The organism is Pseudomonas sp. LBUM1640 (assembly GCF_059716225.1).
This window is the reverse complement of record NZ_CP166816.1, coordinates 171,188-286,530: the sequence shown is the minus strand read 5'-3', so window position 1 is coordinate 286,530 and position 115,343 is coordinate 171,188. Positions and strand designations below refer to the sequence as shown.

Genomic DNA, 115,343 nt, shown 5'->3' with positions numbered 1-115,343 from the left:
TTCAGGAATCAACAGCCCGCAGGACCTGATCGGCAAAAAAATCGCCGTGCCGTTCGTGTCCACCGGCCACTACAGCCTGCTGGCCGCGCTGAAGCACTGGAACATCGACCCGTCGAAAGTGACGATCCTCAACCTCGCGCCACCGGCAATCATCGCTGCCTGGAAGCGCGGTGACATCGACGCCACCTACGTGTGGGACCCAGCCCTGGGTGTGGCCAAGGAAAACGGCAAGGTGCTGATCACCTCCGGCGAACTGGCCAAGTTCGGCGCGCCGACCTTCGATGCCTGGATCGTGCGTAAAGACTTCGCCGAGAAGCACCCGGAAATCGTCACCGCCTTCGCCAAGGTCACGCTGGATGCGTACGCCGCGTACCGCAAAGACCCACAAGCCTGGCTCGCCGACAAAGGCAACGTCGACAAGCTGGTGAAGCTCTCCGGCGCCAAGGCCAGCGATATCCCACTGTTGCTGCAAGGCAACGTCTACCCGCTGGCCGCTGACCAAGTGACCCTGCTGGGCGCACCGACCACCAAGGCTGTGACTGACACCGCCGCGTTCCTCAAAGAACAAGGCAAGGTCGACGCCGTGCTGCCCGACTACGCCCCGTACGTCAGCGCCAAGTTCATCACTCACTGATTCAGGAGTTCATTGCGATGGCCTTGCTACAACTGGAGCGCATCAGCGCACAGTACCCAGGCGCCACAGAACCGGTACTGTCTGACATTTCACTGGACCTTGGGCCCCAGCAATTGCTGGTGGCCCTCGGCCCGTCCGGCAGTGGCAAGACTTCGCTGTTGAACCTGATTGCCGGCTTTGTCGAACCGTCTGCCGGGCGCATCACCCTCGATGGCGTGCCGGTCAAAGGCCCCAGCGCCGAACGCGGCGTAGTGTTCCAGGACGACGCCCTGCTGCCCTGGCAGGACGTGCTGGCCAACGTTGGTTTCGGCCTTGAGCTGGCCGGCGTGCCCAAAGCGCAACGCGAAGTGCGCGCCAAGGAAATGCTCGCCCTGGTCGACCTGGCCGGCTTCGACAGCCGCCGTATCTGGCAACTCTCCGGTGGCCAGAAGCAGCGTGTGGGCCTGGCCCGCGCCCTGGCGGCCGACCCGCGTGTGTTGCTGATGGACGAACCCTTCGGCGCCCTCGATGCGTTCACCCGCGAACAAATGCAGGAGTTGCTCCTGCAAGTGTGGCGGCGCACGGCCAAGCCGGTGTTCCTGATTACCCACGACATCGAAGAGGCGGTGTTTCTCGCCACCGATTTAATCTTGCTGGCACCGAACCCGGGCCAGATCGTTGAGCGCCTGCACCTGGACTTCGGCCAGCGCTACGCCGCCGGTGAATCGGCACGCGCGATTAAATCCGACCCGCGCTTTATCGAAACCCGCGAACACGTGCTGGGCAAAGTGTTCTCGCAACGGCAGGTGTCCGCATGAGCAGCTACGAACTCCCCGCCACCGCCGCCAAGCCGGTGGCGCACGCGGTTATTGCGGTACGCCGCAGCCTGGGCACACGCTGGATCAGCGTGCTCACCTTGGTCGCGTTGCTGGCGATCTGGTGGGCGGTGACCGCCACTGACTTGATCGAGCCGTTGTTCCTGCCGCCACCGTCCGCCGTGCTGCAAAAAGGCTGGCTGCTGGCAACGACGGGCTACATGGATTCCACCTTGTGGCAGCATTTGGGCGCAAGCCTGCAGCGCATCGGCCTGGGCCTCGGTTTTGCGGTGCTGACCGCCGTGCCGGTGGGCATCGCCATCGGTTCCAACCGCATCGCACGTGGCATTCTCGACCCGCTGATCGAGTTCTACCGGCCGATTCCGCCCCTGGCCTATCTGCCGTTGATCGTGATCTGGTGCGGCATCGGCGAACTGTCCAAGGTGCTGCTGATTTACCTGGCGATCTTCGCGCCTATCGCCATCGCCACCGCGACCGGCGTGCGCACGGTCGACCCGGCCAAGCTGCGTGCCGCGCAGTCGTTGGGCGCCACCCGTGCCCAACTGATTCGCCATGTGATCCTGCCGAGCGCCCTGCCCGATATCCTGACCGGTGTACGCATCGGCCTGGGTGTGGGCTGGTCGACGTTGGTCGCCGCCGAACTGATCGCGGCCACCAGCGGCTTGGGTTTTATGGTGCAGTCGGCGGCGCAGTTCCTGGTCACCGATGTGGTGGTGCTGGGTATTCTGGTGATCGCCCTGATCGCCTTCGCCATGGAAATGGGCCTGCGTGCCCTGCAGCGTAAACTGGTGCCTTGGCATGGCCAGGCACATTGAGTGAGAACAGCATGAGCAGCCTGACCGTTACGCCATTAAGCACCGCACTGGGCGCCCAGATCAGTGGCGTCGATATCACCCAAGCGCTGAGCCTTGAACACCGTGACGCCATCGAACAGGCGTTGCTCACCCACTCTGTGCTGTTCTTCCGTGGCCAAGCCATCACCGCGCAGCAACAGGCGCGGTTCGCGGCAAATTTTGGTGACCTGCACATTCATCCGATCTACCCCAACGTGCCGGAACAGCCTGAAGTGCTGATCCTCGACACCGCCGTCACCGATGTGCGCGACAACGCGGTGTGGCACACCGACGTGACCTTCCTGCCCACTCCAGCCCTCGGCGCGGTGCTCAGCGCCAAGCTGCTGCCGGCGTTTGGTGGCGACACGTTGTGGGCCAGTGGGATTGCGGCGTATGAGGCGTTGTCGGAGCCGTTCAGGCGCTTGCTCGATGGCTTGACGGCGACTCACGATTTCACCAAGTCGTTCCCGCTGGAGCGCTTTGGCAACACCGCCGAAGACCTGGCGCGCTGGGAACAAACCCGCAAGAAAAACCCGCCACTGTCGCACCCGGTGATGCGCACGCACCCGGTGAGCGGGCGCAAGTCGCTGTTTGTCAGTGATGGGTTTACCACCCGGATCAACGAGCTGGAGCCAGCCGAAAGCGAAGCCATCCTCAAGCTGTTGTTTGCTCATGCAACGCGGCCAGAATTCACCATCCGCTGGCGCTGGCAGGAGAACGACGTAGCGTTCTGGGATAACCGCGTGACGCAGCATTACGCGGTGGACGATTACCGGCCGCAGCGGCGGGTGATGCACCGGGCGACAATTCTGGGCGACGTACCCTTCTAAGCCAAGCACAGCCTCTGCATTAATGAAGATCAAAAATGTGGGAGCGGGCTTGCTCGCTCCCACATAGATCGTTCCCACGCTCTGCGTGGGAATGCAGCCCACGACGCTCTGCGTCTGCTTCTAGAGCCGTGACGCGGAGCGTCACAGGAGGCATTCCCACGCAGAGCGTGGGAACGATCTGATGGGTTACTCAGCGGTGGAGGGTTTTTCCCACAGGTTAATCCCGCCTTCCTGCGCAAACCGATCAATCTCTGCCAGCTCTTCGGCACTGAAGCTCAAGTTCTTCAACGCACCGACGTTTTCAATGATTTGCTCTGGCCGGCTTGCACCGATCAGCGCACTGGTCACCCGTGGGTCACGCAGGGTCCAGGCCAGGGCGAGTTGCGCCAGGCTCTGGCCACGACGCTTGGCGATTTCATTCAGCGCGCGCACGTGGGCGATGTTGGCTTCGGACAAGTGCTTGGCCTGCAACGAGCCGCCACCTGGGCGATTCACCCGCGCATCGGCCGGTACGCCATTGAGGTACTTGTCGGTCAGCAACCCCTGGGCCAGCGGCGTGAACGCAATCACCCCGGCGCCGAGGTCTTCGGTGGTGTCCAGCAGGTCTTTTTCCACCCAACGGTTGAGCAGGTTGTAAGCCGGCTGGTGAATCAGCAGCGGCACTTTCCACTCTTGGAGCAAGGCGGCGATTTCGCGGGTTTTCACGCCGGAATACGACGAGATACCGATGTACAACGCCTTGCCCTGTTGCACGGCAGTGGCGAGGGCGCTGGCGGTTTCTTCCAGCGGGGTGTCGGGGTCAAAACGGTGGGAGTAGAAGATATCCACGTAGTCGACGCCCAGGCGTTGCAGGCTCTGGTCCAGGCTCGCCAATACATATTTGCGCGAACCGCCGCCCTGGCCATAAGGGCCGGGCCACATGTCCCAGCCGGCTTTGCTGGAGATGATCAATTCATCGCGGTAATGCTTGAAGTCTTCACGCAGCAAACGGCCAAAGTTGATCTCGGCGCTGCCGTAGGGCGGGCCGTAGTTGTTGGCCAGGTCGAAGTGGTTGATCCCCAGGTCGAACGCGGTGCGCAGCAGGGCGCGCTGGGTGTCGATCGGGGTGCTGTCGCCAAAGTTGTGCCACAGCCCCAGGGACAGTGCAGGCAGCACCAATCCGCTGCGGCCTACGCGGCGATAAGGGATAGATTCATAGCGGTTTTCGGCAGCAATGTACGTCATCGAATCCTCTCTGGGCTAAGGGCAAATAAGGCCTGGGAATAAGGTTATTCCCAGGCCTTTTAACCCGCTGAATCGCTTAACTATGCCCTTCTCTTTTACAGCAATTTCCTACCAGAGTGGAACGACATAGCTGACATAAAAGCGATTTTCATCTTGCACGGTGGCACCGGTAATGTCCGGGCTGGCGTGCGCGTTTTTCCAGGTCACGCCAAGCCCTTTGAGGGTGCCGGTGGGTACTTGGTAGGCCACTGCAATGTTACGTTCCCACTCGCTGGTGGTGCCTTGCGCCGTGCGGATGTCATCGCCGTGGGCGTAGGCCGCAGAGAACGACAGGCCGGTGAGGCCGAGCTTGCCGAAGTCATATTTGTACTGCGCCAGCCACGTGCGTTCGCCGGCGTGCTGGAATTTGTTCAACTGCATGTTGGTCAGTGCCGGTGTGTCGGCACCCGAGCCTGGGCCCTGGCGCGCGTCACCGCTGTTCAGGCCGGAATCCAGGTAGGGGAAGTCGCTGTCGCCGCTGTTTTTCTGGAGACCGAGGCCGACGGTATGACCGTCCAGGCTGTAGCTCTCAAGCACGCTGGCGGTGGTTTGGTTGATGCGGCCCTTGCTGGTGCCGTCACCGTAGAGGCCAGCCCCGGCAAAGTCCTTGTCGCCATCGGCGTTGGCGCCCACGCCCAGGCTGCGGAATACGCGCACATCCGTGTCGAACGCACCCACGGACACCGCGTCGTGGCGCTTGGCCCCCAGGAAGAACTGCTGGTAGTAGTCCTCAAGGTTGGAATACCACAGGCTGACGGTGGTGTTCTGGATGCCGGTGTAGTCCGCACCGCCGAACAGGAAGCGGTCGCTTTCTTTGGTGCCGCCGGCGGTGATCATGCCCTGGTCGCCGGTTTCGTTGCGGATCTTGGTCTTGAAGATATCGCCGCCGGTGAAGGTGAAATCAGTGAGGTCTTTAGAGACCAATTGCACACCGGTGTTGGTCTGCTGGTACAGGCGGCCGTCGGTGTTGGCCAGCACCGGGTTGTTGCCGTACAGCGTGCCCACGCGCAGCTCATCCTTGGCAAAGCGCATCTTGAACGTGGGGCTGAGCACACCGAACTGGTCGGCGGATTTGCCGTTATCCAGCGGGAACATGCTGCCGGGGTAGCGGCCTTGGTGATCCTTGTCGTTGAGGTCACCGCCAGAGTCCAGTTTCAACCCGTAGAACGCCTGCAAGTCGAGACCAAAACCGACCGGCCCATCGGTGTAGCCAGACTTGAAGTTGAACTCGAAACCCTGGCCCCAATCACGCACGCTGTGGGCCTTGGCGTTGCTGTTGACCACATCACGGCCCTGCTGATTGAGATAGCGATTGAGCAGGGTCACATCGGCGTGGCTGTCATCGATAAAATCGGCGTGGGCGGACAGCATAAAGCTCGCCATGGCGACACCCACCACGGGGCTTATTAACGTCTTCATTGTTACCGGTCTCCGTCACTGTTCTGAAATGAAAGCGTCAAACGCTTCACACAATTACGCAGTGGCCAGATGACAGTTCCGCGTCAAACCGGGGCTTGAACGAATGAAATTAAATTTAAGAAAGCCCCGTAGAACGGGGCTTTGCGGGCTTTTTTTGTGGGAGCGGGCTTGCCCGCGATGCAGTCAACACGGTGTCTCTCAAACACCGAGCATGATCGTTCCCACGCTCTGCGTGGGAACGCATACCGTGACGCTCCGCGTCACCCGCGCGCAGGGCTTGAACCTTGCGCCAACAGAGGGGCGCGGAGCGCCTCGGGCGGCATTCCCACGCGGAGCGTGGGAACGATCAATCGCGGGCGAGCACAGGAGGCTAGCGCACCAGGTGCAGGAACTGCAGGTGCCGCTCGTACTGGTCAAGGATGTCGTTGATGATCTGCTCCTTGGTGTAGCCCACCAAGTCGTAGTCCTGGCTGCCCTCGCTCAAATGCACTTCCGCCCGATAGTAGCGACGATTGTTGAGCTGCTTGGAGCCCATGCCACCGCGTGCAAAGGACGGCGTGAAATAGCCGCGCATCTGCACCTGGTACACGAACGGGTGCTCTTCGCCGTGGCCGATTTCCAGGCTGACGCTGTCGTTGGACGGGTCGGGCTGGGTGACGACGTTGAGGCCTTTTTCGACAAACACCGCCGTCACTTCTTCGATGGCAGGGCGCACCGTGGTCTCAAGGAACCGGTACACCTCATCGCGCGATGGGAAATGCACCGCCTGGCTCAAACGTTGGCGCCAACCGCCGGTGCCCTTGCGGGAGCCCGACACCGGTGCCAGCGAATGCAGCTGGGCAATTTGCTTTTGCGATTCGAGGTGGAACGCTTTGTGTAGCCCCCACATCATCAGCAGCAGGATCAGCGAGAACGGCAACGACGTCAGCACCACCGCGGATTTCAGCGAGTCGATACTGCCGGCAAACAGCAACGCGCTGGTCACCAGTGCAGTCATCGCGCCCCAGAACACGCGTAGCCACTTGGGCCCGTCTTCATCGGCGTTACCGCCTTTGGACGACAGGGTCGACAGCACCACGGTGCCGGAATCCGCCGAGGTGACGAAGAACACGAAGCTGATAAACACCGTGACCGCGATAACCGTCTTGCTCCACGGGTAAGTTTCCAGCAGTAGGTAGAGGCTCATCGACGGATCGTCGATGGCCGACTGGCCGAGGGCGGTCAACCCGTGGTTGAGCACTTGGTCGATGGCGCTGTTGCCGAAGATCGACATCCACGCCAGCGTAAAGCCCAGCGGGATCAGCAGCACGCCGAAGACGAATTCGCGGATGGTCCGGCCACGGGAAATACGCGCGATAAACAGGCCCACGAACGGCGACCATGCAATCCACCAGGCCCAGTAGAACACCGTCCAACCGCCCAGCCAGTCGCTGGGTTTGTCGTAGGCGTACACATCGAAACTCTTGGTCGGCAAGGCGCCGAGGTAGTCACCGATGTTCTGGATCAAGGTGTTGAGCAAGTGCTGGGTGGGCCCGGCGAACAACACAAACAGCAACAGCGCACAGGCCAGCAGCATGTTGATGTCGGACATCACCCGCACGCCCTTGTCGACACCGGCGACGGCGACGAGGATCGCGGCGCCCATCATCAGCGTGATCAGGCCGACCTGGATCCACTGGGTGTGGGCAATGCCAAACAGGTAATCCAGCCCGGAGTTGAGGTGCAACACGCCAAAGCCCATGTCAGCGCCCAGGCCGAATACCGTGGCGATGATGCCGAAGCCATCGACTGCATAGCCGATAGGCCCGTTGATGCGCTTGCCGATCAGCGGGTACAGCGCCGAGCGCAGCGCCAGCGGCAGGTTATGCCGGTAAGCGAAATACGCCAGCGCCATGCCGACAAACGCGAACACGCCCCAGCCGTGCAGGCCCCAGTGCAGAAACAGAATCTGCATGGCTTGGCGGGCGGCATCGGCATTCATCGGCGCGCCCTGGGGCGGTTGCACCAGGTGCGTCAGCGGCTCGGACACACAGAAGAAAAACAGCGTGATGCTGATCCCTGCGGCGAACAGCATGCCGGCCCAGGACAGGTAACTGAATTCGGGCTCGTCGTGGTCGGCACCGAGTTTTATCTTGCCGTAGCCCGATAGCGCGGTGACCACCACGAAGACCAGATACAGCGTCATCGCGAGCATGTAGTACCAGCCGACCGTGTTGGCCGCCCAGTTTTGCGCGGCCAGCAGCCAGGCACCGGCCTGTTGCGGGATAGCGATGACGGTGATGCCAAAGAGCAGGATGAAGCTGGCGGCAAAGTAGAAAACGGGCGCATTCATGCGCACCATGCCGCTGGATGGGGTGGACGATGCACTCATGAACGATGCACCCCGAGGGTGTTGAATGTGGCTGTAAATAACGGACTCAGCAAAGGTAAGCCTCCTGTTGTGAGCGGGCAGCGAACCACCGGTTTAACTTGAACGAACATTCAAGTTAAACATGGATAGGCGGTCTGGGACTAATCGCAGGGCTGAGTGGTAGGTAATTCCTACACTAGCTCAAGGATTGGTATGACGTATGGAGAAGGCAAAACGTTCAGCGATTTCCGCGTTAAACACGGTTCGAAATTGGAATGCGATCAAACATGTGGGAGCGGGCTTGCTCGCGAAAGCGGTGGGTCAGCCGACGCATCTGTTGACTGACACTCCGCATTCGCGAGCAAGCCCGCTCCCACAGTTGATCGGCGCCTGGCTCAAGGACTACTTCTGTGCCCCATCCTCATGCTGCAGATTCGCCTGGGTAATATTTGCCCCCGCCGGCACACTGCGGGTCAGCCACACATTGCCGCCAATCGTCGAACCTTTGCCGATGGTAATCCGCCCCAGGATCGTCGCCCCGGCGTAGATCACCACATCATCCTCAACAATCGGATGGCGTGGGTGGCCCTTCTGCAACTGCCCATCTTCATCCGCCGGGAAGCGCTTGGCACCCAATGTCACGGCCTGATAGATGCGTACCCGCTCGCCAATGATCGCGGTCTCCCCAATCACCACACCCGTTCCGTGGTCGATAAAGAAACTGGGGCCGATTTGCGCGCCGGGGTGAATGTCGATGCCGGTGGCCGAGTGCGCAATCTCCGCGCTGATCCGCGCCAACAGCGGCAACCCGGCGCGGTACAGATGGTGCGCCAGGCGATGGTGAATCACCGCCAGAATCCCCGGATAGCACAGCAGCACCTCATCCACACTGCGCGCGGCGGGGTCGCCGTGGTAGGCGGCCAATACGTCGGTGTCCAGCAGGCTGCGCAGGGAAGGCAACGCCAGGGCAAAATCCTGGATCAAGCGGATGGCCAGGGCGTCGACCTCGCTGTCATCCTGGCCGCCTTGGCGTGCGGCGTAGCGCAGCTCCAGGCGCGCCTGGCCGAGCAGGGCATTCAAGGCGACGTCGAGGGTATGACCGACGTAAAAATCTTCACTTTCTTCACGCAGGTCCACCGGCCCCAGGCGCATTGGAAACAGCGCGCCGCACAGCGACTCAAGAATCTGCGCCACCGCCTCACGCGACGGCAATTCGCGGCCGCCGTGCTCACCACTCAAACGGCCATTGCGCGTGCGCCACTGGTCTCGGGCGCCGCGCAGCTGGCTGACGATGGTCTGCAATTGCCAATGGCTGGAACGCTCACTCACGGTATTCACTCCTGACGATATGGCGATCACTTTACGTTATGCACCCAGGCCGCCCTTAAGAACCAATGATGCGATGCAAAGAACCATACGGAATAAGCGATTGGCGGTTGCCCGATGAAAAGTGCCTGCCTATAGTCGCCCAATCACTTAGCCACCGTGCGTCGCCATGATCAAACAACAGCTCGACCGTTTTAACCGCCTGGAACTGCTGGGCGGCGCCACTGCCCTGGAAAAACTCGAGCGGCTGTCGGCCTGGCTGGGCAGGGACATCTACGTCAAACGCGATGACACCACACCGCTGGCCATGGGCGGCAACAAGCTGCGCAAACTCGAATACCTGGCGGCCGACGCCATCGCCCAAGGTGCCGATACGCTGGTCACCGCCGGCGCCATCCAGTCCAACCATGTGCGCCAAACCGCTGCGCTGGCCGCCAAGTTGGGCCTCGGTTGCGTGGCCCTGCTGGAGAACCCCACCGGCACCGAAGACCCGAACTACCTGGGCAACGGCAACCGCCTGTTGCTGGAACTGTTTGACGCCAAAGTCGAATTGGTCGAGAACCTCGACAATGTCGACGACCAACTCAACGCCCTCGCCGACCGCCTGCGCAGCAACGGTAAAAAGCCGTACCTGGTGCCTATCGGCGGCTCGAATGCACTGGGCGCGCTGGGTTATGTACGGGCCGGGCTGGAACTGGCCGGGCAGATCGAAGACAGCGGTATTGAGTTTGCCGCCGTGGTACTGGCCTCGGGCAGCGCGGGCACCCACAGCGGTCTCGCCCTGGCGTTGAGTGAAGTGCTGCCGAATCTGCCGGTGATCGGCATTACCGTGTCGCGCACCGATGAAGCCCAGCGCCCAAAAGTGCAGGGCTTGGCTGAACGCACCGCCGAGCTGCTGGGTGTGGATATCCCCGAGGCCTTCAAAGTGATTTTGTGGGACGAATATTTCGGCCCGCGTTACGGCGAACCGAACGCCGGCACCCTGGCCGCGGTCAAGCTATTGGCGAGCCAGGAAGGCCTGCTGCTGGACCCGGTCTACACTGGCAAGGCCATGGCCGGCTTGCTGGATGGCATCGGGCGGCAGCGGTTTGAGCAGGGCCCGATTATTTTCCTGCACACCGGCGGGGCGCCAGCGTTGTTTGCTTATGACTCTGTTCTAACGGACTGAACACGGACCACATGTGGGAGCGGGCTTGCTCGCGAATACGGAGTGTCAGCCAATACATCCGGTGACTGACACACCGCATTCGCGAGCAAGCCCGCTCCCACATTGGATTGATGGCATATTCTAGAAAAGCATAACAAATTAGATTTATATTATTTTCAAGTCTTAGAAACTGGCTTTATAGTCGCGCCGAAGGCGAAGACGCGCTTCGCGCTTTAAGGCAGGATACGACTACTGCGTCACCTGCTTCGCTCAACATAAAAACACAGGGGCTCTTCATGACTATTTCTGTATTTCGTCGCACGTTGCTGGTTGGCACATTAGGCTTGGCACTCGGTGCTGGTCTGATGGGCCAAGCAATCGCTGGTGAGCAGCTGGACAACATCAAGAAGGCCGGCGAGATCAAGATCGGCCTGGAAGGCACCTATCCACCGTTCAGCTTTGTCGATGAAAGCGGCAAGCTCAGCGGTTTCGAAGTCGAGCTGTCCGAAGCGCTGGCCAAGGAGCTGGGCGTGAAGGTCAAGCTGCAAGCCACTCCTTGGGATGGCATCCTCGCGGCCCTGGAATCCAAGCGCCTGGACGCAGTGGTCAACCAAGTGACCATCTCCGAAGAGCGCAAGAAGAAGTACGACTTCTCCAAGCCCTACACCGTTTCCGGTATCCAGGCACTGGTGCTGAAGAAAAACGTCGACGCCATCAAGACCGCCGACGACCTGGCCGGCAAAAAAGTCGGCGTCGGCCTGGGCACCAACTACGAACAATGGCTCAAGGACAACCAACCCAAAGCCATCATCAAGACTTACAACGATGACCCAACCAAGTTCCAGGACCTGCGCATCGGCCGTATCGACGCCATCCTGATCGACCGCCTGGCGGCGCTGGAATACGCCAAGAAAGCCCCGGACACCGCTGCAGCCGGTGATGCCTTCTCCCGTCAGGAAGCCGGTATTGCTCTGCGCAAAGGCGAGCCTGAATTGCTCGATGCGGTGAACAAGGCCCTCGACAAGCTGCGCGCCGATGGCACCTTGAAGAAGCTGTCCGAGAAATACTTCAACGCTGACGTCACTCAATAATGGAAGCAGGTTTTCAACTCGCGCTGGACTCCGCGCCCTTTCTGCTCAAGGGCGCGTACTACACGGTGATCCTTAGCCTTGGCGGGATGTTTTTCGGCTTGCTGCTGGGCTTCGGCCTGGCGTTGATGCGCCTGTCGCGCTTCAAATTGGTCAGTTGGATCGCCCGCGTCTACGTGTCGTTCTTTCGCGGCACGCCCTTGCTGGTGCAGCTGTTTTTGATCTACTACGGCTTACCGCAAGTGGGCATCGAGCTGGATCCGATCCCGGCCGCCATGATCGGCTTCTCGCTGAACATGGCCGCTTATGCCTGTGAAATCCTGCGCGCCGCGATCAGCTCCATCGAGCGCGGCCAGTGGGAAGCTGCAGCCAGTATCGGCATGACCCGCGCGCAGACCCTGCGCCGGGCCATCCTGCCGCAGGCCATGCGTACGGCATTGCCGCCGCTGGGCAACAGTTTTATTTCGCTGGTAAAAGACACCGCGCTGGCCGCCACCATTCAGGTGCCCGAGCTGTTCCGCCAGGCTCAATTGGTGTCTGCGCGCACCTTCGAAATCTTCACCATGTACCTCTCCGCTGCCCTGATCTACTGGATCCTGGCGAGCATCCTGGCGCATTTTCAAAATCGCCTGGAAGACCGGGTCAACCGGCATGACCTGGAGTCTTGAAGCATGATCGTGGTTGAAAAACTGACCAAACAATTCAAGGGTCAGGTGGTGCTCAACGGGATCGACCTTGAGGTCAAGGCAGGCGAAGTCGTCGCCATCATTGGCCCCAGCGGTTCCGGCAAGACCACCTTCCTGCGCTGCCTGAACTTCCTCGAAGAACCCACCAGCGGCCGCATCAAGGTGGGCGACATCGAGATCGACAGCAGCAAGCCACTCAACCAGCAACAAGGCCTGGTGCGGCGCTTGCGCCAGCACGTGGGCTTTGTGTTCCAGAACTTCAACCTGTTCCCGCACCGCACCGCGCTGGAAAACGTCATCGAAGGCCCGATCGTGGTCAAGAAGATGCCACGCGAAGCGGCGACCGAACTGGGCCGCACGCTGCTCGCCAGGGTCGGCCTGGCGGGCAAGGAAGCGTCCTATCCGCGACGTTTGTCCGGTGGCCAGCAGCAACGTGTGGCCATTGCACGTGCATTGGCCATGGAGCCGGAGGTGATTCTGTTCGACGAACCCACCTCGGCCCTCGACCCGGAACTGGTCGGCGAAGTGCTGGCGACCATCCGCAGCCTGGCCGAAGAAAACCGCACCATGGTCATCGTCACCCACGAAATGAGCTTCGCCCGCGATGTGGCCAACCGGGTGGTCTTCTTCGACAAGGGCGTGATCGTCGAACAGGGCGAAGCCAAGGCGCTGTTTGCCAACCCGAAGGAAGAACGAACCAAGCAGTTTTTGAGCAAGTTTCTCGCCCATTAATTTGCCGGGAGCAGGCCCCGACTGTGGCGAGGGAACTTGCTCCCGCGGGGCTGCATAGCAGCCCCAAAATCGTGGGCGCGCTTGGCACTCCAGCGGGAGCAAGCTCCCTGGCCACAACACGCTGTTCCTACATGAAACCCTCGCACTAACAAATAAAACGCCACGCCGGCCCCGCCTCAAAATCCCCCGCCTCGTCAGACCCTTCTGAATCTGCTCCAACCCGCCGTTTAGCCTTCTGCCGCCATTGACGCCCCCCGGACAACCCTCTTATCTAGCACCCAGAGGATTGGATCCTATCCCAGCAATTCACTGAATCGTCCCTTTCGGCCCCTGCGCGCAACCGCGTCACGGGCGCCGGAACGATTGCTGCTGGCTGCATCAAGGAGATTACTTATGACGCGCACTGCAACCCCGGCCATGCTCACCGCCCCGACACTGCCCCAGGCTCAGCGACATGGCATCAACGCCCTCGCCGCCGCCCACCTGCAAGTGGATATCGCCCCTTACCCCGGCATGGAGGAAGGTGACCTGATCGAGCTGTTCTGGAACAACTGCTTTGCCGACTCCAGACGCGTAACGGCGTGCAAAATCGGCACCCCCACTCACCTGCGGGTGCCAGAAAGTTTTGTGCTGGACGGCCCCGCGCAGGTTCACTACCAAGTCATGCAAATCGGCCACGGCCCGGCACGCTCGGCCTTCACGCGGGTGCAGGTGAAAACCAACTACCCGGGTGGCCAACCTGTGTTCCCGCTCAGCCACGAAAACAACGATGAAAACCAGAACCTCGCCCCCGTCGGCCTGCCTGAAACTATCCGCCGCTACGGCGTCAACAGCCGCCAGGTATTGCGGGGTATTCCGCTGTGTATCGAGCCTTATTTGAACATGGCCAGTGGCGACGCCATCACCTTGCGTTGGGGTGATGTGCGGCTGGACCTGCCGAAAATCCAGGCCAAGGACATCGGCCTGACGGTGCACGTGTGGGTGCCCTCGACGGTCATCATCGAAGCGGGCGACGACAGCCGCCTGGACGTGACGTACTGCATTCTTGACCGCGTCGGCAATAATTCGCGCTGGGCACCGGTGCGCACGCTGAACATTTGCGCCTGCTCGCCTCAGGTCCCGCCCCGCGCGGCCAGGGCCGCATCGGCCTACCAACCGCGCCAACCCGGTTCACCTTGCGAACCTGGGTGACCGCCCTTCTATGCATATTCCTAAAAGTTAGTTTATTTAAAAATTTAACGCGCTTAGGGTATATGCACCGGACCACCGGACATCTCTGATTTTTCTGTTTTTATTTCATTGAATGCGAGGTCGGTATGGTCAGAATTACCCCGGTGCATAACGCCAGGGCATTACGTGCAGCCAAGGAGCGGCGCTGATGTCTAACTTGGCTCTAACACCCCCCCAGAGTGATCTGGATATAGCCCCACTGCTGTTGCCGGCCGTTGTGCTGCGCGACGACGCCCAAGCGTTGAGCGCAGCCCATGAACTTGCCCAGGCCGCGCGCCTGCAAGCGGCCAAGCGCGACCAGCAGCGCAAGCTGCCATGGGCGCAGATCGAACAGTTCACCCGCAGCGGGCTCGGCAGTATTTCCATTCCCCGCGAATACGGCGGCCCACAGGTCTCGTTCGTGACCTTGGCCGACGTGTTCGCGATCATCAGCGCGGCAGACCCGGCCCTTGGGCAGATCCCGCAGAACCATTTCGGCATCCTGCACGTGCTGCAGGGCGCCGCCACCGAACGCCAGAAAAAGCAGCTGTTCCAGAGCGTGCTCGACGGTTGGCGTATCGGCAATGGCGGCCCGGAGCGCGGCACCAAAAACACGCTGGAGCTCAAGGCACGCATCACCGCCGAAGGCGACGGCTATGTCATCAGCGGCCAGAAGTTCTACTCCACCGGCGCGCTGTTTGCCCATTGGGTGGCGGTGAAGGCACTGAACGAAGACGGCAAGCAGGTCATGGCGTTTGTGCGCCGTGGCACCGAAGGGCTGCGCATCGTTGACGACTGGTCGGGCTTTGGCCAACGCACCACGGCCAGCGGCACGGTGCTGCTCGACCGCGTGCCGGTGGACGCCGAGCTGGTGGTCGACAACTGGCGCATCGGCGAAAGCCCGACTATCCAGGGCGCTGTCTCGCAATTGATCCAGGCTGCCATCGACGCCGGCATCGCCCGTGGCGCGCTCGATGACACCATCGCCTTCGTGCGTGAACGCTCGCGCCCATGGATCGACGCCAAGGTCGAACGGGCCAGTGATGACCTGTATGTGATCGCCGATATCGGCAAGCTGAAAATCGAACTGCATGCCGCCGAAGCCCTGTTGCGCAAGGCCGGCAAGGTGCTGGACGAGGTCAGCGCTGCGCCGATTACCGCGCAATCCGCTGCGCGGGCTTCGATTGCCGTAGCCGAGGCGAAAGTGCTGACCACCGAAGTGTCGTTGCTGGTCAGCGAAAAGCTCTTCGAACTGGCTGGCAGCCGCGCCACCCTCGCCGAATTCAACCTCGACCGCCATTGGCGCAACGCCCGGGTGCACACCCTGCACGACCCGGTGCGCTGGAAGTATCACGCCATTGGCGCCTATCGCTTGAACGGCACTTTGCCTGCTCGACATTCCTGGATCTGACCGACCAGACATCTGGAGAAACTTATGACTTTTTCCCCTAACGTCGCGGTCATTACCAGCGACGAACAAGCCCTCATTGTCGCCAGCGACCTGGCCGAGGACTTTCGCCGCGACAGCGCCCAGCGCGACCGCGAACGCCGCTTGCCCTTGCCCGAACTGGACGTGTTTTCGCGCTCCGGCCTGTGGGGCATCAGCGTGCCGAAGGAACACGGCGGCGCGGGCGTGTCCAACGTCACCCTGGCCAAGGTCATTGCGCTGATCGCCCAGGCGGATGCCTCGCTGGGCCAGATCCCGCAAAACCATTTTTATGCCCTTGAAGTGCTGCGCGTGAACGGCAGCCCCGCGCAGCAAAAGCGCCTGTACGCCGAAGTGCTCGCCGGCCAGCGTTTCGGCAACGCCCTGGCGGAGCTGGGCACCAAAACCGCTCATGACCGCGTGACTGCCATCACCCGTGACGGCGATGGCTTTCGTATCACCGGTCACAAGTTCTATTCCACCGGCGCGCTCTACGCCCAACGCATCCCGACCTCGGTGGTGGATGAACACAGCGTACAGCAACTGGCCTTTGTGCCCCGCGACAGCGAAGGCCTGAGCGTTATCGACGACTGGAGCGGCTTCGGCCAACGCACCACCGGCAGCGGCTCAGTGGTGTTCGACAACGTGTGGGTTGCCGCCCAAGACGTGATCCCATTCCAGAGCGCCTTCGAGCGCCCGACCACCGTCGGCCCGTTGGCGCAGATCCTTCACGCCGCCATCGACACCGGCATCGCCCGCGCCGCTTTCGAAGACGCGTTGCACTTTGTGCGCACCAAGACTCGCCCGTGGATCGATTCCGGCAACGACAAAGCCACCGAAGACCCGCTGACGCTCAAGAGCTTCGGCCACTTGAGCATCCGCCTGCACGCCACCGAAGCCTTGCTGGAACGCGCCGGCGAATTTCTCGACCGTGCCCAGGCCGACAGCAACGCCGAGACCGTCGCGGCAGCCTCAATCGCCGTCGCCGAAGTGCGCGCCCTGAGCACCGAAATCTCTCTGGCCGCCGGCAGCACCTTGTTCGAACTGGCCGGCAGCCAGGCCACCCTGGCCGAACACGGCCTGGACCGCCACTGGCGCAACGCCCGCGTGCACACCTTGCACGACCCGGTGCGCTGGAAGTACCACGCGGTGGGCAATTACTACCTCAATGATGAAAACCCGCCACTGCGGGGGACTATCTGATGGCGAAGAAAAAAATCCTGCTCAATGCCTTCAACATGAACTGCATCGGGCACATCAACCACGGTTTGTGGACGCACCCACGGGACACCTCGACGCAGTACAAAACCGTCGAGTATTGGACCGAGCTGGCGCAAACCCTGGAACGCGGGCTGTTCGACGGCTTGTTCATCGCCGACATTGTCGGCGTGTACGACGTCTACCAGAACTCCATCGACGTGCCGCTCAAAGAGTCGATCCAGTTGCCGGTCAATGACCCGCTGCTGCTGGTCTCGGCCATGGCTGCCGTGACCAGGAATCTTGGCTTCGGCCTCACCGCCAACCTCACCTACGAGCCGCCGTATCTGTTCGCCCGGCGCATGTCCACGCTCGACCACCTGAGCCGTGGCCGGGTCGGCTGGAACATCGTCACCGGCTACCTCGACAGCGCTGCCAAGGCCATGGGCCTGACCGAACAGGTCGAGCACGACCGGCGCTATGACCAGGCCGATGAGTACCTGCAGGTGCTGTACAAACTCTGGGAAGGCAGCTGGGAAGACGACGCGGTCATCAATGATCCGCAGCAACGGGTCTATGCGCAGCCGGGCAAGGTGCACAAGGTCGAGCACCACGGCGAGTTCTATCAGGTGGAGGGTTATCACCTCTGCGAGCCGTCGCCGCAGCGCACGCCGGTGCTGTTCCAGGCTGGCAGTTCGGAGCGCGGTTTGCTGTTCGCCGGGCGGCATGCCGAGTGCGTATTCATCAGCGGCCAGAACAAGGCCGCGACCAAGGCCCAGGTAGACAAGGTGCGCGCCAGCGCGGTCGAGGCCGGGCGTAATCCGCAGGACATCAAAGTGTTCATGGGCCTCAACGTGATCGTTGCCGCCACCGAAGAGTTGGCCTGGGCCAAGCACGCCGAATACCTGAGCTACGCCAGCCCGGAAGCCGGCGTGGCGCATTTCTCGGCGTCCACGGCGATTGATTTTGCCCAATACGCACTGGACGAACCGATCCAGTACGTGAAGAGCAACGCGATCCAGTCGGCTACCAAGAACCTGCAGAACAACGACTGGACCCGCCGCAAATTGCTCGAGCAGCACGCCTTGGGCGGCCGCTATATCACCTTGGTCGGCTCGCCGGAACAGGTCGCCGACGAGCTGGAGTCGTGGATCAGCGAGACCGGCCTGGATGGCTTCAACCTGACGCGCATTGTGACGCCGGAAAGCTACGTGGACTTTATCGACCTGGTGGTGCCGGTGTTGCAGAAGCGTGGGTCCTACAAGACCGCGTATGAGCAGGGAACGCTGCGCGAAAAAGTATTCCATGGCTCCGCTCGCTTACCCGAACAACACACCGGCTCTACCTATCGCCACTAATCAAAACTGTGGGAGCGGGCTTGCTCGCGAATGCGGTGTGCCAGTCACCGAATTCGTTTGCTGACACATCGCTTTCGCGAGCAAGCCCGCTCCCACATTGGATCTTTATCGCTTGCCCAACTACCTATGACTGGAAATCGATTATGAAAAAGACACTGCTCACCCACCCAGTCAAAGCACTGGCCCTGGCCCTCGGGTTATTCAGCTCGGCAGTCTTCGCCGCCGATGCGCCGCTGAAGGTCGGCACCACCGCCGCCTTCGCGATTCCCCTGGAAGCCGCCGTCGCCGAAGCCGGCAAGCAAGGCCTTAAGGTCGAGCTGGTGGAATTCACCGACTGGATCGCGCCCAACGTCAGCCTGGCTGCCGGCGATATCGACGTGAACTACTTCCAGCACATCCCGTTCCTGGAAAACGCCAAGGCTGCCGCAGGTTTTGACTTGGTGCCCTACGCGCCGGGCATTATCAATAACGTCGGGCTGTACTCCAAGAAGTACAAAAGCTTCAACGACTTGCCTCAAGGCGCCAGCGTGGCGATTGCCAACGACCCGATCAACAGCGGTCGCGGCCTGCAGCTGCTGGCCAAGGCTGGCTTGATCACCCTCAAGCCAGGCGTGGGCTACAAGGCCACCGAAGAAGACATCATCGCCAACCCGAAGAAGATCAAAATCCTGCAAGTGGAAGCCGTGCAACTGGTACGCGCCTATGACGACGCCGACCTGGTGCAGGGCTACCCGGCGTATATCCGCCTGTCCAAAACCTTCGACGCCGAGTCGGCGCTGCTGTTCGACGGCCTCGACCACCCGGAATACGTGATTCAGTTTGTGATCCAGCCCAAAAGCAAAACCGACCCACGCGTGATCAAGTTCGTCGACATCTACCAGCACTCGCCGGTGGTGCGTGCCGCCCTGGATAAATCCCTCGGCAAGCTCTACCAAGTCGGCTGGGAAGATAAAAAATGACCGCCGCCCACACTCAACTGCGCGACCTGGGTTTACCGCCCAGGGATGCCGAGCAGACCGAACTGCACCCGGACCTGAACCGCGCCCACGTGCGTTTTATCAACCTGGGCAAAACCTATGACGGCAGCGTGCATGCGTTGCAAGGCATCGACCTGGCGATCCAGCGCGGTGAAGTGTTCGGCATCATCGGCCGCAGCGGCGCCGGTAAATCGTCGCTGATTCGCACCATCAACCGCCTGGAGCAACCCAGCAGCGGCCGGGTGTTGATTGATCAGGTGGACATCGGCGAATACGACGAAGACCGCTTGGTGGCGCTGCGCCGGCGCATCGGCATGATCTTCCAGCACTTCAACCTGATGTCGGCCAAAACGGTGTGGCAGAACGTCGAGTTGCCGCTGAAAGTCGCCGGTGTGCCCAAGCCGCAGCGCGAGCAAAAGGTGCGTGAGCTGCTGGAACTGGTGGGCTTGCAGGACAAGCACAAGGCTTACCCGGCGCAGCTCTCCGGCGGGCAAAAACAGCGCGTGGGTATCGCCCGTTCGCTGGTGCACGATCCGCAGATTCTGCTGTGCGACGAGGCCACCTCGGCCCTCGACCCGGAGACTACCCAGTCGATTCTCGGCCTGCTGCGCGAGATCAACCAGCGCCTGGGCCTCACCATCGTGTTGATCACCCATGAGATGGCGGTGATTCGCGAGATTTGCGACCGCGTGGTGGTGCTCGAGCACGGGCGCATCGTCGAGCAAGGCCCGGTGTGGCAAGTGTTCGGCAACCCACAGCACGAGGTCAGCAAAACGTTGCTGGCGCCATTGCAACACGGGCTGCCGGAAGAACTGCAAAGCCGCCTGCAACTCACCCAAACCAGCGCCGACGCCGCGCTGGTGCTGCGTTTGCAGTTCACCGGCAGCGATACCGATGAACCTGACCTGGCCGCGCTGTTCAGCGCCCTCGGCGGGCGCGTGCGCTTGCTGCAAGGCGGTGTGGAACGGATTCAGGGGCATGCCCTGGGGCAATTACTGCTGGCGGTGAATGGCTCACCGCACACTGGCGAAGAACTGCGCATTCGCGCCGGGCGTTGGGCGCAACAGGTGGAGGTGCTGGGCTATGTGGTTTGATCGCTTATTGCAGGGCGCCATCGACACCTTGTTGATGGTCGGCGTGTCGTCGTTGATCGCATTGCTGGTGGGCATTCCACTGGCCGTGTTCCTGGTCACCAGTGACAAGGGCGGCATTTACCAGGCACCCGCGCTGAACCGCGTGCTGGGGGCGTTCGTCAATCTGTTCCGCTCGATTCCATTTTTGATCCTCATGGTGGCATTGATCCCGTTTACCCGGCTGATCGTCGGCACCACCTATGGCGTGTGGGCGGCAGTAGTGCCACTGACCATCGCCGCCACACCGTTCTTTGCGCGCATCGCCGAAGTGAGCCTGCGTGAAGTCGACCACGGCTTGATCGAAGCTGCGCAAGCCATGGGCTGCCGCCGCTGGCACATCATCTGGCATGTGCTGTTGCCGGAAGCGCTGCCGGGCATCGTCGGCGGGTTCACGATTACGTTGGTGACGATGATCAACTCATCGGCCATGGCCGGTGCGATTGGCGCGGGCGGCCTGGGTGATATTGCCTACCGTTATGGCTACCAGCGTTTTGATACGCAGATCATGCTGACGGTGATCGTGCTGCTGGTGATTCTGGTGGCGGTGATTCAATTGGGCGGGGATCGGTTGGCGCGAGTGCTTAACAAACGCTGAGTGCCGTCCAAATTGCCGCCTACGTGCATCGCCCCACCAGGGCGATGTACCACTCGTCGCCACTGTCAATTCTGACAGTAGATTCGGTTAATCCTCCAAGCGCCTCATTCACCTTGCCCGTCGCGCCATTCCCGCGCGCCCTAAACCAGCAAGGCAATGATGATGACGACTCCTACCGGCCCAATCGTTGACATATCCCTGAATGCACCCAAAGCGACCTTCGCCATCGCGCTTGATGAAACCGAGATCCCATATAAACTCGACTACCCTGAAATAGCAAAATGGGCCTTGGGGCTGCGCGCCACGGACCCTTATGCCGAGTTCTCCTCCGAGGCCTGGTTCGCTGAATCCATCGGTGACGAATTCTACCTGTACTGTAATGACAAACTGGTGAGCAAGGGCAGCATTACCACCAAGGCAACGCGTTACTTCTTGAAAGTCCTCCTGAACGACCTGCCGGAGGGCTTGGTCAATGTGTACTGGGAAGTGGAGCGCAGGACCGGTCAGAAAAGTCGTTCGACGACCGAGACGTATCTGGTCATGAAAACCCACCCTGCCGGCATAGACCGTAGGCCGGACATCTTCGGGCACGACGGATTGCGCGTGGTGGCTGAAGGCTTTTCGGCAGAGTCGGATATTGATGAAAACACTGCAGCTCGCGGGATGTGGGCTCTGGTTGATAAGTATCTGAACGCCCGTGAGAACGACGAAATTTTCGTCTACCTGGACGGTGTCCCCACCAAACATCGCTTGAGCGCCACAGAGGCCCGCGGGGCTGGGCCGTATCGGGTGTTCATACCGCCGACGGTCTTCAAGAAGATCAGTCAATCCGGCCCCATAGCGCTTATTTGCACCGTGTTAGACGTGGCCGGAAACACACCCGAGGGGAACGATAAGTTTTCGCCGCCCTTCATGTTGAACAGCAACGCGGACCCCTTGCTGTTTGATCCACCGTTGCTTTATGTCAAAGACATTGAGTCCATTGTGTTTGATCTGAGCACCCAAAGTAATCTCCCTCTCAGCGTGCTGGCTACACCGCGACGCACGGTAGGGTTCCCCAGCCCACCCAACCAGATCGTTGTGACGCTGACCTGGTTCAGGCCTGACGGTACAACAATACGCGCGAGCAAGAGCTTGCCGCCGTTTGCGCACACGCAAAGGGCCGGCGATAAAACGCCGGTGCCTGATGATTACTTCCAAGAGGAAGGGTTTGTTCGCATGTCGTTCGTTCTGTTAACCCCAACAGGGGTATTGCTTGGACGCTCGGGCAGCAGCACGGTGCGGGTGGGGGGCACGCGGGTATTGACGTATCCGGCGCCGGCCTTCGACAACAAGCCAGGGCCTCAGACGATCACCCTGCAGAACTATGCCAATGGCGCCGATGTGACGGTGGCGTACCGGAGCATAACCACTGCCGATGTAATCCGCCTCACGTCGACCACTCCAAATGGCACCGTCGTCACCCTTGGGCTAAAGAGCGGGATAAACGGTGGAACAGTGATCTTCCGCATCGATGCGCAAACCCTCGCCCAGAGCGCGGGCCAAGTTATCAAGTTAAGTTACGAGGTGACGGTGGGGGGCAAAACCACCAAGTCAGATGTTCAAGAAGTGACGATATTAGGGCAACTTAAGATTGCGCAAGAGCCCATGACTCTGAATGGGCTGTCTATTAAAATACCTACGTGGGCAAGAACAGGAGCGGAGTCAATCAACAATACGCAAACTCGGCTCGCTACCGGTGGTATAGGGACGCTGACTTACACTTCCCGCAGGCCGAGTGTTGCATCGGTTGGCCTCCACACCGGTTTGGTAATCGGCAATGCGTGCGGCTCTACGCTTATTGATGTGAAAGATCAGGCCGGCAATACAGTCTCGTACCCTGTTAACGTCAGTAATGTATATCGATTGGTGATTAGAGAAGAGCAGACCCATCTTCCCCAGGCAATAACGTGGATGAACAATAATGGTCAACGGGGAGTAGGTGGTGACGGTATCGCTGATATGCAACGTGTGTACGGAACCAGACTGCCGGTGGCTCGCCATTATTGGTACGCGATTTACCCCAATACCGCTGGCGGTTTATTTTACCATTGGTATAACGCAGGCGTTAATGTAGGCGGACAATTTGAACACCTGTTCGGCGCTTGGGTGTTGGCACAACTAAACGGATAGTGGACTGACCACGGTGTCAAAAATTATTGGAGCGGATGAGTACCCTACTCAGCCGCTCCATTTTTTAAACCCTGCCAGGGTTTGTAGTCAGCCTCTCTTCGATCCCCTCCAAGCCTTGCCATGAAACGGCCACCAGGGCGATGTACCACTCGTCGCCACTGTCAATTCTGACAGTAGATTCGGTTAATCCTCCAAGCGCCTCATTCACCTTGCCCGTCGCGCCATTCCCGGCGCCCTAAACCAGCAAGGTAATGATGATGACGACTCCTACCGGCCCAATCGTTGACATATCCCTGAATGCACCCAAAGCGACCTTCGCCATCGCGCTTGATGAAACCGAGATCCCATATAAACTCGACTACCCTGAAATAGCAAAATGGGCCTTGGGCCTGCGCGCCACGGACCCTTATGCCGAGTTCTCCTCCGAGGCCTGGTTCGCTGAATCCATCGGTGACGAATTCTACCTGTACTGTAATGACAAACTGGTGAGCAAGGGCAGCATTACCACCAAGGCAACGCGTTACTTCTTGAAAGTCCTCCTGAACGACCTGCCGGAGGGCTTGGTCAATGTGTACTGGGAAGTGGAGCGCAGGACCGGTCAGAAAAGTCGTTCGACGACCGAGACGTATCTGGTCATGAAAACCCACCCTGCCGGCATAGACCGTAGGCCGGACATCTTCGGGCACGACGGATTGCGCGTGGTGGCTGAAGGCTTTTCGGCAGAGTCGGATATTGATGAAAACACTGCAGCTCGCGGGATGTGGGCTCTGGTTGATAAGTATCTGAACGCCCGTGAGAACGACGAAATTTTCGTCTACCTGGACGGTGTCCCCACCAAACATCGCTTGAGCGCCACAGAGGCCCGCGGGGCTGGGCCGTATCGGGTGTTCATACCGCCGACGGTCTTCAAGAAGATCAGTCAATCCGGCCCCATAGCGCTTATTTGCACCGTGTTAGACGTGGCCGGAAACACACCCGAGGGGAACGATAAGTTTTCGCCGCCCTTCATGTTGAACAGCAACGCGGACCCCTTGCTGTTTGATCCACCGTTGCTTTATGTCAAAGACATTGAGTCCATTGTGTTTGATCTGGGCACCCAAAGTAATCTCCCTCTCAGCGTGCTGGCTACACCGCGACGCACGGTAGGGTTCCCCAGCCCACCCAACCAGATCGTTGTGACGCTGACCTGGTTCAGGCCTGACGGTACAACAATACGCGCGAGCAAGAGCTTGCCGCCGTTTGCGCACACGCAAAGGGCCGGCGATAAAACGCCGGTGCCTGATGATTACTTCCAAGAGGAAGGGTTTGTTCGCATGTCGTTCGTTCTGTTAACCCCAACAGGGGTATTGCTTGGACGCTCGGGCAGCAGCACGGTGCGGGTGGGGGGCACGCGGGTATTGACGTATCCGGCGCCGGCCTTCGACAACAAGCCAGGGCCTCAGACGATCACCCTGCAGAACTATGCCAATGGCGCCGATGTGACGGTGGCGTACCGGAGCATAACCACTGCCGATGTAATCCGCCTCACGTCGACCACTCCAAATGGCACCGTCGTCACCCTTGGGCTAAAGAGCGGGATAAACGGTGGAACAGTGATCTTCCGCATCGATGCGCAAACCCTCGCCCAGAGCGCGGGCCAAGTTATCAAGTTAAGTTACGAGGTGACGGTGGGGGGCAAAACCACCAAGTCAGATGTTCAAGAAGTGACGATATTAGGGCAACTTAAGATTGCGCAAGAGCCCATGACTCTGAGTGGGCTGTCTATTAAAGTACCTTCGTGGGCAAAAACAACAGGGTGGGAGTCAGTCGGTAATTCGGGTAGTCGCATCGCTACGGGGGGTTTGGGGACGCTGACGTATTCTTCCCGCAGGTCTAGCGTTGCATCAGTGAACGCCCAAGGATTGGTCATCGGTAATGGCTGGGGTTCTACGATAATTGACGTGAAAGACCAGTATGGCAACACGGTCTCGTACCCTGTTAATGTCAGTAATGTATACCGCTTGGCGATTAACGAGGCGCAGACTAACTATAACGGGGCATTCGGTTGGATTAACTCTGGTAATAGGCCGGTAGGCTGGGATGGCGTCGCTGATTTGCAACGTGTCTATGGCGCCAGGTTGCCATTGAGTCGCCATTATTGGTTTGGGCCTACCACAGACCCCGCCACCGCTGTTTTTTACCATTGGCAAAACCCTGGAATTGCTTCAGGCGGTCGTAATGACCACCTGTTCGGCGCCTGGACCTTGTTCCAACTAATAGGATAGTAGACTGAGCACTGCATCAAAAAACACCGGAGCGGATGAGTGCAACACTCAACCGCTCCGTTTTTTTTTAAACCCTGCCATGGCGTATAGTCAGCCTCTCTTCAATACCCTCGAAGCCTTGCCATGAAACTCGCCCCCGACGACCTCACCAAGATCACCGCCACCACACTCGGCCATTACAATAAGGTGGCTGAGGACTTTCGTGCAGGCACTCGCGATCACGACGTGAGCCAGAACATCGATGCCCTGCTGCGACACATCCAAGGCTCGGCGCCGTTTACCGTGCTGGATTTCGGTTGTGGGCCGGGGCGGGATTTGCAGACGCTTACACGCATGGGCCATCTCGCCGTAGGGCTAGACGGCTCTGAACGGTTCGCGCAGATGGCGCGCGAGGACAGTGGCTGCGAAGTGTTGCAGCAAGACTTCCTCAAGCTGGATCTACCGGCCGAGCGCTTCGACGGGGTGTTTGCCAATGCGGTGTTGTTTCATATCCCCAAGCAGGAGTTGCCGCGCATTCTCAAGCAACTGCGCAGTGCGTTGAAACCGGGAGGCGTGTTGTTCAGTTCCAACCCACGCGGTGCAAACCAGGAAGGCTGGAATGGGCCTCGGTATGGGTCTTATCACGACCTGGACGCATGGCAGGCATTGCTGACGGCGGCCGGGTTTGTGGAGTTGGAGCATTATTACCGGCCAGCCGGGTTGCCGCGCGAGCAGCAGCCTTGGTTGGCGAGTGTGTGGCGCAAAGTGTAGATCTTCGTCGGCTGGGCCGGCCCTTTCGCAGGCAAGCCAGCTCCCACATTTGGAATGCATTCTCCTGTGGGAGCTGGCTTGCCTGCGATAGCGGTTTAACAGGCACCGTTAATGCACCTGATACACCACCGGCTTTTCCCCCACTACCCGTGCCGTCAAACTGCGCCCGGCATAGCCCTGTATTTCCTCAGCCGAGAAATTCGCCACCAACCGCGAGCCATCGGCAAACGTGGTCTGCTGCACCTGCCGATCTGCCGTCAGCCAACGAAAATCGGTCATTGCCTGTGTCGCCAAACGCTCATGCAACGGCCGGAAAAACCGGTCCTGGCGCTGTATCAACGGTAACCGCTGCTTAAGGGTCGCGGCGCTCAGGTGATACAGCGGCGGCACGTTGTACAGCAGTTGGGCCAGCTCGTTCTCAGCTCGCACATTGCTCAATTTCAGGCTGTCGAACAGCCAGTGGTGAGTGGTGATGACCGAGCCGTGGAACACCGCCTGATACAGCGGCAAGCGCATCGTCGGGTCGAAATACACGGTGCGGAACGGCTCATTCAACGGCACCGTTTTGAAGAACACCGCCGGTTGCTCCGGCGGATACCAGTTGCCGACGTAATAGGGCGACTGTTTGTCCTTGGTCATCTCGCGGTCACCCCAGCCAAGCACCGGCGTCTGCATGCCGTGGGCGAACAGAATGCCTTGGGCCGTCACCGCATTGCCGTCTTCGGAACCGGCAGGCAACTTGAGCGCAGCACTCAGCCAGCGGGACGCGTCGATATTGCCTTCGGCGTTTTGCGCCTGGGTCATCTCGGCGCCCTTACGGTAGCTGTCGAAGACCATGCTGGTGGCATAGGCATCCAGGAACCAGGCGTTGAAACCCGCCTTGGCTTGCACGGCCTTCACGCGCGCTTCCAGCAGCGGCCGTACACAGCGCGGGTCAGTGTAATGGCCGGATTGTTGGAAGCCGATCTTGAGCTTGCCGTCTTTCAACACGATGGCGCAGCTACGATAGGCCTTGCTGCCCAGGTGGGCGGTGGTCCAGTCCGGGTTTTCGGTGGTGGATAACGCGGTTTCATAGGAGTCGTAGGGCGCCATCAGGTAGCCGGCGTTGACGCCCACCTGAATCGCCTCGGGGTGCCAGAGGCCGCCTTCCCAGCCTTCGCCCAACGTCAACAGCAGGCGCTTTAGCCCAGCGCCTTGCAACGCCTCGACGGTCTTGGCCGACAGCGTGCTGCCCCAGGTATCGGGGCGGTCGCTCAAGGCGCCGGCAAAGGCTATGGCCAGTTCACGGCGCAGTACGCCATAACCGTCAGCGAGCTTGAGCATGTCCGGCTCGTCGGTGGCCTGCCAGGTTTTCCGGGCCTGTTGGTTGATTGCCGCGTTGAGGCCACGCAGCAGCACCGTCATTTGGTAGCGATTCAACGTGCTGTTCAGAGCCAGCACTTGGGTGGCCTCTTTGTCCAGCAAGCCCTTGAGTGCATGGCCGCGCAGCAACTTCACCAGCAACGGCCAGTCACGCACATCATTCGACCCCAACAGGTCATTGCCCCACAGATAGACATGGCTGGCACCCAGCAGTTTTTCAGCCTCGGGTGTCTGGCGCAGCTTGTCCGCCAGCGGTTCATAACGCCCTTGCTCCACCAGCCACTGGCGATAGCGTTTAGCGCCCGCCAAGGGGTCGGCATCGCCCAGGTGCAGGCGCAACGTCATAGGCGCCGAAGGCTCAAGAGCAGTGAACTGGTGCGTCACTGAAAGCGCCAACCCGCCACTGTCTGCCTGCCATTGCAGATGGTTGTTATAGGGATTGGTGAGCAACCAGTTAAGCGTGAAGCGCCCATGATCCAAGCCCCATAGCGGCAGGCTGAGATCCTGCGTGGTATTGACCTCGCCCTGCTCCAGCAAAAACGTCTTCCATACGGTGTTACCAGCGGGCACGTAATGCCCTTCGGCCAGGGGCCAGATCAAGCCGTTGCCCATGGCCTCGGCGGGTTGGCGCAGCAGCGGCAACTCACCCGGCTCGCGTGCGTTGATCGTGAGGGCAAGGTCGCGCTGCTCAAGGCGGGCGCTCACACGGTAGGCGCCGTTGTCCCATTGCCAAGTGGCCTGCTCAGCATCGGCCTGCATATCGGCGACGGCGTGTGCGGCTACGCCGCTGGAGGCTTGCACCGAGGTCTCGCCTGCGGGCGTAACGCGCAGCGCCAACGTGGCAGGGTCAATTTCGACGCGCCACAGGGCGTTTTCCAATACAGTCGCGCCGTAGGTCAGGGACGAGACCAGTAAACCGAAGACCAGAAAAATATGACGCAGGCAGTTCATGGGGTTCGACCTGAGCAAGAGGGTGGTCGAGGGTAAAACACTCGATGGCTTGCAGGCGGTACTCAAGGTATTTCGGGAAGTTTCCTACAACTGCTGTGGCGCGTTGAAATGCAAATGTGGGAGCGGGCTTGCTCGCGAATGCGGTGTATCCGTCAGAACATCTGTTACTGACAGACCGCTTTCGCGAGCAAGCCCGCTCCCACATTTTTAATCGTACTTCTTCCTGGTTAACCGCGTTCTTCCTGCTTCGGCTCGCGAATCTTGTACCAAGCCACGTAAAGCGCCGGCAAAAACAGCAGCGTCAGCAAGGTGGCGATAATGATCCCACCAATCATCGCGTAGGCCATCGGCCCCCAGAACACTTCCCGTGCAATCGGGATCATGCCCAGGCTGGCCGCCGCTGCGGTCAGCAGGATCGGCCGACGCCGGTGCTCGGTGGCTTCCACCACCGCATCCCACGGCGTATAGCCGTCGCGCTCATAGGCATCTATCTGCGTCACCAGAATCACCGAGTTACGGATGATGATGCCGATCAGCGCCAAGATGCCAAGGATCGCCACAAAGCCCATCGGCGTGCCCGTGGGAATCAGCGCCAGCACCACGCCGATCAGCCCCAATGGCGCGACACTCGCCACCAGGAACATCTTCTGCACGCTGTGCAGCTGGATCATCAGGAACGTCGCCATCAAGAACAGCATCAGCGGCACCACTTTGGCGATGGGGCCTTGGGCCTTGCCGCTTTCTTCGACGGTGCCGCCAGTGGCAACTTTGTAACCCACCGGCAGGCCGGCGCTGAATTTGTCGATCTCGGGTTTGAGTTGCTTGACCAGATCGGTCGGCTGCATCTCATCGCGCACCGAAGCCTTTATGGTAATGGTTGGCTTGCGGTCGCGGCGCCACACCAGCGGCTGCTCCAGCTCATACCGCACAGTGGCGAAGGCCAGCAAGGGAATCGAGGTGCCATTGGGCGTGACGATCTGCAGGTTCTGCAAGGTTTCCGGCGTGCCGCGTTCGGCGTCTTCGGCGCGACCCACCACATTGATCAGGTAGATATCGTCGTGCACCTGAGTCACCGACGCACCGCTGACCACGCTGTTCATCAACTGCGCCACGTCTTCGGACGACAACCCCAATTGCCGCGCCTTGTCCTGGGCGATGTCCACGCGCAGCACTTTGCCCGGCTCGTTCCAGTCATAAATGATCTCGCCCAGATGGGTGTTTTTATCCAGCAAGGTCGCCAGTTCGATGGCGTGTTTGCGCACCTGATCGGTGTCTTTGCCAGACACGCGGTACTGAATCGGCCGCCCCACCGGCGGGCCCATTTCCAGCGGCTGCACATAGCTGCCGATGCCGACAAAATCATCGCGCAGGCGTTTTTGCAGGCGCGCAATCAAGGCGCCGCGCTCTTCCAGACCCTTGCTGACAATCACCAACTGCGCGTAGTAAGGGTTTTCCAACTGCTGGTCGAGGGGCAGGTAGAAACGAATCGCGCCCTGGCCGATGTAGGTGCTCCAGCGGGCAATGTCCGGGTCATCCTTGATGATCGCTTCGAGGCGGTCGACGGCCTTGCGGGTTTCGTTGATCGAGGCGTTTTGCGGCAGGTTGAGGTCGACGAGGATTTCCGGGCGGTCCGACGAGGGGAAAAACTGGTTCTGCACAAACTGCATGGAAAACACCGAGGCCACGAACAGCCCAACGGTGATGCCGATGGCCCACCAGCGGTTGCGCATGGCCCACAGCATGCCGCCATTGAAAGCCCGGCCGATACGCCCCGGTTCGGCGTTATGCGGTTTCACGTTGGCGCTGAGGATATGCACGCCAATCACCGGCGCAAACAGCACTGCCACCACCCACGACACCAGCATCGCCACGGCAATCACCGCGAACAGGGTGAAGGTGTACTCGCCCGCCGAGCTGGCGTTGAGGCCGATGGGCACGAAACCGGCCACGGTCACCAGCGTACCGGTGAGCATCGGGAACGCCGTGGACGTGTAGGCGTACGTCGCCGCCTGCGCCTTGGTTTCGCCTTTTTCCAGGCGCGTGATCATCATCTCCACGGTGATCATCGCGTCGTCCACCAACAGGCCGAGGGCGATGATCAACGCGCCCAACGACACCCGCTGCATGGTGATGCCGCTGTATTCCATGAACACAAATACCAGCGCCAGCACCAACGGAATCGAGCACGCCACCACCAACCCGGCACGCATGCCCAGGCTGATAAAGCTCACCACCAGCACGATGATCACCGCTTCAAACAGTGCGCTGGTAAAGCCGCCGACGGCCTCTTCCACCACTTCCGCCTGGTCGGAGACTTTGTGCACACCGACGCCCACCGGCAGGTCGGCGGTCAGTTCGTCCATGCGTGTGTGCAGGGCCTTGCCGAAGGATTGGATATTGCCGCCCTTCTGCATGGCGATGGCCAGGCCAATCGCCGGCTTGCCGTTGAAACGGAACATCGGCCGCGCCGGGTCGACGTAGCCACGGCTGATGTCGGCAATGTCGGCCAAACGGTAGAAACGGTCATTGAGCCGCAGGTTGACGTTGGCCAGGTCTTTCTCCGAGGCAAACTGCCCCGAGGTGCGCACCGAGATCCGCTCCGGCCCGGCCTCGATAACCCCGGCCGGGGTCACCGCGTTCTGCGATTGCAGGCTTTGCACAACCTGGCGCTGATCAATGCCCAAGGCCGCCAGTTTGCGCGTGGAAAAATTCAGGTAAATCACTTCGTCCTGCTGGCCGATCATCTCGACCTTGCCCAGCCCCGGCACTGCGCGGATTTCGGCGCGCACCTGTTCCACGTAATCGCGCAATTGGCGCATCGACAGGCCATCGCCGGTGAAGGCGTACACCGAGCCGAACACGTCACCGAACTCATCGTTGAACGACGGCCCCTGCAAGCCCTGCGGGAAGGTGCCGCGAATGTCATCGATCTTCTTGCGCACCTGATACCAGATATCCGGGATGGCCTTGGCGCTGGTGGTGTCTTTGAGGAACACGAACACCGTGGACTCGCCCGGTCGCGTGTAGCTTTTCACGTAGTCGAGGGCGTCGAGCTCTTCGAGTTTTTTCTCGATGCGGTCGGTGACTTGCTTGAGGGTTTCTTCCTGGGTCGCGCCCGGCCAGCGGGTCTGGATCACCATGGTTTTGATGGTGAACGAAGGGTCTTCTTCGCGACCGAGGTTCATGTAGGAGAACACGCCCATCAAGAGCGCGACGAACATCAAGTACCAGACGAAGGACTGATGCTTGAGGGCCCAGTCGGATAAGTTGAAGCTCCCTTTCATCGCGGGCTGTCCTCGTCGATTTTGACTTTTTGCCCAGGCTTCAGGCTGTTCACGCCAGCGGTAACGATGCGTTCGCCGGGTTTGACGCCGCCGTTGAGCAAAGCACTGCTGGCATCGCGGCTGACCACCGTGACGTCACGCGGCTGCACGGTCTGGCTTTGGGTGTCGAGCAGCCAGATGCGGGTCTTGCCGTCGACCTCCTGCAAGGCGCTCAGCGGCAGCTCGATGCGCGGCGCGATGGCAGAACTCAAGGTCACGCTGATGGCGGTGCCCAGGCGGAACGCGGGTGGCGTCTCGGTCAGGCTCAGGCGTGCGCGGCGGGTGCGCGTGGCGCTTTGCGCCTGGGGTTCGATCTCGCGCACGATGGCGGTGGTGTGCACGCTGGGGTCGAGTTGCCCGGCGACCAGAAACACCACGTCGGTGGGCAGGCGTTCGGCGAGGCCGGCCGGCAGGTCGATCACCGCTTCCTTGATATCCGGGCGCGCCAGGGTCACCACTTGTTGGCCGGCGCTGACCACCTGGCCGGCTTCGGCATTCCAGGCGGTGACGATTCCGGCGTGGTCGGTACGCAGTTCGGCGTAGTTGAGTTGGTCCTTGGCCTGGTTGACCGAAGCCTTGGCCTGATCGAGGGTGGCCTGGGTGGTTTTCAGGTCGGTCTGCGCCACATCCAACTGGGCTTGGGCGCCCACACCGCGGTTGAACAATTCCTGCTGACGGCGGGCGTTGGCTTGGGCATTGATAAATTGCGCCTGCACGCGGGCAAGGTCGCCTTGGGCCGAGCGCAACTGGTTTTGCTGATCGGTGGGGTCGAGCACGGCGAGCAAAGCGCCCTTCTCCACTTCGGCGCCCACGTCCACGGCGCGGCGGGCGATACGGCCGGATACACGAAAGCCCAGGTTGCTTTCATAACGGGCCTGGACAGTACCGGCGAAACGACCGAGGTTTTCCTGGTCTTGCGCTTTGACTTCCATCGACAACACCGGGCGCACCGGCTCCGGTGGCGGTTCTTCCTTGGAGCAGGCAACCAGCAACAGGCTGGCGGCGAGCATGGCCGTCAGGCGCTTCATGGCTGGGCTCCTTGCTGGGCGATCTCGACGAGCATGCCGGGGTGCAGCAATTGCCCACCGGCCACCACGACTTTTTCGCCGCCTTTGAGGCCATCGCCAATAATTACTTTGCCAGTGAGGTAACGCGCCACGCTGACCTTGTGCAGCTGCGCCTTGCCGTCACCGTCGATCAGCCACACGGCGGGTTCGTTGAGGTCTTTGGTCAGCGCCGCCCACGGCAGCTCGATGCTGGCCTTGGCCGGGCCGTTGGCGGTCGCGCTGACCACCGAACCCAACTGCATGCCTTTGGGCAACGATTGCAGGGCAATTTTGACTTGGACGGTGCCGGTATTGGCCGCCACCGCAGGCGTGACTTCGCGGACCTTGCCCACGGCCTTGATGCTCGGGTTTTCCAACAGGCTGACGGTGATCGGCGCATCCGGCGGCGGCTCGACCAGCAGCGATTCATAGACATTGAACACCGCGTCGCGATCGCCATCGGTCGCCAGGCTGAAAATCGGCACGGTGGCCTGCACTACCTGGCCCACTTCGGCCTGGCGCGCGGTAATCACGCCGGGCGCATCGGCAATCAGTGAGGTGTAGCCGAGTTGTTCGCGGGCGTTAGCCAGTTGCGCCTGCGCGGCGGCCAGGGCGCTTTGGCTGCTGCGCAGCGCGGCCTGGGCGGCGTCGTATTCGCTGCGGCTGGTGTAGCCCTTGGGCAGCAACTTTTCCTGACGCACGAAGGCGGCGGCGGTTTGCTTGACGCGGGCCTGTTCGGCCACAACCTGGGCCTGGGCGGAATCGACGTTGGTCTGCAAATCCTTTGGGTCAAGTTTGGCCAGCACTTGCTTGGCGGTCACGCGGTCGCCCACATCCACCATGCGTTGGATGATCTTGCCGCCCACGCGAAAGGACAAATCGGTTTGCACGCGGGCCTGGATATCACCGGTCAGCGTCACCGCCGCTGCGAAATCCGCTGGCTGCACGGTTTGCACAAATACCCGCGAATGTTCCTTGGGCTCGGCCTTTTCCTGGCCGCAGCCGCTCAGCAGCGCCAACAGGCCAAGGCTGAGTAAAAACAGTGAAGTGCGACCGCCCATGCAGGCTCCTTTTGCGTGATGCCGACTTGCCAGTGTGTATGCGACTGTGAGCTTAGATCAGGGTTCCTTATCTGCATGGAGGATCCCATACTCCAATGGTTCCCACGTCGACTGAATACCTATGCTGAAAACCCTGGCGGTGGCCAATTACCGCTCGATCAATAAATTGGTGGTGCCCTTGGGCCGGCTGAACCTGGTCACCGGCCCCAATGGCAGCGGCAAGTCCAACTTGTACCGCGCCTTGCGCCTGCTGGCGGAAACCGCTCAAGGCGGCGTCATCAACGCGCTGGCCCGTGAAGGTGGGCTGGATTCGACCTTTTGGGCCGGGCCGGAAACCATCACCCGGCGCATGCGTGACGGTGAGGTGGCCGTGCAAGCCACCACCCGTCAAAACGTAAAACGCCTGCGGTTGGGGTTTGCCGGGGAAGATTTCAGCTACGCCATTTCCATGGGGCTGCCGTCACCCGGCATCAGTTATTTTTCCCTGGACCCCGAAATAAAAAAAGAATGCATCTGGGCCGGCCATCTCTATCGGCCGGCCAGTTTGTTGGTTCAGCGGTCCGGGCCGATGGTTCGGGCACGTGACGGGCGCAGTTGGGATGTACTGGCCCAGCACACACCCGATTATCACAGCCTGTTCGACCAGGTGGGCAGCCTGCGCGGCTCGCCGGAAGTATTGCTGCTGCGCGAAAGCATTCGTGGCTGGCGCTTTTATGATCACTTTCGCAGCGACGTGGATGCGCCCGCCCGTCAACCGCAACTGGGCACGCGCACGCCGGTGTTGCATCACGATGGGCGCGACCTGGCGGCGGCATTGCAGACCATTCGCGAAATTGGCGACCCCGAAGCGTTGCAGCGTGCAGTCAGCGACGCGTTCCCCGGGGCGCGGCTGAGTATCGAGCCGTTGCAGGGCGGGCGCTTTGCGATTGAGTTTTATCAGGAAGGTTTGCTACGGCCATTGTCGGCGGCAGAGTTGTCGGACGGAACGTTGCGTTATTTGCTGCTGATCGCGGCGCTGCTGACGCCACGGCCGCCGACCATGATGGTGCTGAACGAGCCAGAAACCAGCCTGCACCCGGATCTGCTACCGGCGTTGGCGCGTTTGATTATCCAGGCATCCGAGCATTGCCAAGTGTGGGTGGTGTCGCATGCCAGCCGCTTGATTGCGGCGTTGCAGCAGGATGAGGGGTGCAATTCGATTGTGTTAGAGAAGGTGATGGGCGAGACGCAGATAGTGGGGCAAGGGATTCTGGATGCGCCGGCGTGGCATTGGCCGCAATAGGTGCAGTGACTGCACTGGCCTCTTCGCGAGCAAGCCCGCTCCCACATTCGACCGCATTGAAGATCGTCCCCACGCTCTGCGTGGGAACGCCTCCTTTGACGCTCCGCGTCACGACTTTAAAAGCGGACGCGGAGCGTCCAAAGCTGCATTCCCACGCAGAGCGTGGGAACGATCATCAGCCCTGCCACTTCCCGCCCTCAACAATCACACTCTCAGGCTTGGTGTCATCGCTCAGCTCTTTGCGCACATACTGGTCATACAGCTTGAGCAGGAACTTCTCCCACATTCGACCGCATTGAAGATCGTCCCCACGCTCTGCGTGGGAACGCCTCCTTTGACGCTCCGCGTCACGACTTTAAAAGCACACGCGGAGCGTCCAAAGCGGCATTCCCACGCAGAGCGTGGGAACGATCATCAACCCTGCCACTTGCCGCCTTCAACAATCACACTCTCAGGCTTGGTGTCATCGCTCAGCTCTTTGCGCACATACTGGTCATACAGCTTGAGCAGGAACTTCTCCCACATTCGACCGCATTGAAAATCGTCCCCACGCTCTGCGTGGGAACGCCTCCTTTGACGCTCCGCGTCACGACTTTAAAAGCGGACGCGGAGCGTCCAAAGCGGCATTCCCACGCAGAGCGTGGGAACGATCATCAACCCTGCCACTTGCCGCCTTCAACAATCACACTCTCAGGCTTGGTGTCATCGCTCAGCTCTTTGCGCACATACTGGTCATACAGCTTGAGCAGGAACTTCTCCCACATTCGACCGCATTGAAAATCGTCCCCACGCTCTGCGTGGGAACGCCTCCTTTGACGCTCCGCGTCACGACTTTAAAAGCACACGCGGAGCGTCCAAAGCGGCATTCCCACGCAGAGCGTGGGAACGATCATCAACCCTGCCACTTGCCGCCTTCAACAATCACACTCTCAGGCTTGGTGTCATCGCTCAGCTCTTTGCGCACATACTGGTCATACAGCTTGAGCAGGAACTTCTCCTCACCCAACTTCGCCAACTCGGCATTCACCCAGTCACGCAGTTCGATGTTGCCTTTTTTCACCGCCGGCGCAATCGGCGCTTCATCACCGAGTTTTTCTTCCAGCACGCGGTAGCCGGGGTTCTGCTTGGCCCAGCTGAACAGCACCAGGTTGTCTTGCGCATACGCATCACCACGCCCAGCCGACAATGCTTGCAGCGATTCGGAGTTTTTCTCGAACTTGAGCAGTTTCCAGTCCGGGTGGTTCTTGGTCAGCCAGATATCCGCCGTGGTGCCGGTGGTGACAATGGTGGTGCGGGTGGCCAAGTCATCCAGGCTTTTTACCGCGCTGTCTTTAGGCACCAGGGCCTGCACCGCGACTTTCAGGTTGGGGTTGGTGAAGTCCACCGCTTCCTTGCGCTCCGGCGTCACGGTCATGTTGGCGAGGATCAGGTCGACCTTGTCGCTCTGCAGGAATGGAATCCGGCTGGCGGGCTCCACGGCGACGAACTCGACCTTGTTTTCATCGCCCAGCAAATCCTTGGCAAATTGACGGCCGATGTCGGTATCGAAGCCGACGTAGCGACCGGCTTCGTTCACAAAGCCGAATGGCGGTTTATCGGTAAACACGCCGACGATCAGCTTGTCGCGCGCCTTGATTTTGTCGATGTAGCTCGCGGCAGCAGCCGCAGGTTTTGCAGGCTCTTCGGCCTTTTTATCGCAGCCGGCCAGTAACGCGACGGCAAACAGTGGCAGCAGTAACTTTTTCATATCAGTTCCAGTTCCTTGGCTTTCTTGGGCAGTGTTGAAACAAAGGAGAACTTCTCCAGGAACTGCTGCGCGCGTGCGGTTTGCGGGTTCGTAAAGAATTCTTCGGGGGTGTTGTGTTCGAGGATACGACCGGCCTCCATAAACACCACACGGTCGGCGACGGCGCGGGCGAAGGCCATTTCGTGGGTGACGATCAGCAAGGTCATGCCATCGCGGGCCAGGCCCTGAATCACCTCCAGCACTTCCTTGACCATTTCCGGGTCGAGGGCGGCGGTGACTTCGTCAAACAGCATCACTTGCGGGTTCATGCACAGCGAACGGACGATGGCGATGCGTTGCTGCTGGCCGCCGGACAACTGACGCGGGAAGGCGTCGCGCTTGTCGGCCAGGCCCACGCGTTCGAGTAATTTTTCAGCTTGAGCGCGGGCCTCACGAGGCTCGCGTTTTTGCACTTTCAACGGGCCGAGCAGGATGTTGTCGAGCACGCTCATGTGCGGGAACAGGTGGTAGCTCTGGAACACCATGCCCACGTCCTGACGCACCTGGCGCCAGTCGGTGGCCTTGTCCAGCAACGCCTTGCCGGCAAAACGCAGGCTGCCGCTGTGGGCCACTTCCAGGCCATTGAGGCAACGCAGCAAGGTGCTTTTGCCGCAGCCGCTGGGGCCGAGGATCACCACCACTTCACCACTTTGCACGCTCAGGTCGATGCCCTTGAGCACCTGCTGCTCACCGAAGAATTTGTTGAAACCCTGAAACTCGATCAATGCGCTCATGCTTGGGCCCAGCGCCGTTCCAGCACCTTGGAGGCGGCCGACAACGGGTAGCAGATAAAGAAGAAAAACAGGAACAGCGCGCCGTAGATCAACACCGACTCGTAGGTGCGCTCGATGATTTGCTGGCCGACCTTGATCACGTCCACCACGCCAATCAGCACCGCCAGCGAGCTGGTCTTGATGATGCGTGTGTAGACGTTGATGGTCGGCGGCGTCATGCGTTTGAGGGCCTGGGGCAGCAACACGTAGCCGTACAGCTGCGGGTCGGACAGACCAATCGACAAGCCAGCTTCACGCTGGCCACGCGGCAGTGAGTGCAGCGCGCCGCGCACCACTTCGCCCACCTCGCTGGCACCCCACAACGACAGCACCAGCACCGCGCACCAGAAGCTCGGAATACTCAGGCCGAAGAAAATCGGCAGGCCGAAAAACAGCAGGTACAACCACACCAGCACCGGGATCGCCCGGAACAGCTCCAGGTACACCCGCAGCACCACGTTGATCACCTTGTTATTCAACGTGCGCAGCACGCCATACAACACACCGCCAACCGTACTGAAGGCGATGCTCAGGAAAGAAATCGACAGGGTTTGTGCAGCGCCCTTGCCCAGTTGCGGCAACGACACCCACAACAGCTCAAGACCCGAACTGGCCATGCTGGAGCCTCCTTTCCAGACGGCTGAGCAGCAGCGACAGCGGCAAAAACAACAGCACGCAGATCAGCGTCAGCACGGCGAGCATTTCGTAGGTTTTGTAGTAGAGCGCGATGTAGCTCTTGGTGGTGTAGAGAATCTCCGGCACCGCCACGGCCGAGACCACCGTGGTCTCCTTGAGCAGAAAGATGAAATTGGCAAACAGCGCCGGCAGGCTGAGGATGCCGGCCTGGGGCAGGATCACGTGGCGCAGCAGTTGCCAGTCGGACAGGCCGATGGACTTGCCCGACTCGATCTGCGCCAGCGGCACCGCTTCCACACCGGCGCGCAGCACTTCGGTGAGGTAGGCGCCGCCAAGGAAGGTCATGGTGATGATCGCCGCCCAAAACCCGGAAATATTCAAACCCAGGGCCGGTAAGGCGAAGTACACGAAAAACAGTTGAATCAGCAGCGGCGTGTTACGCGCCAGCTCCACGTACAGCGCCACCAGGCGCGACAGGTACGGCGTGCGAAACACCAGCAGCGTCGCGTTGATCAGCGCCACCAGGAGCGAGGTGGCAATGGCGATCAGGCCCACTTGCAGCGTCACCCCCACGGCGTTGAGAAACGCTGGCAAGGTGCTGAGGATAAAAGCGAAATCGAAGGTCATCTTGAGTCCATGACGCCGCAAGGGTAATGCAGCGGGCGCAGTCCAATCCGGTGTGGGTAACGTCGGGTAGCGCGAACTTTAAAGGTATAAAAAGTAAAATTTAAATACCTAAATAGCATATTGATATCACGCAAAAAGATAACCATCGAATTCGCGGGTTTGGCCGGTGGCGGCTATGGTCTTGGGGTCGCAGAAAAGCTGTTTTTTCGAGGGAATGAGAAAATGAACGAAGCGAAACCGATTGATCCGCAGGAGTTGGTGAAGTGGTTGGTGGCGTTGCGCCGGGCGATTAATAGCCGCAATCTCTGAAACGCTGAAGATCCAATGTGGGAGCGGGCTTGCTCGCGAATGCGGTGTATCAGTCAGAACATCTGTTACTGACAGACCGCATTCGCGAGCAAGCCCGCTCCCACATTTTTGATTGTGTTCCAGGCGGCCATAAAAAAACGCCGACGCTGTAGTAGCCGTCGGCGTTCAAACCTTGAAGGGGGTTTTGTTTACATCAGAACGCAGGCACTACCGCGCCGTTGTACTTCTTCTCGATGAAGGCTTTGACTTGCGGGCTGGTCAGCGCCTTGGCCAGTTTCTGGATAGCGTCGCTGTCCTTGTTGTCTGGGCGTGCGACCAGGAAGTTCACGTAAGGCGACTTGGCGTCTTCGATGATCAGCGCATCTTTGGCCGGGTTCAGGCCAGCTTCCAGGGCGTAGTTGGTGTTGATCACGTCCAGGTCAACCTGGTCCAGCACGCGTGGCAGCAGGGCCGATTCCAGCTCTTTGAATTTCAGGTGCTTTGGGTTGCTGGCGATGTCTTTCGGCGTGGACAGTGCATTGGTCGGGTCTTTGAGCGTAATCAGACCGTTTTTTTGCAGCAACAGCAGGGCACGGCCACTGTTGGAGCCTTCGTTCGGGATGGCCACGGTGGCGCCATCTTTGAGCTCAGAAATATTTTTGATCTTCTTCGAGTAGCCGCCGATAGGCTCAACGTGCACGCCGATCACAGTAACCAGGTTGGTGCCCTTGCCCTTGTTGAAGTTTTCCAGGTACGGCAGGGTCTGGAAGTAGTTGGCGTCCAGGCGTTTCTCGGCCACCTGCGTGTTGGGCTGCACATAGTCGGTGAAGACTTTGATCTCCAGGTCCACGCCTTCTTTGGCCAGGGTCGGTTTGACCAGCTCGAGGATCTCGGCGTGCGGGATCGGGGTGGCGGCAACCACCAGTTTCTCGTTGGCTTGGGCGAAGCTTGCAGTCAGGGCAGCCGCCAGTGCGGTAAACAACAGAACCTTTTTCATGCAGTGTCCTTATCGAAATTCCGGGGCGTCTCTGACGACCGTTTTTTATGGTGTGCCAGCGAAGTGCTATCGCGGCGTGGGATGGACAATACCTAGATTTTTTATTCCCGAACAATATCTTTTATTCAAGTTGATATTCCATTTTGCTCATGTAGCGGCTGTTCATTTAGAAAGCTGAGCAGGGTTTGCTGCTCGGCGGCGGTGGCACTCGCGAAAATCCGCTGCACCTGCGCAAGCGGCGACCCCGCCGCCGGCAGGTTCAGATGCTCGGGCAAAATCTCATCGCCACTGCTCACCAGCAGCGCAAAGTGAATAACGTTTTCAAGCTCACGGGTGTTACCCGGCCAGCTGTGGTGTTCGAGGACGCGCTGGGCGGCCTCGCTGATCAGCGGCACCGGCAGGTCCAGGCGCTGGCTGTAGATGCCGAGGAAGTATTCGGCCAGGGACAGAATGTCACCAATACGCTCGCGCAGGGCCGGCAGGTCGAGTTGGCCTTCGCTCAAGTAATGGAACAGGCGCTCATTAAACTTGCCCGCGGCCACCGCCTGGGCCAGGTCGATGCTGGTAGCGGCGACCAGCCGCACATCCACTGGGCTTGGCTGATGGGCGCCGACGCGGGTGACTTCGTGGTTTTCCAGGGCGGCGAGCAGCTTCACCTGGATCGGCAGCGGCAAGTCACCAATTTCGTCCAGGTACAAGGTGCCGCCGTTGGCCGAACCAAACCACCCGGCCCGGCTGCTCGCTGCGCCACTGTGGCTGCCTGCTGCGTAGCCAAACAATTCGGCATCTGCGTAGGTGGGGCTGATCGCACCGCAGTTAACCGAGACAAACAGCCCGGTGCGGTCGCTGCCACGGTGAATATGCCGCGCCAGCAGCTCTTTACCGCTACCGGTTTCACCGCGAATCAACACCGGCAAGGCACGCGGCGCCAGGCTTTCCAGCTCTTCACGCAGTTGACGCGAACGCGGGTCGACAAACACCAGTGCCTTGGCGCGGATGCTCAGCGGGCTTTTTTCGGCGTCGGGGAAGGTCAGCAGTGGCTGGCCGAAGGTTTCATGACTCATGGCAGGCTCCCGCCCCAAATCCACTCAGGGACGGGGCGTTGAAAAAATTTAGGCACTGCGCCGGGCGTGATGCTCAAGGCGGTTTTGCAAGCGATAGAGGTAAGCGAAACCCTGCTCCCAACGCTGGTGGCCGGACTTCACATTGATATGGCCGGCGCCCGACAGGATGCCGGCTTCGGCGCCCCAATGACGCGCCAGCTCCAGGGCCCTTGGGGCGCTGACTGCACTGTCGTTATCGGAGCTGACCACTTGGCTTGGAAACGGCAGCAGGTCGGTCGGGATCGGCGCGAAGTTGCGCAAGGCCGGTGAACAGGCCGGGCGTTCGACATCCGCCGGAGCCACCAGCAAGGCGCCGCGCACCTGCCGCAAAAAATGCACGGGGGCGGTGGCCGCCCAGTGGGCGACGGTGATGCAACCCAGGCTATGGGCGATCAGGATCACAGGGGTGCTGTCGGCGGCGATGGCCTCGGCCAGCGCGGCCACCCAGTCTTCGCGACGTGGCGTCAGCCAATCGGCCTGCTCCACCCGCGCGCTGTTGGGCAGGCTGTTCTGCCAATGACTTTGCCAATGATCTTCTGGCGATCCTTGCCAGCCCGGCACGATCAGATAACGAATCGACTCGCTGTGCATGGGTGTGCCCTCCTGCAGCGTTTAACGTTGCTGGGCAGTATAGGGCTGACATGCAAAGCGATTAAGGAATAAAAAAGAATTTATTAATAACCAAATTGAATATTAGACAAATAATGACTCTTAACCTCACCCGGCCATTTCGTCCTATCTTGCACAAGGCCTCCATCATCGCGCCCCCGACAGCGAGCCGTCAGGGGCGAAACGAATAACCCTATATCACAACCCAACCAGGCCACTCTTCTGAAGCCGAGGTTCAGCGAGAATGATTCATGGACCCTTCTGCGCCGATGGAGACCCCAAACCTGCTCTTCATCGGTGTGTAATAAGCAAATGCCTCCCTCAGTTTTTGGGAGTAGTCCTCGGAAAGTTTAAGATCTGCTCTTGCCAGATCATTTAAGTCCTCAATCATCGGAAAAAGACCATACCGTGATTGGTCCAACACATCATTGACCATTCTAGGCCCAGTGATCTCGAAAATTTTCTTCTGATAAACCTTAAACGCTTGCTCTTCGGAGGCGGTGGGATTATCACTGAGGAAAGGGCGATTAGCACCCAACCATTCTTCATTAGCCTTGAATCGTTGATACGACTCTTCCAGAATCTCCTCTAGTACGGGGTTATCTGGATGACTGGCAAAATTACTTGTATTGAAGCCACTGAAATCTGCAGGTGCATACGTGACAGGTTGGTTCAGCAAAATATCATTGGGGGTTGCCTTTAGCGTGACATTACCCACATTAGTCGTAAGCATGTCGTCAGTATCGAGGTATATCCCACCGTATTTCTTGATTAATGCAACACGCATGACATCCGACGAAGCCGAGAGGTTTTGCCCCTGCCCTGAGCGGAAATATTGATACATTTCCCCATACTTTCCTGCATTGAGTTCCCGAAAAGCTTCATCTTCTTTTAGATCGTGTACTTCAAGCCCACCGACTTTATGGTCCAACACAGACTTTATTTTCTGAAAAACACGCTCATTGTTACCATCGACATGCACAATGGATTTATACCCAGGGCTTTTTCTCGAGTTCTCAATAATATTTTCGATCAAATGCTCAGGCATCTCGTTTCCAGCCCAAAAATAATGGATTACCTTGGGCACCTCCGTAGCGTTCGACGGCAGCGACGGTAACATCGGCAACTTCAACACTTTATTAGTCATGGACGCAGGTCCATGTTGCTTACCCACGATCGCTTCAGCTTTAGTACCGCCCACCCACTGGTCCTTGCCTTCACGCCAGTAGAAAATATCATTTACCTGCCCCTCTTCGTTAAGTCCACGCCACAAGCCTGCCGCTACGTCGTACTTCACCTGACAAGAGTACCCATGAACAAAAATATAATTCGCGCCGGAGCCCAACTGTCGGACATCGTCCATGGGAACTTTGAACTCTTCAACGATCACAGGTGGCGAAACAGGGCTCATCGGGTATCCAATCTGCCCATTGATACGTTGAGGTGGTTTGAACGATGGACGCACTTGTTCGCCAGCTTGAGTAGGCACCTGGGCTCCAATGTCAACGCCCGCTGCTGCCCCCTCGCTGGTCACCCTGTTCACTAGCTTTGACGATGTAAGCGCTTTTGCAAGCGGCGCCCCTACATGAGTGACCAAGGGCGGCACAGCGTTCAATACGCCAAACACGATACGGTCAGTGCCAGCCGCCTTACCCTTGGCGACATCATCAATACCAATGCCTGCCTCAGTGGCCCCGGCAGTCACAAAGAACACATCAAGCGCTACGGCCACTTCCGGCATCACAAGGGCGAGTGGCGTCATAAACATCGCGACTTTGGTGGCCTCTTCCACGCCCGCAATTATCTTGTTCTTCGTGTAGTCACTGTCGCTGACGATCGAGTTTTCCGCATCCGAGTAAGACCGCGCTTTTTGCCGAGTCATGACCTCTTCAAAAGGATCACCTTTCACCGACTCGGTGGTGATAAAGCGGTCCGGAAGCCACATATTAAGCCGGGAAAAAACAGAGCTTCCCGGCTCTTGGGCGTCGGACCAGTTTCCTATCCCCTCCAGGCATTGACGTACACCATCGGACAAGGCCCGGCGGGCCTGGTCCTTGAGGGAAAAGTGCGTCAACAGCGATTCGCGTTTTACCGGGTCAGCGGCCTGCTTGGCTAACCAAGTGCGCATCTGCGCGGGGTTATCGAAGCGATGTATCGGCGAGGAGTTACCTGGAATGTACAGCAAGGTCAGCTGGGTTCTGCGGTCCGTCACACACATCAAGTCCGTAGACTCAAAGCCGTTGATGCTGAGCAAACCGATATCCAGATTCGGGTCCTTAACCGCAGGCTTGTTAAAATCCTCAACGGTCAGCTCGGACCACTCCTTCTGCGCCACAGGCCCTAACGCACGCTGAGCGAGTTTCACCTCGACAGGCCCAAGCGTCCTCTCCAAACGCTGAAGATTGATAGCTTTAACGAAGGCAATTTTGCTCAAAGGCGTATAGGAAGCGCTGTGTTTATCCCAAAACCCGTCGAGCGTTTTTTTGTAAAGGCTTGTCCTGTCGGTATCCCATACCAACGATTTGAATGCATCGACGGGTATCGGGAGTTTGGTGGCCGAACTGTACAGTGAAGCCGCCGGGGCTTCAGGCTCACGGTAAATGGCTTGCCGACTGTTCGCCGCCTGCACCCAGTCTTCTATTTTATTGTAGCCATAGACCACGGGCGAAAAATATTGGGCAATCTTCTGAAACCAGTTTTTATTTTCGCCCAGCGGTAAATCTTGTCTATTTTTTAATGCCGCTTGTGTAAGCGTTATTTTTTCTACGACATCCTTTTCGTCTTCGCCATCTTTTTTGAAGGTAACTAAATATGTTTTATCCGGATCTACATCTATACCCCAGCGCTGCTTTATCTGCGCCTTCAGAATATTAGAAATTTCTTTTTCTGGCGTGACAAAGTCAAATATATTCTGACTTATATAGGCTTCAATATTGGCATTTTCCTTCAACGGCAAACGCCCAACTCCCTGACGTCCAGGGACATCAACCGATGCAGTTGAAGGTGTGGACGTTGAAGATGCATACGCCAACGGATGCGCCGCGCCTGTTCCGCCGGACATCGAAGGCGCAATGGCTTTTATTTCTTCAACCTTGGGGACTGGCGTGCGTGAAATAAAAAAGGGGCTCATAGGGTGAGCAGTTCGGACAGCCATAGCATTTCTCCATTGATATAATTACTCCGTGTCCGGCAAGAATAATCATCTCAATAAAAATTGCACGCTCCGAAAAACCAAGAAATATGTAAAAGTTTTACCACCACAATATTCAGAAATATAAACAGCTATATATCTACTCAATTGCGCAAAAAAAAGGCCGCACCCTGCCAAGGAAACGGCCAAAAACTTGTCGATGCTTTTGAAACTAACGTGCGGTGATCACCGACAGCCTGGTAATCCCCGCGCGTTCGATAGACGCCATGGCTCGCGCCACTTCGCCATAATTCACCCCATCGTCAGCCTGCAGTTGCACCCGCACATCGGGGTCTTTGGCCTTGGCCGACTGCAGGTTGAATTCCAGCCGGTTTGGCTGGATTTCGTCCTTGTTGATAAACAGTTTGCCGGCGCCGTCGATGCTCACCACCAGCGGGTCTTTTTGCTCCACCGGGGCCACGGCCTGGGTTTTGGGCAGGTTGATCGGGATCGAATTAGTCAACAGCGGCGCGGTGACGATAAACACCACCAGCAGCACCAGCATCACGTCCACCAGCGGTGTGACGTTGATCTCGCTCAGCACCTCATCACTGTCTTGCGTGGAGAAGGCCATCTCAGGACGCCTCCTTCACTTTATGCGGGTTGCCGGCCGCGCTTTTGGTCAGCGCAGGATGCAGCAGCACACGGAAGGAATTCTTCTGCGCCAGGCTGTAAAAGTCGTGGGCAAAGTCATCCAGGTCGGCAGCCGTCAGCTTCAGCCGACGCAGGAAGTAGTTGTAGACCAGCACCGCCGGCACCGCGACGGCGATCCCTACGCCGGTGGCCACCAGCGCCGCACCAATCGGGCCGGCCACGGTTTCCAGGCTGGCGGAACCGGCTGCGCTGATGCCCTTCAGCGCTTCCATGATCCCCCACACAGTGCCGAACAAGCCGATAAACGGCGAGGTGCTGCCGATACTGGCGACCACGGCCAGGCCGGTTTCCAGGGAGCGACGCTCTCGCACGATCTGCTGGCGCAGGGCGCGCTCAAGGCGGTCCTGATGGTTGATGGCCTGGCTCAAGGGCGCAGCCTGTGGCGCATCGCCGACCTGGATCGCCGCATAACCGGCCTGGGCCACACGGGCCGCAGCGCCGGGCTGGGTCTCGGCCAGTTCGGCGGCAGAGTCGAGACTCGACGCCGCCCAGAACTGTTTGTGAAATTTGCGATCCTGGGCCTTGAGGCGACCGAACTGCAGGCCCTTGAGCAAGGCGAAGCCCCAAGTGGCGACCGAAAAGACCACCAGCAGCCAGATCACCGCGCTTTCGATGGATTCAAGTGGAGATGCTAATGCCATGATGTTTTCCCTCTGTACACGTCGCGGCGTGTGCAACGCCCCGCAGCAATAGTTAGTGAATCTTGAAATCGATCGGTACGCTGACCCAGCCGTCCTGGGCCACCTCGCCCTGCTTGGCCGGCACGAAGCTCCAACGCTTCACGGCGGTCAGTGCGGCGTCATCGAGTTGCTGGCGACCGCTGCTTTTCTGGACCTGAATCTCGCCCGGTTTGCCGCTGGCCAGTACCTGCACCCGCAACAACACAGTGCCTTCCCAACCGCGGCGCTGGGCCAGTGACGGGTACTCCGGTGCCGGGTTCTTCAGGTACGCGGCGTTGGCCGAAGCGGGTGTAACCGGTGCAGGCGACGGTGGAGCGGCCGGCGCGGGCGGTACAGGTGGCGCGGGCTTGGGTGGCGTGGGCGGCTGCTCGACCGGTTTCGGTGCTGGCTTGGGCTCGGGCTTCGGCACGGGCTTGGGTTTAGGCTTGGGAATCGGTTTTGGCGGCGCCGGCTTGGCGGCCAATTCATCCACAACCGGCGGCGGTGGCTCGACCACGGGCGGTGGCGGTGGTGGCGTCACAGGCGATGGCGGCTCCACCACGGGCGTCGCCGGCTGGGAAAATTCGATGGTCATCGGCGGGATTTCCGGCGGCACAATCGGCAGCACCGGCGTCGGTTTCTGGCTTACCCAGTAGATCACCGCACCGTGCAGGGCCAGCACCAGCAAACCCAGCAGAAGCCCTTCACGACGACTCGAAAAACGGCGAGGGGTTTTCTGCAAACGCAACTGCCCCAACAGTGCGCGATGCGGCCGGCCAAGGTCGACCAACTCACCACCCGGTGCCTGGCGCCACTGCGCCTCGTGTGCACTGGCGGCGGTCTGGACATTGCCCATTGATTCACTCCCTACGGTTTTGAAACAAAAAAACCGACAGGCCTGCCAAAGCGGCCGTCGAGGGCTGAATCATCGGGGCCAGACGCTTATCTCTTAAAGTAATCTTTCAAGTTATACATAGATCTAGATTGAATAAGAGAAGCGTCCTGAAACGCCAACGCCATGGCCTGCTTGGCTTGGCGCCGAGGCGCTGAATTTTGATGCTTTGCAGGCATGCAAAATATTCATCGAAGGCATGGGTTTTTCGTCGATTCATCGCTTGCAAAACGTTCGCCACCAACGACGTCAGACGGGTCGGGGGCCAGCTGGGAAGAGGCGTTTATTCGTACGGGGGCTTGGAACCGGAACCTGGCTTGAACCACCAAGGGGTTGAATACGGCGCGCCTGAGCGCGCGCCGACACACAATCACGGCTCCTGCTGCTGGGAGGCCGCACATGGTTAGAGCACCCTATGAACATCGATTCCCAACTCAGAAACCTGTTCGCCAGTTACCCGTCCCGCGCTCCCCAGGCTGACGCGCAGCGTTCCGCCCCCAGCGCGACACGCGCCCAGCAGGGACCTCAGATCAACTATGCCAGCCATCATGCAAAGAGCCCTGCATCCAACGCTGCAGGCATCGACCAAGCGATAAAGAGCGAAGTGAACTCACTCATTTCCCTCCTCAACCGCTTGATGAAAATGTTGACGGGTTTGGTTGAGCAAAATACGCAGCCGGACACGAAGGCTTCAAACGCTGCCAACCCAGGCTCTAGCCCAAATGCCAATCACCAAGGCAACTCGGCGAACCGCGCGCATGGCGCAGGCCGCAGCAATACACAGCAAGGCGGGCAGGCTTCATACAGCGGCCAAGCCGGTGACGTGCCCATAAAACGTGGCCCCTATAGCGAACAGGACCTTGTCAGTGGATTTTGGCAAGAGAGGGGCACGGAGAATTGTGTAACCGTCGCAGCCATAAAGGCGGCCATGCAAAAAGAAGGTGGCCCCGCAGATGTTTACGAATCGGTAAAAGAAAACGGCAACGGCTTTGACGTCAAAATGAAAGACTCTGACAAAATCTACCATGTGAGCATTGCAGAGCTCGAAGAAGCTGCTCGGAAATCAGGGTTCAAGGGCGATAACAAACAGATGCTCAAAGATGCCAACTTCATGTACGCGGTCAGCGCCAAGCGGGCACAGATGGAAAACAATGATGGCATCGCGTCCCGCAGTTTCAGCCATGCATTGGCTACCCTGAACAGCTGGGAACACACCGCAGAAGGGCTGCAACGTCTGGGCCTGAAAAACCGTATCCGGCGAGCCACACCACAGGAATTGGCCAACGGCGCAGCCGGTGTCATGGCCAAAAACGACCACGTTTTTACAGTACTCAATGGCAGAATAGAGGACTACGGCCGCTTGGGGCGCGCACCTGGCTCAAGGGCTGAGGCCTATAAGTTGGTTTAAGCACGCGGCGACACACGCCGGCAGGGTTAGATTTAAATTCAAAATACGTCGTCGGCTATCCATACTCCATGCCTCTTTTGCGCACCCGAGAGGTCATGCATGCCGCTTAACCCATCACTCATGGGCAAACTCGCCGGCTGGGTCCTACTGGTCGTCCTCGGCCTCAACCTACGCCCCATCCTCAGCTCCATCAGCCCGTTGCTCGGCGAGATTCGCCAGGCCACTGGCCTTAGCTTCCAGAGCAGCGCCCTGCTCACCAGCCTGCCGGTGGTGTGCATGGGCCTGGTGGCGCTGATCGGCGTTCGCGTGGAAGCACGCCTGGGTGAACGTCGCGGCATTGCCCTGGGCTTGATGATGATTCTGCTGGCGTGCCTGGCGCGCTGGCTGATGGGCCAGGCATCGGCACTGCTGGTCACCGCATTGCTCGGCGGCGCGGGTGTAGCGCTGATCCAGGCGTTGGTGCCGGCGATGATCAAGCGTGAGTTTCATCACCGCGTGCCAGTGGCGATGGGCGTGTATTCGGCGTCGTTGATGGCCGGTGGCGGCTTGGCGGCGCTGCTCAGCCCGGTGGTGGCCACGCATTTTCAGCAATGGCAGGCGGGGCTGGGCGTGTGGCTGTTGCCGGCGCTGGCCGCGTTGCTGCTGTGGGCTTTTTTACCGCTCGGTGCGGCCAGAAGCGCCAGTGTGATGCCGACGTTCAAAGGCCTGCGCAATCGACGTGCCTGGCTGTTGGCGCTGTATTTCGGCTTGGTGAACTGCGGCTACATGAGCATGGTGGCGTGGCTGCCTGCGTACTATCAGCAACTGGGTTGGGGCGTGCTGCCAAGCGGTTCGTTGCTGGCGTTCATGACCATCTTCCAGGTGATCGCCGCGCTGTTGATGCCGGTGCTGGCGCAACGCGGCATCGACCGGCGCCCGCTGCTCGGCATCAGCCTGCTGGCGCAAACCGTCGGCTACCTCGGCCTGATCATCGCGCCGCTGGGCTATCCGCACCTGTGGGTGGCGTTGTGTGGTTTCGGCCTGGGCGCGTGTTTCGCCCTGAGCCTGCTGCTGACCCTCGACCACCATCGCGACCCGCGCCAAGCCGGGCAACTGGCAGCGTTCGTGCAAGGCGTGGGCTTTTTGATCAACGCGATTTCGCCATGGCTGACCGGCTGGCTGCGTGAGCTCACCGGCAACTTTGTCAGCGCCTGGGTGGTGCTGACGATGACGGCAGTAGCAATGCTGATGGTGACGCGGGTGTTCAGCCCGGCCACCTATCGCACGGCACCTGCTCTATAGATATGCATTTTAGATCTTAATAAAACAAATAGACTTCATTGACGGAATAAGAAAGAACCTCAAAAATCCCGGCTTCCCTTACGGACGACGGCCCCCCTATGGATCTGCGCCAACTGCGCTACTTCATCGCTCTGAACAAGCACCGCAGTTTCGTGCGCGCCGCTGACGCCATGGGTATTACCCAACCGGCTTTCAGTCGCAGCATCCAGGGTTTGGAGCAGGAGCTTGGCTGCCTACTGGTGGACCGCGCCAACAAGGACCTGCGCCCCACCCCTGAGGGCCAGGTGGTGCTGCAGCACGCACTGGGACTGGTGCAAGGTGCGGCGTTGCTCAGCCATGAAGTCACGCGTATGACCAAGCTCGACGCTGGCGAGTTGCGTTTTGGCAGCGACGCAGTGGCGGCGGTTAACCTGGTGCCCCTGACGATAGCCCGCTTTATCACGACCTATCCCAAGGTACGCATCGCCTTGCAGGTGGATAACTGGGAAAAACTGGAGCGCAGCCTGAGCCGGGAAGAGATCGAGTTTTTTATCGCTGACGTGCGTCACTTTGAAGCCGATCCGCATTTTCAAACTCAAGCCCTTCAACCACGACGCACGGTATTTTTCTGCCGCGCCGGGCACCCGCTGCTGGCCAAGGACAGCCTCTCCACCAATGACCTGTTCGGCTACCCATTGGCCACACCATTGATGGCGCCAGGCACTCGCAAGTTGCTGGCCAACCTCAGCGGGCGCGTCGACTTTGCACCCGCTATCGAGCTCGAACAGTTTTCCACGCTAGCCAGCATCGTAAGGCAGTCAGACGCCATCGGCATGGGAGCAGAAGAAGCCTTCGTCGACGCGCTCACCCGCGGCGAGCTGAGGGTGCTGCACTGGCGTAACCTACCGCACAGCCTGGGCAGTTTGAACAACCGCTGCGGCGTGGTCAGCCGCGCTGGGGTTCGCTTGTCGCCTGCGGCGAAGGCGCTGATCGAAACCCTGCTGGCGGTGGAAAACCAAGCCGATTGGCCCGCAAAAACGTCCCAAAATCATTGAAGCGCACGCCCATCTCGGCCATCACTGGGTGCGCCACCTTGGCCGTCATCTGGCGGATGTAAAACGGCTCCTTCACCACAAAATGGTGGATGCCATGGGTGCTGCCGAAGTTGAAGCAAAACGCCTGCATCGGCCACATCCACCATGGGTTGAGCACTTGGGTTTGCTGGATCACATTACCCAGCTCCACGTCGCCGTAGTAGTGCATGTTGGAGCTGACAAAGTGCAGGCAAAAAGTGCGCAACACGTTGGGGCCGATGATCACCACGGCGGCGATATCGATCATCTGCATCATCTGCAACGTGCCGGCTGACCACTCGATCGGCGCGCCCATCAGGCTGGCGATGCCATTGGCGGCATGGAAGCCGAGGAACACATACCACGCGCCCCAATGCAGCAACGCCAGCGGTGCGTAAACCAGCAGTGAGCGCTTGAGAATCTTGAGTTTGTGGTGCCAGGTCTTGGCGCGCAGCATGCGGATAAAGGCCGACATTACGTTGTCACCCACCATCAGCAACCGCGCGATGCCCCACGGCTCGCCATTGGTGATGGCGCGCTCTTCCATGTCGGTCTCGGTGCCCGACACCTTGTGGTGGTTGAGGTGCAGGTGCCGGCGTATCCACGGGTTGATCGTGCTCGGCCGCGCCAGCCATACCAGGCCCATCATCAGGTTGTGCGCCAGGCGCTGCTTGCGAAAGTACATGCTGTGGATCAGGTCGTGCTCCAGCTCGTGGGTCAGCGAGGCGAAGAAGGCATTGAGCAGCAGGCACACCCACCAGGCCATATGCCCGGTGATGTACAGCGCCGCAGAACCGAGCATGCCCAGCAAGGCAAACGCCAGAATGCCCGCGCCCAACGCGTCCTGATGCAGCAGCCAGGGGTGCCGTTGGCGTAATCGGACGCCTTCGGCGAGCACCATTTCACGGATATGCGCTGAACGCTGATGTGCATTCATCTGTTGGGGACTTGCAGAAGTACCGTCCATGCTCCCATCCTCTTGTTTATTGATGCGCCCATCCTGCCCCAAGCGATCTGGCAGGACGCTAGCCCCGGACGCCAACTTGTTGACCGCAAGCGCCAATCGTCATGACTGAAGCCACCTCCCTCGCCAGCTGGACCCGCGCACTGCGCAAACAGCTCGATGCCCTGAACCTCGACAGCGCCGCACTGTGCGCACAGGCCGGGCTTGACCCACAGCAGATGGACGACCCGAATGCACGCTACCCGTTGTCGGCCACCACACGGTTGTGGGAACTGGCAGTGCAGGCCAGCGGCGACCCAGCCATTGGCCTTCGGGTGTCGCGGTTTGTCACCCCCACGACCTTTCATGCGCTGGGTTATGCGCTGGTGGCCAGCGGCAGTCTGCGGGAGGTGTTTGAGCGGATCGTGCGCTACCACCACGTGGTCAGCGATGCCCTGACGCTGGAGCTGAGTGGAGACGGCGAACGCTATCGCTTTCGCCTGCTGCAACCGCCCGGCAGCCCGGCGCCGGCGCTGGAAGCGATTGATGCGTTTGCGGCGATCTATGTGCGCACATGCCGTAACCGGCTGGGCCGTGAATACGCGCCGCTGGCTGTTTATTTGCGGCGTGCGCAACCCATTGATCCCCAGCCCTGGCACACGGTATTTCGCGCGCCGGTGTTTTTTGGCGCCGAGGAAGACCGCCTGGAGTTTGCCGCGCAAGATTTCGACAGCCACTTGGATGACGCCAACCCGGAGCTGGCCGAACACAATGAAACCGTGCTCAAACGCACCCTCGCCCAGTTGCAGCCGCTGACGTGGGAGCGCAAGGTACGCGCGGCCATCGAGGCACAATTGCCGGAAGGTGAGCCCAGTGCTGAGCGGGTTGCCCAGGCGCTGCACCTGAGCTTGCGCAGTTTGCAACGGCATCTGGCAGATGAAGGCTGTCGGTTTGATGCGCTGCTCAATGAGTGCCGGGAGAACCTGGCGCTGCTGCACTTGCGGGATCCGCAGTGTTCATTGGCCGAGATCAGCCATTTGCTCGGGTTTGCCGATACCAGCAGCTTCAGCCGGGCGTTCAAGCGCTGGACGGGGATGACGCCGGGGCAGTTTCGGGAAAGTGTGGGGTAACTGCGCCCCAAACTTATTGCTCCCTCTCGGCCACCCGTCCACTAGCCTGGCCCGTGAACTACAACACAGTGAATTTGATGATGTCCGATATTGGGGATCGCTCACGGTTAAAGCTTTGAAAGGCAATTACCGATTTAACGCCACGGTCAATTTTTTGAGTAAATTTCCATTTCCCCCACCGATCGACTAGAGCACCTTGGAGCTGTTGGTTACCTGCATCAATTGGAACGAGTGTAAGCCAGACTTGCCAAGCCGGAGCGCCAGTACCCGAAAACTCAACCATTTGCGAATACGTGCCATTTTGGGCCGGTGATGTAACAACAGGAGCAGTATCCCTGCCAGAAGTAGTAGATGACATGACGTTAATTCCTTGAGAGTCAACATTGACAACTCAAGTGTGCTACTCCGATAACCGCCCATCTACTGTCAAACTTGACAGGTATGTACCTGTCAGCGGCCTCGATCCCGGCGCAACAGTTTGGCTGATCGAGCCGCCAATGCACGGGCATCAAACGGCTTGAGCAAATAATCATCCTCATGCAATTCCAGGCCGCGCAGGCGGTCTTCAATCCCGCCCGGCGTGGTCAGGAACAACACCGGCGTCTCACCCTTCAACCGAATAGCCTGCTGCAACTTCCAGGCATTCAACCCCGGCAGCATCACATCCAGGATGACCAGGTCGTACTCGGTGCTTTCCACGAAACGCAACGCCGCCATGCCATTGGCCGCAACTTCGACGGTGTAGCCGGCCTCGTTCAAGCCCTGGGCCATCCGCTGTGCCTCTTCGGTTTCGTGTTCCACTAACAGCACGCGCATAACACACCTCGATTAATCAGGTTTGCAGGCTAACACCCTCAGGTGTGCGCCGCCTCACGCAGTCGCTGGGCATCGACGATTTCGATCTCGCCATAGCCCAACCGCACAATGCCCTGGGCCTGCAGGTCCTTGAGCAACGCGTTGGTGGTCTGGCGCGACAGGCTCAACATCGCCGCCAAGTCTTCCTGGGGCAGTTGCAGCACGCTTTTTGCGTGTTCGGTGTCGCCGTAACCTTCAACGATCATCAACAAACGGTGCGCCAGGCGCACCGAGGCCGGCATCAGGCTCAGTTGTTCGATATTGATAAAACTCAGGCGCAGTTTCTGGCTCATCAGCAAGGCCAGATCGCGCCAGCACTGTGGCGACTCGTCGAGGACTTTCAGCAGCGCCTGCTGCGGCACCTGCAACAACGTACATGGCCCGACGGCGCAGGCGTCATGGGTGCGCGGCAAGCCGTCGAACAGGCAGATTTCGCCGAACCAGTACGGCGGCTCCACCAGGCTCAATAGCGCCTCCTTGCCGTGCTCATTCACCGCGCTGATGCGCAGGGTGCCGTCGAGCACTGCATACAGGCCACACGGCGGGTCGCCGCGTTTGAACAGGTATTGCCCCGCCGCCAGCTGCCGCTGCCGGGCATGGGCCAGCAGGCTATGCTGAAAAGAGCCAGGCAAGTGGCTGAACCAATGACCGGTGGCCAGCTGCGCGTGCCATTTCTCTGTGTCCATGAGCACTCCGAAGATTGTCGCCCAGCTGACAGTCAGACGCAGGCCGACAGGGCATGATCAAACATCCTACAGGAGGAACAACAATGAAAAGCCTCGTCGACCACCTCAGTCAATACGCCGCGTACCACCGCGACCCGCGCAATATCGCCAGCCACTTTATTGGCATCCCGCTGATTGTGGTCGCCGTGGCCGTGCTGCTGTCACGCCCTGAATGGGCAGTGGGCGGCCTCTGGCTGTCGCCGGCGGTGCTGCTCGCGTTGTTTTCGGCATGGTTTTACCTGCGCCTGGAACTGGCGCTGGGCGTGCTGATGACGCTGTTGATGGGCGTGTCGGTGTGGGCCGGGCACGTGCTGGCGGCGCAGAGCACGCTGGTGTGGCTGAGCAGCGGTATCGGCATGTTTGTGGTGGGCTGGGTGATTCAGTTTGTCGGGCACTATTACGAAGGCAGGAAGCCGGCGTTTGTGGATGACGTGTCGGGGCTGATCGTGGGGCCGTTGTTTGTGGTGGCGGAAGTGGCATTTTTGCTGGGGTTGCGGGGTGATCTCAAGCAGCAGATCGAGGCGCGATCGGGGCCGGTGGCGCGCCGTGATGATCGTTCCCACGCTCTGCGTGGGAATGCAGCCCAAGACGCTCCGCGTCCCAAAGCGTGACGCAGAGCGTCACAAGAGGCGTTCCCACGCAGAGCGCTCATCGTTCTACACAAGTCTCGATGAGCGCACGCTGGGCTTCTAACGCAATTACAAATTCGCGTATTCGTTGTATCCCGATCCACATTGATTTTGGACCGGGAGGGCCGTCATTTTTACGCCCGAGGTAGCCTCCCAAACTGGTTACCAACAAAACCATTTCACCTAGAGAGGGGGGCTCAGAAGGCGGCGGGCACCGTTTAACCACGATGTAGGCTGCCTTCCACTCCGAAACGTCGAATACCATCTCGCAACTTAAGTCCGGACACGTGCGTCCCAGCATCAAGCTGTACAACACTCGCCACGTCGTAATCAGATACAAGCCAATACATGGCAGTAACCTTTCCTCGGTTTCCAATTGCAGGCGGCTGACTTGACAGCCATTTTTCAGCACGTTGAAAAACACCTCAATAGACCACCGAACGCCATACCACTCCACGACAGTGCTGGCTTGCTCAAGCGTGCTGACCGGCAAGCTGGTCAGCAGCAACCACTCCAGCGGCTCGGCGCCCTCTATAACGTTTTCTTCGCGAGCTAAAACCCCATTAATCGTGACGTCGGGCAATTTGTAGCCAGGTCTATCGGGCGCTCGCAACGTCACCGTGGCTGTACGCAACGTAATATCAGCCAGTCGTGCCGGACGTTTAGGTCGCGCTCTTACTTCAACCTTGAGCGTCCCCAATGACGGTGCCTGCTCTAATGCCGACCACAATTTCTCACTTTCAGGCTCCAACAGGCGCCGATCTTGAGCCCCCCGCACGATCCATTGAGCTCGTGTATCCGGGCTGAACTCTTGATAATCAACAAACCATTCGTACAAGTCGCCCTCAGCATCAGCCAAGTTGACGACCAGATTGTTCGGTATTTGTCCGGCAATCGCGCAGCTGGTCTGATAACTATCGATCCAACGCTGACTTTCTTTCTCCACAATCCCTTTGTCTCGCCGCTCTTGGCGTGGGCTCGGCGTATCGCGGCTCCACCATTGGGCGTCGACGACGCCCAGACAAATACGTTCGGGGGTAAACGCAACCGTGGGATGCAAGCGCCGGGAGTGTTTTTTCTGCGCCTTGAGGGTGCCCATCCCTTTGGGCCCAAGGTTTACCCATTTATCCATCTCGGTTGTGTCTTGAACCAACAGCACCACGGGGCTGCTTTGCATTCGCTCAAGAGTCGCGTCCTGATGAGGTTGCAGCACTTTTTGGAACGTGACTTTTTCATTATCAAGGAACCGATAAGCGGCCATTGTTTCAGCTAGCCCCCGGCAAGCCGTCGGAATACTGTTACTTGGGTGATCGGCCAAACGCTCCAAAAAACTAGCCAGCCTAGCGTTGAGGCGTTTGTCGCCTAAGTCGGCGGTAATCATTTCGTCTTGTGCCCAGTTCAATCATCGTTCTCCATTTCTGTCCCAAGTTAAAAATACCTCGAAAACAGAGTTATGTAGAACGATGAGCGCAGAGCGTGGGAACGATCTGAGGGTCAAGCTTTTTGCCAGACCTTGGGTTTGAAGAACAGGGTTTCGCCGCGGGCCAGGCCGGTCAGGCTGTCGTGGTCTTTCACCACTTCAGCCTCGATCAGCTCGCTTTGGCCTTCGACCTTCAGCGTGACCCGAGTTGTCGCACCGAGTGGGCGAATATCACGCACCTCAGCGGCGTGGTGATCCTCCAGCTCATGGCGCGACAGCGACACTTCGTGCGGGCGGAACAGCACGTGCTTGTCCTCGCCCAAATGCAGGCGGTTGGAATCACCCAGGAAGTGGTACACAAAATCGCTGGCCGGATTTTCGTAGACTTCGCCCGGGGAGCCAATCTGCTCGATCACGCCCTTGTTCATCACCACGATACGGTCGGCGACTTCCATGGCCTCTTCCTGGTCGTGGGTCACGAATACCGAGGTCAGGTTGATGTCTTCGTGCAGACGCGCCAGCCAGCGGCGCAGCTCCTTACGCACCTTGGCATCAAGGGCGCCGAACGGTTCGTCGAGCAGCAGCACTTTGGGCTCTACCGCCAGGGCGCGGGCCAGGGCGATACGCTGGCGCTGGCCACCGGAGAGCTGCTCCGGGTAGCGATCCGACAGCCAATCCAGCTGCACCATGTTCAGCAACTCGTGAACCTTGACCGCAATCTGGCTTTCGCTCGGGCGCTGGTTTTTCGGTTTCATGCGCAGGCCGAAGGCGACGTTATCGAACACGGTCATGTGGCGGAACAGCGCGTAGTGCTGGAACACAAAACCAACGTTGCGATCACGCACGTCATGACCGGACACGTCTTCACCGTGGAACACGATGCTGCCGTCATCCGGGGTTTCCAGGCCGGCGATGATGCGCAGCAAGGTGGTCTTGCCGCAGCCGGACGGGCCCAGCAACGCCACCAGCTCGCCACTCTGGATGTCCAGATTGATGCTGTTCAGGGCCTTGAAGGCGTTGAAATTCTTGCTGACATTACGGACTTCAATCGACATGACTTATTCCTCACCGGCGCTTTTGCGCAGGCGGTTGATACGGTTCTCGCTCCACTGCTTGAGCAGCAGGATGAAGAGCGCCAGGATCAGCAACAGGCTCGCGACGGCAAACGCGGCAACGTGGTTGTATTCGTTGTAGAGGATCTCGACGTGCAGCGGCAAGGTGTTGGTGACGCCGCGAATATGGCCGGACACCACCGACACCGCGCCGAACTCGCCCATGGCCCGTGCAGTACACAGCACCACGCCGTAGATCAGGCCCCATTTGATGTTCGGCACAGTCACATGCCAGAACATCTGCCAGCCATTGGCGCCGAGCAGGCGCGCGGCCTCTTCTTCCTGGGTGCCCTGCTCCTGCATCAGCGGGATCAGTTCACGCGCCACGAATGGCACGGTCACGAAGATGGTCGCCAGCACGATACCGGGCAAGGCGAACACGATCTGGATGTCATGGTCCTGCAGCCACGGGCCGAAGAAGCCCTGGGCGCCGAACATCAACACGTAGACCAGACCGGCGATCACCGGCGAGACCGAGAACGGCAGGTCGATCAACGTGACCAGGATGCTCTTGCCGCGGAACGAATACTTGCTCACGCACCACGCGGCGCTGACGCCAAACACCACGTTGAGCGGCACCGAAATCAACACGGCGATGACCGTGAGCTTCAATGCCGACAACGCGTCTGGCTCCAGGATCGCGGTGAAGAACGCGCCGAGGCCATTCTTCAAGCCCTGGGACACCACGATAAACAGCGGCAGCAACAGGAACAGGAAGAACACCAGCCAGCCCAGGCTGATCAGGATGCGTCGGGACACCGCGCTGCCACGACGGGCAGCGTTGGCCGAGGATGCAGCGGAAATAGACGATTGGGACATGTTCCGCGCCTCCTTATGGACGTTCGATGCGCCGCTGCAACAAGTTGATCAGCAGCAGCAAGACAAAGGAAACCACCAGCATCAGCACGCCAATGGAGGTGGCGCCGCGGTAGTCGTATTGGTCGAGCTTGACCATGATCAGCAGCGGCAGAATCTCGGTTTTCATCGGCATGTTGCCGGCGATGAAGATCACCGAACCGTACTCACCCACGCCACGCGCAAAGGCCAGCGCGAAGCCGGTCAGCCAGGCGGGCAGCAATGCCGGCACGAGGATGTAGCGGAACACTTGCAACGGCTTGGCGCCGAGGCAGGCGGCGGCTTCTTCGATTTCCCGAGGGATGTCAGCGAGTACCGGCTGCACCGTGCGCACCACGAAGGGCAGCGTGACGAAGGTCAGCGCCAGGGTGATGCCCAACGGGCTGTAGGCGATCTTGAAGCCCATGTCCGCGGCGAACTGGCCGACCAGCCCGGTCGGCGTGTACAGCGCGGTCAGCGCAATACCGGCAACCGCCGTGGGCAGGGCGAAGGGCAGGTCGATCATCGCATCGATGATCTTGCGGCCGGGGAAGGTGTAGCGCACCAGCACCCAAGCCAGCAGCGTGCCGATCACGCCGTTGATCAGCGCAGCGTACAACGCGGTGCTGAAGCTCAGTTTCAACGCCGCCAGCACCCGCGGTGCGGAAATAATGGCCCAGAACTGATCCCAAGTGAGTTGAGCGGCGTGTACAAACATCGCCGCCAGGGGGATGAGTACGATCAGGCTGAGGTACACCACGGTGTAGCCCAGCGTCAGCCCGAAGCCGGGTATGACGGGGGAAATACGACGCGACATAAGAGTCCTTGGTTAGCGGGTAGATACCACGGCAGGAGCGCGCCATAAATGGGGAGGCGACTGACTGTGGCGAGGGAGCTTGCTCCCGTTGGAGTGCGAAGCGCTCCCAAATCGGTTTGCGCGTTGCATCAGATGCATCTCGGTCGCCTGGTTTGGGGCTGCTTCGCAACCCAACGGGAGCAAGCTCCCTCGCCACAGTAAAAGCCTTGCCAGAAAAGCGGGGCTCCTACAGCTAGTTTGGCTTACTGCACCGAATAGATCTGGTCGAACACGCCACCGTCATTGAAGAATTTCGGTTGGGCAGTTTTCCAGCCGCCGAAGTCTTTGTCGATAGTCACCAGGTCCAGTTTCGGGAACTGCTGGGCGTATTTGGCGGCGACTTTCTCATCGCGTGGGCGGTAGAAGTTCTTCGCCGCAATCTCCTGGCCAGCCGGGCTGTACAGGTGCTTGAGGTATTCAGTGGCGATTTCGGTGTTGCCCTTTTTCTCGGCGTTCTTGTCGACCACGGCCACTGGCGGCTCGGCGAGGATCGACAGGGAAGGCACAACGATGTCGAACTTGTCGGCGCCGCCGTCTTCTTTCAGCGCCAGGAAGGCTTCGTTTTCCCAAGCCAGCAACACATCGCCCTGGCCATTGTTGACGAAAGTAATGGTCGAACCGCGAGCGCCGGTGTCGAGGATCGGTACGTGCTTGAACAGCGCCTGAACGTATTCCTGGGCCTTGGCTTCGCTGCCACCGGATTTCAGGCCATAAGCCCAGGCGGCGAGGAAGTTCCAGCGGGCGCCGCCGGAGGTTTTCGGGTTCGGGGTGATCACGGAAACGTCTTTCTTGATCAGGTCGCCCCAATCCTTGATGCCTTTAGGGTTGCCCTTGCGCACCAGGAACACAATGGTCGAGGTGTACGGGGTGCTGGCGTCCGGCAGGCGGGTTTGCCAGTTCTCTGGCAGGGTCTTGCCCAACTTGGCGATTTCGTCGATGTCACCGGCCAGGGCCAGGGTCACCACGTCGGCGCGCAGGCCATCAATCACCGCCCGGCCTTGCTTGCCCGAGCCACCGTGGGATTGCTGGATCTTGACGTTGTCGCCAGGGTGGGACTGTTTCCAGTAATTAGTGAACTCAGCGTTGTAGTCCTGGTACAGCTCACGGGTCGGGTCATACGAGACGTTGAGCAACTCGTAGTCCTTGGCAACAGCGGAACCGGCAAACACGGCACTGGCCAGCGCGGCCAGGGCGTAACGGCGAATCGACGACATAGAAGGCTCCTGAAATTCTGGGGTGTTGGCTTTTTCTTATAGTTGCGGGTCTGTCGCCGGTGCGGCTTAAGCCGGTTTGTTGCCCGGGTTCTGCAAACGGAATTTTTCCTTGCGTTCGATCTGGACCACTTGGGCGTTATGCACAGTGATTTCCACCGCGCCAAACCGCAGGTCGCGCAAGGCGCTCTGGATCTCACGCAAAATGGCTGCTTCGTCCTGGCCGTCGACGCTACGTAGAGATGCGCTCATGGTCTCGCTCCTGAAATGAATAGTGCCTGGCAGTGGCGGCACTGCTTGCGGCGTGAGGGCGATAGTAGATAAGCGCGGATATTCTTAAAAATACTATTTAAGAATGTTTATATAACCAGAAAGAATTTTCTGGCCGGACGTGGGGTTGCGAGGTTTTTTACGCGTGCGACACTGAAAATAAGCCAGGCCGAAATCCAAAGGTGGGAGCGGGCTTGCTCGCGAATGCGGTGAATCAGTCAATACACCTGTGTCTGAAAGACCGCTTTCGCGAGCAAGCCCGCTCCCACATTTTGACTGTATTTCAAGTCCTGATAGCTGGCGCACGCGCCCAATCAATTTCATTTGCCGGCATCGGCCGCCCAAACCAATACCCCTGCCCCAGATCGCACGCCTGCTCCAACAAGAACCGCGCCTGCTCCACTTGCTCAATCCCTTCGGCGTGCACTTGCATGCCCATGCTTTTCGCCAGGGCGATCACCACACGCACAATCGCCGCGTCGTCCTCATCCCACGGCAACCCGGCGACAAAGCCCTGGTCGATCTTGAGTTTCTGCACCGGCAGGCGCTTGAGACGCAGCAGCGAGGAATAGCCGGTGCCAAAATCGTCGATGGCCAGGCGCAAGCCCAGCTCACGCAGGCGGTGCAGCTGCTCGAGGGCGACTTCCGGGTCATCCATCACCGCGCTTTCGGTGACTTCCAGCTCAAGGAACGCCGGATCAAGCCCAGTGGCGTGCAGCACCTGGGCGACTTGCTCGTACAGCTCGCGCCGGGCGAACAGACGGCTGGAGACATTCACCGCAATAAAGCTCAGCGGCGCACCTTCGGCCAGCCATTGGCACATCTGGCGACAGGCCTGGTCCAGCACCCAGGCGTCGATATCGGCAATCAGCCCGGTGCGTTCGGCGATGGGGATGAAATCACCCGGTGGCACCAGACCACGCTCCGGGTGCTGCCAGCGCACCAGCGCTTCGACGCCGATCAAGCGGCTGCCTTGCAGGTCGTGCACCGGCTGGTAGTGGACGCGCAGTTCCTGCTGGTCGAGGGCACGGCGCAGCTCGCTGGCGATTTCCACCCGGTTCTGCGCGTGGGCGGTCAACTCTTCGGTGTACAAGGCGTAGTTTTCGCGGCCGGCGCTCTTGGCCTTGAACAGCGCAGAGTCGGCATTGCGCAGCAGTTGCTGGGCGCTGAGGGCATCGCTGGGGAACAGGCTGATACCGATGCTGGCGCTGATAAACAGCTGGTTGCCGTCAAACACGAACGGCTCCTTCATCGCATCGAGCATGCGCTGCGCAATCGCGGCGGCCTGCACCACCTGCGGACAACTTTCCGCCAGCACGGCGAACTCGTCACCCCCCAGACGCGCCAGGGTCACGCCGGGGCCGAACAGGCCTTTGAGGCGCTCGCCCACCGCCTTGAGCAACTGGTCGCCGACGTTATGGCCGAGGCTGTCATTAATGATCTTGAAGTGGTCCAGGTCCAGCAACAGCAAGGCACAGCCGCGCTTGTGCACTTGCGCCGAGGCCAGCGCCTGCTCGGCACGGTCGGTGAACAACAGGCGGTTGGGCAAGTCCGTCAGCGGGTCATGGTGAGCGAGGTGCGCCAATTCGTGCTCGGAATCCTTAATGGCGCTGATGTCGGAAAATACCGCGACGTAGTGGCTGACTTTGCCCGAGTCATCGTGGATCACGCGGATGGTTTGCCACTGCGGGTAAATTTCACCGCTTTTGCGTCGATTCCAGATTTCGCCGCTCCATTCGCCCGTGCGTTCCAGGGTCTGGAACACCTGCTGGTAGAAATTCGACGAATGGCGCCCGGACTTGAACAGGCTCGGCCGCTCGCCCATGACGTCTTCACGGCTGTAGCCGGTGATCTCCATAAACGCCCGGTTGACGTGCACGATCAGCCCGTCGGTGTCGGTGACCAGCACGCCTTCGCGGGTGCAATCGAACACGGCGGCCGCCTGGCGCAGGCGCTCGCGGTTTTCTTTCAGCGGTTGCTGCAGATGGTGGGTACGGGCAAAGCGGGCACAGATCAGGTAAATGGCCAGCGCGCTGAGGGCCACCCACACATAGCCGCGCACCTGCAGCCAGCGCCCCAATGCCTGCGGGTCATCGAGAAAGTTGATCAATAGGTAATGGCTGAGCTTGAGCCACGTAATGGAAACCAGCAGGTATACCAGCCCCACACGCAGGGCACCTCGGTATGAAAACAGCATAGGGTCAGTAATCCTTACCAAAAAAACAAAATCGCCCCACAAACGCTGCGGATTATAGAATAAGAAACATCCAGTCACTCCTATCTGAAAGCGCGGCTGGTTTTCTCTGTAGGCTTAGTGATAATGCGTGAGCTGGTTTTTTCTTTATCTGAGGGCCATACAGCCTATGTGGTACAACGGTTTTCTTGACCTGTCAGCCTGGCAATTGGTGGCAGTCACCCTGTTGATGACCCACGTGACCATCGTTGGGGTCACGGTCTATCTGCACCGCTATTCAGCCCATCGCTCCCTGGAGCTCAATGCCGGCCTGAAACACTTCTTCCGCTTCTGGCTGTGGCTGACCACGGCGCAGAACACCCGCGAGTGGACCGCTATCCACCGCAAGCACCACGCTAAATGCGAAACCGTCGACGACCCGCACAGCCCGGTAATCAAGGGCCTGTCCACCGTGTTGCGCAAAGGCGCCGAGCTGTACCGCGCCGAAGCCGAGAACCCGGAGACCCTGCGCATCTACGGCAAAAACTGCCCGGACGACTGGATCGAACGCAAAATCTATACGCCTTACCCGCTGCTGGGTGTGGCGATCATGGGCGTCATCGACCTGCTGCTGTTCGGCACCATCGGCATCACCATCTGGGCGATCCAGATGATGTGGATTCCGTTCTGGGCGGCCGGCGTGATCAATGGCCTGGGCCACGCCGTGGGCTATCGCAACTTCGAATGCCGTGACGCGGCGACCAACCTGGTGCCGTGGGGCATCATCGTCGGCGGTGAAGAGCTGCACAACAACCACCACACCTACCCCAACTCGGCCAAGCTGTCGGTGAAAAAGTGGGAGTTCGACCTGGGTTGGGCATGGATCAAAGTCTTCAGCTTCCTGCGCCTGGCCAAGGTGCAGCGCGTGGCGCCTATCGCGCACCGCGTGGAGGGCAAAGGCCATCTGGACATGGACACCGCCATGGCGATCCTCAACAACCGCTTCCAGATCATGGCCCAGTACCGCAAGTTGGTGATCGGCCCGCTGGTCAAGCAGGAGCTGGAGAAGGTCGATCACTCGGTGCGCCATCAGTTCCACCGTGCCAAACGCCTGCTGTCGCGTGAAACCAGCTTGCTGGATGACCGCCACCATGTGCGTATCCAGAGCATGCTGGAACACAGTCACGCGCTCACCGTGATCTACGAAAAGCGCCTGGCGCTGCAGCAGATCTGGCTGAAGACCAGCTCCAATGGCCACGACATGTTGGCTGCGATCAAGGAATGGGTGCACGAGGCTGAGGCCAGCGGTATCCAGTCCCTGCGCGATTTTGCCCACCAGCTGAAGACCTATTCGCTGCGCCCTGCAGCGGTCTGACCCGGCATTCACAGCCCGCTTTTACTGAGCGGGCTTGTGTTGTGGCTGTGGCGAGCTCGCCACAGTCACCCACCCACCAAAACCAGCCTATTCACCACGAAAATCGGCCTACAACCGGTTTCTGACGTCATTTCTTAGTCAACACGTTCACGGAACTTCACCGCAATTCCCCTCTCTCAATGAACACTTCGCCATCATGGTGACCCCTTGTAGTGACCGCTGCTCCATCCTGCGGCGCGCCCAGAGAGAGTTGTACCGATGGTTCACGAACATCCCTACCTGCCCGATGCCCCTGCTGCCGAGCCTCCCCGCCCGGCGGCGGCGGCAACCCTGTTGGCGCTGATGCATGCCCAGGGTGAAGTCGAACGGTTGAGCGAGCGCGAACAGTTGCTGAGTTCCTTGCTGGTCAGTGTGAATGCCGTGTTGTGGGCCATCGATTGGGAAACGCGCCGCGTGCTGTATGTGAGCCCGGCCTACGAGCGGGTGTTTGGCCGTTCGGCCGGTTTGCTGCTCGCCGACTACCGCGAATGGCGCAACAGCATTCACCCCGAAGACCTCGACTACGCCGAACACAGCCTGGCCCGCGTACTGGAACAGGGCGCCGTGGAAGACCGCGAGTACCGCATCATCACCGCCGACGGGCAGATTCGCTGGCTGAGCGACAAGTGCTATATCAATCAGCAAGTCGAGCCCGGCAAACCTGTGATCGTGGTCGGCATGGCCGAAGACATCACCGAAAAGAAACAGATGGAATTAGAGCTGCACCGCCTCGCCACCACCGATGTGCTCACCCAAAGCAGCAACCGCAGGCACTTTTTCGAATGTGCCAACCAAGCCTTTGACAGCGCCAGCGCCCAGGGCTCGCCGCTGGCATTCCTGTTGCTGGACATCGATGATTTCAAGGACGTCAACGACAGCTACGGCCATCTGGAGGGCGACCAGGTGTTGCGGCGTATCGCCGAGAGCGGTCGCGGCGTATTGCGCCGTGGCGACCTGTTCGGACGCATTGGCGGCGAGGAATTTGCCGCCGTGTTACCCGGGTGTGCGCCGGAGATGGCGTTGCAGGTGGCCGAGCGGCTGGGCAAGGAAATCCTGGCGCTGAGCTTCAGCTATGAAGGCCGGAATTTCAAGGTGACTGTCAGCCAGGGCCTGGCCAGCTTGCGCGAAGAAGATTCAACGCTCGACAGCCTCTTTGCGCGGGCTGATGCGGCGATGTACGAGGCCAAGCGCCAAGGCAAGAACCGCGTCATAGCGAGTTAACGCACATCAAAATGTGGGAGCGGGCTTGCTCGCGAATGCGGTGTGCCAGTCGCCGAAAATATTGACTGATCTACCGCATTCGCGAGCAAGCCCGCTCCCACACTTGAACCTCGTTGCCGGCTAGTTTTTGCGCACCCGCATCAACTCCGACAACCCAACCCTCAGCAAGCGCGCCGTCTTGCTCCCCGCCAACTCCTCCAGGCCTTCATGCTCAGTCAGGCGGGCCATTTGCGCTGCCAGGTTCATCACCAGCGCTTCACGTGAATACACCCCACCTTCGAGTGAATAGATCGCCGCGATCAGCTGGCGCAGTTCCAACGGCAAGCGCCAACGCGCGCGCAATGCCGAACCATAAGCCGCACCAAACGTATCGAGCGATTCACCAATCGCTTCGTCGTCCAACGCGCCGCCACCCTGACGCCAGTCTTCCAGGCAGCGCAATAACGCCAAATCACCGAGCCGATGCAGGATGCCGGCGCTGTAGCAGCGCTCGTGCTCCAGCTCCAGCATGCGCGCCAGGCGGCGGGCATAGTCGGCGGTGTCCTCGGACAACTGCCAGTGACGCTCGGCATAGGCCAGCAGCGCCGGGTCGCCCAACACCACGTTGTGCTTGAGCGCCAGGCCCAGGATCAGGTTCATGCTCTGCCCGGCCGCCAGCTTGTGCAGCGCAGCCGACAGGGTTTGCACCGGCGTGCCGTGATGCCCGGCGCTGTTGGCGGCGGCGATCAGTACGGCGGTAATTTGCGGGTCCATGCGCACCTGGTCTTCCAGGCGTTTAAGGTCCAGGCCCTCCGGCGTGAGGCTGTGCTCCACGGCGGCTTTTACGTCCACCCGCAACGGCGCACCGTCGCAGGCGTCACGGCGGCGCTCCAGGAACACCGGCAGGGTCATACCCGGCGCCAGCGGCGGGATCTCGCAATACACGCTTTCGCCTTCGTTGAGCAGCAGGTCTTGCAGGCGCTGCGTCAGGCCTTCCATGTTCAGCGGTTTGGTCAGGTACGCCGTCGGCGCCAGGGGCAAGGCTTCGCGCACGCTGGCGCTGTCATTGCGACTGCTCAGCAGTATGAATGGCAGCGAACGGCGCTTCTGGCGCACGCTGCGCAGTAGGCTCAGGCCATCGACGCCCGGCAGCTCCCAATCCGCCAGGATCAGGTCGTAGGTCTTTTCTTGCAGCAGTGTGGCCGCTTGCTGCCCATCTGCACACACATCCAGCCGTGCGTCGCAGCGCACATTCAATAACACATGCTTGAGTAAGTCCCGCGACCAAGGGTCCGCCTCAGCAATCAACACTCGGGGTACAGCCGGTAAATCAACAGCAGTCATCCAGCACGCTCCATCGGCAATGCTGCAACCTTAGACAATCAGGCCGTCTGCGTACAATGAACAAGGCCTGAATGTGTTGCATCGGGCACAAAAAAACCCGCCGAAGCGGGTTTTTTCTGTCGACCAGGTCAGCTTGTGCTTACAGCTCAGAGAAGCACTCTTCGATGATCGCCAAGCCTTTGTCCAACTGCTCGTCCGGCGAGGTCAGCGGGACCAGTACGCGCAACACGTTGCCGTAGGTGCCGCAGGACAGCAGGATCAGGCCCTTGTCACGCGCCTTGGCAACCACGGAGGCCACAGCAGCGGCGTTCGGCTTGTGACTGTCGCCATCTTCGAACAGCTCCACCGCGATCATCGCGCCCAGGGCACGCACTTCGCCGATCACCGGGTACTTGGCTTGAATGGCTTTGAGGCCAGTGACCAGGTGCTCGCCGACTGCCTTGCAGCGGTCCAGCAGGTGCTCTTCTTCAAACACTTCCATCACCGCCAACGCCGCGGCGCACGCGATCGGGCTACCGGCGTAGGTGCCGCCCAGGCCGCCTGGCGCGATGGCGTCCATGTATTCAGCCTTGCCGCACACACCGGCCAACGGGAAGCCGCCGGCGATGGATTTGGCGAAGGTGGTCAGGTCGGCGGCGACGCCCATCTGCTCCATGGCGAAGAACGTACCGGTGCGGCCAGCGCCCGTTTGCACTTCGTCGGCGATCAGCAGGATGCCGTGCTTGTCGCACAGTTCGCGCAGGCGCTTCATGAAGGATTTAGGCGCGACGTAGAAACCGCCTTCGCCCTGCACCGGCTCGATGATGATGGCAGCGATATCACGCGGCTCGGCATCGTTTTTGAAGATGCGTTCGATGCTGGCGATGGCGTCGTCATCGCTCACACCGTGCAGTTCGTTCGGGAACAGCGCGCGGAACACACCGCCGGGCATCAGGCCCATGCCGGCCGAGTAAGGCACGACTTTACCGGTCAGGCCCAAAGTCATCATGGTGCGGCCGTGGTAGGCGCCGGTAAAGGCGATCACGCCGGCACGGCCAGTGGCGGCACGGGCGATTTTCACGGCGTTTTCTACGGCTTCGGAGCCGGTGGTGACCAGCAGGGTTTTCTTGGCGAAATCACCTGGCACCTTGGCGTTGATTTTTTCACACAGTTCCACGTAAGGCTCGTAGGCCAATACCTGGAAGCAGGTGTGGGTCAGCTTGTTCAACTGCGCGGTCACGGCGGCGATGATCTTAGGGTGCACGTGGCCGGTGTTCAGCACGGCGATACCGCCGGCGAAGTCGATGAACTCGCGACCTTCAACGTCGGTCACGGTGGCGTTCTTTGCCGACTCGGCGAAGATCGGGTGAATCTGGCCAACACCGCGTGGTACAGCGGCTTCGCGGCGTTTCATCAGGGATGCGTTGGTCTTGCTCATAAAGTCCTCATTCGCCACTCATCGGGTGGCGTGGTCCAAGGAATACGTGGCGGGGAGGCAACTACGGCAGCATGCGATGATCGACTGCCACAGCTTTCCCGGCCACTACGAATAACGGTGTAAAACACGCAAAGGGTCAGCGCTCTCGTGCCCTCTGCGTTTGCTGCAATCTCTTACCGGTCAGATACCCAGGCAGAGGTATTTGATTTCCAGGTAATCCTCGATCCCGTACTTGGAGCCTTCACGGCCCAGGCCCGAAGCCTTGATGCCGCCGAACGGCGCCACTTCGTTGGAGATCAACCCGGTATTAACGCCAACCATGCCGTATTCCAGGGCTTCAGCCACGCGGAACACACGGCCCAGGTCACGGGCGTAGAAGTACGAAGCCAGGCCGAACTCGGTGTCGTTGGACATCGCGATCACTTCGGCTTCGTCTTTGAAACGGAACAGCGGCGCCAATGGGCCGAAGGTTTCTTCCTTGGCGACGGCGGCGTTTTTCGGCACGTCGACCAGGATAGTCGGCTCGAAGAAGTTACCTTCCATGACCTTGCCACCGGCCAGCAGCTTCGCGCCTTTGCTCAGGGCATCAGCGATGTGCTCCTGAACCTTGGCCACGGCTTTTTCGTCGATCAACGGGCCGGTGGTGGTGCCTTCCTCCAGACCGTTGCCGATCTTGAGCTTGGCCACGGCCACTTTAAGTTTTTCCGCAAACGCGTCGTACACCGAATCCTGAATGTACAGGCGGTTGGCGCAGACGCAGGTCTGGCCATTGTTGCGGTATTTGGAAATGATCGCGCCTTCGACGGCCTTATCCAGGTCGGCGTCGTCAAACACGATAAACGGCGCGTTGCCGCCCAGTTCCAGGGAGACTTTCTTGATGTCCTTGGCGCATTCGGCCATCAGCTGGCGACCGATTTCAGTGGAGCCGGTGAAGGACAATTTACGCACTGTTGGGTTGCTGGTCAGCTCGCTGCCGATATCGCCAGCACTGCCGGTGACCACGCTGAACACACCTTTGGGAATGCCGGCGCGCTGGGCCAGTTCAGCCAGGGCGAACGCCGAGAACGGCGTTTGCGAAGCGGGCTTGAGCACCATGGTGCAACCGGCGGCCAAGGCCGGGCCGGCTTTACGGGTGATCATCGCGGCCGGGAAGTTCCACGGCGTGATAGCGGCGGTAACACCAATCGGCTGCTTGATCACGATCAGGCGCTTATCCGGCTGGTGGCCAGGAATCACATCACCGTAGACGCGCTTGGCCTCTTCAGCGAACCACTCGATAAACGAGGCGGCGTAGACGATTTCGCCTTTGGCTTCGGCCAGCGGCTTGCCTTGTTCAAGGGTCATCAAGCGAGCCAGGTCGTCCTGGTTCTCGATAATCAGCTCGAACCAGCGACGCAGCTTGTTGGCGCGGTCCTTGGCGGTAAGAGCACGCCAAGCCGGCAGGGCCTTGTCGGCGGCTTCAATAGCGCGGCGCGTTTCGGCAGCGCCCATCTTCGGCACGGTGCCGAGAATCTCGCCCGTGGCAGGGTTATTGACCTTGATGGTTTGACCGTTGTCCGCATCGACCCAAGCGCCATCGATAAAGGCTTGCTGGCGGAACAACTGGGTATCTTTGAGCTGCATGTCGGCTTTCCTTAACAGCACCGCGCGCACGCGGAGCGAATTAGAGTTGTTGAAAGGCGCCTTGTGGGCTGCCGTCAGGGAAATCAGCCCCAGCACGCGGGAAAGAGTGGATAGCGCACGGGAGACAGAGCGTTTGAAATCTCAAACGAATCCTAGGATCAATGGGGGTACAGGGCAATAGTCTGTTCGAAAAAAAGAACGAAAACGGCGCATTTGCCGAATCTTTCGGATCAGCGTGATTCGGCCGGGTTCCACCGCATCGACCACTGGCACCCGGCGCAGGGCCTCTATGCAGCCAATTCCTACCCATAAACGGCCAAAGACCGGCATGGACGCCCAAGGGCGACATGGGTATGATGTCGCCCGCACAAGCATCCGTAGCTCAGCTGGATAGAGTACTGCCCTCCGAAGGCAGGGGTCGTGGGTTCGAATCCCGCCGGGTGCACCATATACAGATGAAAAAGCCCCAGGTCGAAAGGCCTGGGGCTTTTTTGTGGGTGTCGATTTAACGCTTCTGCAACACCTCCAACCGCGCCGGCAAGTCTTCCTTGGGAAAGCGCTTATGCAGCGCCAGCAGCTTTTCATCCGCCACTTTGCTCTCCCCCGCCAGGCGCAAATCCACAATCTCCTGCAGCCCCTGCTCCAACGATGGCAACGCCACCGCCGCGCGTTTGCTGAGTTTCGCTGCGGGCGCATCCGCCATCGCGTCGGCGATCTCGGCCTGGGCGGGCGGTGCGGCGGCCATGCGGGCCATGGGCGCGGGCGCAGGGGCCGAGAAGGCTTGTGGCGCAGGGCGTGCGGCTTCTTGGTGGAGCGCGGTGAAGGTTGCGGTGGATATCTCCGGCTGCGGCACGGGCGAGCGCATCACTACGCCGATCATCAGTGCCACGCCGGCGACGGTGGCGAATGCCATCTGCCAGCGCGGTTGGCGGCAGGCTTGCAGCCAGCGTTGCCACAGGCTTGGCGGCGGCGCAGGGGCTTCGCGGCGGGCGGTGTTGAGGATGAAGGCGTCGAGGGACGCAGGCGGCTCGCCTGTGCTGTGTTGACGAAAGTGTTGGAGCAACACGTCGTCGGGGTCTGGGGTGTGTCGGGAGTCGGTCATGCGGGTATCTCCTCGGCCAGCAGGCGGCGCAGTTTCTGCTGGGCGTAGCGCAGGCGGCTTTTTACGGTTTCCAGCGGGGCGTTGGTGAGGGCGGCGATTTGCGGCACTTCGAGGTCGCCGTGCAGGCGCAGCAGGAAGACTTCGCGCTGGTCTTCGGGCAAGTCTTGCAACGCGGCGTCGAGGCGCGCCTGGTCGCGGCTCAGGCTCAGGTGTTGCTCGGGGCCGGCGCTGTCGTCGGGCTGGGCGTGCAGTTGCTCGTCGAAGCTGTCGTGCAGCGGGTTATGCACGCCGTGCTTGCGCCAGTGGTCGATCAGGCGGTTGCGGGCAATCTGGAACAGCCAGGTGCGAAAGCTCGCCCGGCCTTGTGGCTGGGTGGTGCTGCGGATCAGGCTGAGCCAGGTCTCCTGGTAAACCTCTTCGGCCAGCTCGGCCTTGTTGCTCAGGGACACCAGGAACCGGTACAGGCCTTGGCGGTGCCGCGCGTACAAAACCTCAAACGCGGCACCGTCACCGGTTCGGTAGCGGGCCAACAGCGATTCGTCGCTGGGTGAATCATCGGGTACGGCCATGTAGGTGGCGAACTCCTTTCGATGGATCAATGCAGATTACCTGTGGGAGCCGGGCTTGCCCGCGATGCAGACGCTTCGGTGTTTCAGTTACACCGCAGTGATGCTATCGCAGGCAAGCCAGCTCCCACATTGGATCGACGCTGCAGGCAAAATCAGTGTTTGAGGCTCTGCGCCAATTCCACCAGTTGCACAAACTCATTGCGCAGCCCGAACGGGTCGTCGCCTCGGGCCGAGCGGGCCAGGGCGGCGGTGTCCTGCAGGCTCATGCTGCCAGTGTAGCGGCCATCGCCCTTGAGCTGTTGGGCGAAGGCCGCCACGGCGGCCGAGAAGCGCAGGTCGTCGCTGGCCTTGGTCGACTCAGTGCTGATGGGCCGCTCAATCAGTTGGCTGCCGCCGCCCGCCGCCGGTTTGTAGCGCACGCGCAACATCGCCAACTCAGCCGATTTGTTTTCAGCGGCAGGCGCGGCGGCGTAACGCAGCGGCTCCAACCAACCTTTCTGGCCCTTCGGCACTATTTCGTACAGCGCGGTCACCGTATGCCCTGCGCCGATCTCGCCCGCGTCGACCTTGTCGTTGTTGAAGTCCTCACGTTTCAAGGCGCGGTTTTCATAGCCCAGCAGCCGGTATTCGCTGACCTGGGCCGGGTTGAACTCCACCTGCAATTTTACGTCCCGCGCCACCACCGCCAGGGTTAAACTGAGCTGGTCGACGAGCACTTTTCGTGCTTCACGCAGGTTGTCGATGTAGGCGTAATTGCCATCGCCGGCGTCGGCCAGTTGTTCCATCAGGTGTTCGTTGTAGTTATCCACACCGAAGCCCAGGGTGGTCAGGGAAACACCGCTTTTACGCTGGTCGACGGCCATCTGCTTAAGGCTGTCGAAGTCGCTGATGCCCACATTGAAGTCACCGTCGGTGGCCAGCAGGATGCGGTTGATGCCCTTGTCAATAAACCCTGCGCGGGCCATCTGGTAAGCCAGCTCGATACCCGATGCGCCGGCCGTGGAGCCACCTGCAGTGAGTTGGTCGATGGCGTTACGGATCTTGGTTTTTTCGCGCCCGGAGGTGGGCTCGAGCACCACGCGGGACTCACCGGCATAGACCACCAGCGACACACGGTCTTGCTCGCGCAGCTGGTCTACCAGCAATTTCAGCGTGCTTTTCACCAGCGGCAAACCTTCGCGGCGGTCCATGGAGCCGGACACATCCACCAGGAACACCAGGTTGGCCGGCGCCAGGTCCGCCACGGCGCGGTCGGTGGCCTTGATGCCGATGCGCAGCAGTTGGGTGTGCGGGTTCCACGGCGTGGCGGCCACCTCGGTGGTCAAGCCAAAGGGCGAGCCGTCGCTGGGCCGGGCGTAGTCGTAGGGGAAGTAATTGACCATTTCCTCCAATCGCACAGCACCTTCGGGCGGCAGGCGGCCTTGGTTGAGGAAGCGTCGTACGTTGGCATAACTGCCAGTGTCGACGTCGACGCTGAACGTCGACACCGGCGTTTCGGCAACGCGGTGCACCGGGTTGTCCGGCAGGTTTGCGTAGTGCTCGCGTGGCTCGCTACGGTAGGCCATCGCGGCTGAATCCTGACTCACCAGGCGCATGGCCATCGGCGCCGGCATTGGCATACGTTTGCTCTGCGCACCCTGCACAGGCTCGCTTTGCAGTTCTGCGACAGGTGCAGCGTGCTCAGGCTTGGCGGCATCACGGGAAGAAGACAACCCACAACCGGCCAGCGCCACCAGCAAGGTCACGGTGAAGCCTTGGGCGACAGGACGCACGTGTAAAAGTGGACGGTACATAGGCTTAACCTCGTGAATGAATAATGCGTTCACAAGGTAAGACGCAAGGCCCCACACGTTCGGGTTAATAGTCGGTGTGTCTTGGAAAAACCGCCATAAACACATAAGACAAATCAGCCTGCTATTGCTGCCCCCGCTGTAACAAGCCTAAACGTTGAGAACACGCCGCACGGGTATAAAAACTCGACAACTTCATCACGTTAAAAACCACACGTTAAAGACTTGCTTAGTCACATGTTGGCCTTTGGAATTTCTTTCTAACACTGCCAGTTTTGCGCCTAGCGCAACGGAATTGCGGACTTTTTCTGTAGGGAGAACAACAAATAAACACTGGGAATTATCACGTTGAGAATAGATTTCAGAGCGCCTTTCTTTCCCCCCCAGCCGAATGCCGCCCACCCGGCCCAAGGGCCCTCTCGCCCTTCCATATCTCGGGCGATCTTCCGACCCTTTATTCAACCTTTGATCCCCCACCGCTTTGTGCGTGCACCTGCGCAGCAGAACGCGCAGTCAAATCACCGTAAGGACGCTGCTACAAGCCGTCCCAGCCATTATGGGGGCAACTATGACGCCACCCTGCGCGCGAACGATCCGTACATCAGCAGAGTCGGCAAGCAATCCTTTGATAAACAGCGGGCTGTGGAGCAACTCACACATGGCGCGGAAAAATGGGAGGATTGGAACCGAAATAACAAAACCGAGATTTCCTATTCCTTCTGGGGCGGCGGATTCAGCGAATACCATAAGCAAGAAGCCCGGCGCGCTATCCAATCCTGGAGCGATGTGGCGAACTTGGACTTCAATGAAAACGGCGGGCAAGCAGAAGGACGATTGACCTTCAAACTTTCTGGAGAAGTAGGTGCCAGAGCATTCTTTCCCGGCCCTGGTCCCGAAAGTGGCGATAGCAGTTACAGCGCAGGCTTTTTGGGTCGCAATGTGATGACCCACGAAATCGGCCACACACTCGGCCTCACTCACCCCGGTGCTTACGATGCCAACCGCAAATGGGACCATTCAAATCGAGTCTATGCACAAGACTCTAAAGCCCATACCGTCATGAGCTACTTCGGTGCTCCAGACAGCGGCAAAAACATCGGCGGCATACCCTTCGCCCCCATGATGGATGACATCAGTGCCATCCAACACAACTATGGCGCCAACTATCAAACCCGCAGGGAAAACAACACCTATGGGTTCAACTCCAACACCGGGAGGGACTACTACTCGCTGCGCAGCGATCGTGACGCTGCTGTTTTTTGCATCTGGGACGGCGCCGGCAACGACACACTGGACGTCTCGGGCTATCACACCAACCAAGTCATCAACCTCAAGGCCGGTTCGTTCTCTGATGTGGGCCACGGCCGGGGCAACGTCTCAATCGCACGCGGCGTCACGATGGAGAATGCCATCGGCGGCTCCGGCCATGATGCGCTGATCGGTAACGACGAAAATAACCGGCTCACCGGCGGCGGCGGCGCCGATCAACTACGCGGCGGCAGAGGCGCCGATAGTTTTGTGTATAACTACGCCAGCGATTCCACGCCGCAGAACCCGGATGAAATCATGGATTTCACCAGCGGCAGCGACAAGATCGATGTGACGCAGGCATTGAGGAATGCGGGCCTGTCCTCACTGTCCGTTGTGAGTGCCTGGAGCGGCAAAGCCGGTGAGGCGTTGCTCACCTACGATGAAAGAAGCGGCATGGGCTCGGTGTCCATCGACCTCAACGGCAATGGCAGCGCTGACCTGTTTATCAAGACCCATGGGCAAGTCACGCCAAGTGACCTCTTGCCCTCAAGAACGTCCGAGGTAACCAAGCACAGGCGACACACACCGACTACGACGAGCGCGACGCCACGCGTGAATGCTCCCGTGGCAAAACCGCGCTTCGTCTTCAACAGCGCCCGCGAATCGACCTATTTCAATGCTCGGTTACTCACGAATTTCACCAGCGGCACACACAGCATTGACCTGCGCGGCGTGGAGAAAGAAGCCAATACACGCCTCAGGCTTGTTCAGGCATTTACCGGGCGCGCCGGAGATACGATGGTGCAGTACAGCCCGCAAACCGGCCGCTACTTCATCGCCATCGACGTGGCCGGCAACGGTACGACGGGCTTTTTGTTGAAAAGTACGCAATTGATCAGACCGAACGACATCCTTGTGAACTGACCACCCAACCGCCCAAGCGTTTGCCAGCCTGTGAGGGCCAGCAAACGCTCTTTCACGGGTGCACAGGCAACTCAGTCGGTGCCGTATTTCGGGTTGCGCGGGCCATACAGAATCCCGGTGCGTTGCCCCGCCGACAGCAGGCGCGCACTGGTGATACCGGCAATCGGATGCGCCGCATCGGTGGAGCTGTTGATCACCTGCTTGACCGCCGCCGTGATCAGCATGCCCACCAGGCCGCCGCCGTTGTTGTTGCCTTCCTCGCTGGACGCCCGCGCCGAGCCGGTCCACAAGGTGGTGCCGGTGCGCAGGTCGACCAGTTTGGCCGAGGCCGTCACCGAGGTGTCGCTGGAGATCAACATGTACTTGGTGCCGTACTCACTCACGGTGATGTACAGCGCCGCGTCCGCGCCAAAAATGTCATGCAGCTTGGCCGGTGCCACGCCCTGGATATCGTTGGCGGTGGTCAGGCCGTTCTGGCGGAAGGTTTCGTCCACCAGGGCAATCGGCAACACGTAGTAGCCGGCTTCGGCCAACGGATAGGTGACTTGCGACACCATGCTGTAGGACGCCTGCACTTCCGGCGACTCATTAACCGGCGGCAGTACCAGGATCGACTTCGGCCGCGCCTGTTTGTACGCCGTGTAATCAATGGTCTTGGGCGCTGCGCAACCGCCGAGCAAAGCCAGGGCCAGCAAGGCGCCGGTAAGTTTTAACAGGCTCATTTAGTGGCGACTCCGGTCTTGGCGTTTTTCAGCAGAAAGTCCATGTACGAAGCAGACTCGGGGAACAGCGCCTTCTCGGTGCGAAACTCCTGCACCATCTGGTCATCCTTGCCCATGGTCATGTACAGCATGCCCAGGTGCGCGTGGTAACCCGGCGGGGCCTTGCGGCCACTGGCGTTGATCTTTTGCAGGTCGCGTTCCAGCGCTTCGACCTGCGCCTCCTTGGGCTCGCCCTTGAAGTACTCGTAAACCTGCGGCTGGTAGCTTTCCCACTGATACAGGGGCTGGGGCGCCGTGTGGCACCCGGCGACCGTTGCGATTGCTGTCAGCATCAGCGCCAACTTAACTGCCTTGCTCATCCGTGTACTGCTCCTTGAGGTGCTGCTGATCAGTTGCGCGGGTTCCAGGCGCCGGCATTAATGCCGTCGACGAGGCGGTTGATGGCTTCGCGCATGGCCAGGTCCAGGACCTTGCCATTGAGGGTGGAGTCGTAGCTGGCGGTGCCGCCGAAACCGATGACTTCACGGTTGGACAGCGCGTATTCACCGGCGCCCTGGGTGGAATACACCACTTCGGAAGTACTGATGTTGACGATGTTCAACGCGACTTTGGCGTAAGCCACTTGGGTTTTGCCACGGCCGAGAATGCCAAACAGCTGGCGGTCACCGGTTTCTTTGCGGCCAAATTCGGTCACATCGCCAGTCACTACGTAGTCAGCGCCCTTGAGCTTTTGCACGGTGCCTTTGATCGCGGCTTCCTGGGAGATTTCGCCCATGTTGTCGCGGTCCAGCACGCTGAAGCGGTTGGTTTGCTGCAGGTGGGTGATCAAGATGGTCTTGGCCTGGCCACCGAGGCGGTCAACGCCGTCGGAGAAGATGCCGCGCATGTAGCTGGAGCGGTTATCGAACTTGCCCACGGCAATGGGCACGCGCACGCCGGAATAGGCGACGTTGGCGCTGGCGACTTGCTCCACCGGCATCGCGCGGTTGCTCTCCGTGGCGCAACCGGCCACGGTCAGCAGCGCTGCGGCGGTAAGGCCAGACAGCAGGATTTTGGACAGTGTTTTCACAAGGTGCTCCTAGAGTGAGAGATCAGCCGTTGCAGCCGGTAACGCTAGCGCGACGGGATGTTACGTAAGTCATCAACGATGAAGCGGCTCAACAAACCGGTGTAATAGGACTCCACGCCCGAGTTGCCGGAGTTGGTCAGCACACCGGCCATGGTTTTCATGTTTTGCCAGTCGCCCCTGTAACCCGCAGGCATGAGCCCCTGGCGAGCTTGGGAAAAGTGCAGTATCTGGGCATCCGCCTTTTTGATCTTGACCGAATAGTTGAAGTCGACGCTGGCCAGGATGGTGTTGTCGTCAACGATGGCGGTCATAAAGCCGCCCTGGGTGTCCTGGATGCGCCGCGTATAGATCACGTCGACGTCGAGCAGGTAGTCGGCCTGGTCTTTGCTGGTGGCGTAGCGCTTGGCCTGGAGCAGACGATTAACCAGGTCGACGCCCAATTGCTGGCGAACCTTGGCATCGGGCATAAAGCGCTCGTTCTTGCCCACCACGTCAACGTCGAAGGTGTCGAGCCAATAAGTAGCGGTCTTGGGAATGGTGACCGGCGCCGGGGAGATGTAGTAATCCGGCTTGGAGGCGCAGCCGGCCATGAGGCAGGCGGCGAGCAATACGGCTAATGCGCGCATCTCTGATTTCGTCCCTGAAAAGTATCGTGCTTAAAACAATCGCGGTATTTTACGGGGTTGAGAGGGCTTCTCAAGCTGTTTCGGTGACCGTCTTGCATTCACGCACACGCCTCAAGTTATCGACCGCCCGGTCGAGACCCTGGCTTGGCTCGTTCATTAATAGGGAAATTTTGTGCTGAACACACTTTGCCGCGCTGCGGCGCTGATCGCGACGCTGTCGATGACCGGCTGCGTCTCCTATACCGTCACCGGCCCCATTGGCGCCCCGCTCCACCCCGCCACTAGCAGCAGCCCGCGCAGCGCGCAAATCGCCGATGTGGCGGTGAGCGCCGCCGACGTCAATGACGCCAACAAAACCGCGATCAGCCGCTCGCTCACCGCCCAGCTCAACCAGTACGTGCGCACGGCGGGCTACTTCAAGCAAGTCACCGAGTACCCCACCCGTCTTGAAGAGAACGACGTGGTGCTCAAGTTCAACATGACCTCGCTCAAAGGCCATCGCGCACCGCACCCGGCCTACATCCCCGGCGCCTTGCTGACGCTGACGATCTGGATCTGGGTCAACGGGCCGATCTATGTGGACAGCTTCGAAGTGGCCGGCGACCTGGTGATCGTCGACCGCAACGGCAAAGAACTGGCCACGGCCAAGGAAGACCTCAAGTTCGAACACAACGTGGGCCTGTACGGCCGCGAATACTGGGCACCGTCCATGGGCGCCCAGCAACTGAACACCCTCGTTGCGCAACTGCTCGACACTGCCACCGCCAAACTGGCCAAACCCTGAATTCAAGGAGCAACACATGCAAGGATTGATCAAGCACAGCCTGGTACTCGCCGCCGTCTTACTGACCGGCTGCGTGTCCTACTCGCAACAGGAACTGCCACCGGTGCAAACCTGGCCGCCGACCGCCAACGCGCCGGCACAAAAGCCGACCGCTTACGTGCGCACCACAGCGCTGAGCCAGGTCAACGGCGGCCCCGGCAACGCCACCGCTGGCGCGCCTGCGGCCCTCTGGGAAAAATCCGTGGCCGATGCGTTCCGCCAGTCCAACCGCTTTGCGCGGGTGAGCACCGACAAGGTCGACTCGGACATCTACGCCGACGCCACGCTGTACAACAACGAACAGTTCAGCATGGCCTCGGCGATCATCACCGGCGTCACCTTCTTCATCATCCCGTCCACGGCGAAAAACACCTTCACCCTGGAGACCGTGTTCAAGGACAAGGACGGCAAAGAACTGGGCCGGGTCAAGAAAAGCGAATCCGTGCGCACCTGGATGCACTTGGTGCTGATCGTGGGTATTCCGTTCCAGGCCAATACCGGTGAAGTGGTTGAAGCGTTGACGCGCAGTACGTTGGATGAGGCGGTGCAGCGCAAATTGCTGTAACGCCTTCGAACGCGGGGATCGCGACCTGTGCAGGTCGCCGTCCTCAGACGTTGACCACAACCGTCCTGGCCAACATATCACCCAAGCGACGGCGCAAGCCGAACAACACAAAAAGGCCATCCAACAGGCTGAACAGCAGCTTGGGCACATTGCGCAAAAACGACTGGAACACCGTGCAGTGGGTGGGGTACGGGTAACCCACCACAGTCATGCGGCACAGGCGTTTGCCCAGGCTTTGGCCGTTGGGCAAGGCGTCGCAAAACAGCATGTACCCCAACGCCAGCAGGAACAGCAGGTAGTGGAGGTACTGCAACACCACGAAGCCGGCCGCTGAATGAACATAAAAAGCGACGTAGCCCAAAAAACTCTTCAAGAACAAAAAGAAAAACACCACCGCCATATCGATGATGTAGCCCAGAAGGCGCTTGCCCGGGCTGGCAAGGTCGTAGCCCTGTGCAACCGAAATTGAATCGCTCATAACGCTATTGATCCGCAAGGTGAGAAAGAAAGGTGTAACTCGTTAAATGCTGGAGCGGTAACCACTGCCACTCATGGGCTATTCCTTTAGCTGCGTGAAAAACAACACGTTGAAACCTCGGCGACCACCCTCAAGCAGTGCCGGGCTTCCCGTCGTCATAGATATCGGCAAGGCTGCGAACCTTGGTCAAGTGGCCGGTTTGAATCACGATGGTCTTGGCGAACATATCGCCGAGGCGGGTTCTGGACTCCAGGAAAATCCACACCCAGTCGATGATCACCAGCACCCCGGCATTGCGGGTAAATGACTGTGAAATGCTGCAGCCCTTGCGGGTTTTACGGTCGACGACCGCGATGCTCAGCAAGCGCTTGCCCAGGCTCTGACCATTGGGCAGCGCGTCTGCGAGCAAGAGGTAGGCGAACCCTGCTAAGAACGCCGCAAGGAACCCGCCCTTGGCCGTCACGGCGGGGACGAACGCCGACAGCGCCTCGGCGCTGAATTTGACGATGAAAAAGATCAGCACCGCGATGCCAGAGTCGATGATTCGCGCCAGCAGGCGACGGCCGATGCTGGCCAGAATGGTCGGCCGTTTAGCGGGGGGAATTGCGTCCATGCGGTGTCACTCCGGCTTATGTCGCGTGTCAGTCAAAGAGGGTTGAGAGCGCCGGCGATTGAGCGGCGCGGGTGCTTTGATGCGTTTAATCATCGCCAGTGTGTCGGCCATGGGTCTGAAGACATGAGGCGTTGTGCGTGGGCCAGTACTTTGATGCCTTGCGTGGGTTTGGGTGCGGGGCTTATAGTCCGGGCCGTCGCCCAACAAGGGCGATCGGGTTTGGCGACCTGACGACCGTGTGCGAAAGCTTTCTGCTTGCTTGCAGGGGCTTCCGTACCCGCATCGCTGCTTTATGGCAGCTGTGCGCGGGAGACCTTCGGGTCTGCCGGAACTCGGTCCCGGTTCGCCAACCTGCGTACAGCTGTCACCCATTCGTTTGGCGACGAAAGGTGATGGCTTCACTCTACTGACCGAGGTTTCACCATGAACCAATACATGCCCCTCACGGGTCACGACAGTACCGTCCCCGCTCTGCTCATCGACACCTGTGCGCCCCTCGACGTCCTTCACGACGCCGCCGTGTACCGGATTCGAGCCGTCACCCAACTGCTGGAAAACCTGGCCTTCCGCGAACAACTCAGCAGCGATGCTGTGGTGCTTCAAGACTTCGCCCATTTGCTGGCTATTCCGCTGCGTGATGGGTGTGATTTGCTTGATGTCATCGTTCGCAGGCTCCATGCCGACCCATCCTGAGTAGAAACCGGGCGGCCCTGGCGCCGCCCAACTGATACGCGGAATATCACACATACAACTGACTAAAATACGCATCAACCCAATCGCTGGACCAAAAAGACAGTTCAGAAAATTCAAACGTCTCACACACCGCAATGCAACCTCTGAGTGGCAGAGGTATATCCTTAATGCTCGCTGTAATAGTGGGCAGCAAATACCTGAAATAATCCCCTATCTGGCTCTGCCCTTGATAGCCCACCGGGTAATCTTCATTGGGCACACTGCCTTCAACCCCATGATAAACATAGAACCCTTTGATCGACGGCAAATTATATTCCGTCAACGCCAAATGCGCTGACGAGCGCTCACCGATCAACGCTTCCACTTCTGCTCTTTGGTCAAGATGCCGATAAGTGCGAGCGGAATACAGGCCAAGTATCGTTTTGCCCTGTTTATTTTCAGGGTAGTTATCGAACTCGGCAGACTCCTCCCACATGTATTCGCTCAAACGATCCAACTTCGATTCTACATCAGGCAGCGCTAACAAAACGGCCGGCAAGCGGCCAAAGCAGTTATTCACCATCACGGCGATTGCGCCTGCCTTGTCCATGGCGAACCATGTAACGATCTCGCCGAAGCCGGGGGTCCAGTCTTTATTGATAGACATATATTTCCGTCCGCTCGTTTGTATTTGCTGCGATAAGGGAAGCGGATTTACTTAAGCGACAGAGGACGTTGGACAATTAGATAAGCCTCCTCTATTTTCGCATTTTACCGGCTATATCTCGTGTTATCGCTTCACCGACCGCCACGTCACCAGCCCATCCAAGCCGTGTTCAGACTTCAGGAATTTGAGTACGTTTTGCGCCTCGGCTTTTTCCTCAAACGTCCCCGCGTAAAGGTGTGGCGGTTCATCAAGCACTGTCGGCACATCGATGAGCGCCATCTGTGCCGCCATCCGTTCAAATGCCTCATCCGTATCGGCCGTCATACGTGCTACCCAACCGCTGCGATCTCTCAAGGCAATCGGCTCCACTTGCGCCCCGCAGTGCTTACAGCGAGAGGCCGCCGCCTGGATGGATTGGTTGCAGGCTGGGCAAGGCCGCAGGTCCGGGTGCACCAGGGCATCAACACCGGTCTTCGCCAGCCGGGGCATTAATAACACGGCAACCAGGGCAACACAGGGAAGAAAGAGCGAGATTGCAAACCACCGGGGCCCTGAGCGCCCGCGCGTACTTGCAACGTAAGCCGTGACGGCTGTGATGATGAGCCAGAAGGGGAGTGGGATGCCCATTGAACTTCCTTGTTTAATGGTTGAGGGCTTCGCCCTGTGAACGAGTCGCTAAGAGGAATATAAAGGTGGCAGATTCATTCAAGTCGCAAAGGACTTAAGCACTCAAATAAATCCGCCGCTTCTCGCTCATAGTTCAGGTGTTAAATAACTCTTTCCTCAGCGACGCCTGCCTCTCAGCCTGAGCCCCTGCGGCGTTAGTGAAAAACGTTACTCACCCAGTAGCGCCTTTAATCGTTCACCCGCGCTCATTATTTCGTTGGAGGACAGCGGAGTATAACTAACGACAATCAATACGCCCCCCGCGAGCTCGGAAACTTCTTCAACGTGCCCCTTTAAGCAGTCAACGACCTGTTGCGGACTTTTTCCAAAGGCGCGAAGGCACAATTCTCCATCAAAAAAATTAGCCGCATTTATACGAAAAACACCGTCTCTACCATTAATATCTTTCTGGGTAGCATCGCAGGCAGCCACAACTTCGGGCCAATCGCCTCTCGTAATAGACCAATCATGCAGCGCCGCCCTGTAGGCGCCAAAAGCCTCTACATACCTAGGGAAAACTCTTTTCAATAAATTTGAGTAATCAACTTTATTGCTTGAGAACTCAACAAAGAGCGTATCATCAAATTGAGCGTCATCTTCTAAATATTTCTCACTCCGGAGCGCATATGAAACTCGCCCCTTCACGCCCGACGGGAGCACCTTGTCTAACGAGACAGAGACAATAAGCTCGCTCCCACTATCTGGAGCTTTAGGAGTACCGGCCAAATCCCACGGCGAACCTAAGCTGGACAACTTTTCCAGAAAGCGACTGTGCCTACCTTCAATAGGCTCTGAAAATAGGGGTCTATGACGAAACTCAAGTTTGTACTTAGTCATTAGGGTGCCACCCTCACAGTAATGTTTCTGATATTTTGCTCAATCAAAATATTAGTTGCTCTATCAGCCGCTTTTTGATTTGGAAATTCAAAAACCGCTTTTATGCCAGGATTTTGCTTCAACGCACTCGACACTCTCTGAACGCTTTGAATTTGTTTATCAAACGATGTAAGTGCTGTTTTTCGGTCAATTAAAGTGATGCCGCCAATGTCTTCTACACCGTCAAACTTCACGAAATTGTTACCGTTGGGATTGGGGTTGTCAAACCGTATCGCAGGTACTGCCTTACGCTGCGATAGGACATCGGAAAATGCTCCCGTTGTACCCGCTTCGAATTTCACGAACGGCTTGCTGAAGTCACCTTGAGGCTCTTGTACAAAGATTAAACCTTTATTTTCGCCCTCAAGCTTGCGCGCATCCTTAATGGTCAAAACGTCGACCTTCGACAGGTCCAATCCACCCTTAACAGGCGCTGGGATCTCTTTCGGTACTACCTTGTTTGTCGCGGCAAGCTCTCCAGCTAGCTGACCACTGAAGTATTTACTCGCACCGCCAAACAGAGCCGCCTGAGCCGCGGATTTTGCCGCTCCCCATGCCAAGTCAGACGTTGCGCTCGACTCGCCAGGAAAGGTTTGCGGAAAGAAAGAAGCCATTACTCGGTCGGGCTCGCTGGACTTGAAATCCGCTGTTATCCGGCTTGCAGAATCCCACGCCCCCACCATCGAGGTAGTGCCAAGCGCGCCCAGCCCGATTGGCAAGGCACACGTCACAACACCAACACAGGCGGGTGACGACAGCAACATGCCCGTGTAAGCGGTGGCCCCGCCCGCAAGACCCAACGCAGTGTCTTTGCTTGCGCCAATGACCTGCACCGCCTTGCCATGAGCATTGAGCGTATCGTCGCTCCAATCTTGCCAACTACGCCCGCCGAACTGGCCAGTCGATTCAAGCAAGGCGATCTCCGCAGCATAAGTCGCGCCGCGATCCTGAAGTGCCTTAAAGTCCTTATAGGATTCATGGTCGGTCGGGATCGACTCGGCGCAACCCACCAAAGCACAGGCCGCGGCATTCAAACGATCAGCTCTTTCCGGATGGAACCGTCGCTGCTCATCCAGTGCATCGGCTTGAGACTTGTGAAGTTGATGGTTGTACTGCGTAGCGTTTTTTGCCACCCAGCCGCCCTTCTCCAGCTTGCTCGCGTCCGCATCTTTTTGTGTGGCCGCTGCCAGCACGCCGACCAGTTGAGAACTCATGGACAACAATGTCTTGTCGCCCTTCACGATGTCGTTCAGTTGTACAACAAGTGCCTCATTGGCCCCGGCTGCCAATGCGCCTGTACGGAAGTCTCCACCTGTGGCTTCGGCCAACAGGCCACCGACCATTGCATGGATCGCAATCTTCGGAATTGAACCGTTATCGATGTTCCATTTTTTTGTGTAGTCGCCGACGGCATTGAAGCTTGCCGCTGCCAAGGTATTGAACAACGCAGTTTTCAGTGCCTCACTTCCGCTACCGCCCTGCCCCAACGCTTTACTCAGTAGCGTTGAAGTCCCGCCTTGCAGTGTCTGGTTCGCGGCAAACTGCCCTACACCTGTCCATGTGTTGAGCTGTGGCCCCGTAATTTGCTTGGTCGCCTGATCAGTATGAGTTCCGGTCCAGCCATCAAAATAAGCTGCGGTCAATCCAGCGGTGACACCGGAAATCGCATACCCCTTCAAAGCATCCGAAGAGGTGACATCCTTGAATACCGCCCCCAAGTTGCCGCGATTATTAACCACGCTAACCGTCGCATTGGTCGCAGCACCCGCCGCTACGGCCCCCGCTCCCGCCGCGACGGCTACGCCAGCTCCGGCACCCGCGGCAGCAGTCATTGCCAACGGCCCGACAAATGCGGCCATCAGGATCGCAATGACGATCTGCGAACCTGCACCTAAGCCGGAATTGCTGTATTTGAAGCTATCGTGGATCTCTTTGACTTGGCGCCAATCCACGTCACCGCGCTTTTCAGCATCCTTGAGCCAAGCCATATTCGGATCGGCTTTGACCATGGTATCAATGGTCTGACTAACCGTTTGCTGGTCCACCTGCCGGACATCGATCTTCAACCCATCGACCGCTTTAATAACGATTTGCCCTTGAGCGATCATTTCACTCTGGCGCAGCGTTTCGTCGGTGTTGCCTTTACCCTTGGCGCTGAACCAAGCCAGGTCACCCTTGCTCTTGGTATGGCTTTCATCATGAAGGTCTTTGACGCCTTCAAAAGCGATGGCCCCGCCACTGTTGAGAATGATGTCCTTACCACTATTTAGCTTGGCGACCTGGTAACGCTGATCACCTTCACTGATCAAGGTGAGGTTGCCGCCAGTCTTGATCTCGGTCCCAACGTTTGTGGTACGGGTTACTTCGTCGCGCTGTTCTTTCTTCGCGCCCCAACCACTGTTTTTCTTCATGTCATACAACGTATGCGTGCTGTTCTCGGCCGCCAGCAGGTTCAACTTATCCCCGCTGTACAGATACGCTTCATTGCCCGCACTGATCTTGCTCGCCACCAGCGTCGTATCGCGCCCGGCCTGGCTGGTAAAGTCGCCACCCGCCGTCAACACGCTGGCCACTTGCGTGGTCTGTTCATCCGCTGTCTTGATGCGTTTTTTGCCGTCTTTTTCTTTGCCTTCGACGTTGTGCATGTCGCTGACGGAGGCGACGTTGAGGTCGCGCCCCGCCTGGATGTTCAGGTCTTTACCGGCGGTGGCGTTGCTGCCGATGATGTTGACGTCTTGCCCGGCCTGCATGTTGAGGTTGCCGCCTGCCGTCACGGTGGCGGCGAGGTTTTTGACGTCGGTGGTGATGGTGGATTTTTCGCCGCCGTCGATGGTTTTGTGGATCACGCTGGTGTCGCTGGCGGCGACCAGGTTGAGGTCGCGGCCGGCGGTGAGGGTGGCGTCGTTGCCGGCGACCAGGGCGCCGTGGTTGTTGAGGTCGCGCCCGGCTTCGATGGCCAGGTTGCCACGCGCGGTGATGGTGCTCGCGCTGGCGTCGGTGAGGGTGCGCATGCCCACGCCTTCACGCACTTGGATCGCGGCGTTGTCGTTGGTGATGTCGCCTTTGATGCTGGCAAGGCTGACTTGGCTGCCACGAATTTCGCCGCCCATAGCGTTGCGGATGCTGTCCTGGGCCAGCAGGCTCAGGTTGTTGCCGGCTTCCATCAGGCCGCCGTTGTAAATGCTGCCGCTGCTGACGGCGGAGAGGTTGTTGCTGGCGCGCAGGGTGCCGACGTTGACCAGGTCGCCCCCGGTGACCAGGTTGAGGTCGCGGCCTTGGATCAGGCTGTTGCCGCGCACGTTGCGCGATTCGGCCTGGGCCAGGTAGAGCACCGGCACGAGGACGGTCTGGCCGTCGACCACGCGGTTTTCCATCCACACGATGTCGTGGGTCAGGGCGCCGACTTGCTGGCTGGTGAGTGTCACGCCGACGCTCAGGCGCAGGGCGTCTTTGCTGGCGAGGGCGTTGTCCATCAGGTAGCGGAATTGGTCGGCGTCGCTGAGCAAGCCACCGGCGAGGAAGCGCTGGCCGGTTTGCGCGATTACCGCGTCGCGAATCAGGCGGGTTTCGTATTGGCCATCGCCCAGTCGGCGCCAGGCGTTATCGGCGCTGAAACCGAGTTTGCCAAGCATGTAGTCGGAGCTGAAGAAGCCCGATGCGGTGGTGAACTCGGGGTTGGTTTCGATCAGGTAGTGGCTGGTGGGGTCGGCACTTTTGACGAACAGGCCGTAGTCGCCCTTGGGCAACTGGAAGTACGGCGAGGTGGTCGGGTCGACCGGGGCGAACGGCGTGCCGGTGTAGTCCACGGGCACGAAGCCGCCGCCCGGTGCAAGCGTAGCCACGGGCAACACGCTGCCGGGCGCCTGGGCGCTGGCGTCGTTGACGTGCTTGCTGAGGTTGATATTGATGCCGCCCACGGGGATGCCGGTCTGGTCGTTGCCGAGGGTGCCGGTGAGTTGCGCCAGGGTGTTGTCGTGCAGCGTGCCGTTTTGAATTTTGCGCGTTACGTTGGACAGGTCGACGGTGCCGCCGGCCTGCAGAACGGCGTCGTAGGCGAGGCCACCGTTGGGGGTCCAGGTGGTGACGTCGCTGGTGTATGAGAACGGGCGGACATTCGGCGAGCGAGCCTTTAGCTCTTCAAAGCGCGCCTTGTCGAAGTTGCCGGCGGCAGTGGCGGCATTGAACGCAGGCACGTCGATGTATTCCATGCGCTCCCACAGGTAATCGGCAACATGGCCCGGGGTGTTGATGACGAGCTTGCGCTGCCCGGTGCGTGTGCCGGAGCCTTCGTTGAGCAAGTCCTGGGCGGCGATGCTCAGGTTGCCATTGGCGGCCATCAGGCTGTTGCGGTTCTGCACGGTGTCGCCTTGCAGGACCATGTCTTGGCCGGCGACCAGCCGCGCCGAGGCCGAATCCTTGATCGCCGTTTCAAGGTAGGTCTCGTTGATGGTGATTTCGCCGCGCCGCCAATCGTCTTTCTCGCCGCAGTGTTGCATGCACACCCAGCTCAAGCTGCCGGTCTCGAGTGTCTGCCCTAACTGGAAGACGTCTTTGGCGTTCTCGATAAAGCCGGCGTTTATCCCAATAGAACCTTCACTTTCCACGGTGCCGGAGCGGTTGCTGAACAGCACCGCCCGCCCGCCATCTACGCCCGCAAACGTGAGGTTGCCTTTGCTGTAGACGTCGCCATAGCTATTGGCAAAACCATTGGCGCGCAGGGTCAGGTCGCCGCCGCTGAACAGCAGCGAATCGGCGCCATTGGTGATGCCGTTGACGGCGGTGAGATTCACCGCACCTTGAGCGCCCAGCGTGCCGCGGTTGCCGATTTGTGCCGCGGCAATGTCCAGCTGCTGACGCGCCGTGAGGAAACCAAGGCTGTCGAGGGTGCCCGCCAATTTGATCTGGGTGTTGTTGCCCGCCAGGCGCCCGCCGTTCTGGCTGAGGTTGTTGGCCGTAACGCTGAGGTTTTGCAGGGTGGCAATGCGGCCGCTGTTGGCCAGGTCACCGCTGAGCGTGATGCTCAGGTCGCCGTCGCTGAGCAGCTCGCCGCCGTTGTCGAGGCTGGCCACGTCGAGGATCAAGCCCTTGCTGCTGGCCATGCGGTCGCCGGCCTTGAGGGCCAGGCCTTGTGCGCTTCGGTAAGTGAGGGCTTCGTTGAGTTGCACGCGGCCCAGGCCGTCAACGCTGCCGAACGCCCAGTCGGCGGTGCCCAGGCCGTTGATGGTGCCCTGGCTGCCGGTGAGGCTGGCGGTGTTGATGCGGAACAGGCCGGTGCCCGCGTGCTGCAACTGGCCGCCCTGGTTGTTCAGGTGCGTGGCGTCGAGGCTGAAAGCGGTGCTGCCGAATTCGAGGGTGCCGTTCTGGTTGTTGAGGCTGCCGCTGAGGTTGAGGCTACTGGTGGCGCCGCCCAGCGTACGCAGTTGCCCGCCTGCGCTGTTGTCGAGGGTGCCGCCGCTGACGGTCAGGCCCTGGTTGGCTTCGATCAGGCCGCCTCGGTTGGTCAGCGTGTCGCGTGAGATGAGGTTGATCTGGTTGCCGCTGATCTGGCCGCCCGCGCTGTTGTCGAGCGTGGCGCCGGTGATCGTCACCTGTTCTTTACCAAACAGTTTGCCGCCACGGTTGGCCAGGGCTTCGACGGTCAATTGCAGGTTACCCAGCAGGCTGGCCATCAAGCCGCCGCTGCTGTTATCGACCGTGTTGGCCGTGACGGTCAGGGTATCGCCCTGCACGGTGCCGCCGAGGTTATCCAGGCTGGCGGTGTCGAGCTGAGTGTGCGCGCCGCCGCTGAGGATCAAGCCTTTGCGATTGCTCACGTCCTGGCCGCTGTAGCTCAGGCCTCCGTTGCCCGCCAGCAGTTGGCCGCCGTCGTTGTTCAGGTGCTGCGCTGCGATATCCAGGCGCTTGCCGCGCAGGGTGCCGCCGCTGTTGTCGAGGGTGGTGAGGGCCTTGACCAACACGCTGCGTTCGCCCGCGTCGATCACGCCACCGGCGTTGGTCAATAGGTCACTGACGTTAAGCGTCACGTCGCCGCCATTGCTGACCAGCGAGCCCTTGTTGCTGTTGTTGAGGTTCTGCGCGGTCACGTCGATCACGTTGCCGAGCAGGATGCCGGCGCTGTTGTCGAGGCGCTCGCCTTGCAGCTGCAACAGGCCTTCGCTTTGGATACGGCCTTGGGCGTTGAGCAATTGGCCCGGCCCCTTCAGCAGCAGGCTCACACCCGGCGCGCCACCGGCCAGCAGACCCACGTTGCGGTTGTCGAGGCCGGAGGCGCGTACGTCCAGGTAATCACCCACCACACGCCCGGCGCGGTTGTCGATGTTGCCGCCCGTCACGTCAAGCAGCAGCTGTTTGCCGACGATCACGCCGCTTTGGTTATCCAGGTTTGCCGCGTGCAGCTCGATATCGCCCTGCCCTGCTTGTAAGCGGCCCTGGGCGTTGTTGAGCTGTTGGGCGGTGGCCAGGGTCAGTTTGCCGGTGTTGGCGCTGAGCACGCCGTTGGCGTTGCTGCTGAGGCTGCCCGCATTGAGGTTAAGGTCGGTGCCGGCCTGGGCGAAACCCTGGCTGTTGTTGAAGGCATTGGCGACGGTGAGGTTCAGCGCGCCGTTGTCGGCCTGGATCAGGCCCTTGAGGCTGTTGTCGAGGTCGCTGGCATTCACCGTGAGGGCACTGGCGACCAGCACGCCGTTCTGGTTGTTCAGGCTGCCCGCGTTAACGGTCAGGTTGTTGGCGATGACTTGGCCGCCGCTGTTGTTGAGGTCGGCACTGGTCAGCACCAGGCTGCCGCCAGCCATTTCGATGCGGCCTTGGCGGTTGTCCAGGGACGCGCTGTCGAGTGTCGCGGCCTGGCCTTCACCGAAGCGAATCAGCCCGCCGACGTTGACGATGGCCGGCGCGTTGATCGCGAGTGTTTGTTCGCCGTATACACGGGCGGTGGCGTCTTGGTTGGTCAGCTTGGCGGTGCTGACGCTGACGGTTTTGGCCTGGATGATTGCGCCCTGGTTGGTCAGCGCTTGCGCGGCGGTGATCGCCAAGGCGCGGCTGGCCAGCAGGTTGCCGGTGGTGTTCAAGGTTTGCGTGTTCACCACCAGGTCGCCGGTGGCGTTGCGGCTGTTATCCGCCGCGACGCCAGCCTCGATGATGCCGGGGTTGGTGACGCTGGCCGCGTTGAGTTCGATGCGTTGGCCGGCGGCCACGCTCTGCTGGTTGACCAAGGCTTGGGCGCTGGTCACCTGCACGTTGCCGGTGGCGTAGACCTTGTCGGTGAGGTTGACGTTCTGTGCGGTGACTTTGATGTTACCGGTGGCCGACGTCTGCGCCATGCTCAAGTGGCCGTTGGCGTCCAGCTGGATATCGCCGCCGCTGGCGGCCAGCGTGCCGTCGAGTTTTACGCCCACACCGGCTTCGGTGCCGACCAGTTTGATCGCACCGGCGTACATGCCGCCCAAGGCCGAGGAGTCGATGGCCAATTCGGGTTTGGCGCTGCCGTCGTCGGCGCGCGCGGTGGTTTTCAGGCTTTGGGCATCGACGTCGTTGCGCCCGGCAATCACGGTCAATTCGCGCGCGTTGATCTGCGCATTGATCTTGGCCGAGCGGGTGATGATTTCGAAACGGTCGACGTTACTCGCGTTCAGGCCCTGGCCGTCGATGGTCACAGCGCCGCCATCGACCTGGTAACGCTCCAGACGGCCGTTCTGGTCAAGGATGGGTTTGCCGGTGGTCAGCGTGGCGTTGGGGGTGTTGATGAAGCCGCAGCCACTGCACGTGATGCCATAAGGGTTGGCGACGATGACTTTGGCTGACTGGCCCGCCACTTCGGTGAAACCGCGCAACTGGCTGGGGCTGCCGCCGTTGACTTCGTTGAGGATTACGCTGGCCGCGCCACCCTTGAGGTTGGGGTTGCCGACGATGTAGCCGCCCAACTGGGTATTGGTCACGGCGCCGCTGGCGTTGTTGAGGATCACGCCGTTGGGGCCGACGTTGTAGTCCTTGAATTGGTTATGCGACAAGCCACTGCCATTGGGCGTGGCGATGTTCACCACGGGCACGCCATTGCCGGCCTGGCCGACGGTGGTGCCCGGCGCGCTGACCACGATGCCTTCGGCCTGGGCCAGCAGCGGCTGCCAGAACAGCGCGTTGGCCAGGATCAGCACCAGGCCGCGCTTGGGCAGGCCGAAGAACGAGTCTCGCGGCTTCAGCGCAGCAGAAGGTTGGCGAGCCAGGAAGGCAAAGTGGCGAACATCCATTGTCATAGTCTCGATGTAACGGGGCGTTGAATTACAGGAAGAAATCCATGCGGAAGTAGATCGGCGCTTCGCGCTCGCTCATCACTGCCGGGCGTTCCAGGGAATGGGCAAAGGTCACGCTGGTGCTGACGTATTTGCCACGGGCGAACAACTCCAACGAGTTGCTGGAGACCCGGCCGTGCACTTCGCCGTTGTAGCGGCCATTGCTGATCACGCCTTGGTCGTAGCCGACGCTGGCGCCGTATTCGGCAAAGGCCGGGCGCATCCACTCCCAGGTCACTGGGCGGGCCCAGCGCACGTCGTTGCGCCAGTAACCGCCGCTGTCACCGTTCAGTTGCTGATCCTTGAAACCGCGCACTGAGGCCGAGCCACCCAGGCTCATGCGCTGGGGGCTGAACAAGATGTCTTCGCTGTGTTGGCCGGTGGCCAGGCTGGAGAAACTGAACGACTCGCCCCACAGCGTGAACGGCTGCAGGTAGCTGACGGTGGCGGTGTATTTGCGGTAGCGCGCGCTGGGCTGGCGATTGCCGTATTGATCCCGCTCCTCTTCAGATTGGGCGTCGAAAGCGCCGATGCCGTTTTGCATGCCAAGGTCGAGGTTGACGAAGGCGTTGCCGATGCGCCTGCCGTGGTTGATGCCCAGTTGCAGTTCGCTGAGGCGGTTGCTGCTGGTCTCGAGGTGAGCCTCATTGATGTAGTTGTTGGTACGCAGGTGCGCCAGGCCGACGTTGAGCGAGGTCTTGCTCACGTCATCGCGATGGATCACCCGTTCGGCGCGAAACTGGTGGTTCTGGTTGTCACCCGATTGCTTGAACTTGAAGGTGTCGGTGTAACCCAGCGCGCGGTAATCGCTCTCGCTGTAGGTGTAGCTGAAGTTCCACCAGCCCCACGGCACGTTGTAGTAGAGCATGCTGTTTTTCGAGGTTTTCTGGTGGTCGCTGACGGCGTCGTGGCCGCCGCGCAGTACCAGTTGATCGGCCAGGCCGAGCGGGCTGTCCCACTCAAGGCCGGCGCCCCACTGCTGTTCGCCGGTGCTTTTTTGCCCGTCGTTATTGCGCGACAGGCTGGCGCGCCAGGGTTTTTGCGGGACGTTCTTGACCACCACGTCGCTGCCGCCGATCTGGCTGCCGGGTGTCAGCTCCATTTGCGCCTGTTTGGAGGGCAAGCGGTTCAACTGGTCTACCAATTGTTCGACTTCGCGCAAGTTCAGCGCCTCGCCGACTTTGCCGGGAAAAGCCATGGCCAGTTCGCGGTCAGTCACCGTGCTGCCTTCGGCACTTTTCAAGGCTTCAAGTTTGCCTTCGACCACCAGCACTTGCAGATGGCCGGTGGAGAGGTCTTGTTGCGGCAGGTAGGCGCGGCTGGTGACGCGGCCCTTGGTGATGTAGTAGTCGGTGATGACCTTGAGCAACTCATTGAGCTGCGAGACGCCCAGGCACTTGCCGATGTAGGGCTTGAGCAGGCGCTCGCGGTCTGCGGCGGGCAGGCTGTCGGCGCCCTTGAGTTCGATGTCTTTTATCGCAAAGCAGCGCGTGTCGGCCGGCATGGCCGGAGCCTGGGGCTTGGCTTCTTTGCCGGGCAGGTCCTGGAGTTCTTGCAGGCGTCTTTGCTGCTCTTCAAGCAGGCGGTTTTGCCGGTCACGGATCAGGTCTTGATCCCCTGGCGTGGGGGCGGCGGTGGCACTGTTCAGGCTCAGGCAGGCGAGCAGGAAAGTGCACAGCAAATACCGAGTCCGTGGCAATAACGAAGACATGTTCGATCCATCGAAAATCAAGGGGCGGCAAACTAACATCGAACGTGCGTTGGTCCAAGAAGTTGGATTAGTTGCACATTTGCACTAGTTAAATCTGCAAGCCATTGATAAATAACAATAATTAATTATCAAAAAAGAGTTACAGCCTGTTGCTGGAAGTTTTATTCCGACAAGCGGCAACTGTTTTGATAGCGTTTCGAACAAGCGCCGATGAAATGCCATTAGTTGGCCATCAAGTTCTTGTCGAGATAGGTTAGTACCGGGGAATACAGAAAAGTTCGCGGCGGTTTTGTGAATTGGATCCCATTTATCGGATTCGCAGACGACGCACGTTGAATGTGGGCGCTGGCTTGCCTGCGATGGCCATCACCTCGGTCTGGCCGGAAGACCTCGCTGGCCGCATCGCAGGCAAGCCAGCGCCCCCATTGGCTCTTCGACGCCTACTGAATTCCTAACCGGCGCCTTTATCTTTTTCCTGCCCCGGCACCAAGGCCAGCCCTGGGCGCTCCACGTCGCGGGACACGTGCGACTTCACGTCTTCCACGCCGCCCTCCTCGTCGTTGTGGATCACCAGCACGCCGGGCTTGCGAAACTGCTCCAGGTGGCCGTCACCCAACTTGAAGCTTTCGCTCAGGTTTTTGTCCGTCAGCGCATTGGCCTCGGCACGGCGCTGGGCGAACTTGCGGCCGCGGCGTTGTTGATAACGCGCCCAGCTGATCAAGATCACCGCATTGAACAGGGCGATCCACAAGTAGATTTGCAGGGTGTTGAGCGCCGCAAAAATCGGCGCTTCAATGCGCGGGCCGCCGTGGGTTTCCAGCATCGCGGTAATCCCACGCGCCAACAGCCAAATCAGTCCAGCCCAGGCCAGCAGGGTCAACAGCACATCGATGACCCACATCACTGAATTTTGGCGAGTTCTGACCAGTTTCATGGTCACGCCTCCTCTTCGCTAGGTTTAATACCGCGGTCCGGGCTGACCCAGCGCGCGCGCTTCTGATGCTGGTTGAACAGCACCTTGGGGAAACTCACCAACGTGGTGAGCAAGCTGACCAGCCAGAACACCATCGGGTACCAAACGGTCCAGAACAGGGTTTTCCACAGGTCTTTTTCGTAGCGCCGGTCAATCAGGATGCTCACCGCAAACTGCAGCAGGCACACCATGGCCAGCACCAGCCCGGTAAACGCCGGTGGCACCAGCGAATCCACGGTGATCGCCTGTGGCAGCACCATGAACTTGCCCAAACCCCAGAAGATCACCGACAGCAGAAAGGTGAAGGCCCAACCGGTGGACAGGCAATACTCGAACAGCAGCGGCCACAGGTAACGGTGGCGCCATTGCCAGATGCCACGGATGTTTTTGAACAGCACCTCGGCGCCGCCCTGGGCCCAGCGCAGGCGTTGTTTCCACAGGCCGCCGACGGTTTCGGGCATGAGGATCCAGCACAAGGCGCGCGGCTCGTAGAAGATCGCCCAGTGATCGAGTTGCAGCTTCCAACTGACATCGATGTCCTCGGTGATCATGTCGGTGCTCCAGTAGTCGATGCGGTCCAGCGCTTTCTTGCGAAACGCCACCACCACACCCGAGACCGTGAAGATCCGCCCGAACACCCGCTGGGTGCGCTTGATCAAGCCGATGATCGAGGAGAACTCACCCACCTGCACCCGGCCGATCAAGGTGGAGCGCGTGCGAATGCGCGGGTTGCCGGTCACCGCGCCCAGGCGCGGGTTGTCCAGCATCGGCGCCACCATGTAGGCCGCCGCGTTTTTGTCGAGCAAGGCATCGCCGTCGATGCACACCAAGTACTCACTGCGCGCCGCCACGGCGCCCATGCGCAAGGCCACGGCCTTGCCCTGGTTCTGCGCCAGGTGCAGCACCCGCAGGCGTGGGTGTTCCAGCGCCAGGGCATCGAGTACCGCAGCGGTGTTGTCTTTGGAGCCGTCGTTGACGGCGATCACTTCGATGTTCGGGTACAGCTGGCCCAGCGCCGCGTGAATGGTGTCGGCAGCGTTATCACCCTCGTTGTAGCAAGGGATGATGATCGAGATCAGCGGGTTGCCGGCCAGGGTCGGCGCCGGCGTGTCCTCCTTCCAGGGCCAGTGACGCTCCCAATGCAACCAGAAGTACAACCCGCCGGCGATCCACAGCGCCGACATGAACAGCGGGTAGAAAAACACGAAGTCCATCAGGAACTGCCCGGTGACCAAAAAGATCAGGCCAAGGGGCACACCCAACACCAGCGCCAACACGAATAAAGCCAGGATTCTGTCGAACATGGTCAAGGGTTCCATTGGTTGGACAGGGCCGGACGTACCGTCTTCAGGTCCGGCGAATTTTCCAGGAAGTTGTCCGGGTAGTAGCCAAAACTCTTGACCCCCTGGCGTTTGAGCACACCCATCCATTCGGCCATTTGCGCGCCGCTGAGGTCGGGAGCCGATTGGGTACGCCAGTCCTTGGCTTGTAACTCGAAGACGGTTTTGTCCAATGCGCCGGGGCGCGCCTTGACTGTGGCAACCAGTTTTTCCAGCCAGGCATTGGAATTTTTCAGCGTTTCGCCTTCCATCAGCGGCATGGCCATCGGCGCGGTCCAGTCGTAGGTCTGGAGGAAGTCATCGAGGTTCTGTGCGAACCAGGCTTCGCTGGCCGGGTTGAGCATCGGTTCGGCGAAGATATTGCGTGCGGTCTGCACCTGCGGGCCACCGATGGCGCGGACCTTGGCGGTCAGCTCATTGGTGAAGTCGATCAGGTAACGGCTCTTCAAGCGCGTCCAGCGTTGCATCACTGCCGGGTCGGCGCGCAACGCAGCGATGGTGCCCGGCAGGCCGTTGGCGGCATAAGCCTTGAGCGCTGCGGGGCTGGCGTCTTCGAAGTCGGAAAGCACGGCATCATCGTGATACAGCACACCGTCGATGGCATTGTTGCGCGCCAAGTCTTCATAGATCTCGCCAATGATTTTGCGTACCTGCGGATCAAACGGCGACAAGCGCTGGTATTGATCCGGGTCGGGGCCAACCTTGCCGGTTTGCGGGTCCCAACGGGTCACACGCGCCAGCTTGGGATCGAGGGCGAAGCTCAGCACCGGCATCCACGCATACACACTGGCGTGGGCGCGGGTGTGCAGCTGCCAGGAGACGCGGTTGAACAGGTCGGCGCGCACCGGCAAGTGGCGGTTGGGGAAGTACAGCGAATGTACCAAACCGTCACCTTTGGGGTCGGCGAACGCTTGCAGGAACACGGTGCCTACGCCCATATCCACCACGCGCTGCACAAGCTGGTCGAGGTTGCGCGCTTGCTGGGCCGGGTCCGGGTCGTAGACGTTGTCCAGGTCCACGTGCAGCACCCGCAACGGCGCCTGGGTTTGCACCGCCACCATGCTGTTCGCAAAATGCTCGCCGTCCGGGTCGGACGCCACCAGGAAGCGCGGGCTGTTCATCAGGTTGCCGAGGCTGTCGAGGCCGTCATCCAGGGTCAGGGCCATCTGGTAGCCTTGCTCGCCGATGATCGCCAGCGACGTGCCCTTGGCCGCGCCGTATGGCCACACCCACACCCGTGGTGCCTTGCCGGTCACTGTACGGATCTTGTTGGAGATCGCTGCGACATCGGCCCGCATGCGCGCGTCAAACTGCGCTTGGGTTTCATAACGACCGGTGGCCGGATCAAAGCGCAGGCTGGTCGCAGCCGGTTCCAGGTTGCCCTGGGGGTTGGCCAGGACCCCTTTGTGATTGGCATCGGTGTGTGCGGCGACTTCCACCAGGCCGGACTGGGAGACTTCGCGAATCTGCTGCCAGGTGAGGAATTCCCCACGCGGCCGTGGTGAGCCGGCAAAGTCCACCGGTTGGTTCAGCGGCGTGTCGATCCAGCTGCCCACCGGCGCCAGCAAGGCCGGCCAGTGATAGGCACGCAGGATCGGCATGACGCGGGTGTAGAAGCTGGAGTAGCCGTCATCGAAGCTGAGCATGATGGCTTTGGGCGGCAACTCGGGGCCGCCACGACGCGCGGCCAGGATCTGGTCGACGCTGACGGCCTGGTAGCCGTTCTCCCGCAGCCAGGCCAGCTGTTCGATCAAACGCTCGGTACGCACCGCCACCACTGCCTGATCGGGGTCGCGATCCTCGACGTCGTGGTAGGCAATGCCCAGGAAATGGTTCTTCGGCCACGGCACTTCATTGGCCGGTGTCGGCCGCTCGGCGGGTGGAGTAAATGGCGCGGGTTGCTGGGCGCATGCACTGCCCAGCAATACACCAAGGACCAATAAAAAACGGCTGAGAACAGTCATGGTCAGGCTCTTCTAGAAACGGTAAGTGAGGTCGACGAGCAAGCGCAGATCGCGCTCGCGGTCACCGTCATAAGGTCGGCTGATCAGGCTCAGGTTGGCGCCCACGTCCAGCACATCGTTCCAGCGAAAGCGTTGGCCATACCCGATCAAGCCGACGCCACCGGTGGAATAATCCCGCTGGCTATACGTACCCGCACCGACTTGGAACTGCTGACTCCACTGGGTCTCGTAGCGGTGATAGAGCACATGGTTGACCGTGACGGTGGGCAACACGCTGAGGTCAGACTTGGGGTTGAAGTACACCGTGTCTTCCTTGGTGTTGCGGCTGACGCCCACTTCCAGGCCCAGGTCCACTTGCACGCCCGGCGAGCTGTAGATGCCCTCGCGGCCGGTGAGCAAGGCTTCGAGCCGGTTGTTGCCGTCGCTGAAGTGGGACGGGCTCAAGGACAGCTTCCACTCGCGGCTTTCATTCGCGCGCCAGCGGATAAAACCGCTGCCGCCATTGGCCGTGACATCGGCGTTCAGTGCCCGCAACGGTGTGGTGGTCAGCAGGTAGCCGAGGCTGGCGCCGTATTGCCAGTTGTCGTTGATGTCGCGGGCAATCGACACGCTCGCGCCTTGCTTGGAACCATAGCCGTAGGAGTGGTTGGAGACTTCGGCCTCGAGGGTCATGTCACGGGTACGCCGCTCCACGCCCACGACTTGCCAGCGATGCTGCCCGTTGCCTTCGCTGAAGTCGGCCGTGGCATACCCGGCGCCGGCGAACACCCGCCAGTCTTCGTCGAGGGGCGGGGTGTAAATCCGACTTTCAATCCCCCAATCCCGGCTGCCCGCTACCGCACCGACGTCGCCGTTATTGCCGCCACCGTAGCTTTTACCGGTGTAGGCCTCGACGCGCAGTTCGGCCATGTCGTGCACATCACGCAGGCGGCTGAGGCGCTGTACCTGGCGGCTGTCCGGGTTACGGGCCAGCACGTCATCGGTCAGCACGTCCATTTGCCGCCATTCCTGCAGGTCCATGGCGGTGTAGGCCTGGCTTACTTCCAGGCCAATATCACGCGGGGCCTGGGCCTCGGTTTCCTTGAGTATGCCCTCGGCGCGCCGCGGCAAATCACGGGCACGGTACATGTCGGCCTGGGCCAGGCGCAGGCCGACGTTACCTGGGGCTTTTGCCACCAACGCGTCCAGGCCGGCTTCGCTGCCAGGCAGGTCGCCGCCGTACACGCCGGCCTGGGCCGACAGTTGTTGCGCATCCATCCAGGCATCGTTGGGGTTACCGATGGGCAAGCCCTTGAGTTCGACCCGAGGCTTCTGGCTATTGGCGAGGCCATTGGCGACTTCGCGCGCGTCGGCGCCCTTATCGCTTTCCTGCAGGGCGTAGAACAACGCCGTGGTGTCTTCAACCCGGTCATCAGGCTCGGCATCGGCAGCACCCAGCGCCTGGCGATACAGCGGCTCGGCTTTTTCCGGCTGGCGCTGGTCGAGGTAAGACGCTGCCACCCAACGCACGGCGTAGGTGGGCAGTTGCACGCCTTCACCTTTAAGCACTTGGTATTCGCGGATCACATCAGCGGTGCGCGCCCGCGCCTTCAGCGCGCCCAGGCGGTCAATGCGCCAGCGCACTACGTCGTCGTGGGCGCTGGGGTCTGGGGTCCAGCGGGCGAGCAATTTGTCGTAGTCATTAAGGGCGCGGTCGGCGACCACGTAGCGTTCTTTCTCGGTGCGCGTGGCGAACTCGGCCATGCGTACACGCTCGGCGGCGAGGTCGCCTTCCAGGCGACGCTGGGTCACGGCGTCGAGCACGCCCGGATGCTTGGCCGACAGGCGCAGCGCCGGTTCCGGCAGCCGCGCCTTTTGCAGGGCGACGATGTATTCGCGGACCACGTCGGGTTTGTCACCGGCGCGGATAAACGCCTGGTCGAACTCGAACAGCGCGTCGTAGTTCAAGCCCGCGCGCGTCAGCGCATAGCCCAGGGCCATGCGGCGGTTGGGGTCGTTCGGTTGCGCCGCCACCAGCGCACGCGTGCGTTGCACCGCTTCTTTGGTTTGGCCGCCGTCGGCCTGGGTCAGGGCTTGGCCCAGTTGCAGGTCGACATTATTCGGCTCACGCAGCAGCGCCTGCTGATACACCGCCAAGGCCTGCGGCCACTGCTTTTGATTACGATAGGTACGCGCCACCGTGGCGAGCGCCTGAGTGGCCAGGTTGCGATTCTTGCCCTGGGCTTCGTATACCTTGAGCACTTCGGCGTCTTGCCCGGCCCAGCCGGCAATCACAATGTGATCGCTGATCTGGCCCGGCGTCTGGCGCTCGGCAGGCAGTTGGCGCAATTGGGTAAGGGCCGGCGTGAAGTTGCCGTTGCGCGCCTGAATGATCAGGGCATCGTAGGCTGGATCGGCCAAGGCAAGGCCGGGCATCAGCAGTTGGCTGCACAAGGCGGCTCCGATGAGCAGTCGCAACCGACCTGAAGCACTGATGGGGAGGTTTCGCAACATATCGTGAGCTTCCTTACCACGGAAAGCTGTAACGATAGGTGGTCCTGAGCGGTTCGCATCAGGGTGTCGGCGTCTAGTGACCCGACTAAGCTTTCCTGTAGGAACTATCCCTTAGGAATGTAGGGAAATGCCCAATTCAAAACAATTGTTCAGAATTGTCCCCACATCAGAAAAGCCAATGGGGCAGCAGACTTACCTGAGCTAACCGGTGACAGTCGGCCTGGACGCCGACTGTTTGACCGCTGCCTCAGGCAACGCTGCTCCCCATTATTTATTTCTTACTGATGTAAGAAATTTTACTGCGCACCGCTGACCGCACCCACTTTGGCCATGACAAAGCCAATGAATTGCTCGACGGTCATCTTCTGGCCGTTGAAGGTCACTTCATTGTTGGCGTAGTGCAGCTTGGAAACTACGTCAGTATCCACCAGGGTCGCCAGTTGCGTGCCGACCGCCATGCCGCTGACCATATCGGCCGCCATCTGCGATTGCTGCTCGATGGCTTTAGGGTCGGTCACGCCACCCACTTGCGCTTGCAGGGCAGCCACATCACCGATCATTGGCTTGGACAGGGTCAGGTTGGCATCCAGCAGTGCGATGACCTGCTTGCCCAGCTCAACCGGCGGCAGCTCCATCGAGGCGGGTTTGGTCAGGCCCACCACCAGGTTGAATTTGCTTTCGCCATGGGTGGTTTTCAGCGACAGGTTTTCTACCGCCACTTGCGGCTTGGCAGCCAGCACCTGGTTGACGTTGGCCTCGGCCAGGGTTTGTTCGGCTTCGGTCAGTTGCAGCTCAGGCACGGGCTGGCCGGCGGCGGCAGCGGCTTGCACCGGCTGCATCTTGTCCTGGTAAAGCTTGGTCAGCACCAGCATCGCCGGGATGTCGACGTTCTTCATGCTCAGGGCCATGGCGGCCGAGCCGACTGGCTTACCCTGGTAACCGATCTCGTCGATCTTGTAGTCGACGCGGCCGGCCAGGTTGTTGTCCTTGGTTTCGCTGGTGTCTTTCTGCTCGAAGCCTTTGAGCGTCAGCACGGATTTCTGCGGGCCGAAGGTCACTTTGGTGTCGGTCAGCTCAACGGTGTTTTGCCCGGTGTAGAAACCGAACGTGGATTTCGCCAGATTGCTGGCCAAGGTCAGGCCGGACAGTTCAGCTTCGAACGGCGCACCGTTGGCATCGATCACGGCGACCTTGAGGCTGTTCATGTAGCCGCTGGCCTTGACCTTCTGGCCTTCGGCGCTGCTGTCGAAGTCCAGGTTGGCGCCCGAGAAGCTGACCGAAGACTTGTCGTCCTTGAGCTCCAAGGGCAGCAGTTCAACGTTGCCGCTGACCGAGCGGTTGTAGCCAATATTGGCCACGCCTTTAAGCGGCGACACGTCTTTGCTGGCGGCGAACCATTTTTCAGTGGTGGCGTTCTTTTCCAGTTCATAGTGACTGGTGGCCATGACCGGCAGCCATTTCAGCGAGACCAGACGCGAGAACGGCAGCGGGCCGTGTTCGATGTGGTCGACGAACAGCAGCTCAGGGTTCGGGTTGTCTTCACCGAATACACTGCCCTGGCCTTTAAGGCGGTAGTGCGCGGTGCTGCTGAACAGGCCACGGTCCAGGGACACCAGCTCCAGGTTCACGCTGCCGTCGACGCCGGCCATGGAGGTCTGCAGTTCCTGGTTGGCGCTCTGGATCGCGGTCTGCAGCACCGGCTCCAGTTGCTTACCGGTGTACCAGGCGCCGCCTGCACTGACGACGCCAACGGCGACAACGAAACCCAAAAGAACAACTGCTGGCTTATTCATGAAGTGACCTGATCAAATCCTGTGAGAAGTGGGCTGTCTTCCTTGAACCCCGAGGGGGTTGGCTCAAGCCCGCCGAAAACGGGGGAAGATTAGCACTGGCGGCCGCGAACGGCCCAGCTTTTCAGAGGGGTCGGCTCAGCAGTTGGTTCACGAGTACTCCAATTCAATCTCGTCGAGCTGGTGATCGAAACTCTTCAGGCGTGCCGTCCAGGTGTACACCAGCACCTCAAACTCACGGTGTATCACGGCATTGCTCGGGGTTTCGGCCTTGGGGTCACAGAAGTCCAGTTGATAGCGCTCGCGGGCCATCGCGTTGGCCACGTCGGACAATTCCCTCGCATTGTTCAGCCAATGCCTACCGTCGGCTACCTGCTGATCGAGCAGGACACATTGCTTTTTCAGGGCTTCGAGGCTTTTTTCCAGGGGCGTGCCGGTGAGTTCGCCCATGACTTCCTGAAAGGTGCGGCCAGGCTGCCAGTAACTGCCCCAGAAATAGCGATCAAACACGGTTTCGACGCGTCGCAGAGCCACCTTGGTGTCCCAGATCGCCACGCGGGTCTTGCCTTGTTCGAGCAGTTTTCGTTTCACCCGTTGGTTTTGGTAGGACGCCCACGCCACGACGCCGATGGACAAGGTGCCAATCACCAGGCAGGCGCTGTCGAGGAACACCATGGCCTTATCGAGTTGATGGGCGAGCATGACGCCGTAGAAGTAAGCAGCCGATAACAATACCAGTGCGAAGAGCACGCACCAGAAAGCGGGAGCATAAGGGTTTTTCATTATTGGAATCCCCATGAGCAAACGCGAGCAGTGTCAGGCGGGCCTCTGCGCGGCCCGCCTGACAAAGCATAGCTTTTCGCTCAGGGTTTGCCGGGCTGTGACGCTTGCGTTCGTCCGCTTTCCCAACCGCCGCCCAAGGCCAGGAACAGATCGATCTGGCTCATGGCAACTTGGGTGTTTGCCGCCGCCAGCTGCGCGCGCACATCAGTGTAGGTGCGAGTGGCTTGCAGGTCGGCCAGGAACGAGGCACGGCCGGCCTGGAAGAAGCGGTGCGTCTGCTCCGAGGCTTGCTTGGCCGATTCGCCGGCATCGGCCAATGCGTCACGGCGTTGCAACTGCGCGGTGTACTGCGCAAGCCCGGTCTGGGTCTCGCGGATGGCGTTGAGCACCACGCCGTCGAAGTGGGCCAGGGCGCCCTGGGTCGCAGCTTCGGCTTCGTGAATGCGTGCCCGGGCACCGTTGGTCGGCACCGACCAACTGATCAGCGGGCCAAAGCCCCAGCGGTTGGTCGCAGGCGTACCCAGGTCATCGAGAAGACCGACCGTGCCCACGGTGGCGCCGATACTGATGTCCGGGTACAACGCGCCCGTGGCCACGCCGATACGCGCGGTGGCGGCGGCCAGTTGGCGCTCGGCCTGGCGTACGTCGGGGCGGCGTTTGAGCAGGGTCGCGCCGTCGCCCACGGGCAGCAATTGGGCGATGTGCGGCAGCTCGGCGCAGGTGTTAGTGCCTGTCGGCAGTTGGTCTACAGGCTTGGCCAGCAGCATCGACAACCGGAACAGGCCCGCCTGGCGTAACGCTTCGTAGCGCGGCATGTCGGCGCGCAACGATTTGTATTGGGTTTGCGAACGCGTCACCTGGGTTTCGTCACCGCGCCCGGCGTCACGCAGGCGCTGGGTCAGCTGGGTGCTCTGGGCTTGCAGGTCGAGGGATTCGTTGGCAATGGCCAGTTCTTCGTTGGCCGCGCACACCTGGGTATACGAACGCACCACATCCGCCACCAGCGTAATGCGCGCGATGTCCGCTGCAGCCTGGGCGGCGTCGGTGGTGGCCTGGGCGCTTTCAATGCCGCGCTGCAAGGTGCCGAACAAGTCGAACTGGTAAGAGGTGCTGATGCTGGCGCTGCCGATGTTGCCGACCGGGACTTTTTCGGTCAGCAAAAACGACTCACCTGATTCCTGCAAACGTTGGGCCTCAGCCTTGGCGCCGGCACTCCAGCCGCCTGCGGATTGCGCCTCTTGGGTCTGGAAACGCGCGCGTTGCAGGTTGGCAGCCGCCACACGCAGGTCAGTGTTGGAGGCCATGGCCTGACGCACCAGCTCATCCAGGCGCGGGTCTTTGTAGAGCTTCCACCAGTCGGCAGGCACCGGCGCCGAGACCACGTTGCCACCCTCGCCCGCGATCTGCCCTTGCAGGTCGCCACGGTTGATCGCGGACTTCTCCGGCAGTTTGTAATCGGGGCCCACCACTTGGCAGGCCGACAGCAGCAAACCCAGGCCAGCCGTGGCCAGCAGCGCCGCCGGTTTCATGGTTTTTCTCCCTGCTGCGCTTGTTCTTTGGCGGCGGTCTTGTCGTCGATAATCGACACTGTGGCCGTACGCCCGGCGATCATGCGGAAGTCTGCCGGTACCTCATCAAAGGCGATGCGCACCGGAATCCGCTGGGCCAGGCGCACCCAGCTGAACGCCGGGTTGACGTTGGGCAGCAGGTTGGAGCCGCTGCTGCGGTCGCGGTCTTCGATACCGGCGACGATGCTCTGCACATGGCCACGCAGGCGCGCGTTGTCGCCGATCACACGGATATCGACGGCCATGCCGACGTGAATGCCGTCGAGCTTGGTCTCTTCAAAGTAACCGTCGATGTGGAACGAGTTGCTGTCCACCACCGACAACACCGGGCGCCCCGCGGTGACGAACTCCTGAGTGCGCGGCGCACGGTCGTTGACGTAGCCGTCTACAGGGCTGCGGATCACCGAGCGGTCGAGGTTGAGCTGGGCGGCGTCCACGGTCACCTGCGCCTCGGCCAGGGCCGATTGGGCACGGGCCACGCGGGACTGGCTTTCTTCCAGCTGTTCGCTCGGCACCAGGTTGCCCAGGCCACGGTTACGTTTGTTCTCGCGTTGGGCCTGGGCCAGGGTTTCCTGGCGGTCGGCCACGGCGGCCTGGGCTTGGCGCAGGGCCAGCTTGAAGCGGTCCTGGTCCACGGCAAACAGCACCTGGCCCTTGGTCACGAGCTGGTTGTCGCGCACGTCGACCCGCTGGATCAACCCGGAGACGTCCGGCGCGATCTGCACGATGTCGGCACGGATATGCCCGTCTCGGGTCCAGGGTGCAAACATGTAGTACATGACCATGCGCCACACGACGACGACAGCGAAGCTCACTATCAATAACGTCAGGACTACACGGCCGATGGTCAAAAAAGGTTTTTTCATGTCATCAGGTATCGACTGAGTGAGTCCACCGCGCCCAGCAACAGCGCGTAGAGCCCCACATTGAACAATGCCCGGTGCCAGACCAGGCGATAGAAGTGAATGCGCGTCAACAGCCCGTGCACCACCAGAAACAACACGTACGTAATGCCCATCAGCACCAGCAGCGTGGGCAGGAAGACCCCGCTGATATCCAGATCACCGATCATAAAGGCGCTCCATCAGGCAGCGGCGCTTCCATTTCGGTGCCACCAATAAATTCCACGCCGGGCAGCAACGACAGGCGCAGGCCGGCCAGTGCGTGCAGCAGGTGCAGGCGGGTGTCGTCTTCGTCTTGCAGGCCTTGGCCGTTGAGGGCGCGGCGCGTGCGGTCGAGCGTCATCAGCAGACCGCTGGGCGCAGGCAAGCGTTCACCCGCTTTGAGGCACGCTTTGAAGTAACCGCCGACGCCTTCGACCACTTGATTGAGCAGCACCCGTGGCACGCCGTAGATGCGTGGCGAGTAGGCCAGCAGGTCGAGCAGGTTCAGCGCCACACGCAGATCACGCAGGGCGGTGCCGGTGTCCTGGTTGATCAGGGCAAGGCGCGGCAGGTGCTGCATCAGGCGGTCGAGCATTTGCGCGGCCATGTGCCGGTGTTCGGCCAGGGTCGCAGGCTCGGTCAGGCTGACGATGTCGCGCCAGCTGAAGCGCGTCAGGCGCTTGGCCGCCAGTTCGGCGCCGAACGGGCGCGCGATCAAGGTCCACACAAACGCGAACAGCAAGCCCACCGGCCCGGCCAGGTTGACGTTGGCGAAGTTCAGGAAGTCGGCGTCGTAGGCGCCCTGGATGCTGATAAACGACGAGGTGTTGACCAGCGTCAGCAGCATGCCGAGGTAAAAACGTGGCTGCACGGTGAGCGTGCCGATGCAGATAAACGGCACCGCAAACGCGAGCACCAGCATCGGGAAATCGTGCAGGTTGGGCAGCACCAGAAACAGGTAGAGGCTGGCGAACAACACCGACATCGCGGTCCAGAAAAAGAACCGGTAGATCTGCGGCGCCGGGTCGTCCATCGAGGCGAAGAAGCTGCAGGCCACGGCAGCCAGAATCACAGCGCTGCCGCCGTCGGTCCAGCCCAGCAGAATCCACAACACCGAGGCGACGATGATCGCGGTGACCGTAGAAAACGCCGAGTAGAACATCAGGCCACGGTCGAGGAACGGCGTGAGCCGGCCCAGGCGCCAGTGGCGGTACACGGCGCGCCAGGTGTCCTGGCTTTCGCACTGGATGGCGGCTTGCAGGCTGCGGCAGTCTTGCCACAGGTCGATCCACTCAGCCAGGCGATACAGCGCATTGGAGAACAGCAACGTGTGGCGGTCGTCCAGCGCTTCGCCTTGGGGTTGCAGGGCATCGACCTGATCACGCAGCACGCGCCAGCTCTCCAGTGGGGCATTTTGCGTGGTGTTTTCCAGCCATTGACGGGTGGCCTCCAGCACCGGCGTGATGCGCTCGAGAAACTCCGGCGCGCGGTGTTCGATGGCATACAGCGCATCGTCGAGCGCATCCACCACCGGCAGCAGGTGAATCATGCGCCCGCGCAGTTCCTTGGTGTTACGCACCGTTTGCGGGCGGGCGCCTTCGTGGGGCAACTGGCCGATCATCAATTCGAGCGTGTTGAACGTGGCGACCATGCCGCTGCGCAGCGTGCTGATCTCTTCGGTCTCCACATTGCGCGTCAGGAAGCGCAGGCTGTAGACCTGCGCGTCGGCAAACCACTTGGCCACCGAGCCGTCGAACACCGGCATCAGGCGACGCGGCCAGAACATCGCGCCCACCACCGCTGCCACGGCGATGCCGAGAAAGATTTCTTCGGTACGCGCCTCGGCCACATCCCACACCGCCAGGGGGTTATCCACTACCGGCAGGGCGATCAACGGCAAGGTGTAGCCGGCCAGCATCAGCGCGTAGTTGTTCGCGGTGCGCAGGTGCATGGACAGGAACAGCAAAATACCGGTCCACAGCGCAATCACCACCACCAGCACATACGGCGACTGCACGAACATCGGCACAAAAATCACCGCCGCCGCTGCGCCCATAAAGGTGCCGATGGCGCGGTACAACGCTTTGGAACTGGTCGGCCCGACAAACGGGCTGGAAACGATATACACCGTGGCCATCGCCCAGTACGGACGTGGCATTTGCATGAGCATGGCGATGTACAGCGCAATCATTGATGCGGCGAAGGTACGCACCCCATAGAACCAGTCGCGGGCAGGCGGAAAGCCGGTAAAAAATCCGTTCAAGAGGTCGCCTCGGCCGCCTCAAAGGCCCGCAGTACACGCAACGCCGCTTCAAGATCGCTCTGGGCAATATCCGCCAACACATCTTTGCGCAGGCGCACCAGTTGCACCTCAACCGCTTGCACCAGCTCACGGCCGCGCTCGGTGAGGCTCAAGGCCTTGGCGCGGCGGTCGTGGACGTCTTCGGTACGGCACACGTAGCCACCGGCGCACAACTGATCGAGCAGGCGCACCAGCGACGGGCTTTCCATGCCGGATGCCTGGGCGACTTTTACCTGATGCACACCGTCGCCCAAGCGGCCGATCATCAACAAAGGCACGGCGCAGGCTTCGGAAATACCGTAGCTCACCAGCGTGGTCTGGCAGATTTTGCGCCAGTTACGGGCGCCCACCACCATGCTGCTGCTGAGGTTCATCTGGAGTTGTTCGAGGGTTTGAGGCACTGGAGTGTTCGCATACAGTTAGTTTGCTAACTATCAATATGGTCGATGGATCCAGAGCAGTCAAGTTTTGAAACACATTTGTGATGGATGGCGCGGGGCTGTGGGTAAGTGGTTACTGATCGTTCCCACGCTCTGCGTGGGAATGCAGCCCTGGACGTTTCGCGTCTGCTCTTGAAGTCGTGACGCAGAGCGTCACAGGAGGCATTCCCACGCGGAGCGTAGGAACGATCAAAGTAGAGTGTTTGAAGAGTTTTTTACACCCCGCGCCCCTGCCGCAACAACACACTCAACTGATCCACCACTTCCGCCCAATCCGCGTCTTCTCGAATCCCATCGCGCAAAAACGCTCTCTGGCTGTCCGTCCAGAAAAACGCATCCGCCAAATGCAGTTCAGGCTTGAGCGGTGAATGCACCGCCACGAACTGCTCGATGCTTACCGGGTCGTCCGGCAGCCCCAGCTGTTTGAACAGTGACGGCAAGCTGTGCACAGGCGATTCCATGGCAGGCTCCAAATAAAGAAGTGTTAAGTGAGTCTAGTGGCAACCTTCGGGCTGCGGCTGCGGCCCGTTGCACAGCACGAACAATCGTGCCCTGGCGCCGCCGCCATCTTGACGACTCAACTCACGCCAGCCTTGGGGCAACGGGGCGAAATCATCCGGTGCTTCGTTGCTGCTGATCAGCCATACGCGGCGGGTATCGGCGGGCAGCGACGTCAGGCGGTCGAGGTAAATGCGCCCGCCGTCCTGATCCACCAACGTACCGAAGCCGTAGGCATTTGGCCGGGTCGACGTACCGTCGGGCTTGGGCGGGGTGTAAAGCTGCAACTGGGCATCGGTCTCGTCGTAATACACGTAGGGCAGATACCACAACATGTCGCTGAGGACGATGCGGTCATCTTCCTGGTAATTGCGGTTGACGAACTCCACCGGCACATTGAACTGATCGTGCTCATTGACGGTAAAGTTGTTTTTCAGCCCCGCCAGCTCCACACCGACGAACACCACGAGCAGTGCCGCGCCTAGCAGTGACAGACGCGCGGGCAGACGGTCAATGGCCAAAGCCACAAGGATCGGCAAGCCCAGTGCATACACGGTCAGGTAGCGCTCGATAAACACCGGCGAAATAAACGACACCCCGTACACCAGCAGCAGCGGCAGGAGGAAAAACAGCGCCAACAGGCTAACCGGCCGATAGCGTTCGCGGTCTCGCCAGGCTGTCACCCCAACAACCGCGACCAGCATTGACGGGAACAGCCAGAACAGCGGCGGCCAGAAGCCAACACCCTCGTCCTGGAGCAAGAACTGCCAGATCATCGACGGCAGCGAGAACAGGTTGACCGGGTCTTCCCAGCCAATGTCCCCGCCTACCTTGAGCTCATCGACGTGACGCATCAATTCCAGCAGATTTGGCAGCCACGGCAGGTACAACAACACGATCGTACTGTTGGCCACCCACCACGCCGGGCGCTTGATCAAGCGCGGGCCCGGCAGTTGAGAAGCGCCCAGCACCCCCAGATAGGCCCAATGCACCAACACGCAGAGCGCGGTGAAATAATGGGTGTAGAAACCGGCCGTCATCAGCAGCACATAAGCCACCAAGTAGCGCGTGCGCTCGGGTTGCCGCACCCAATACACCAACGCCAGCGTAGCGCCCAAAAGCCACACGCCCAGCAACGAATACATGCGCACTTCCTGGCTGTAGCGCACGGCTGTCGGGAACAACGCCAACAGGACTCCGGCCAGCACCGCCACACGGCGGGTCGACAGTTGCCGCGTCAGCCAAATGCCCAGGCCCACGGCAACTACACCAGGGATCGCACTCATGCCGCGAAGGGATAAAATCCCATCGCCAAACAACCCAATCCAGCCGCGCAACAGGAAAAAATACAACGGCGGGTGCACATCATGGGCGGCGTGAAACCACAAATCGCCCGCCGCGTATTCGCTGAGCAGCAGGCTCGAGGCTTCATCCCCCCAGATGGCGGACGCGGTGAGGCCGTAAAAACGCAGGCCCGCAGCCAGCACCAGGAGCGGCACCCACCATAGCCGGCTAATCCAGGTAGCGCCTTGCCAAGCCGGCGAGAGGCGATTGAACACGGGTAATGACCCAACTTTGTCGTCTTGCTCTACCACAGCCCGTCGCACCTCGATTCCCCTGCCGCTGCCCGTTTTCAAGGCAAAACCTGCACATCTGCAAATAACCGCCACTCTAGGTGAAAAGCCCTCGATTCGCTGCTGGAATCGGACAAATCTTTGATTTGTGTAGGCCTTCAACGAAGCCGTTGTCGGATCACGCTATTATTGCCTCCCTCAAAGGACTAAGGATCAAGGACACGTCATGCGCATCGGTTTTCTGTCACCCCTGGCCCTGGCATTGCTCGCCGGCCTTTCCTTCCAGGCCCAAGCCAGTGGCGATGACTCGTGCTACCCCGACTGGCGGGTATCGCGCGACAGCCTCGAAGGGTGCAGCAACCTGCCCTTCCTGAGCCCCGGCAATGACAGCCGCGTCAACCTGCGCCTGTTGCTGGCAGACAAGCAGGTGGCGCCCCTGACGCCAACTGCACTGAATGAAACGGATCTGGAAGAAGGCTTCGGCCCGGTACCGTTCCCGGTGTATCGCCTCACCCCAGTGACCGACGCCAGCGCCGAAAAAACCGACGCGGCGCCCACGCCCAACAAGCTCGATGAACTGCTTGCCTCGCTGGGTATCCCGCGTGAAAGCGACAAAGCGGCGGGTGATGCATTTCTCAATGGCGAAGGCAGCCGCTGCCGCAGCAATGATGAAGGCAGTGCCACGGCGTTTATCAGCCAAGTAGTCAAAGCCGATCTGCCCGAAGCGGAACGCCAGCTGCTGGTCACGGGCCGCCTGCGCCTGCTCGGCGCCTGTAGCTGGGAAGGCGCAAGCCTGGGTGACCCGGAGCAAATCCAGTCGGCGCCTGGCCGCGAGCTGCGCACCTATCTGCAAGCCGCCGGCGACTTCTACAGCGGCCGATTTGGCGACGCGCAACGCGGCTTTGTCGCCGCCGCCGCCGGCAGCCTGCCGTGGGTCAAGGAAACGGCGTTCTACATGATCGCCCGCACCGAGCTGAACCAGGCCCAGGAAAACGCCTTTGACGAATACGGCATGCCGCAATTGGAGCATGTGGATAAGTCTGTGCTGGCCGATGCCGATACGAGCTTCAACCTGTACCTGAAAACGTATCCACAGGGCAACTACGCGATCTCCGCCCAAGGCCTGTTGCGGCGCGTGCACTGGCTGGCGGGCGATACCGACAAGCTGGCGAACGAGCTGGCTGCGCAGTTGAGCGCTCGGCAACGCAATGTGTCGTTGGACGAGCTGGTGCAGGAAACCGACAATAAGCTGCTGAGCGCCACCACCCAACCTGCGGCCAACCCACTGATGCTGGCGCTCAATGACTTGATGTGGATGCGCGCCGGCAACCCGCCCAAGCTGACCCGCGAAGCATTGACCGCACAGAGGCCGGTATTCGCTCAGGAAACGGCGCTGTACGACTATGTTCAGGCGGCGTTTGCCCTGTACGTCGAGCACCAACCCGACAACGCCTTGAAACTGCTGCCCCAAGAAGTGCCTGCAAGCCTGGACTACTTCGCCTTCAGCCAGCAGACACTGCGCGGCCTGGCCCTGGAAGCCAAAAATGACTGGAAAAGCGCCGAAGCCTTGTGGCTCAAACTGTTGCCACTGGCCAAGCAACCCTTGCAGCGTGACCAGTTGGAACTGGCCCTGGCGATGAACTACGAGCGCAGCGGGCAACTGGCCAAAGTGTTCGCCACCGATTCGCCGATCAGCGCCAAACAGGTGCGCGCTATCTTGTTGCGCAACATCGCAAGCCAAGCGCTGCTGCGCCAGCAGATCACCCAGGCGAGCGACCCGGTCGAGCGTGAAACCGCCCAGTTTGTGCTGCTCTACAAAGACCTGATGCGCGGCCAATACGCCAGCTTCGCCGACGACCTCAAACAACTGCCGGCATCGGTGCCGGGAGACAAACTCGGCACCCGCCTGGGTTACGTCTATAGCGATGGCCACTCGCTGCAATTGTTCCAGTGGAACGGCGACAAAGCCGAATCGGGCTACGCCTGCCCGAGCATCGCGCAAATCGCCAGCACCTTGCAGGCCGATGCAAAAAACCCCAAGGGCCTGAACTGCCTGGGTGAGTTCATCCTGAGCAATCATCTGGATAGCATGCCGCTGGACCAACCGCGCGCCGCTGGCAGCCTGGGCAGCACCGCCTCGCTGTTCAAAGGCGAAGCCTTTTCGCGGCTCGACGGTTACCGGCAGGTCATCGCCAATCCCAAAGCGCCGCACAATGACAAGGCCTACGCGCTGTTTCGCGCGATCAACTGCTATGCACGGTCCGGCTATAACAATTGCGGCGGTGAAGATGTGGATAAATCCGTGCGCAAAGGCTGGTTCCGCCAGCTGAAAACCGGGTTTGCCGACACCGAGTGGGCCGAGTCCCTGAAGTACTACTGGTGAAACACCTGTGGTTAGGCTTGCTGTTGCTGGCAAGCCCGGCCTTTGCTGCGGTTGACGCGCGCGACTACGACGCCTTTTGGCTGTGGAGTGGCGTCTCGCCGCAGCCGGTGCTCAAACAAGCGAAAACCCTGTATATCCTGCAGGGCCAGATCAACTCCACCCGCCGCGCGCCCCAGCGCGGCGTGCAGTTCATCGCCCAGGGCATCAGCGTGCCGCGCATCACCCAGGGCGACGTCTGGGTGGTCTACCGCGCCCACACCCTGCACTGGCCGGAACGGGTCTACAGCCAATTACTCGGCCAAGTACAACGCTGGCGCGACGCGGGCAACCCGGTGGTCGGCATCCAGATCGACTTCGACGCCCGCACCCAATACCTGCACGAATACGCCGACTTCCTGCGCGACCTGCGCCAACGCCTGCCCGCCGACCTGAAGCTGAGCATCACCGGGCTGATGGACTGGAGCAGCAACGCCGACCCAACCGCCATCGCGCAGCTCAAAGGCGTGGTGGATGAGGTGGTGGTGCAGACGTATCAGGGGCGCCACAGCATCCCGGATTACGCCGCGTATTTGCCACGGATGAATCGGTTGGGGCTGCCGTTTAAGGTTGGGTTGATACAGGGCGGGGTGTGGGACGAGCCAGGGTATTTGAAGGGCAGTGAGTGGTTTCGGGGGTATGTGGTTTTTCTGCAGAATCCGTGACCCACGCACGGTTTCCATGTGGGAGCGGGCTTGCTCGCGAAGGCGATGGGTGACGCAACAACGATGCCCCCTCCTAGACCGCCTTCGCGAGCAAGCCCGCTCCCACAATTTGACCGAGCTCGACTGTAGAACCGTTATCGCCCGGCGGTTTGCAGCGGATACACCGACTCCCACCCGCCGCCCAACGCCTTGTACAACCCAACCATGGCCAACGACACACCGGTGGAGCTTTCAACCCACTGTTCCTGCGTAGCCAATAGCGCGCTTTGCACCGTGAGCACGTTGACGAAATCCACCACGCCTTCGACGTACTGCTGTTGCGCGGTGCGCAAGGCGATCTGGTTCTGGCGTACCGCTTCGGCGAGGCTGTCGCGGCGCAATTGGCTGGCGTTGTAGCGCGTCAGTTGGTCGTCGATCTCATGCCAGGCGCGCAGTACGGTTTGCTGGTAGGCGAGCGCGGCTTCCTGTTGCTGGGCTTCGCGCAGGTTCAACATGCCTTGCAGGCGCCCGCCATTGAACAGCGGCAGGCTCAATTGCGGGCCGAAGGCGAACGCGCGCGACCCCCACGAGCCGAAATCCGACAGTTGCAGGGCTTGGGAGCCGAGGCTGCCGGACAGCGTGATACGCGGATAGAAGTCGCCCTTGGCCACGCCGATGTTGGCGGTGGCGGCATGCAGGCGCGCCTCGGCCTGGCGGATGTCGGGGCGCCGTTCGGCCAACTCTGACGGCAGGCCGATGGCGACCTGGCGCTGGGTTTGCGGTACGGCGGCGTCCTTGGACAACTGCGCGTGCAGGGCTTGGGGCGGCTCGCCCATCAACAGGCTAAGGGCGTTGATCAGCTGATCCTGGCGCTGTTGCAGGTCCGGCAGGCGCGCTTCGATAGCGGCGACCTGGGCAGCGGCTTCGGCCACGTCCAGGTCGGTCGCCACACCGTCCGCCAGGCGCAGTTGCGAGAGCTTGAGGCTGTGGCGGGCGACGTCGAGGTTCTGTTCGGTGACGGCGCGGGTGTTTTGCACGCCGCGCAGTTGAATGTAGTCCTGGGCAGTCTCAGCGAGCACCGACAACAGCACGGCACGGCGGTCGTTTTCGGCCACTTGCAGGGTGGCGTCGGCGGCTTCGGTTTCGCGTTTTACGCGGCCCCAGAAGTCCAGCTCCCAAGCGGCGGAGAAGCCCATGTCCCATTGGTTGTAGGCGGACTGGCCATTCTCACCGGAGGGGTCATTCAAGCCTTTGCCGCTATTGCGCTCACGCTGATAGCCACCGGTAGCGTTGACGTTGGGATATCGCTCGGCGGTGGTCACCTGGCGCACCGCACGGCTTTGTTGCAAGCGGCTGCTGGCGAGTTTCAGGTCGAGGTTATCGGTGAGGGCGCGACGTGTCAGCGCCGAGAGCTGCTCGTCGTGGAACACGTCCCACCAACGCTCTTGCAACGGGTCTGTCACGGCGCGGCTGGCGGCCTGGCGGCCCTGAGGTTCGACCCACTGAGTGACATGCGGGCCTTGGGGCTTCTGGAAGTCCGGGCCGACGGTGCAGGCGCTGAGGCTGATCAGGCTCAAGGTGAGCCAGGCAAATTGCTTCATTGCTGCGCCACCTCACGCGGTTGCGCCACCGGCTGGGTATCGACGCTGGCTTCCACCGACATGCCGACGCGCAGGCGCTCGGTCAGCGGCTGGTTAGGTTCAAGGATGATTTTCACCGGAATACGCTGCACCACCTTGGTGAAGTTGCCGGTGGCATTGTCCGGTTTGACCGAGGCAAACGTCACGCCGGTAGCGGGCGCGAGGCTTTCCAGATGGCCGTTGAGCAACTCGCCGTCGAGGCTGTCGACGCGCACCTGCACGGCCTGGCCGGCGTGCATATGCGACAGTTGGGTTTCCTGGAAATTGGCCACCACATACGCC

General features: G+C 60.1%; 95 protein-coding genes, 1 tRNA gene and 1 pseudogene (2 of these 97 running past the window's edge). 34 read left to right on the top strand and 63 right to left on the bottom strand.

The genetic code is table 11. The features are described 5' to 3' along the window. The 4 genes in view from tauA to tauD are tightly spaced (at most 17 nt apart) and all read left to right on the top strand, a layout consistent with a single transcriptional unit that may run on beyond the window. Nucleotides 1-634: the 3' portion of a taurine ABC transporter substrate-binding protein gene (gene tauA / locus ACA065_RS01200; RefSeq protein WP_497692977.1), read on the top strand. 344 nt of this gene lie to the left of the window's left edge; 634 of the gene's 978 nt are visible here — the last part of the coding sequence; its start codon lies beyond the left edge, outside the window; it ends in the stop codon at nt 632-634. 17 nt (nt 635-651) lie between these two features. Continuing rightward, entirely contained in the window at nt 652-1,431 is a 780-nt protein-coding gene (gene tauB / locus ACA065_RS01195; protein ID WP_497692976.1) for a taurine ABC transporter ATP-binding subunit, read from the top strand. Further along, nucleotides 1,428-2,264, top strand: a complete 837-nt coding sequence (tauC, locus tag ACA065_RS01190; RefSeq protein ID WP_497692975.1) for a taurine ABC transporter permease TauC — start codon at nt 1,428-1,430, stop codon at nt 2,262-2,264. Before tauB ends, tauC begins: the two co-directional genes overlap by 4 nt. Before the next feature lie 11 nt (nt 2,265-2,275). Beyond that, nucleotides 2,276-3,112, top strand: coding sequence for a taurine dioxygenase (gene tauD / locus ACA065_RS01185; protein WP_497692974.1), 837 nt, complete (start codon nt 2,276-2,278; stop codon nt 3,110-3,112). Nucleotides 3,113-3,298: 186 nt separating this feature from the next. Here the strand turns inward: tauD and mgrA are convergent, their stop codons facing one another. The 4 genes from mgrA to epsC form a co-directional block, all read right to left on the bottom strand. Beyond that, complete coding sequence (gene mgrA / locus ACA065_RS01180) at nt 3,299-4,336, bottom strand: L-glyceraldehyde 3-phosphate reductase (protein WP_497692973.1); 1,038 nt, start codon at nt 4,334-4,336, stop codon at nt 3,299-3,301. A gap of 108 nt (nt 4,337-4,444) precedes the next feature. Then, complete coding sequence (locus ACA065_RS01175) at nt 4,445-5,794, bottom strand: OprD family outer membrane porin (RefSeq protein ID WP_497692972.1); 1,350 nt, start codon at nt 5,792-5,794, stop codon at nt 4,445-4,447. A 370-nt stretch (nt 5,795-6,164) separates the two neighbouring features. Then, nucleotides 6,165-8,126 (bottom strand): choline transporter BetT, encoded by a 1,962-nt coding sequence (gene betT / locus ACA065_RS01170; protein ID WP_497695279.1) that lies wholly within the window; start codon nt 8,124-8,126, stop codon nt 6,165-6,167. 420 nt (nt 8,127-8,546) lie between these two features. After that, nucleotides 8,547-9,473, bottom strand: coding sequence for a serine O-acetyltransferase EpsC (gene epsC / locus ACA065_RS01165; RefSeq protein WP_497692971.1), 927 nt, complete (start codon nt 9,471-9,473; stop codon nt 8,547-8,549). A gap of 166 nt (nt 9,474-9,639) precedes the next feature. Here epsC and ACA065_RS01160 point away from each other — a divergent pair, with 166 nt between their 5' ends. The 14 genes from ACA065_RS01160 (at nt 9,640) to ACA065_RS01095 (ending at nt 26,204) form a co-directional block, all read left to right on the top strand. Further along, the gene (locus ACA065_RS01160; protein ID WP_497692970.1) at nt 9,640-10,638 is read left to right on the top strand and encodes a D-cysteine desulfhydrase; all 999 of its coding nucleotides are present in this window, start codon (nt 9,640-9,642) and stop codon (nt 10,636-10,638) included. 275 nt (nt 10,639-10,913) lie between these two features. Continuing rightward, nucleotides 10,914-11,708 (top strand): cystine ABC transporter substrate-binding protein, encoded by a 795-nt coding sequence (gene tcyJ / locus ACA065_RS01155; protein ID WP_497692969.1) that lies wholly within the window; start codon nt 10,914-10,916, stop codon nt 11,706-11,708. Further along, on the top strand, nt 11,708-12,373 hold the full coding sequence (tcyL, locus tag ACA065_RS01150; protein WP_106577395.1) for a cystine ABC transporter permease: 666 nt from the start codon (nt 11,708-11,710) through the stop codon (nt 12,371-12,373). Before tcyJ ends, tcyL begins: the two co-directional genes overlap by 1 nt. A gap of 3 nt (nt 12,374-12,376) precedes the next feature. After that, entirely contained in the window at nt 12,377-13,123 is a 747-nt protein-coding gene (tcyN, locus tag ACA065_RS01145) for an L-cystine ABC transporter ATP-binding protein TcyN (RefSeq protein ID WP_497692968.1), read from the top strand. Between the two features lie 393 nt (nt 13,124-13,516). Continuing rightward, nucleotides 13,517-14,314 carry a hypothetical protein gene (locus ACA065_RS01140; protein ID WP_497692967.1) on the top strand — a complete coding sequence of 266 codons (798 nt, stop codon included), beginning with the start codon at nt 13,517-13,519 and terminating at the stop codon, nt 14,312-14,314. A gap of 187 nt (nt 14,315-14,501) precedes the next feature. Further along, the gene (locus tag ACA065_RS01135; protein WP_497692966.1) at nt 14,502-15,743 is read left to right on the top strand and encodes an SfnB family sulfur acquisition oxidoreductase; all 1,242 of its coding nucleotides are present in this window, start codon (nt 14,502-14,504) and stop codon (nt 15,741-15,743) included. Nucleotides 15,744-15,767: 24 nt separating this feature from the next. After that, nucleotides 15,768-16,961: an SfnB family sulfur acquisition oxidoreductase gene (locus tag ACA065_RS01130; protein ID WP_497692965.1), complete on the top strand. Its 1,194-nt coding sequence runs from the start codon at nt 15,768-15,770 to the stop codon at nt 16,959-16,961. Further along, complete coding sequence (locus ACA065_RS01125; RefSeq protein WP_497692964.1) at nt 16,961-18,313, top strand: LLM class flavin-dependent oxidoreductase; 1,353 nt, start codon at nt 16,961-16,963, stop codon at nt 18,311-18,313. Before ACA065_RS01130 ends, ACA065_RS01125 begins: the two co-directional genes overlap by 1 nt. A gap of 143 nt (nt 18,314-18,456) precedes the next feature. Then, complete coding sequence (locus ACA065_RS01120; protein ID WP_497692963.1) at nt 18,457-19,272, top strand: MetQ/NlpA family ABC transporter substrate-binding protein; 816 nt, start codon at nt 18,457-18,459, stop codon at nt 19,270-19,272. After that, nucleotides 19,269-20,384: a methionine ABC transporter ATP-binding protein gene (locus ACA065_RS01115; protein ID WP_497692962.1), complete on the top strand. Its 1,116-nt coding sequence runs from the start codon at nt 19,269-19,271 to the stop codon at nt 20,382-20,384. Before ACA065_RS01120 ends, ACA065_RS01115 begins: the two co-directional genes overlap by 4 nt. Continuing rightward, the gene (locus tag ACA065_RS01110; protein WP_071482532.1) at nt 20,374-21,018 is read left to right on the top strand and encodes a methionine ABC transporter permease; all 645 of its coding nucleotides are present in this window, start codon (nt 20,374-20,376) and stop codon (nt 21,016-21,018) included. Before ACA065_RS01115 ends, ACA065_RS01110 begins: the two co-directional genes overlap by 11 nt. A 162-nt stretch (nt 21,019-21,180) precedes the next feature. After that, nucleotides 21,181-23,190 carry a hypothetical protein gene (locus tag ACA065_RS01105; RefSeq protein ID WP_497692961.1) on the top strand — a complete coding sequence of 670 codons (2,010 nt, stop codon included), beginning with the start codon at nt 21,181-21,183 and terminating at the stop codon, nt 23,188-23,190. A 257-nt stretch (nt 23,191-23,447) separates the two neighbouring features. After that, entirely contained in the window at nt 23,448-25,454 is a 2,007-nt protein-coding gene (locus ACA065_RS01100) for an immunoglobulin-like domain-containing protein (RefSeq protein WP_497692960.1), read from the top strand. A gap of 123 nt (nt 25,455-25,577) precedes the next feature. Beyond that, nucleotides 25,578-26,204: a class I SAM-dependent methyltransferase gene (locus ACA065_RS01095; RefSeq protein ID WP_497692959.1), complete on the top strand. Its 627-nt coding sequence runs from the start codon at nt 25,578-25,580 to the stop codon at nt 26,202-26,204. 108 nt (nt 26,205-26,312) lie between these two features. Here the strand turns inward: ACA065_RS01095 and ACA065_RS01090 are convergent, their stop codons facing one another. From ACA065_RS01090 to ACA065_RS01075, 4 genes are all read right to left on the bottom strand, one after another. Further along, nucleotides 26,313-28,517: a glycoside hydrolase gene (locus tag ACA065_RS01090; protein WP_497692958.1), complete on the bottom strand. Its 2,205-nt coding sequence runs from the start codon at nt 28,515-28,517 to the stop codon at nt 26,313-26,315. A gap of 227 nt (nt 28,518-28,744) precedes the next feature. Further along, nucleotides 28,745-31,801 carry an efflux RND transporter permease subunit gene (locus ACA065_RS01085; protein ID WP_497692957.1) on the bottom strand — a complete coding sequence of 1,019 codons (3,057 nt, stop codon included), beginning with the start codon at nt 31,799-31,801 and terminating at the stop codon, nt 28,745-28,747. Further along, entirely contained in the window at nt 31,798-32,868 is a 1,071-nt protein-coding gene (locus ACA065_RS01080) for an efflux RND transporter periplasmic adaptor subunit (protein ID WP_497692956.1), read from the bottom strand. Before ACA065_RS01080 ends, ACA065_RS01085 begins: the two co-directional genes overlap by 4 nt. Then, nucleotides 32,865-33,947 (bottom strand): efflux RND transporter periplasmic adaptor subunit, encoded by a 1,083-nt coding sequence (locus tag ACA065_RS01075; RefSeq protein ID WP_497692955.1) that lies wholly within the window; start codon nt 33,945-33,947, stop codon nt 32,865-32,867. Before ACA065_RS01075 ends, ACA065_RS01080 begins: the two co-directional genes overlap by 4 nt. Before the next feature lie 121 nt (nt 33,948-34,068). Here ACA065_RS01075 and ACA065_RS01070 point away from each other — a divergent pair, with 121 nt between their 5' ends. Then, a complete protein-coding gene (locus ACA065_RS01070) occupies nt 34,069-35,229 on the top strand; it encodes an AAA family ATPase (protein ID WP_497692954.1) in 1,161 nt (386 codons plus the stop codon). A gap of 414 nt (nt 35,230-35,643) precedes the next feature. Here the strand turns inward: ACA065_RS01070 and ACA065_RS01065 are convergent. From ACA065_RS01065 to ACA065_RS01045, 5 genes and pseudogenes are all read right to left on the bottom strand, one after another. Further along, nucleotides 35,644-35,748, bottom strand: a pseudogene (locus ACA065_RS01065) (glutamine ABC transporter substrate-binding protein); the annotation flags it as partial. A 373-nt stretch (nt 35,749-36,121) separates the two neighbouring features. After that, nucleotides 36,122-36,976 carry a transporter substrate-binding domain-containing protein gene (locus ACA065_RS01060; RefSeq protein WP_159953636.1) on the bottom strand — a complete coding sequence of 285 codons (855 nt, stop codon included), beginning with the start codon at nt 36,974-36,976 and terminating at the stop codon, nt 36,122-36,124. Then, nucleotides 36,973-37,749: an amino acid ABC transporter ATP-binding protein gene (locus ACA065_RS01055; protein WP_497692953.1), complete on the bottom strand. Its 777-nt coding sequence runs from the start codon at nt 37,747-37,749 to the stop codon at nt 36,973-36,975. The genes ACA065_RS01060 and ACA065_RS01055 overlap by 4 nt, the downstream gene beginning before the upstream one ends. Then, complete coding sequence (locus ACA065_RS01050; RefSeq protein ID WP_497692952.1) at nt 37,746-38,405, bottom strand: amino acid ABC transporter permease; 660 nt, start codon at nt 38,403-38,405, stop codon at nt 37,746-37,748. Before ACA065_RS01050 ends, ACA065_RS01055 begins: the two co-directional genes overlap by 4 nt. Further along, the gene (locus tag ACA065_RS01045; RefSeq protein WP_497692951.1) at nt 38,386-39,051 is read right to left on the bottom strand and encodes an amino acid ABC transporter permease; all 666 of its coding nucleotides are present in this window, start codon (nt 39,049-39,051) and stop codon (nt 38,386-38,388) included. Before ACA065_RS01045 ends, ACA065_RS01050 begins: the two co-directional genes overlap by 20 nt. Nucleotides 39,052-39,171: 120 nt before the next feature. Here ACA065_RS01045 and ACA065_RS01040 point away from each other — a divergent pair, with 120 nt between their 5' ends. After that, nucleotides 39,172-39,360 (top strand): hypothetical protein, encoded by a 189-nt coding sequence (locus ACA065_RS01040; RefSeq protein ID WP_497692950.1) that lies wholly within the window; start codon nt 39,172-39,174, stop codon nt 39,358-39,360. A 193-nt stretch (nt 39,361-39,553) separates the two neighbouring features. Here the strand turns inward: ACA065_RS01040 and ACA065_RS01035 are convergent, their stop codons facing one another. From ACA065_RS01035 to ACA065_RS01005, 7 genes are all read right to left on the bottom strand, one after another. Next, nucleotides 39,554-40,336 (bottom strand): MetQ/NlpA family ABC transporter substrate-binding protein, encoded by a 783-nt coding sequence (locus ACA065_RS01035; protein ID WP_497692949.1) that lies wholly within the window; start codon nt 40,334-40,336, stop codon nt 39,554-39,556. A 125-nt stretch (nt 40,337-40,461) separates the two neighbouring features. Further along, nucleotides 40,462-41,400 (bottom strand): sigma 54-interacting transcriptional regulator, encoded by a 939-nt coding sequence (locus ACA065_RS01030; protein WP_497692948.1) that lies wholly within the window; start codon nt 41,398-41,400, stop codon nt 40,462-40,464. A gap of 48 nt (nt 41,401-41,448) precedes the next feature. After that, a complete protein-coding gene (locus ACA065_RS01025) occupies nt 41,449-42,030 on the bottom strand; it encodes an alpha/beta hydrolase (protein WP_497692947.1) in 582 nt (193 codons plus the stop codon). A gap of 253 nt (nt 42,031-42,283) precedes the next feature. Then, nucleotides 42,284-45,202 carry a glycosyltransferase family 32 protein gene (locus ACA065_RS01020; protein ID WP_497692946.1) on the bottom strand — a complete coding sequence of 973 codons (2,919 nt, stop codon included), beginning with the start codon at nt 45,200-45,202 and terminating at the stop codon, nt 42,284-42,286. A gap of 208 nt (nt 45,203-45,410) precedes the next feature. Further along, entirely contained in the window at nt 45,411-45,812 is a 402-nt protein-coding gene (locus tag ACA065_RS01015; protein ID WP_497692945.1) for an ExbD/TolR family protein, read from the bottom strand. A gap of 1 nt (nt 45,813) precedes the next feature. Then, entirely contained in the window at nt 45,814-46,536 is a 723-nt protein-coding gene (locus ACA065_RS01010; RefSeq protein ID WP_497695278.1) for a MotA/TolQ/ExbB proton channel family protein, read from the bottom strand. A 49-nt stretch (nt 46,537-46,585) separates the two neighbouring features. Then, complete coding sequence (locus ACA065_RS01005; RefSeq protein WP_497692944.1) at nt 46,586-47,407, bottom strand: energy transducer TonB; 822 nt, start codon at nt 47,405-47,407, stop codon at nt 46,586-46,588. Nucleotides 47,408-47,858: 451 nt separating this feature from the next. On the opposite strand from ACA065_RS01005, the gene ACA065_RS01000 reads away from it, so the two are divergent. The 3 genes from ACA065_RS01000 (at nt 47,859) to ACA065_RS00990 (ending at nt 51,166) form a co-directional block, all read left to right on the top strand. Then, nucleotides 47,859-48,851 carry a hypothetical protein gene (locus ACA065_RS01000; protein ID WP_497692943.1) on the top strand — a complete coding sequence of 331 codons (993 nt, stop codon included), beginning with the start codon at nt 47,859-47,861 and terminating at the stop codon, nt 48,849-48,851. A gap of 99 nt (nt 48,852-48,950) precedes the next feature. Continuing rightward, nucleotides 48,951-50,132: a CynX/NimT family MFS transporter gene (locus ACA065_RS00995; RefSeq protein ID WP_497692942.1), complete on the top strand. Its 1,182-nt coding sequence runs from the start codon at nt 48,951-48,953 to the stop codon at nt 50,130-50,132. 98 nt (nt 50,133-50,230) lie between these two features. Next, on the top strand, nt 50,231-51,166 hold the full coding sequence (locus ACA065_RS00990; protein ID WP_497692941.1) for a LysR family transcriptional regulator: 936 nt from the start codon (nt 50,231-50,233) through the stop codon (nt 51,164-51,166). On the opposite strand, the gene ACA065_RS00985 is transcribed toward ACA065_RS00990, so the two are convergent. Next, complete coding sequence (locus ACA065_RS00985; protein WP_497692940.1) at nt 51,057-52,151, bottom strand: fatty acid desaturase; 1,095 nt, start codon at nt 52,149-52,151, stop codon at nt 51,057-51,059. The genes ACA065_RS00990 and ACA065_RS00985 overlap by 110 nt on opposite strands. A 101-nt stretch (nt 52,152-52,252) precedes the next feature. On the opposite strand from ACA065_RS00985, the gene ACA065_RS00980 reads away from it, so the two are divergent. Continuing rightward, a complete protein-coding gene (locus ACA065_RS00980) occupies nt 52,253-53,257 on the top strand; it encodes an AraC family transcriptional regulator (protein ID WP_497692939.1) in 1,005 nt (334 codons plus the stop codon). Between the two features lie 58 nt (nt 53,258-53,315). Here the strand turns inward: ACA065_RS00980 and ACA065_RS00975 are convergent, their stop codons facing one another. The 3 genes from ACA065_RS00975 to ACA065_RS00965 all read right to left on the bottom strand — a co-directional run bounded on the left by ACA065_RS00975 (nt 53,316) and on the right by ACA065_RS00965 (nt 54,798). After that, complete coding sequence (locus ACA065_RS00975; protein WP_497692938.1) at nt 53,316-53,615, bottom strand: hypothetical protein; 300 nt, start codon at nt 53,613-53,615, stop codon at nt 53,316-53,318. 92 nt (nt 53,616-53,707) lie between these two features. Further along, nucleotides 53,708-54,073, bottom strand: coding sequence for a response regulator (locus ACA065_RS00970; RefSeq protein ID WP_497692937.1), 366 nt, complete (start codon nt 54,071-54,073; stop codon nt 53,708-53,710). Nucleotides 54,074-54,111: 38 nt separating this feature from the next. Beyond that, the gene (locus ACA065_RS00965) at nt 54,112-54,798 is read right to left on the bottom strand and encodes a Crp/Fnr family transcriptional regulator (RefSeq protein ID WP_497692936.1); all 687 of its coding nucleotides are present in this window, start codon (nt 54,796-54,798) and stop codon (nt 54,112-54,114) included. Nucleotides 54,799-54,881: 83 nt separating this feature from the next. On the opposite strand from ACA065_RS00965, the gene ACA065_RS00960 reads away from it, so the two are divergent. Beyond that, complete coding sequence (locus ACA065_RS00960) at nt 54,882-55,448, top strand: Mpo1 family 2-hydroxy fatty acid dioxygenase (protein WP_497692935.1); 567 nt, start codon at nt 54,882-54,884, stop codon at nt 55,446-55,448. Between the two features lie 37 nt (nt 55,449-55,485). Here the strand turns inward: ACA065_RS00960 and ACA065_RS00955 are convergent, their stop codons facing one another. The 7 genes from ACA065_RS00955 to dibA form a co-directional block, all read right to left on the bottom strand. Then, a complete protein-coding gene (locus tag ACA065_RS00955) occupies nt 55,486-56,868 on the bottom strand; it encodes an IS4 family transposase (RefSeq protein WP_497692934.1) in 1,383 nt (460 codons plus the stop codon). A 92-nt stretch (nt 56,869-56,960) separates the two neighbouring features. Beyond that, complete coding sequence (locus ACA065_RS00950) at nt 56,961-57,941, bottom strand: sulfate/molybdate ABC transporter ATP-binding protein (protein WP_065899550.1); 981 nt, start codon at nt 57,939-57,941, stop codon at nt 56,961-56,963. Nucleotides 57,942-57,944: 3 nt separating this feature from the next. Further along, nucleotides 57,945-58,817 (bottom strand): sulfate ABC transporter permease subunit CysW, encoded by an 873-nt coding sequence (gene cysW / locus ACA065_RS00945; protein ID WP_094951095.1) that lies wholly within the window; start codon nt 58,815-58,817, stop codon nt 57,945-57,947. A gap of 13 nt (nt 58,818-58,830) precedes the next feature. Next, entirely contained in the window at nt 58,831-59,649 is an 819-nt protein-coding gene (gene cysT, locus ACA065_RS00940) for a sulfate ABC transporter permease subunit CysT (protein ID WP_048725431.1), read from the bottom strand. Nucleotides 59,650-59,891: 242 nt separating this feature from the next. Next, on the bottom strand, nt 59,892-60,902 hold the full coding sequence (locus ACA065_RS00935; protein WP_497692933.1) for a sulfate ABC transporter substrate-binding protein: 1,011 nt from the start codon (nt 60,900-60,902) through the stop codon (nt 59,892-59,894). 66 nt (nt 60,903-60,968) lie between these two features. Further along, entirely contained in the window at nt 60,969-61,151 is a 183-nt protein-coding gene (gene oscA, locus ACA065_RS00930) for a sulfur starvation response protein OscA (protein WP_010565387.1), read from the bottom strand. 301 nt (nt 61,152-61,452) lie between these two features. Next, complete coding sequence (gene dibA, locus ACA065_RS00925; RefSeq protein WP_497692932.1) at nt 61,453-63,366, bottom strand: phosphodiesterase DibA; 1,914 nt, start codon at nt 63,364-63,366, stop codon at nt 61,453-61,455. A gap of 166 nt (nt 63,367-63,532) precedes the next feature. On the opposite strand from dibA, the gene desA reads away from it, so the two are divergent. Both desA and ACA065_RS00915 read left to right on the top strand, forming a co-directional pair. Beyond that, nucleotides 63,533-64,717: a delta-9 fatty acid desaturase DesA gene (desA, locus tag ACA065_RS00920; RefSeq protein WP_448653440.1), complete on the top strand. Its 1,185-nt coding sequence runs from the start codon at nt 63,533-63,535 to the stop codon at nt 64,715-64,717. 258 nt (nt 64,718-64,975) lie between these two features. Then, a complete protein-coding gene (locus ACA065_RS00915; protein ID WP_497692931.1) occupies nt 64,976-65,977 on the top strand; it encodes a sensor domain-containing diguanylate cyclase in 1,002 nt (333 codons plus the stop codon). 120 nt (nt 65,978-66,097) lie between these two features. Here the strand turns inward: ACA065_RS00915 and ACA065_RS00910 are convergent, their stop codons facing one another. The 3 genes from ACA065_RS00910 to gabD form a co-directional block, all read right to left on the bottom strand. Continuing rightward, nucleotides 66,098-67,300 (bottom strand): HDOD domain-containing protein, encoded by a 1,203-nt coding sequence (locus ACA065_RS00910; protein ID WP_497692930.1) that lies wholly within the window; start codon nt 67,298-67,300, stop codon nt 66,098-66,100. Between the two features lie 139 nt (nt 67,301-67,439). Beyond that, nucleotides 67,440-68,717, bottom strand: coding sequence for a 4-aminobutyrate--2-oxoglutarate transaminase (gabT, locus tag ACA065_RS00905; RefSeq protein WP_497692929.1), 1,278 nt, complete (start codon nt 68,715-68,717; stop codon nt 67,440-67,442). Nucleotides 68,718-68,897: 180 nt separating this feature from the next. Beyond that, the gene (gene gabD, locus ACA065_RS00900; protein ID WP_497692928.1) at nt 68,898-70,340 is read right to left on the bottom strand and encodes an NADP-dependent succinate-semialdehyde dehydrogenase; all 1,443 of its coding nucleotides are present in this window, start codon (nt 70,338-70,340) and stop codon (nt 68,898-68,900) included. A 371-nt stretch (nt 70,341-70,711) separates the two neighbouring features. Between gabD and ACA065_RS00895 the strand changes: the two genes are divergently transcribed. Beyond that, nucleotides 70,712-70,788: transfer RNA gene (locus tag ACA065_RS00895), tRNA-Arg, on the top strand. 57 nt (nt 70,789-70,845) lie between these two features. Here the strand turns inward: ACA065_RS00895 and ACA065_RS00890 are convergent. The 3 genes from ACA065_RS00890 to ACA065_RS00880 form a co-directional block, all read right to left on the bottom strand. Beyond that, entirely contained in the window at nt 70,846-71,442 is a 597-nt protein-coding gene (locus ACA065_RS00890; protein WP_497692927.1) for a hypothetical protein, read from the bottom strand. Then, nucleotides 71,439-72,011 (bottom strand): RNA polymerase sigma factor, encoded by a 573-nt coding sequence (locus ACA065_RS00885; RefSeq protein WP_497695277.1) that lies wholly within the window; start codon nt 72,009-72,011, stop codon nt 71,439-71,441. Before ACA065_RS00885 ends, ACA065_RS00890 begins: the two co-directional genes overlap by 4 nt. A 152-nt stretch (nt 72,012-72,163) precedes the next feature. Next, the gene (locus ACA065_RS00880) at nt 72,164-73,804 is read right to left on the bottom strand and encodes a vWA domain-containing protein (RefSeq protein ID WP_497692926.1); all 1,641 of its coding nucleotides are present in this window, start codon (nt 73,802-73,804) and stop codon (nt 72,164-72,166) included. 480 nt (nt 73,805-74,284) lie between these two features. On the opposite strand from ACA065_RS00880, the gene ACA065_RS00875 reads away from it, so the two are divergent. Further along, a complete protein-coding gene (locus ACA065_RS00875; protein ID WP_497692925.1) occupies nt 74,285-75,976 on the top strand; it encodes a M10 family metallopeptidase C-terminal domain-containing protein in 1,692 nt (563 codons plus the stop codon). A gap of 71 nt (nt 75,977-76,047) precedes the next feature. Here the strand turns inward: ACA065_RS00875 and ACA065_RS00870 are convergent, their stop codons facing one another. The 4 genes from ACA065_RS00870 to ACA065_RS00855 are packed head-to-tail and all read right to left on the bottom strand — an operon-like array spanning nt 76,048 to nt 78,393. After that, the gene (locus tag ACA065_RS00870) at nt 76,048-76,698 is read right to left on the bottom strand and encodes a DUF799 domain-containing protein (RefSeq protein WP_497692924.1); all 651 of its coding nucleotides are present in this window, start codon (nt 76,696-76,698) and stop codon (nt 76,048-76,050) included. Then, entirely contained in the window at nt 76,695-77,057 is a 363-nt protein-coding gene (locus tag ACA065_RS00865) for a DUF4810 domain-containing protein (protein ID WP_110622924.1), read from the bottom strand. The genes ACA065_RS00870 and ACA065_RS00865 overlap by 4 nt, the downstream gene beginning before the upstream one ends. A gap of 29 nt (nt 77,058-77,086) precedes the next feature. Next, the gene (locus ACA065_RS00860; RefSeq protein WP_010214228.1) at nt 77,087-77,767 is read right to left on the bottom strand and encodes a CsgG/HfaB family protein; all 681 of its coding nucleotides are present in this window, start codon (nt 77,765-77,767) and stop codon (nt 77,087-77,089) included. Nucleotides 77,768-77,811: 44 nt separating this feature from the next. Then, the gene (locus tag ACA065_RS00855) at nt 77,812-78,393 is read right to left on the bottom strand and encodes a hypothetical protein (RefSeq protein WP_497692923.1); all 582 of its coding nucleotides are present in this window, start codon (nt 78,391-78,393) and stop codon (nt 77,812-77,814) included. A 172-nt stretch (nt 78,394-78,565) separates the two neighbouring features. Here ACA065_RS00855 and ACA065_RS00850 point away from each other — a divergent pair, with 172 nt between their 5' ends. Further along, complete coding sequence (locus tag ACA065_RS00850) at nt 78,566-79,177, top strand: hypothetical protein (protein WP_497692922.1); 612 nt, start codon at nt 78,566-78,568, stop codon at nt 79,175-79,177. 16 nt (nt 79,178-79,193) lie between these two features. Continuing rightward, nucleotides 79,194-79,781 (top strand): hypothetical protein, encoded by a 588-nt coding sequence (locus tag ACA065_RS00845; RefSeq protein ID WP_497692921.1) that lies wholly within the window; start codon nt 79,194-79,196, stop codon nt 79,779-79,781. A gap of 43 nt (nt 79,782-79,824) precedes the next feature. On the opposite strand, the gene ACA065_RS00840 is transcribed toward ACA065_RS00845, so the two are convergent. Then, nucleotides 79,825-80,259 (bottom strand): RDD family protein, encoded by a 435-nt coding sequence (locus ACA065_RS00840; RefSeq protein WP_497692920.1) that lies wholly within the window; start codon nt 80,257-80,259, stop codon nt 79,825-79,827. Between the two features lie 130 nt (nt 80,260-80,389). After that, entirely contained in the window at nt 80,390-80,872 is a 483-nt protein-coding gene (locus ACA065_RS00835) for an RDD family protein (RefSeq protein WP_497692919.1), read from the bottom strand. 435 nt (nt 80,873-81,307) lie between these two features. Between ACA065_RS00835 and ACA065_RS00830 the strand changes: the two genes are divergently transcribed. Beyond that, a complete protein-coding gene (locus tag ACA065_RS00830) occupies nt 81,308-81,565 on the top strand; it encodes a hypothetical protein (protein WP_497695276.1) in 258 nt (85 codons plus the stop codon). A 46-nt stretch (nt 81,566-81,611) separates the two neighbouring features. Here the strand turns inward: ACA065_RS00830 and ACA065_RS00825 are convergent, their stop codons facing one another. The 18 genes from ACA065_RS00825 to ACA065_RS00740 form a co-directional block, all read right to left on the bottom strand. Next, on the bottom strand, nt 81,612-82,211 hold the full coding sequence (locus tag ACA065_RS00825; RefSeq protein ID WP_497692918.1) for a hypothetical protein: 600 nt from the start codon (nt 82,209-82,211) through the stop codon (nt 81,612-81,614). A gap of 123 nt (nt 82,212-82,334) precedes the next feature. After that, entirely contained in the window at nt 82,335-82,838 is a 504-nt protein-coding gene (locus ACA065_RS00820) for a zinc ribbon domain-containing protein (RefSeq protein ID WP_497692917.1), read from the bottom strand. 207 nt (nt 82,839-83,045) lie between these two features. Beyond that, the gene (locus tag ACA065_RS00815) at nt 83,046-83,714 is read right to left on the bottom strand and encodes a hypothetical protein (RefSeq protein WP_497692916.1); all 669 of its coding nucleotides are present in this window, start codon (nt 83,712-83,714) and stop codon (nt 83,046-83,048) included. Further along, nucleotides 83,714-91,996: a two-partner secretion domain-containing protein gene (locus ACA065_RS00810; RefSeq protein ID WP_497692915.1), complete on the bottom strand. Its 8,283-nt coding sequence runs from the start codon at nt 91,994-91,996 to the stop codon at nt 83,714-83,716. The genes ACA065_RS00815 and ACA065_RS00810 overlap by 1 nt, the downstream gene beginning before the upstream one ends. A gap of 31 nt (nt 91,997-92,027) precedes the next feature. After that, on the bottom strand, nt 92,028-93,749 hold the full coding sequence (locus ACA065_RS00805; protein WP_497692914.1) for a ShlB/FhaC/HecB family hemolysin secretion/activation protein: 1,722 nt from the start codon (nt 93,747-93,749) through the stop codon (nt 92,028-92,030). 451 nt (nt 93,750-94,200) lie between these two features. Next, nucleotides 94,201-94,683: a poly-beta-1,6-N-acetyl-D-glucosamine biosynthesis protein PgaD gene (pgaD, locus tag ACA065_RS00800; RefSeq protein ID WP_497692913.1), complete on the bottom strand. Its 483-nt coding sequence runs from the start codon at nt 94,681-94,683 to the stop codon at nt 94,201-94,203. Nucleotides 94,684-94,685: 2 nt separating this feature from the next. Continuing rightward, the gene (pgaC, locus tag ACA065_RS00795; RefSeq protein ID WP_497692912.1) at nt 94,686-96,026 is read right to left on the bottom strand and encodes a poly-beta-1,6-N-acetyl-D-glucosamine synthase; all 1,341 of its coding nucleotides are present in this window, start codon (nt 96,024-96,026) and stop codon (nt 94,686-94,688) included. 2 nt (nt 96,027-96,028) lie between these two features. Beyond that, nucleotides 96,029-98,026, bottom strand: coding sequence for a poly-beta-1,6-N-acetyl-D-glucosamine N-deacetylase PgaB (gene pgaB, locus ACA065_RS00790; protein ID WP_497692911.1), 1,998 nt, complete (start codon nt 98,024-98,026; stop codon nt 96,029-96,031). A gap of 12 nt (nt 98,027-98,038) precedes the next feature. Further along, nucleotides 98,039-100,519: a poly-beta-1,6 N-acetyl-D-glucosamine export porin PgaA gene (gene pgaA / locus ACA065_RS00785; RefSeq protein WP_497692910.1), complete on the bottom strand. Its 2,481-nt coding sequence runs from the start codon at nt 100,517-100,519 to the stop codon at nt 98,039-98,041. A gap of 296 nt (nt 100,520-100,815) precedes the next feature. After that, nucleotides 100,816-102,312: a YdgA family protein gene (locus ACA065_RS00780; protein ID WP_497692909.1), complete on the bottom strand. Its 1,497-nt coding sequence runs from the start codon at nt 102,310-102,312 to the stop codon at nt 100,816-100,818. A 147-nt stretch (nt 102,313-102,459) separates the two neighbouring features. Further along, the gene (locus ACA065_RS00775; RefSeq protein ID WP_497692908.1) at nt 102,460-103,092 is read right to left on the bottom strand and encodes an NADH:ubiquinone oxidoreductase subunit N; all 633 of its coding nucleotides are present in this window, start codon (nt 103,090-103,092) and stop codon (nt 102,460-102,462) included. Nucleotides 103,093-103,172: 80 nt separating this feature from the next. Beyond that, complete coding sequence (locus ACA065_RS00770; RefSeq protein ID WP_497692907.1) at nt 103,173-104,621, bottom strand: efflux transporter outer membrane subunit; 1,449 nt, start codon at nt 104,619-104,621, stop codon at nt 103,173-103,175. Continuing rightward, nucleotides 104,618-105,526 (bottom strand): efflux RND transporter periplasmic adaptor subunit, encoded by a 909-nt coding sequence (locus ACA065_RS00765; protein ID WP_497692906.1) that lies wholly within the window; start codon nt 105,524-105,526, stop codon nt 104,618-104,620. Before ACA065_RS00765 ends, ACA065_RS00770 begins: the two co-directional genes overlap by 4 nt. Then, nucleotides 105,523-105,732, bottom strand: a complete 210-nt coding sequence (locus ACA065_RS00760; RefSeq protein WP_016969155.1) for a DUF1656 domain-containing protein — start codon at nt 105,730-105,732, stop codon at nt 105,523-105,525. Before ACA065_RS00760 ends, ACA065_RS00765 begins: the two co-directional genes overlap by 4 nt. Continuing rightward, nucleotides 105,729-107,807: an FUSC family protein gene (locus ACA065_RS00755; protein WP_497692905.1), complete on the bottom strand. Its 2,079-nt coding sequence runs from the start codon at nt 107,805-107,807 to the stop codon at nt 105,729-105,731. Before ACA065_RS00755 ends, ACA065_RS00760 begins: the two co-directional genes overlap by 4 nt. After that, the gene (locus ACA065_RS00750) at nt 107,804-108,220 is read right to left on the bottom strand and encodes a MarR family winged helix-turn-helix transcriptional regulator (protein WP_159953573.1); all 417 of its coding nucleotides are present in this window, start codon (nt 108,218-108,220) and stop codon (nt 107,804-107,806) included. Before ACA065_RS00750 ends, ACA065_RS00755 begins: the two co-directional genes overlap by 4 nt. A 281-nt stretch (nt 108,221-108,501) precedes the next feature. Then, complete coding sequence (locus ACA065_RS00745; RefSeq protein WP_497692904.1) at nt 108,502-108,747, bottom strand: DUF2789 domain-containing protein; 246 nt, start codon at nt 108,745-108,747, stop codon at nt 108,502-108,504. 33 nt (nt 108,748-108,780) lie between these two features. Then, nucleotides 108,781-110,391 (bottom strand): glycosyltransferase family 39 protein, encoded by a 1,611-nt coding sequence (locus ACA065_RS00740; RefSeq protein WP_497692903.1) that lies wholly within the window; start codon nt 110,389-110,391, stop codon nt 108,781-108,783. A gap of 193 nt (nt 110,392-110,584) precedes the next feature. Between ACA065_RS00740 and ACA065_RS00735 the strand changes: the two genes are divergently transcribed. Beyond that, nucleotides 110,585-112,741, top strand: a complete 2,157-nt coding sequence (locus ACA065_RS00735; protein ID WP_497692902.1) for a PA5441 family protein — start codon at nt 110,585-110,587, stop codon at nt 112,739-112,741. Next, entirely contained in the window at nt 112,738-113,442 is a 705-nt protein-coding gene (locus tag ACA065_RS00730; RefSeq protein WP_497692901.1) for a DUF3142 domain-containing protein, read from the top strand. The genes ACA065_RS00735 and ACA065_RS00730 overlap by 4 nt, the downstream gene beginning before the upstream one ends. 134 nt (nt 113,443-113,576) lie before the next feature. On the opposite strand, the gene ACA065_RS00725 is transcribed toward ACA065_RS00730, so the two are convergent. Then, on the bottom strand, nt 113,577-115,022 hold the full coding sequence (locus tag ACA065_RS00725; protein WP_497692900.1) for an efflux transporter outer membrane subunit: 1,446 nt from the start codon (nt 115,020-115,022) through the stop codon (nt 113,577-113,579). Continuing rightward, nucleotides 115,019-115,343, bottom strand: partial view of an HlyD family secretion protein gene (locus ACA065_RS00720; RefSeq protein ID WP_497692899.1) — the 3' portion only. The gene runs 734 nt beyond the window's last position; 325 of the gene's 1,059 nt are visible here — the last part of the coding sequence; its start codon lies off the right edge, out of view; the stop codon is at nt 115,019-115,021. The genes ACA065_RS00725 and ACA065_RS00720 overlap by 4 nt, the downstream gene beginning before the upstream one ends.

Bases quoted from the DNA above. Each gene is read 5' to 3' on its own strand.
- ACA065_RS01160 (WP_497692970.1), top strand. From the start codon at position 9,640: ATGATCAAACAACAGCTCGACCGTTTTAACCGCCTGGAACTGCTGGGC.
- ACA065_RS01080 (WP_497692956.1), bottom strand. From the start codon at position 32,868: ATGAAGCGCCTGACGGCCATGCTCGCCGCCAGCCTGTTGCTGGTTGCC.
- ACA065_RS01000 (WP_497692943.1), top strand. From the start codon at position 47,859: ATGAACATCGATTCCCAACTCAGAAACCTGTTCGCCAGTTACCCGTCC.
- ACA065_RS01085 (WP_497692957.1), bottom strand. From the start codon at position 31,801: ATGAAAGGGAGCTTCAACTTATCCGACTGGGCCCTCAAGCATCAGTCC.
- tauD (WP_497692974.1), top strand. From the start codon at position 2,276: ATGAGCAGCCTGACCGTTACGCCATTAAGCACCGCACTGGGCGCCCAG.
- ACA065_RS00725 (WP_497692900.1), bottom strand. From the start codon at position 115,022: ATGAAGCAATTTGCCTGGCTCACCTTGAGCCTGATCAGCCTCAGCGCC.
- ACA065_RS01095 (WP_497692959.1), top strand. From the start codon at position 25,578: ATGAAACTCGCCCCCGACGACCTCACCAAGATCACCGCCACCACACTC.
- ACA065_RS00970 (WP_497692937.1), bottom strand. From the start codon at position 54,073: ATGCGCGTGCTGTTAGTGGAACACGAAACCGAAGAGGCACAGCGGATG.
- ACA065_RS00810 (WP_497692915.1), bottom strand. From the start codon at position 91,996: ATGGATGTTCGCCACTTTGCCTTCCTGGCTCGCCAACCTTCTGCTGCG.
- ACA065_RS01055 (WP_497692953.1), bottom strand. From the start codon at position 37,749: ATGAGCGCATTGATCGAGTTTCAGGGTTTCAACAAATTCTTCGGTGAG.
- pgaD (WP_497692913.1), bottom strand. From the start codon at position 94,683: ATGAAACTGGTCAGAACTCGCCAAAATTCAGTGATGTGGGTCATCGAT.
- ACA065_RS00870 (WP_497692924.1), bottom strand. From the start codon at position 76,698: ATGAGCCTGTTAAAACTTACCGGCGCCTTGCTGGCCCTGGCTTTGCTC.
- ACA065_RS00880 (WP_497692926.1), bottom strand. From the start codon at position 73,804: ATGTACCGTCCACTTTTACACGTGCGTCCTGTCGCCCAAGGCTTCACC.
- ACA065_RS01005 (WP_497692944.1), bottom strand. From the start codon at position 47,407: ATGGGCAATGTCCAGACCGCCGCCAGTGCACACGAGGCGCAGTGGCGC.
- tcyN (WP_497692968.1), top strand. From the start codon at position 12,377: ATGATCGTGGTTGAAAAACTGACCAAACAATTCAAGGGTCAGGTGGTG.
- ACA065_RS00815 (WP_497692916.1), bottom strand. From the start codon at position 83,714: ATGACTAAGTACAAACTTGAGTTTCGTCATAGACCCCTATTTTCAGAG.
- ACA065_RS01075 (WP_497692955.1), bottom strand. From the start codon at position 33,947: ATGGGCGGTCGCACTTCACTGTTTTTACTCAGCCTTGGCCTGTTGGCG.
- pgaC (WP_497692912.1), bottom strand. From the start codon at position 96,026: ATGTTCGACAGAATCCTGGCTTTATTCGTGTTGGCGCTGGTGTTGGGT.
- ACA065_RS00840 (WP_497692920.1), bottom strand. From the start codon at position 80,259: ATGAGCGATTCAATTTCGGTTGCACAGGGCTACGACCTTGCCAGCCCG.
- ACA065_RS01045 (WP_497692951.1), bottom strand. From the start codon at position 39,051: ATGACCTTCGATTTCGCTTTTATCCTCAGCACCTTGCCAGCGTTTCTC.
- ACA065_RS00855 (WP_497692923.1), bottom strand. From the start codon at position 78,393: ATGCGCGCATTAGCCGTATTGCTCGCCGCCTGCCTCATGGCCGGCTGC.
- desA (WP_448653440.1), top strand. From the start codon at position 63,533: ATGTGGTACAACGGTTTTCTTGACCTGTCAGCCTGGCAATTGGTGGCA.
- ACA065_RS00975 (WP_497692938.1), bottom strand. From the start codon at position 53,615: ATGTCATCTACTACTTCTGGCAGGGATACTGCTCCTGTTGTTACATCA.
- ACA065_RS00745 (WP_497692904.1), bottom strand. From the start codon at position 108,747: ATGGAATCGCCTGTGCACAGCTTGCCGTCACTGTTCAAACAGCTGGGG.
- ACA065_RS01130 (WP_497692965.1), top strand. From the start codon at position 15,768: ATGACTTTTTCCCCTAACGTCGCGGTCATTACCAGCGACGAACAAGCC.
- ACA065_RS00765 (WP_497692906.1), bottom strand. From the start codon at position 105,526: ATGAAAAAACCTTTTTTGACCATCGGCCGTGTAGTCCTGACGTTATTG.
- gabD (WP_497692928.1), bottom strand. From the start codon at position 70,340: ATGCAGCTCAAAGATACCCAGTTGTTCCGCCAGCAAGCCTTTATCGAT.
- ACA065_RS01125 (WP_497692964.1), top strand. From the start codon at position 16,961: ATGGCGAAGAAAAAAATCCTGCTCAATGCCTTCAACATGAACTGCATC.
- ACA065_RS00910 (WP_497692930.1), bottom strand. From the start codon at position 67,300: ATGACTGCTGTTGATTTACCGGCTGTACCCCGAGTGTTGATTGCTGAG.
- ACA065_RS00985 (WP_497692940.1), bottom strand. From the start codon at position 52,151: ATGGACGGTACTTCTGCAAGTCCCCAACAGATGAATGCACATCAGCGT.
- ACA065_RS01070 (WP_497692954.1), top strand. From the start codon at position 34,069: ATGCTGAAAACCCTGGCGGTGGCCAATTACCGCTCGATCAATAAATTG.
- tcyJ (WP_497692969.1), top strand. From the start codon at position 10,914: ATGACTATTTCTGTATTTCGTCGCACGTTGCTGGTTGGCACATTAGGC.
- ACA065_RS01140 (WP_497692967.1), top strand. From the start codon at position 13,517: ATGACGCGCACTGCAACCCCGGCCATGCTCACCGCCCCGACACTGCCC.
- mgrA (WP_497692973.1), bottom strand. From the start codon at position 4,336: ATGACGTACATTGCTGCCGAAAACCGCTATGAATCTATCCCTTATCGC.
- ACA065_RS00965 (WP_497692936.1), bottom strand. From the start codon at position 54,798: ATGGACACAGAGAAATGGCACGCGCAGCTGGCCACCGGTCATTGGTTC.
- cysT (WP_048725431.1), bottom strand. From the start codon at position 59,649: ATGTCGCGTCGTATTTCCCCCGTCATACCCGGCTTCGGGCTGACGCTG.
- gabT (WP_497692929.1), bottom strand. From the start codon at position 68,717: ATGAGCAAGACCAACGCATCCCTGATGAAACGCCGCGAAGCCGCTGTA.
- ACA065_RS01035 (WP_497692949.1), bottom strand. From the start codon at position 40,336: ATGAAAAAGGTTCTGTTGTTTACCGCACTGGCGGCTGCCCTGACTGCA.
- ACA065_RS00735 (WP_497692902.1), top strand. From the start codon at position 110,585: ATGCGCATCGGTTTTCTGTCACCCCTGGCCCTGGCATTGCTCGCCGGC.
- ACA065_RS01015 (WP_497692945.1), bottom strand. From the start codon at position 45,812: ATGGCCTTCTCCACGCAAGACAGTGATGAGGTGCTGAGCGAGATCAAC.
- ACA065_RS00950 (WP_065899550.1), bottom strand. From the start codon at position 57,941: ATGTCGATTGAAGTCCGTAATGTCAGCAAGAATTTCAACGCCTTCAAG.
- ACA065_RS01025 (WP_497692947.1), bottom strand. From the start codon at position 42,030: ATGCACAGCGAGTCGATTCGTTATCTGATCGTGCCGGGCTGGCAAGGA.
- ACA065_RS00845 (WP_497692921.1), top strand. From the start codon at position 79,194: ATGCAAGGATTGATCAAGCACAGCCTGGTACTCGCCGCCGTCTTACTG.
- ACA065_RS01175 (WP_497692972.1), bottom strand. From the start codon at position 5,794: ATGAAGACGTTAATAAGCCCCGTGGTGGGTGTCGCCATGGCGAGCTTT.
- dibA (WP_497692932.1), bottom strand. From the start codon at position 63,366: ATGCTGTTTTCATACCGAGGTGCCCTGCGTGTGGGGCTGGTATACCTG.
- ACA065_RS00915 (WP_497692931.1), top strand. From the start codon at position 64,976: ATGGTTCACGAACATCCCTACCTGCCCGATGCCCCTGCTGCCGAGCCT.
- ACA065_RS01100 (WP_497692960.1), top strand. From the start codon at position 23,448: ATGACGACTCCTACCGGCCCAATCGTTGACATATCCCTGAATGCACCC.
- ACA065_RS00805 (WP_497692914.1), bottom strand. From the start codon at position 93,749: ATGTCTTCGTTATTGCCACGGACTCGGTATTTGCTGTGCACTTTCCTG.
- tauC (WP_497692975.1), top strand. From the start codon at position 1,428: ATGAGCAGCTACGAACTCCCCGCCACCGCCGCCAAGCCGGTGGCGCAC.
- ACA065_RS00885 (WP_497695277.1), bottom strand. From the start codon at position 72,011: ATGGCCGTACCCGATGATTCACCCAGCGACGAATCGCTGTTGGCCCGC.
- ACA065_RS00865 (WP_110622924.1), bottom strand. From the start codon at position 77,057: ATGAGCAAGGCAGTTAAGTTGGCGCTGATGCTGACAGCAATCGCAACG.
- ACA065_RS00890 (WP_497692927.1), bottom strand. From the start codon at position 71,442: ATGACCGACTCCCGACACACCCCAGACCCCGACGACGTGTTGCTCCAA.
- ACA065_RS00760 (WP_016969155.1), bottom strand. From the start codon at position 105,732: ATGATCGGTGATCTGGATATCAGCGGGGTCTTCCTGCCCACGCTGCTG.
- tauB (WP_497692976.1), top strand. From the start codon at position 652: ATGGCCTTGCTACAACTGGAGCGCATCAGCGCACAGTACCCAGGCGCC.
- ACA065_RS00825 (WP_497692918.1), bottom strand. From the start codon at position 82,211: ATGTCTATCAATAAAGACTGGACCCCCGGCTTCGGCGAGATCGTTACA.
- ACA065_RS00980 (WP_497692939.1), top strand. From the start codon at position 52,253: ATGACTGAAGCCACCTCCCTCGCCAGCTGGACCCGCGCACTGCGCAAA.
- cysW (WP_094951095.1), bottom strand. From the start codon at position 58,817: ATGTCCCAATCGTCTATTTCCGCTGCATCCTCGGCCAACGCTGCCCGT.
- ACA065_RS00830 (WP_497695276.1), top strand. From the start codon at position 81,308: ATGCCCCTCACGGGTCACGACAGTACCGTCCCCGCTCTGCTCATCGAC.
- ACA065_RS00990 (WP_497692941.1), top strand. From the start codon at position 50,231: ATGGATCTGCGCCAACTGCGCTACTTCATCGCTCTGAACAAGCACCGC.
- betT (WP_497695279.1), bottom strand. From the start codon at position 8,126: ATGAATGCGCCCGTTTTCTACTTTGCCGCCAGCTTCATCCTGCTCTTT.
- pgaB (WP_497692911.1), bottom strand. From the start codon at position 98,026: ATGACTGTTCTCAGCCGTTTTTTATTGGTCCTTGGTGTATTGCTGGGC.
- ACA065_RS01020 (WP_497692946.1), bottom strand. From the start codon at position 45,202: ATGGCTGTCCGAACTGCTCACCCTATGAGCCCCTTTTTTATTTCACGC.
- ACA065_RS00835 (WP_497692919.1), bottom strand. From the start codon at position 80,872: ATGGACGCAATTCCCCCCGCTAAACGGCCGACCATTCTGGCCAGCATC.
- ACA065_RS00820 (WP_497692917.1), bottom strand. From the start codon at position 82,838: ATGGGCATCCCACTCCCCTTCTGGCTCATCATCACAGCCGTCACGGCT.
- ACA065_RS01110 (WP_071482532.1), top strand. From the start codon at position 20,374: ATGTGGTTTGATCGCTTATTGCAGGGCGCCATCGACACCTTGTTGATG.
- ACA065_RS00995 (WP_497692942.1), top strand. From the start codon at position 48,951: ATGCCGCTTAACCCATCACTCATGGGCAAACTCGCCGGCTGGGTCCTA.
- ACA065_RS01105 (WP_497692961.1), top strand. From the start codon at position 21,181: ATGACGACTCCTACCGGCCCAATCGTTGACATATCCCTGAATGCACCC.
- ACA065_RS01060 (WP_159953636.1), bottom strand. From the start codon at position 36,976: ATGAAAAAGTTACTGCTGCCACTGTTTGCCGTCGCGTTACTGGCCGGC.
- pgaA (WP_497692910.1), bottom strand. From the start codon at position 100,519: ATGTTGCGAAACCTCCCCATCAGTGCTTCAGGTCGGTTGCGACTGCTC.
- ACA065_RS00780 (WP_497692909.1), bottom strand. From the start codon at position 102,312: ATGAATAAGCCAGCAGTTGTTCTTTTGGGTTTCGTTGTCGCCGTTGGC.
- ACA065_RS01115 (WP_497692962.1), top strand. From the start codon at position 19,269: ATGACCGCCGCCCACACTCAACTGCGCGACCTGGGTTTACCGCCCAGG.
- ACA065_RS01135 (WP_497692966.1), top strand. From the start codon at position 14,502: ATGTCTAACTTGGCTCTAACACCCCCCCAGAGTGATCTGGATATAGCC.
- ACA065_RS01120 (WP_497692963.1), top strand. From the start codon at position 18,457: ATGAAAAAGACACTGCTCACCCACCCAGTCAAAGCACTGGCCCTGGCC.
- ACA065_RS01090 (WP_497692958.1), bottom strand. From the start codon at position 28,517: ATGAACTGCCTGCGTCATATTTTTCTGGTCTTCGGTTTACTGGTCTCG.
- tcyL (WP_106577395.1), top strand. From the start codon at position 11,708: ATGGAAGCAGGTTTTCAACTCGCGCTGGACTCCGCGCCCTTTCTGCTC.
- ACA065_RS01050 (WP_497692952.1), bottom strand. From the start codon at position 38,405: ATGGCCAGTTCGGGTCTTGAGCTGTTGTGGGTGTCGTTGCCGCAACTG.
- ACA065_RS00935 (WP_497692933.1), bottom strand. From the start codon at position 60,902: ATGTCGTCGATTCGCCGTTACGCCCTGGCCGCGCTGGCCAGTGCCGTG.
- ACA065_RS00750 (WP_159953573.1), bottom strand. From the start codon at position 108,220: ATGAACCTCAGCAGCAGCATGGTGGTGGGCGCCCGTAACTGGCGCAAA.
- ACA065_RS00775 (WP_497692908.1), bottom strand. From the start codon at position 103,092: ATGAAAAACCCTTATGCTCCCGCTTTCTGGTGCGTGCTCTTCGCACTG.
- ACA065_RS00770 (WP_497692907.1), bottom strand. From the start codon at position 104,621: ATGAAACCGGCGGCGCTGCTGGCCACGGCTGGCCTGGGTTTGCTGCTG.
- oscA (WP_010565387.1), bottom strand. From the start codon at position 61,151: ATGAGCGCATCTCTACGTAGCGTCGACGGCCAGGACGAAGCAGCCATT.
- ACA065_RS01030 (WP_497692948.1), bottom strand. From the start codon at position 41,400: ATGAGTCATGAAACCTTCGGCCAGCCACTGCTGACCTTCCCCGACGCC.
- ACA065_RS00960 (WP_497692935.1), top strand. From the start codon at position 54,882: ATGAAAAGCCTCGTCGACCACCTCAGTCAATACGCCGCGTACCACCGC.